This is a genomic window from Algoriphagus formosus (assembly GCF_002807035.1).
GTDB classification, from domain to species: Bacteria; Bacteroidota; Bacteroidia; order Cytophagales; family Cyclobacteriaceae; genus Algoriphagus; species Algoriphagus formosus.
In genome coordinates, this window is record NZ_NIUC01000002.1 from 808,832 (window position 1) to 897,164 (window position 88,333).

68 protein-coding genes, 1 tRNA gene and 1 pseudogene (1 of these 70 only partly in view) are annotated in these 88,333 nt (G+C 42.4%); 22 read left to right on the plus strand and 48 right to left on the minus strand.

Annotated elements, in window-relative coordinates:
• The 6 genes from CDH51_RS09685 to CDH51_RS09710 form a co-directional block, all read right to left on the minus strand.
• Window positions 1-766, minus strand: partial view of a hypothetical protein gene (locus CDH51_RS09685; protein WP_100628408.1) — the 5' portion only. The gene continues 347 nt to the left of window position 1, outside the view; 766 of the gene's 1,113 nt are visible here — the first part of the coding sequence; the start codon lies at window positions 764-766; the stop codon falls past the left edge of the window.
• Window positions 759-1,418, minus strand: coding sequence for a hypothetical protein (locus CDH51_RS09690; protein WP_100628409.1), 660 nt, complete (start codon window positions 1,416-1,418; stop codon window positions 759-761). The genes CDH51_RS09685 and CDH51_RS09690 overlap by 8 nt, the downstream gene beginning before the upstream one ends.
• The gene (locus tag CDH51_RS09695; protein WP_232724786.1) at window positions 1,408-1,947 is read right to left on the minus strand and encodes an RNA polymerase sigma factor; all 540 of its coding nucleotides are present in this window, start codon (window positions 1,945-1,947) and stop codon (window positions 1,408-1,410) included. Before CDH51_RS09695 ends, CDH51_RS09690 begins: the two co-directional genes overlap by 11 nt.
• A gap of 154 nt (window positions 1,948-2,101) precedes the next feature.
• Complete coding sequence (gene clpB, locus CDH51_RS09700; protein ID WP_100628410.1) at window positions 2,102-4,726, minus strand: ATP-dependent chaperone ClpB; 2,625 nt, start codon at window positions 4,724-4,726, stop codon at window positions 2,102-2,104.
• Window positions 4,727-4,914: 188 nt separating this feature from the next.
• Window positions 4,915-5,409 (minus strand): hypothetical protein, encoded by a 495-nt coding sequence (locus CDH51_RS09705; RefSeq protein WP_100628411.1) that lies wholly within the window; start codon window positions 5,407-5,409, stop codon window positions 4,915-4,917.
• Window positions 5,410-5,645: 236 nt separating this feature from the next.
• Entirely contained in the window at window positions 5,646-6,896 is a 1,251-nt protein-coding gene (locus CDH51_RS09710) for a dipeptidase (RefSeq protein WP_100628412.1), read from the minus strand.
• Window positions 6,897-7,066: 170 nt separating this feature from the next.
• On the opposite strand from CDH51_RS09710, the gene CDH51_RS09715 reads away from it, so the two are divergent.
• Both CDH51_RS09715 and CDH51_RS09720 read left to right on the plus strand, forming a co-directional pair.
• A complete protein-coding gene (locus CDH51_RS09715; protein ID WP_100628413.1) occupies window positions 7,067-8,797 on the plus strand; it encodes an alpha/beta hydrolase-fold protein in 1,731 nt (576 codons plus the stop codon).
• Between the two features lie 3 nt (window positions 8,798-8,800).
• Window positions 8,801-9,685, plus strand: coding sequence for an NHL repeat-containing protein (locus CDH51_RS09720; protein ID WP_100628414.1), 885 nt, complete (start codon window positions 8,801-8,803; stop codon window positions 9,683-9,685).
• A gap of 71 nt (window positions 9,686-9,756) precedes the next feature.
• Here the strand turns inward: CDH51_RS09720 and CDH51_RS09725 are convergent, their stop codons facing one another.
• Both CDH51_RS09725 and rbsK read right to left on the minus strand, forming a co-directional pair.
• Window positions 9,757-10,761 carry a multidrug DMT transporter permease gene (locus tag CDH51_RS09725; protein ID WP_100628415.1) on the minus strand — a complete coding sequence of 335 codons (1,005 nt, stop codon included), beginning with the start codon at window positions 10,759-10,761 and terminating at the stop codon, window positions 9,757-9,759.
• Window positions 10,762-10,779: 18 nt separating this feature from the next.
• The gene (gene rbsK / locus CDH51_RS09730) at window positions 10,780-11,682 is read right to left on the minus strand and encodes a ribokinase (RefSeq protein WP_100629400.1); all 903 of its coding nucleotides are present in this window, start codon (window positions 11,680-11,682) and stop codon (window positions 10,780-10,782) included.
• A 219-nt stretch (window positions 11,683-11,901) separates the two neighbouring features.
• Here rbsK and CDH51_RS09735 point away from each other — a divergent pair, with 219 nt between their 5' ends.
• The 3 genes from CDH51_RS09735 to CDH51_RS09745 all read left to right on the plus strand — a co-directional run bounded on the left by CDH51_RS09735 (window position 11,902) and on the right by CDH51_RS09745 (window position 15,215).
• Window positions 11,902-12,903 (plus strand): acyl-ACP desaturase, encoded by a 1,002-nt coding sequence (locus CDH51_RS09735; protein WP_100628416.1) that lies wholly within the window; start codon window positions 11,902-11,904, stop codon window positions 12,901-12,903.
• 84 nt (window positions 12,904-12,987) lie between these two features.
• Entirely contained in the window at window positions 12,988-14,283 is a 1,296-nt protein-coding gene (locus CDH51_RS09740) for a Zn-dependent hydrolase (RefSeq protein WP_100628417.1), read from the plus strand.
• A gap of 71 nt (window positions 14,284-14,354) precedes the next feature.
• Window positions 14,355-15,215, plus strand: a complete 861-nt coding sequence (locus tag CDH51_RS09745) for a pirin family protein (RefSeq protein WP_100628418.1) — start codon at window positions 14,355-14,357, stop codon at window positions 15,213-15,215.
• On the opposite strand, the gene CDH51_RS09750 is transcribed toward CDH51_RS09745, so the two are convergent.
• The 11 genes and pseudogenes from CDH51_RS09750 to bshC form a co-directional block, all read right to left on the minus strand.
• Window positions 15,212-15,985: a Rossmann-like and DUF2520 domain-containing protein gene (locus CDH51_RS09750; RefSeq protein ID WP_100628419.1), complete on the minus strand. Its 774-nt coding sequence runs from the start codon at window positions 15,983-15,985 to the stop codon at window positions 15,212-15,214. The two genes, CDH51_RS09745 and CDH51_RS09750, sit on opposite strands and share 4 nt — an antisense overlap.
• 78 nt (window positions 15,986-16,063) lie before the next feature.
• Window positions 16,064-17,461 carry a dihydrolipoyl dehydrogenase gene (lpdA, locus tag CDH51_RS09755; protein WP_026947888.1) on the minus strand — a complete coding sequence of 466 codons (1,398 nt, stop codon included), beginning with the start codon at window positions 17,459-17,461 and terminating at the stop codon, window positions 16,064-16,066.
• 52 nt (window positions 17,462-17,513) lie between these two features.
• A pseudogene (locus CDH51_RS09760) lies at window positions 17,514-17,843 on the minus strand (four helix bundle protein); the annotation flags it as partial.
• Window positions 17,844-18,013: 170 nt separating this feature from the next.
• On the minus strand, window positions 18,014-19,546 hold the full coding sequence (gene odhB / locus CDH51_RS09765) for a 2-oxoglutarate dehydrogenase complex dihydrolipoyllysine-residue succinyltransferase (RefSeq protein WP_100628421.1): 1,533 nt from the start codon (window positions 19,544-19,546) through the stop codon (window positions 18,014-18,016).
• A 64-nt stretch (window positions 19,547-19,610) separates the two neighbouring features.
• The gene (locus CDH51_RS09770) at window positions 19,611-22,400 is read right to left on the minus strand and encodes a 2-oxoglutarate dehydrogenase E1 component (protein ID WP_100628422.1); all 2,790 of its coding nucleotides are present in this window, start codon (window positions 22,398-22,400) and stop codon (window positions 19,611-19,613) included.
• Between the two features lie 133 nt (window positions 22,401-22,533).
• Complete coding sequence (locus CDH51_RS09775; RefSeq protein ID WP_100628423.1) at window positions 22,534-23,478, minus strand: hypothetical protein; 945 nt, start codon at window positions 23,476-23,478, stop codon at window positions 22,534-22,536.
• An 18-nt stretch (window positions 23,479-23,496) separates the two neighbouring features.
• The gene (locus CDH51_RS09780; protein ID WP_100628424.1) at window positions 23,497-25,152 is read right to left on the minus strand and encodes a SusD/RagB family nutrient-binding outer membrane lipoprotein; all 1,656 of its coding nucleotides are present in this window, start codon (window positions 25,150-25,152) and stop codon (window positions 23,497-23,499) included.
• Window positions 25,153-25,170: 18 nt separating this feature from the next.
• The gene (locus CDH51_RS09785) at window positions 25,171-28,386 is read right to left on the minus strand and encodes a SusC/RagA family TonB-linked outer membrane protein (protein WP_100628425.1); all 3,216 of its coding nucleotides are present in this window, start codon (window positions 28,384-28,386) and stop codon (window positions 25,171-25,173) included.
• A gap of 574 nt (window positions 28,387-28,960) precedes the next feature.
• The gene (locus CDH51_RS09790) at window positions 28,961-29,467 is read right to left on the minus strand and encodes a hypothetical protein (RefSeq protein WP_100628426.1); all 507 of its coding nucleotides are present in this window, start codon (window positions 29,465-29,467) and stop codon (window positions 28,961-28,963) included.
• Window positions 29,464-30,036: a 5-formyltetrahydrofolate cyclo-ligase gene (locus CDH51_RS09795; protein ID WP_100628427.1), complete on the minus strand. Its 573-nt coding sequence runs from the start codon at window positions 30,034-30,036 to the stop codon at window positions 29,464-29,466. Before CDH51_RS09795 ends, CDH51_RS09790 begins: the two co-directional genes overlap by 4 nt.
• Complete coding sequence (gene bshC / locus CDH51_RS09800) at window positions 30,033-31,637, minus strand: bacillithiol biosynthesis cysteine-adding enzyme BshC (protein ID WP_232724787.1); 1,605 nt, start codon at window positions 31,635-31,637, stop codon at window positions 30,033-30,035. The genes CDH51_RS09795 and bshC overlap by 4 nt, the downstream gene beginning before the upstream one ends.
• Window positions 31,638-31,784: 147 nt before the next feature.
• Here bshC and CDH51_RS09805 point away from each other — a divergent pair, with 147 nt between their 5' ends.
• From CDH51_RS09805 to mnmD, 3 genes are read left to right on the plus strand one after another with little or no spacing between them, the layout of a single operon-like run.
• The gene (locus CDH51_RS09805; RefSeq protein WP_100628428.1) at window positions 31,785-33,029 is read left to right on the plus strand and encodes a M16 family metallopeptidase; all 1,245 of its coding nucleotides are present in this window, start codon (window positions 31,785-31,787) and stop codon (window positions 33,027-33,029) included.
• The gene (gene ispF, locus CDH51_RS09810) at window positions 33,026-33,508 is read left to right on the plus strand and encodes a 2-C-methyl-D-erythritol 2,4-cyclodiphosphate synthase (protein WP_100628429.1); all 483 of its coding nucleotides are present in this window, start codon (window positions 33,026-33,028) and stop codon (window positions 33,506-33,508) included. The genes CDH51_RS09805 and ispF overlap by 4 nt, the downstream gene beginning before the upstream one ends.
• The gene (mnmD, locus tag CDH51_RS09815; RefSeq protein ID WP_100628430.1) at window positions 33,505-34,194 is read left to right on the plus strand and encodes a tRNA (5-methylaminomethyl-2-thiouridine)(34)-methyltransferase MnmD; all 690 of its coding nucleotides are present in this window, start codon (window positions 33,505-33,507) and stop codon (window positions 34,192-34,194) included. The genes ispF and mnmD overlap by 4 nt, the downstream gene beginning before the upstream one ends.
• Window positions 34,195-34,207: 13 nt before the next feature.
• Here the strand turns inward: mnmD and CDH51_RS09820 are convergent, their stop codons facing one another.
• Entirely contained in the window at window positions 34,208-34,906 is a 699-nt protein-coding gene (locus CDH51_RS09820; RefSeq protein WP_100628431.1) for an SDR family oxidoreductase, read from the minus strand.
• Between the two features lie 134 nt (window positions 34,907-35,040).
• On the opposite strand from CDH51_RS09820, the gene CDH51_RS09825 reads away from it, so the two are divergent.
• Window positions 35,041-36,330 carry an amidohydrolase gene (locus CDH51_RS09825; RefSeq protein WP_100629402.1) on the plus strand — a complete coding sequence of 430 codons (1,290 nt, stop codon included), beginning with the start codon at window positions 35,041-35,043 and terminating at the stop codon, window positions 36,328-36,330.
• Window positions 36,331-36,557: 227 nt separating this feature from the next.
• Here CDH51_RS09825 and CDH51_RS20190 read toward each other — a convergent pair whose 3' ends face one another.
• From CDH51_RS20190 to CDH51_RS09885, 12 genes are all read right to left on the minus strand, one after another.
• Entirely contained in the window at window positions 36,558-37,319 is a 762-nt protein-coding gene (locus CDH51_RS20190; protein WP_198514293.1) for a Spy/CpxP family protein refolding chaperone, read from the minus strand.
• An 18-nt stretch (window positions 37,320-37,337) separates the two neighbouring features.
• The gene (locus CDH51_RS09835; protein WP_100628433.1) at window positions 37,338-37,652 is read right to left on the minus strand and encodes a hypothetical protein; all 315 of its coding nucleotides are present in this window, start codon (window positions 37,650-37,652) and stop codon (window positions 37,338-37,340) included.
• Window positions 37,639-38,142 (minus strand): RNA polymerase sigma factor, encoded by a 504-nt coding sequence (locus CDH51_RS09840; protein WP_232724788.1) that lies wholly within the window; start codon window positions 38,140-38,142, stop codon window positions 37,639-37,641. The genes CDH51_RS09835 and CDH51_RS09840 overlap by 14 nt, the downstream gene beginning before the upstream one ends.
• 49 nt (window positions 38,143-38,191) lie before the next feature.
• Window positions 38,192-38,848 carry an outer membrane beta-barrel protein gene (locus CDH51_RS09845; protein ID WP_100628434.1) on the minus strand — a complete coding sequence of 219 codons (657 nt, stop codon included), beginning with the start codon at window positions 38,846-38,848 and terminating at the stop codon, window positions 38,192-38,194.
• Between the two features lie 106 nt (window positions 38,849-38,954).
• Window positions 38,955-41,720 (minus strand): carboxypeptidase-like regulatory domain-containing protein, encoded by a 2,766-nt coding sequence (locus tag CDH51_RS09850; protein WP_198514294.1) that lies wholly within the window; start codon window positions 41,718-41,720, stop codon window positions 38,955-38,957.
• Window positions 41,721-41,765: 45 nt separating this feature from the next.
• Window positions 41,766-44,375 carry a carboxypeptidase regulatory-like domain-containing protein gene (locus tag CDH51_RS09855; protein ID WP_100628435.1) on the minus strand — a complete coding sequence of 870 codons (2,610 nt, stop codon included), beginning with the start codon at window positions 44,373-44,375 and terminating at the stop codon, window positions 41,766-41,768.
• A gap of 192 nt (window positions 44,376-44,567) precedes the next feature.
• Window positions 44,568-44,780, minus strand: coding sequence for a hypothetical protein (locus CDH51_RS09860; protein ID WP_024284501.1), 213 nt, complete (start codon window positions 44,778-44,780; stop codon window positions 44,568-44,570).
• A gap of 11 nt (window positions 44,781-44,791) precedes the next feature.
• Window positions 44,792-46,330 carry a glutamate--tRNA ligase gene (gltX, locus tag CDH51_RS09865; RefSeq protein WP_100628436.1) on the minus strand — a complete coding sequence of 513 codons (1,539 nt, stop codon included), beginning with the start codon at window positions 46,328-46,330 and terminating at the stop codon, window positions 44,792-44,794.
• Between the two features lie 309 nt (window positions 46,331-46,639).
• On the minus strand, window positions 46,640-47,005 hold the full coding sequence (gene rplS / locus CDH51_RS09870; protein WP_026947868.1) for a 50S ribosomal protein L19: 366 nt from the start codon (window positions 47,003-47,005) through the stop codon (window positions 46,640-46,642).
• A 50-nt stretch (window positions 47,006-47,055) separates the two neighbouring features.
• Window positions 47,056-47,772 (minus strand): tRNA (guanosine(37)-N1)-methyltransferase TrmD, encoded by a 717-nt coding sequence (gene trmD, locus CDH51_RS09875; RefSeq protein ID WP_100628437.1) that lies wholly within the window; start codon window positions 47,770-47,772, stop codon window positions 47,056-47,058.
• A 3-nt stretch (window positions 47,773-47,775) separates the two neighbouring features.
• Complete coding sequence (rimM, locus tag CDH51_RS09880) at window positions 47,776-48,306, minus strand: ribosome maturation factor RimM (RefSeq protein WP_100628438.1); 531 nt, start codon at window positions 48,304-48,306, stop codon at window positions 47,776-47,778.
• 14 nt (window positions 48,307-48,320) lie between these two features.
• On the minus strand, window positions 48,321-48,890 hold the full coding sequence (locus CDH51_RS09885; RefSeq protein ID WP_100628439.1) for a 30S ribosomal protein S16: 570 nt from the start codon (window positions 48,888-48,890) through the stop codon (window positions 48,321-48,323).
• 299 nt (window positions 48,891-49,189) lie between these two features.
• On the opposite strand from CDH51_RS09885, the gene CDH51_RS09890 reads away from it, so the two are divergent.
• Window positions 49,190-49,261 (plus strand) — tRNA-Arg (locus tag CDH51_RS09890).
• A gap of 118 nt (window positions 49,262-49,379) precedes the next feature.
• Here the strand turns inward: CDH51_RS09890 and CDH51_RS09895 are convergent.
• The 3 genes from CDH51_RS09895 to CDH51_RS09905 are packed head-to-tail and all read right to left on the minus strand — an operon-like array spanning window position 49,380 to window position 54,601.
• The gene (locus CDH51_RS09895; RefSeq protein ID WP_100628440.1) at window positions 49,380-49,775 is read right to left on the minus strand and encodes a response regulator; all 396 of its coding nucleotides are present in this window, start codon (window positions 49,773-49,775) and stop codon (window positions 49,380-49,382) included.
• Window position 49,776: 1 nt separating this feature from the next.
• On the minus strand, window positions 49,777-50,901 hold the full coding sequence (locus CDH51_RS09900; RefSeq protein WP_198514295.1) for a response regulator: 1,125 nt from the start codon (window positions 50,899-50,901) through the stop codon (window positions 49,777-49,779).
• A 4-nt stretch (window positions 50,902-50,905) separates the two neighbouring features.
• A complete protein-coding gene (locus CDH51_RS09905) occupies window positions 50,906-54,601 on the minus strand; it encodes a PAS domain S-box protein (RefSeq protein WP_100628442.1) in 3,696 nt (1,231 codons plus the stop codon).
• A gap of 324 nt (window positions 54,602-54,925) precedes the next feature.
• Between CDH51_RS09905 and CDH51_RS09910 the strand changes: the two genes are divergently transcribed.
• Complete coding sequence (locus CDH51_RS09910) at window positions 54,926-56,593, plus strand: formate--tetrahydrofolate ligase (protein WP_100628443.1); 1,668 nt, start codon at window positions 54,926-54,928, stop codon at window positions 56,591-56,593.
• Between the two features lie 67 nt (window positions 56,594-56,660).
• Here the strand turns inward: CDH51_RS09910 and CDH51_RS09915 are convergent, their stop codons facing one another.
• The 10 genes from CDH51_RS09915 to CDH51_RS09960 all read right to left on the minus strand — a co-directional run bounded on the left by CDH51_RS09915 (window position 56,661) and on the right by CDH51_RS09960 (window position 67,720).
• Window positions 56,661-57,314, minus strand: a complete 654-nt coding sequence (locus CDH51_RS09915; RefSeq protein WP_100628444.1) for a hypothetical protein — start codon at window positions 57,312-57,314, stop codon at window positions 56,661-56,663.
• Between the two features lie 25 nt (window positions 57,315-57,339).
• Window positions 57,340-58,122, minus strand: coding sequence for an SDR family NAD(P)-dependent oxidoreductase (locus tag CDH51_RS09920; protein WP_100628445.1), 783 nt, complete (start codon window positions 58,120-58,122; stop codon window positions 57,340-57,342).
• Window positions 58,115-58,774 carry an acetoacetate decarboxylase family protein gene (locus CDH51_RS09925; protein WP_100628446.1) on the minus strand — a complete coding sequence of 220 codons (660 nt, stop codon included), beginning with the start codon at window positions 58,772-58,774 and terminating at the stop codon, window positions 58,115-58,117. Before CDH51_RS09925 ends, CDH51_RS09920 begins: the two co-directional genes overlap by 8 nt.
• Before the next feature lie 6 nt (window positions 58,775-58,780).
• The gene (locus CDH51_RS09930; RefSeq protein WP_100628447.1) at window positions 58,781-59,542 is read right to left on the minus strand and encodes an SDR family NAD(P)-dependent oxidoreductase; all 762 of its coding nucleotides are present in this window, start codon (window positions 59,540-59,542) and stop codon (window positions 58,781-58,783) included.
• A gap of 50 nt (window positions 59,543-59,592) precedes the next feature.
• The gene (locus CDH51_RS09935; RefSeq protein ID WP_026947858.1) at window positions 59,593-61,311 is read right to left on the minus strand and encodes an IlvD/Edd family dehydratase; all 1,719 of its coding nucleotides are present in this window, start codon (window positions 61,309-61,311) and stop codon (window positions 59,593-59,595) included.
• Window positions 61,312-61,389: 78 nt separating this feature from the next.
• Window positions 61,390-62,391, minus strand: a complete 1,002-nt coding sequence (locus tag CDH51_RS09940) for a glycosyltransferase family 61 protein (RefSeq protein WP_100628448.1) — start codon at window positions 62,389-62,391, stop codon at window positions 61,390-61,392.
• Window positions 62,392-62,401: 10 nt separating this feature from the next.
• Entirely contained in the window at window positions 62,402-63,706 is a 1,305-nt protein-coding gene (murA, locus tag CDH51_RS09945) for a UDP-N-acetylglucosamine 1-carboxyvinyltransferase (protein ID WP_100628449.1), read from the minus strand.
• Window positions 63,707-64,330 carry a DUF4290 domain-containing protein gene (locus CDH51_RS09950; RefSeq protein WP_232724789.1) on the minus strand — a complete coding sequence of 208 codons (624 nt, stop codon included), beginning with the start codon at window positions 64,328-64,330 and terminating at the stop codon, window positions 63,707-63,709. It abuts the gene before it with no gap.
• A 97-nt stretch (window positions 64,331-64,427) separates the two neighbouring features.
• A complete protein-coding gene (locus CDH51_RS09955) occupies window positions 64,428-66,686 on the minus strand; it encodes an ATP-dependent helicase (RefSeq protein ID WP_100628450.1) in 2,259 nt (752 codons plus the stop codon).
• 197 nt (window positions 66,687-66,883) lie between these two features.
• Complete coding sequence (locus CDH51_RS09960; protein ID WP_100628451.1) at window positions 66,884-67,720, minus strand: lysophospholipid acyltransferase family protein; 837 nt, start codon at window positions 67,718-67,720, stop codon at window positions 66,884-66,886.
• Between the two features lie 109 nt (window positions 67,721-67,829).
• Here CDH51_RS09960 and CDH51_RS09965 point away from each other — a divergent pair, with 109 nt between their 5' ends.
• The 11 genes from CDH51_RS09965 to CDH51_RS10015 all read left to right on the plus strand — a co-directional run bounded on the left by CDH51_RS09965 (window position 67,830) and on the right by CDH51_RS10015 (window position 78,724).
• Window positions 67,830-68,423: a sigma-70 family RNA polymerase sigma factor gene (locus tag CDH51_RS09965; RefSeq protein ID WP_024284484.1), complete on the plus strand. Its 594-nt coding sequence runs from the start codon at window positions 67,830-67,832 to the stop codon at window positions 68,421-68,423.
• A gap of 12 nt (window positions 68,424-68,435) precedes the next feature.
• The gene (locus CDH51_RS09970) at window positions 68,436-68,711 is read left to right on the plus strand and encodes a mycothiol system anti-sigma-R factor (RefSeq protein ID WP_024284483.1); all 276 of its coding nucleotides are present in this window, start codon (window positions 68,436-68,438) and stop codon (window positions 68,709-68,711) included.
• A gap of 1 nt (window position 68,712) precedes the next feature.
• Window positions 68,713-69,285 (plus strand): guanylate kinase, encoded by a 573-nt coding sequence (gene gmk / locus CDH51_RS09975; protein WP_100628452.1) that lies wholly within the window; start codon window positions 68,713-68,715, stop codon window positions 69,283-69,285.
• Between the two features lie 3 nt (window positions 69,286-69,288).
• Window positions 69,289-69,855 (plus strand): nicotinate (nicotinamide) nucleotide adenylyltransferase, encoded by a 567-nt coding sequence (gene nadD / locus CDH51_RS09980; protein ID WP_100628453.1) that lies wholly within the window; start codon window positions 69,289-69,291, stop codon window positions 69,853-69,855.
• A 460-nt stretch (window positions 69,856-70,315) separates the two neighbouring features.
• A complete protein-coding gene (locus CDH51_RS09985; RefSeq protein WP_100628454.1) occupies window positions 70,316-71,467 on the plus strand; it encodes a 6-bladed beta-propeller in 1,152 nt (383 codons plus the stop codon).
• Window positions 71,457-71,588 (plus strand): hypothetical protein, encoded by a 132-nt coding sequence (locus CDH51_RS09990; RefSeq protein ID WP_317045935.1) that lies wholly within the window; start codon window positions 71,457-71,459, stop codon window positions 71,586-71,588. Before CDH51_RS09985 ends, CDH51_RS09990 begins: the two co-directional genes overlap by 11 nt.
• Before the next feature lie 430 nt (window positions 71,589-72,018).
• Window positions 72,019-73,083 carry a BF3164 family lipoprotein gene (locus CDH51_RS09995; RefSeq protein WP_100628455.1) on the plus strand — a complete coding sequence of 355 codons (1,065 nt, stop codon included), beginning with the start codon at window positions 72,019-72,021 and terminating at the stop codon, window positions 73,081-73,083.
• Window positions 73,084-73,381: 298 nt separating this feature from the next.
• Window positions 73,382-74,500: a 6-bladed beta-propeller gene (locus tag CDH51_RS10000; protein WP_100628456.1), complete on the plus strand. Its 1,119-nt coding sequence runs from the start codon at window positions 73,382-73,384 to the stop codon at window positions 74,498-74,500.
• Window positions 74,493-75,017: a thioredoxin domain-containing protein gene (locus CDH51_RS10005; protein WP_100628457.1), complete on the plus strand. Its 525-nt coding sequence runs from the start codon at window positions 74,493-74,495 to the stop codon at window positions 75,015-75,017. The genes CDH51_RS10000 and CDH51_RS10005 overlap by 8 nt, the downstream gene beginning before the upstream one ends.
• Before the next feature lie 677 nt (window positions 75,018-75,694).
• A complete protein-coding gene (locus CDH51_RS10010; RefSeq protein ID WP_232724790.1) occupies window positions 75,695-76,753 on the plus strand; it encodes a 6-bladed beta-propeller in 1,059 nt (352 codons plus the stop codon).
• Window positions 76,754-76,942: 189 nt separating this feature from the next.
• Window positions 76,943-78,724 carry a glycoside hydrolase family 15 protein gene (locus CDH51_RS10015; protein ID WP_100628459.1) on the plus strand — a complete coding sequence of 594 codons (1,782 nt, stop codon included), beginning with the start codon at window positions 76,943-76,945 and terminating at the stop codon, window positions 78,722-78,724.
• A gap of 316 nt (window positions 78,725-79,040) precedes the next feature.
• On the opposite strand, the gene CDH51_RS10020 is transcribed toward CDH51_RS10015, so the two are convergent.
• The 3 genes from CDH51_RS10020 to CDH51_RS10030 all read right to left on the minus strand — a co-directional run bounded on the left by CDH51_RS10020 (window position 79,041) and on the right by CDH51_RS10030 (window position 88,303).
• Complete coding sequence (locus CDH51_RS10020) at window positions 79,041-81,443, minus strand: OmpA family protein (protein ID WP_232724791.1); 2,403 nt, start codon at window positions 81,441-81,443, stop codon at window positions 79,041-79,043.
• A gap of 2 nt (window positions 81,444-81,445) precedes the next feature.
• The gene (locus tag CDH51_RS10025; RefSeq protein ID WP_026947845.1) at window positions 81,446-82,420 is read right to left on the minus strand and encodes a PorP/SprF family type IX secretion system membrane protein; all 975 of its coding nucleotides are present in this window, start codon (window positions 82,418-82,420) and stop codon (window positions 81,446-81,448) included.
• Between the two features lie 132 nt (window positions 82,421-82,552).
• Window positions 82,553-88,303, minus strand: a complete 5,751-nt coding sequence (locus CDH51_RS10030) for a DUF7507 domain-containing protein (protein WP_449353828.1) — start codon at window positions 88,301-88,303, stop codon at window positions 82,553-82,555.
• Between the last annotated feature and the right edge of the window lie 30 nt (window positions 88,304-88,333).

Consider the following 88,333-nt stretch of genomic DNA (forward strand, 5'->3'; position numbering starts at 1 on the left):
TTTTGAACACCAAAGAAACCTCTTCTCTGAAAGGAAACTGATCCCCTAGCAAACTAGCTCCCATACTTATATCAAAGTCGATGGTAGCGCCATTTGCCTCGAAGTTACCATAAGTAACTATCCCAAGCTTCCCAGTTTCATCGATTTTTATGTCTTTATTGAATGTTCTCTTTTCATATTTTTTAAACCATTCTTTTTCGACCATTTCTTTCTTGATTACCTCTGAAAATCCAGCATCTTTCAACACCAAAAGTTCATCTATTTCTCCTACATATAAATTCACCTCTAGCATCTCTGGCTGATAAGTAAAAATAACCTCATGGCGGAAGGTTGGTAATACCTCTCCGTCAAAATTCTTGAATCGTATCTCATTCCTTTCTATGACCCGAATTTGTTTTGTTCCGGGACTAAAGCGGATTTGGTAAGAATTTTTACTAAAATCCAAATCTAGTTTAGCTATGAACTCTAGAAAAGAGTCAATGTCTTTCTCAAAACCAGCAAACTCTTCGAAAGCAGTAATGTTCAATGCTACGAAAGACAATTTTTTCTGCCCTTCCAAGTAAATCGCCAAAGAATCGTTCACCCTTCTCAGTTCAATTTCATCCTCATAGTAAGATCTTTCAGCAGATTTATAATTGATGCTTTCCTTTGGTTGAATGAGGTTGTATTCAGGATAAAGTGGCGGATTAGTCTCACCAGTCTGGGCGAATGAACGAAAAACTGTCAAAAGCAAAAAGCTGATAAAGATTAGGCTAGTTTTATTCATTTATTCTTTTGTTTAGTTGATTATAGATGGAAGTCGGATTTTGCTTTGCAGATGCTTCCATGGGGTAGCCCTGCAATTCACGCAAAAGATTAAATTTTTCTACAACCATGGTTTGATCTGGAACATTCTCCTTATCCATTTTTTGGAGATTTCTTTTCAACCGCATAGCCGCTGGACTCAATTTCTTCTCTTCATGCAAGTCACTATATAACTGCTCGTTAGAAGCGATTTCGAGCGGTTTTATAGGTTCAGCGACAATGCTTTTGAAAATCGATATTTCATCAGAAAACACTGCTTTTGTCTCTGGCTGCTTTGCTATTTCTTTTACCTCAGTTTTCTGCACAGGAATTCTTCTCTCAATCAAATCTGGAACTTGAAAGTCCAAAACTGGATTTTCAAGTTCTGGAAAATCATGAACTGAATTGCTAGCTATCAAGTCGATTTCTTGACCTGCGATTTCAACAGGTTTTGAATTTTTTAGCAAAGAGAGACCGAAACCAAGAATCACCATTGCGGCTACCATCCACGGCCAAAAAAGCCTCAATTTCGATTTTTTTCGGGTTTGAATTTTTTCCCAAATCATCTCCTTCCGAAAATCGATATCTTCGGGCAAGGCAGCTTTCTTGTCAATATTTTTTATATCAAGAGGCATAATTCAATCCTTTTTTAATGATGGTTTCTTTCAAAGCAGCTTTTGCTTTGCTCAGTTGAGACTTGGATGTACCTTCTGTGATTCCCAACTTCTCTGCGATTTCTTTGTGGGTGTATCCTTCTATTTCAAATAGATTGAATACGGTCCGATAGCCCTCGGGCAACTGGAGAATCAATCCAAACAGCGTATCCGCACTCAACATGTCAATGACATCTTCATGAGTGGATATCAGAGATTCATCCGGCTCAACCATGAGCGGGGCTTTATTCTGCTTTCGCAAAAACATCAAGCATTCGTTGATCAAAATCCGCTTGAGCCAAACTTCAAAAGAGGCCTCACTTCGGTATTCAAAACTGTCCAAATTGGCGAAGGCTTTGGTAAATCCGGTGCTCAAAAGATCCTCTGCATCTTCCTGAATCCTCACATATCGCAGGCATAGCAAAAACATCTGACGGGCATAGCTATCGAAAATAGTTCGCTGTGCTTTAGGATCTCCCCGCCTTGCTTTATTGATGATTTTTGCCTCCAAGCCAAATTAGATTTTACTTTCAATCTTAAAAATGTAATAAAGAAGGCTAAGGTTGCCTGGACACACTACTTTTTTAAAAATTATTTTAATTGGATAAAAAATAACCCCCGATCTCTTTATAAAATCGGGGGTTGAAATGAGGATTAGCTTGGATTTACTCCACCTCGACAGCAGTGTCTACATTTTTGAAGTAAACCTGCTTATCGGCGTCCAAGTCAACCAAAACAGCCGAGTCATTTTTGATGTAGCCTGCCAAAATCTGCTTGGAAAGCTCATTCAAGATCAAACGCTGCATGGTTCGCTTGAGCGGTCTTGCACCAAATTGTGGATCAAAGCCGACTTCGCCTAAGTAATCCAAAACTTCTTTCGTAGCCTCAATCTCGATATGGGACTCGGCCAGACGGTTTTGAATTTCTCTCCATTGGATATCGACAATCTTCCGGATGATCTGCTTATTCAACGGTTCAAACATAATCGTTTCATCGATTCGGTTTAGGAATTCTGGTCGTACGGACTTTTTGAGCAGGTCAAATACTTCCGATTTGGTTTTTTCCAAAACCTCTTCCTTATTCCAATCCTCCATGGATGCGAATCGCTCCTGAATAAGATGAGAACCAATATTAGTCGTCATGATAATGATCGTATTCTTGAAATTAGCGATCCGGCCTTTATTGTCCGTCAATCGCCCATCATCCAATACTTGTAGAAGAATGTTGAAGACATCCGGATGGGCCTTTTCGATCTCGTCAAGCAAGATTACTGAGTATGGCTTTCTTCTTACCGCTTCAGTCAACTGACCGCCTTCATCGTAGCCCACGTATCCCGGAGGCGCCCCTACCAATCGGCTGACGGCATGTCGCTCTTGATATTCGGACATATCGATTCTCACCATCGCGTTTTCATCATTGAAGAGATATTCGGCTAAGGCTTTCGCTAATTCAGTTTTACCTACACCGGTCGTACCCATGAAGATAAAGCTACCAATCGGACGCTTCGGGTCCTGCAAACCTGCCCGACTTCTACGTACGGCATCGGAAAGCGCTGCAATTGCTTCTTTCTGACCTGCCACTCGTCGGCCCAATTCATCCTCCAAATGCAGTAATTTCTCCCGCTCGGATTGGATCATCTTTGAAACCGGAATTCCGGTCCATTTGGAAACGACTGTGGCAATATCTTCCTGATCAACCTCCTCTTTCAAAAGAGGAGACCCTGCCTGCATTTCGGCTAATTGGGATTTGAAGGATTCTAGCTTTTTCTCAGCTTCTCCGATTTTACCGTATCGGATTTCAGCCACTTTACCAAAATCTCCAGCCCGCTCGGCTTGCTCTGCTTCCAGCTTGAACTTATCGATATTCTCTTTTTCACGCTGAATACCCATGATGACCGCTTTCTCGCTTTCCCACTTGGCCTTTACAGACTGTCGCTTTTCGGAAAGCTCAGCGATTTCTTTGCTCAAAAGAGCCTCTTTATCCTTGTTCTTTTCTCTTCGGATCGCCTCGCGCTCGATTTCCAACTGCATGATTCGACGGTTTAGCTCATCCAATTCCTGAGGCAAGGAGTCAATTTCCATTCGAAGTTTGGCGGCAGCCTCATCCATCAAATCGATAGCCTTATCAGGCAAAAATCGATCAGAAATATATCGTTGCGACAATTCCACCGCAGCAATGACAGCATCATCCTTGATCCGTACACCGTGGTGAAGCTCGTATTTGTCTTTGATTCCTCTTAGAATGGAAATCGCATCTGCTGCATCCGGCTCATCTACGATCACAGCCTGGAATCTACGCTCCAGTGCTTTGTCCTTCTCAATGTATTTTTGATACTCTTTCAAGGTAGTGGCTCCGATAGCATGGAGTTCGCCACGAGCCAAAGCTGGCTTGAGCAAGTTGGCAGCATCCATGGCTCCTTCTCCTCCACCTCCGGCTCCGATCAAGGTATGTATCTCATCGATAAAGAGAATAATCTCCCCATCAGAATCGGTCACCTCCTTGATCACTGCCTTTAGTCTTTCCTCAAATTCACCTTTGTATTTGGCACCTGCGACAAGCAAGCCCATATCCAGTGAGATCAAGGTTTTACTTTTCAAATTTTCCGGTACATCACCAGAGACGATTCGCTGCGCGAGTCCTTCGACAATAGCCGTCTTACCCACACCTGGCTCACCGAGTAGAATGGGGTTGTTTTTGGTTCGTCGCGCCAAGATCTGCAGCACCCGTCTGATTTCTTCATCACGGCCAATTACCGGGTCGATTTTACCCTTTTTGGCCAATTCGTTCAGGTTTTTGGAGTATTTCTCCAAAGCCCTGTACTTGCTTTCTGCGTTGGGATCAGTCACTTTATTTCCTTTTCTTAGTTCCTTGATAGCTTCGATCAGCGGCTTTTCAGCCATTCCCTGATCTTTCAGTAGTTGTGCGGTTGCATCGCTTCCTGCCAAAATCCCCAAGAGCAAATGCTCAATGGCGACATATTCATCTCCAAAAGTCTTCAGGTAGTCCCTTGCTTTAGTTAAAGCCTGATTGGCAGCACCGGATAAATAGGGCTGCTGATTAGCACCGCTGACTTTAGGAAGTTTGCCCAATTGCTCCTCGAGCTTTTGGGTTAGTTGTTGCTTATTGGCACCGAGTTTTTTTAAGACAAAATCGGTGACATTTTCGTCCTCAGAGAAGATTCCTTTTAGCAAGTGTGCTGGCTCAATGGTGGGCTGCCCCATGCTCATTGCCAACTCAACTGCCTTCTGAATCGCCTCCTGAGATTTAATGGTAAATTGTTTGAAATCCATGTATTGCTAGTGGTTTAGTTCCTTTATTTTTGATTACAATCATCTATCAGCAAATCCATCTCCAATTCATTTTTTCGGTCAAAATGTCTGAAAAAGAGCTTTCTTTAGATAAAAATGTGAAATTTTGGCATAAAAATACCCCCTGATCAAATGAACAGGGGGAGAAAATGATTTAAGAGAATTTCAGATCAATTATTAGACTTGAGCATTTCTTTGGCTGGCGGAGCTTTTTTATTTGCCATGGATTGGCCTGCAATCAAAGAAGGAAAAAATAAGCGAATCCAGTGCCTATCTACCGTGTAAAAAAGAGTAGACATGCCGTCTGAAACTTGTCTGATAGACGCTTCATCCCTTGCAGCCACCCATTCCGGATCCAAAGCCTTAAACATCCGGCTCATCGGCTGATAAGATCCGTCCGTTTTTTGGATATAAACAGGGTTTGACAACTGACCATTTTGGATGGTAGCTTTGCCTAAATAGCAATCACTCTGACCGTCCATAATTACCGAAATCACTACTTCATACTCCCCGTCGGTGGGTAGATCTGCACCACGATTGTAAAATTCAATGTAATAATCCGAGTAGCAGCCCTTTACGCCTTGTTTGAAAATACTGCTTTCTTCCTGAGCATGAACTGTAAAATATGTCAGGATTGTGGCTAGAATTAAAAGAGATCGTTTCATACGCTAATGATTAAAATAAAATTTTTTTTATTTTGAATTACGTAATTAAATCTGAAAAATCATTTCTGATTGAAGAAGTTTTCCAAAATCTGGGCACAAAAAAACTTCTGATCAAAATCGAACAGAAGTTTCTTGTTTAATTTTAGCTTGACCTTGACCTAAACTTATTTCTAAAATAAATTCAGCTCAGCGTAAAAACGCTTTTACTTGGTTCAGCTTCCTTTTAAAATCTTTTTCTACCCTTGGCTAGCGGCATAATCCTCTACCGCTTTCCAAACACGGAAGATATTTTTGTAGCAAATTTTCTCAATATCCTCCTTAGAATACCCTCTTTTCAAAAGCTCAGCAATCAGATTGGGGAACATGGAAACATCCTTCAGCCCAGTAGGTAAGGAGTCTCCTACCCCATCAAAATCCGACCCAAACCCTACATGATCAATCCCTACTAAATTCACCACATGATCAATATGGTCGGCTACTCGCTGAACGGTAGGAAAAGGGTTGTTTGCGGCCGAATATTCCGCCGCATAGGCTCTGAATGCCGAATCGCTGCGACTAAGACCATTGTCTACCATGTAATTCACCAAATGCTCCCGAACCTTGGACGAACCTGCGGCATAGGCAGAATCAATGAATGTTCCTCCAAAATTGATCATCATCACTCCACCATTTTCTGCCATGGCCGTGATCAATTCATCACTCATATTCCGCTCAAAACCGGGAGTGAATTTTCTAGCTGAAGAATGGGAAGCAATTACTGGCACTTTAGTAATCGCCAATGCATCCCGGAAGGTATTGTCCGACACATGGCTCAAGTCCACCATAATTCCCACACGGTTCATTTCAGCAACTACCTGCTCTCCATATTCACTCAAACCTCCATGAGTCCCGGTAGTATCATAGCTGGCATCGCCGATCAGATTATCCTTCCCATGAGTCAATGTGATGTATCGAATTCCTCTTTTGTGAAAGTATTCTACGTTGGCCAAGTCATCTTCTAGGCCGGAGCCATTTTCCATCCCCATGGGCAGGGAGATCAGTCCTTTTTCAAAATTAGCCTCAACATCAGCCGGGCTGTAGGCCATGGCAAACTTATCGGGGAAAGTATTGGCCAGTCGTTCCGTCATCAAAATCAAGGAATCCGCCAGCGCTTTGGAAGCTCCTGGAATAGCCTGATTTCCTGCCGGAATATAAATTGACATGAATGGGGCATCCAAACCGCCCTCCTTGGAGCGAGGATAGTCAAAATTTCCATCAGGAGTTCGAACAGAAACGTCCAAAATTTCTCGCTGAAGGGTAAAACCTCCTACTTTCATTCGATAAGGAAGATCCACATGTCCATCGACCATGATGGTGGATTGGGCTATCTCCTGCGCCAGTTCCAGGCGTTCAGCATCAGAAAGTTGCGTGTAGTCTATTTCGGGATTTTTCGGCTCGCAAGAGAATAGGAGTCCTGCGGCGGCAATAAGGCTTAAATATTTGTTCATAATGTGGTTTTTCTATGATGGTAAGATACTAGCTTTCTGACACAACTAGCCAAAATATCCACAAATGGTGGATTATACCGAAGAAATGTCTATTGATGGTTTAAATTTTGTCCCTTCGCCAAATAAACAATTGATTTTGTGTAAATTCCATCACATTAAATGCAGCGTCTATGAAAAATCTTCTCTTGGTGATTTTGGCCGTTTTCCTACTTGCCTCCTGCCAATCACCCAGTAATTCAAACATATCAGTCTCCATTGCCTCAGAGCTTCAGGAGGATGTCAAAGATGGGCGCCTTTTGTTGATTTTCTCCACCAATCATGAGGCCGAACCACGATTCGGTATCAGTGACAATGTAAGAACCAATCAGGTTTTTGGGATGGATTTTGAAAATTATCAGTCAGGCGAAAGTATAGATTTTGACACGGAGAGTTTTGGCTATCCAATCGAATCACTTTCGGAGATACCGGAAGGAGAGTACACTGTTCAGGCTTTTATTCAAAAGCATGAAACCTTCGTCAGATCAGACGGCCACACCGTCAAATTACCCATGGATCAGGGAGAGGGAAGACAATGGGCACGAGCCCCGAAAAATATTTATTCCACACCAAAAAAAATCAATTGGAACGGCAATTCCAGCCTCGAATTGGAGATCGATCAAATCATCCCCCCTGTCAGCGAACCAGAAGACACCGAGTACATCAAGCACATCAAAATCAAAAGCGAATTGCTCTCCGAGTTTTGGGGAAGGGATATGTATCTAGGTGCACACGTATTACTTCCGGAGGGCTTTGATGAAAACCCCAACCAATATTATCCTTTGATGGTATTTCATGGACATTTTCCTTCAGATTTTGGCGGCTTTCGCACGATTCCACCTGACCCAGAGCTGGGAGAGGATGATTACAGTGCACGATTTGGGATCTATGGATATGAAAAAATGCAGCAGCAGGAAGCTTATGATTTCTATCAGCAATGGATTTCACCGGATTTTAAGCGCTACATCGTGATTGAAATCCAACATGCTAATCCTTACTATGATGATAGCTATGCGGTAAACTCCGAAAATCTGGGTCCTTATGGTGATGCCATTACCTATGAATTAATTCCACATATCGAGGAGCAATTCAGAGGTATCGGAGAAGGTTGGGCAAGATTTCTTTATGGTGGATCTACCGGCGGATGGGAGGCACTTGCTGTTCAGGTCAAATATCCTGACGAATACAATGGCTGTTTTGCGGCTTGTCCTGATCCGATTGATTTTAGGGCCTACACTTCTGTAAATATCTATGAGGATGAAAATGCCTATTACCAAGATGGACATTTCAGAAAAACCCTTCGTCCCGGTCATCGGAACTATCTTGGCCATGTAGATGCTATGCTAATAGACATGAATCACAGGGAACTGGCCTTAGGCGGAACGAAGAGCCGTTCTGGAGATCAATTTGACATCTGGCAGGCAGTTTTTTCCCCTGTTGGAGAAGATGGGTATCCAATTCCCATTTGGGATAGATACACGGGTGAAATCGATTCGGAAGTGGCTGAATATTGGAAGGAAAATTACGATCTTCGCTATATCATGGAGCGGGAGTGGAGTACTTTAGGTCCCAAACTCGAAGGTAAGGTGCATATTTACTGCGGAGATATGGACAATTACTATTTAAACAACGCGGTGTACTTAACAGAGGATTTTCTGGAGAATACCGAAAACCCTTACTATGGAGGTGAGGTTGCTTATGGTGATCGCGCCGAGCACTGCTGGAATGGAGATCCGGATTTGCCAAACTATATCACCAGATTGCGATACAACACCATGTATTTGGACAAAATCCAAAAGCGCCTAGAAGCATCAGCACCATCAAACTTTAACTTGAATAACTGGACTTTAACTAAAAACAACTAAATCATGCGAACTTATTTAAAAACAGCGATTTATGGAATCGGAGCAACCATGCTTTTTGCTCAATGCTCCCCACAAAAAACTACTGAAACTGAAGAGCCCATGGTCGAAGAAGAGGTAAAAACACCAAGCTTAACGATGCTTTGGGAATCAGAGGCTAGCCTTGAAACTGTGGAATCTGTCCTCTATGATCCCTCCTCAGGTAAAATTTACACTTCCAATATTTTCGGACAAAACCCACAGGAAAAAGATGGAAACGGTACCATTTCAATCCTGGGCACGGATGGAAGTATTGTAGAGCAGACTTGGGTCAGCGGATTGAACGCTCCAAAAGGAATGGCCATTGCCAATGGAAATCTGTATGTAACAGATATCGATGAATTGGTAGAAATCAACTTGGAGTCAGGAGAAATTACAAACAAGTGGACCGTAGAAGGAGCTGAATTCCTCAATGATGTCGCATCGCACAATGGCGTAGTGTATTTCACTGACATGAATACCGGCAAAGTTCACAGTTATCAAGATGGAGCAATCAGCACCGTATCAGAAGGACATGATTCCATCAACGGAATCGCCGTGGGTGCAGATGGGACCATCTATGGCTTGGATGCTTCCGGTTTGAAAAAATGGAATGCCGATGGGACTACAGAAATCCTCAATTCCGCCGTCACAGGAGGAGATGGACTAGTCGTTTTAGGAGATGGAAACTTTGTGGCTTCCAGATGGCAAGGGGAAATCTGGTTTGCTTCTGCCGAGGATCAAACCAAAATGCTAGATACCAAAGCTGAAGAATCCAATACAGCTGACATTGGATACAATCCTTCCGAAATGGTGGTTTATGTTCCAACCTTCTTCAAAAATAAGGTGGTCGCGTACAAATTAGATTATTGATCAAACCAGTTTTGATCCAAATCAGATCGGATCAATTGATAGGCTCGTCTTGTCAATTGATCCGATTTTTTTTAAATCAGTCGACTGAGAATAATCAATCCCAAACCCATCAGAAAGAAGACAAACATCATAATCAATTGTGGAAAAGTCCCTTTTGGAGCATCCTTGAACTCTTTCCAAATAAAAACTCCCCAAGCGGCTGCCACCATGGTAGCGCCTTGCCCTAGTCCATAGGATATGGCAAAACCCGCTTTTTCCCCGGAAATCACATTCAATACCATCCCCAAACACCAAATGAGCCCACCAAGCCATCCAATGCTATGAAGTTTTAAATTACCAAGTCGAAAGTAATCCGAATACGTGACGGGCTGTCCTTGGATAGGTTTATACATGAAAAATGAATTCCAAAGAAAATTGGAACCCAAAACACCCAATGAAAAAATAAAGACAGCAGTATAGGGAGTCATCAAGCCTTCAGCAGGATTGCTAAAGTCGGTAGAAATCGATGCTGCTACAAAGCGATAGAAAAAGCCCATCAAAATACCGCCAGCCAAGGCCAGCAAGATACCCTTGATAGGAGGTTGATTTTGACTTGCAGTGAGATTGCGATAAGCCAGAGCATCTAGTATAATAGCGATTACAACCAAGGCCACTCCCAAAAAGAGTAACACCGGATTGCCAAGCGGGTCTGCCAGGTAATTGATCAACACTCCCAAAACCAAGGCAATTCCAATACCAACGGGAAAGGCTACAGCCATACCCGCAATATCGATAGCAGCTACGATCAGGAGATTGGCCAGATTGAAGATAATCCCGCCCAATATCGCTGAGCCTATGGAACTTGAACTCGCTTGAGATAAGTCTTCAAAAAACGGTCTTCCCTCAGAGCCCATTGATCCCATGGTAAGACCTAAAATGAGTGAGGCAAGTACAATTCCAATTGCGTAATCCCAATAAAACAAGGGAAATGACCATGATTTAGATGCAAGTTTCTGGGTGTTTGCCCAGGAACCCCAGCAAAGCATGGTGATAAAGCAAAAGAATACTGCCAGGAGATAGGATTCAGGAAAAAACATAGCTTGGGTTTTAGATTTTTAAATTAAAACTTCTTTTCGGAATGGCTGCGACACTTGCGCCCCCATCCGTGTCACTGAGATAGCTGCGGCCTGAGAGGCAAACTTAATGGCCTCATCAAAAGCTTTCCCTTCAGCCAAAGAAACCACAAATGCACCATTGAATGTGTCCCCGGCTGCCGTAGTGTCCATTGCTTTTACTTTGGGAGCGGGCGTATGAAACTCCCCTTCTTCTCCCAAATAATAAGACCCCGAGGCACCGAGCGTAATCAATATATTTTTTACTCCTTGGCCTATTAGAATTTCGGCTGCACGTTTTGCTGTGTCTATTGAATCAACTTTTTCACCCGTCAGATAACTAGCTTCATGCTCATTTGGGGTGATGAAATAGAGCTTCTGCAGGAGTTTTTGAGGTAAATCCATTACCGGTGCAGGATTGAGAATCATCTTTTTTTGATGCTTGAAAGCCAAGTCTGAAAGAGCCTCAATGGTGCTCAATGGAGTTTCCAATTGGGCTAAAATCAAGTCGGAAGACCGGATTAACTCCTCTGCTGCCAAAATATCTTCAGGTAGCAAATTCGCATTTGCACCGGAGGCAACTGAGATAGAATTTTCACCATTTTCATCCACTAGAATAAGTGCCACTCCGGTAGCAGCAGTTGAATCGATAATTACATGCTTGGTATCTAATCCGTAGGTTTGATATTCAGCCAATGCTTGCTTGCCAAAGGCATCATCACCCACTTTAGCCAAAAAGGATACCTGTCCACCAAGTTTTGCAGCGGCTACAGCCTGATTGGCTCCCTTTCCCCCTTGAAATTGAAAAAATTGTCCTCCGGTGACAGTCTCACCTGGCTTAGGAAGTTTTGAAGAGCGAAGAACCAAGTCGGTATTGCTACTACCAACAACCAAAATTTTTAACATATCGCGGTTTTTTTTCCAAAATAATGAATTGCGCAAAAAACTCCTCTCAAAAAGAGAATATGAATCGATAGACATAAAATCTGGGAAACCTTCATTTTGCTTGAATCTACCCGCAGCCATTCAGCCTGAAATTTGTCCTTTACTTCAATAAATTTAATTCCTGACAAAATTGTCCGTACCTTTATTTTTGATATAAATCAATTCAGAACCTATTAGGAAATGAAAAAATCAGAAAACATCAATTACGAGCTGGAAAAGAACATGGAGGTTATCTCCCAGTTGGATGATATCGTGGGGGACGCCGTAGACAATATCCTGGTAGATCCTGATAAGTGCTGGCAACCTTCAGATTTCCTACCCGATTTTCAAAACCCAGAAGTCTTCGAAGAGGTAAAATTGCTTCAAAAAAGAGCTGAGGGTATCCCAGATACAGTATTGACTTCTTTAGTTGGAAATATGATTACTGAGGAAGCCTTGCCTTCCTATCAGACATACTTTAATCTTTTGGAAGGCATTAATGATGAACGATCATTGCTTTCGCCATCAGGTTGGGTTCGTTGGTCCAAATCTTGGACTGCCGAAGAGAATCGTCATGGAGACTTGCTCAACAAATATCTTTACCTCACAGGACGAGTAGATATGGGCGCTGTAGAGCGAACCATTCACAGACTCTTAGCAAATGGGTTTGATCCTAAGTCTGAAGCCGATCCTTATCAGGCCATGATATATACTTCTTTTCAGGAGAGAGCTACCAAAATATCCCACGTCAATACCGGTAAATTGGCAGATAAGGCTGGAGATCATGTGCTTTCAAGAATCTGTAAAACCATCGCTGGTGATGAGGCAAGGCATGAAAAAGCTTACAAGACTTTCATGAACAAAATCTTCGAAATTGATCCAAGTGGAGCAATTGTCGCATTTGAAAAAATGATGCGAAAGCAAATCGTGATGCCTGCTGTATTGATGGGAGAAGGTGGCAGTAGACCATCATTGTACAAGGACTTCTCAGAAATCACCCAAAAAGTAGGAATCTACACAGGTTGGGACTATGCCCGAATTATTCAGCACCTGGTTGACCATTGGAAAGTGGAAGCGCTGACAGGATTAAATGATGTGGCTGCCAAAGCTCAGGATTACCTTTCAAACTTGGCCGATCGATATATGCGTCTCGCTGACCGGATGAAAGCACCAGATGAAGTTCGACTCGCTTGGCTCAAATAATTCCAGAGTCCTTCCTTTTTGGGAAGGACTTTTTTATTTTCAGAAAAATATTTCACATGACATCGACACGATTGAAATAAACTTATGAACCTTCGATTCACCACCCTTTCTTTCATTTTTACCTTAGTTTTCAATACCACCTTTGGGCAAGATATTCGAGTCAATTCAAACCGACTCGATTCTACGCTAATGCAGCTAGCTACTTTTGGCAAAAATGATTTAGGTGGGTCCGACCGGGTCGCCTATTCTGATTACGATGTAAAAGGAAGGGCTTATGTCATTGATTTGATGAAAAAGGCCGGTTTGGAGGTAAGCATTGACTTTGCAGGGAATATCATCGGAAAGAAGGCTGGAAAAAACCCCGGATTAAAACCCATTGCCTTCGGTTCTCATATCGATGAAGTCCCAAATGGTGGGGACTATGACGGGCCCCTTGGTTCACTGAGTGCCATTGAAGTCGTTCAATCTCTCACCGAAAATAAGATTGTAACAGAGCACCCGCTTGAAGTGATTATTTTCGCCAATGAAGAAGGAGGAGTTATTGGAAGTCGCGCTTTGGTTGGCAGTTTAAGTAAAGAAGCGCTTCAGGTCGTCAGTAATGCAGGGATCACTCACTACGAAGGCATCAAAAAGTTAGGAGGGAATCCAGATAGAATTCCTGAGTTAAAAAGAAAGCCTGGAGACTTAGCTGCATTTCTAGAGCTTCATATTGAGCAAGGAGCCAACCTATTCAATAAAAAAATAGATATCGGAGTGGTAGAAGGAATCGTAGCGATTCAGTGGTGGGAATTCACCTTTAAAGGATTTGCCAACCATGCAGGAACTACACCGATGGATCTTCGTCAGGACCCAATGCTCCCAGCTGCTAAGTTTATCCTTGCTGTGAATGAAACAGTTCGATCGATCCCAGGAAGACAGGTAGGTACTGTAGGAAAGATAGAGGCAAAGCCAGGTGCAGGAAATGTCATCCCGTCTGAGGTTACCTTAAATTTGGAAATTCGAGACCTCTCTTCGGAAAAAATTTGGTCCATCTATCGACAATTAGAAGAAAAAGCAAAGACCATTGCGAAGGAGTTTAATACCTCAGTTTCGATCAATCATATTGAAGTTGCCTCAGACCCGGCCCTAGCTGACCCCAAGATTCGACAAATCATTCAGGAAAAGGCTGAAATGCTCGGATTATCTACACTAAGTCTTCCTAGTGGAGCTGGACATGATGCTCAGGAAATGGCAAAAATTGCTCCTATGGGCATGATTTTTATCCCCAGCAAAGATGGCATTAGCCATTCACCTCAAGAATATTCCAGCAAAGAGGATGTCGCAAATGGAGCAAATGTTTTGCTTCATACAATTCTAGAGCTGGATAAAAAACTCCAATAAGAAGCCCAAGTTCCCTGAACCTTTTACAAGGTTTTCTAATTACATGTATATACATCAAATAAGGTTTTAAAATGGATTTACGAAAGATCAAGAAAGTTCACGGTTCTGAATATCGCCCTATTGCAGATCTGATTACCTATAGCCCCATGCCCACAAGAAGTTTGGACATGATTGATCCTTTTTTATTTCTCAACCATCACGGATTTCAAAAGTATCCTCAAAATAACCATGGCTTGCCTTTCGGTCCTCATCCTCATCGTGGAATGGAGACCGTCACTTTCATCCTAGAAGGAGATATCATGCATAAGGATTCATCAGGACATGAATCAGTCATTGAAGCAGGTGGAGTGCAATACATGACAGCAGGAAAGGGGTTGATTCACGCAGAAGTATCCAGCTCTGAGTTCAAGAAAAATGGCGGTGATTTGGAGATACTCCAACTTTGGCTGAATCTGCCCGCCAGTAAGAAAATGCTTTCACCAAAATACGTTGGGCTTCAAAAAGAAGAGATTCCGTCTTTCGATCTGAATGAAGGAAACGTAACTGTCCAACAGCTTTTTGGCGAGTGGAATGGTGTGAAGGGCGCTTTTGAGGGAAATTTTCCGATCTCAATGAGTACGATTTATTTAAAAAACGGGGGCTCTTTTGAAAAAAAAATCCCAGAGAATGAAAATATCTTTTTATACATCGTCAGAGGAAAAATCAAAGTTAATGGTGAAGAAGTCCCATTTAGACACCTAGTCGAGTTTGCTAATCAGGGAGAAGTCTTGAAGGTCGAAGCATCAGAAGATTCCGTTGTCATTTTGGGACATGCCTTGCCATTCAATGAGCCTGTGGTGGCTCAAGGACCTTTCGTGATGAATACCGAAGATGAAATCCGGGAAGCCTATCGAGACTATCAGCGAGGGTTGTTTGGTACTTGGGATGGCTAAGAATCGATAATGTCCTGAGAGATCAAACGGTAGATTTCTGCTATTTCGGGGTTATAATTTAAAAAACGGTGATGCTCCTCCAGTGTCTCATAGTCTTCCCGAATAGCAGGACCCGTTTGAGCTTTCTTGGCTCCTATTTGTAGGCTTTTTGAAATGGACTCAATAATCAGCGGCTTCATCATTTCAAAATCAAGTCCTTGTCTTCGCATGATTTCCTCGGCTATTCGGATCATGTGATTGGTAAAGTTACTGGCAAAAACAGCTGCTATATGAACCGCTTTTCGATCTTTGGAACGGACAAAAAAGATATTGTGCGAGATGGACTTTGCTACTTTTCTCAGGATTTTAACAATTTCCTGATCATCAGATTCGATCAAAATCGAAACATCCGATAAGTCCATTTTCTGACCAGCCGTGAAAGACTGCAAAGGATAGAAAATACCTGTGTAGGTAGCCGAGGAGTAGTTTAAAATATCAAGTGGCATCGTACCCGAAGTATGGACTAAGATACTTTCCTCAGGCAAAATCACCGCATCTGCCACATCAGGAATAGCATCATCTTTTACCGCCAAAATAAATAGTTGGGCTTTGCTTTCTGAAAAGTCCAAATCATCCTTAGGTATCGCAGCGTAAAGCCTTTCGGTGACCCTTTTTGCTCCTGACAAGGTTCGGGAATATACCTCGGTCACCTGATGGCCGGCATTTTCCAATGCAGGGGCCAAATGCCAAGCCATATTTCCTGCTCCTAAAAAAGCTACTTTATAAGTCATGGGTGAATAAAGCCATTTTTCCTAAAAAAAGAAAAGCCATCTCCCGCGAGGAAGATGGCTTAAGCTCATGTACATCAATCAAATGTGCAGCGCTCGATTCTCTGTCGCTGCCAAACAGGCTTCTTTGAAAGCCTCTGTATATGTAGGGTGCGCATGTGACATTCGAGCAATATCTTCCGCTGACGCACGGTATTCCATAGCTACAACCGCCTCTGCAATCATATCGGCTGTACGAGGACCAATCATATGTACCCCGAGGATCTCATCCGTTTCAGCATCTGCCAATACTTTTACAAGTCCATCAGTATCCATTGAAGCTCTTGCTCGACCTGAGGCCATAAATGGAAATTTGCCAGCTTTATATTTTTTGCCATGCTCTTTCAATTGCTCTTCCGTGTATCCCACAGAGGCAACCTCAGGCCAGGTGTAAACTACACCAGGAATCAGCAGGTAATTGATATGGGGCTTTTGCCCGGCAATGGTTTCTGCCACAAAAACACCTTCTTCTTCCGCTTTGTGTGCCAGCATAGCACCTTTGACAACATCGCCGATGGCGTAGATGTGAGACACCGAGGTCTGTAAATGATCATTTACTTCAACCTGTCCTCGCTCATTGACTTTGACACCTGCAGCTTCTGCGTTTAGGCCATCCGTGTAAGGTCTTCTACCAATGGAAACCAAAACGTAGTCCCCTTTCAACTCAACATTCTCTCCTTTGCTGTTTTCAGCAGTTACCGTAACCTCTTTACCCTTATTCTCAACGGCAGTTACTTTGTGCTTGAGATAAAAATCAAATCCAAGTTTCTTTAGTGACTTCTGAAGCTCTTTACCCATGGTTTTGTCCATCGAAGGAATCAAAGAGTCCATGTACTCGACCACAGAAACTTTAGCCCCCATTCGGCCATAAACCGACCCTAGCTCCATTCCGATCACTCCACCACCAATGATGATCAAGTGCTTTGGAATTTCTTTCATCTTCAAAGCTTCTGTAGAGGTGATCACCCTTTCCTTGTCGATCTTGATAAACGGCAAAGAAGCAGGCTTAGAACCAGTGGCTATGATGATATTTTTACCTTCAATTTTTTCTTCAGAACCGTCATCTTTTGTCACTTTGATGGTATTGGCATCTACAAATGATCCGACTCCCTGAAGCACATCTATCTTGTTCTTCTTCATGAGGTACTGAATCCCATCCACATTCTGCTTGACCACATCCTCTTTGCGGGCAATCATTTGCTTCAGGTCAACCTTCAGGTTACTTAGGTTGATTCCATGAGTCTTAAAAGTGTGCTTTGCATTATGAAAATGCTCAGAAGAGTCCAATAAAGCCTTGGACGGAATACAGCCTACATTGAGGCAAGTTCCTCCCAAAGTTGGATATTTTTCGATAATGGCGGTTTTCATTCCCAATTGAGCACCCCGGATAGCGGCGACGTAGCCTCCAGGTCCTGAACCGATTACTATTAAGTCGTACATTATTTTTGACTTTGTACAATGTACTTAGTACCAAGTACCAAGCCCATTGAGGTTATACATTCAAGTTTTGCTTAAGTTTTACAATCATATTTTGTATATACTCAAGCTCTTTTTCGATTTCTTCGAAATCAGCATTATTTACATAGCCCAACCTATTAGAAATGATCATTTGGGTATCCAATTCAAAAGATGAGCCAAGAGAAATTCCTAAGAAATGATTAAAATCCTTATTGGTATTTCTTCCTGCTCCTTCAGCTATGTTTGAAGGAATGGAAATCGCGCACCTATTGATTTGAGATATCAACCCAAACCTTTCCTCAGCGGGCAATTTTTCAGTGATTCGATATACTTCTACAGCTAGATCTATGGCCTTCTGCCATACTTTTAATTCTTTGTAACGACATAATTAAGAGAATTTAGTTTGATGAATAATTTACATTTTTTCTAAATATCTCCTTCTCTTCTTTCTGCTATGCACAACTCTACAAGAAAATTATGCATCGCATTAGAATTATGCTACCTAGTACATTGTACTTCGTACTTCGTACTACATTAAACTCCAAAAAGCAATCGCTCTGGCTCTTCGAGAAGCTGCTTGACACGTACCAAGAAGCTCACCGATTCTCTACCATCAATAATTCGGTGATCGTAAGAAAGGGCTACATACATCATAGGCAAAATTTTCACTTCACCATTCACAGCCATTGGCCGCTGAACGATATTATGCATGCCTAGAATCGCTGATTGTGGTGCATTGATAATCGGCGTGGACATCATAGAGCCAAAAACACCACCATTGGTAATGGTAAAGGTACCACCTGTCATTTCCTCGATGGAAAGCTTATTGTCTCTAGCCTTGGTAGCAAGACGAACCACTTCTTTTTCAATCTGATCGAAGCTCATTCCCTCAGCATTTCGAATCACTGGAACGACCAATCCTTTTGGTGCAGAAACCGCGATTGAGATATCACAGAAATCATGGTATACGATTTCATTTCCATCAATTTTGGCATTGACTGCAGGCCATTCTTGAAGTGCCACGCATACTGCCTTGGTGAAGAAGGACATAAACCCTAGCCCTACTCCATGCTTCTCTTTGAAAAGCTCTTTGTACTTGGAGCGTAGGTCCATGATTGGCTGCATATTGACCTCATTGAATGTAGTCAACATCGCAGTTTCATTTTTCACTGATACCAGTCTCCTTGAAACTGTTCGACGAAGAGAGGACATTTTTTCGCGCTTCTCTTCTCTTGATCCTGGAACTCTCACTGCTTCTTGAGCTGGAGCTGACTCTTTCTTCTCCTCCTTCGCTGGAGCAGCTGCTTTCTTTTGAGCATTTTCAGCATCCTCCTTAGTGATTCGACCATCTTTGCCTGATCCTTTTACTTCTTCAGGTTTGATGCCTTTTTCTGCAAGAATTTTAGACGCAGCAGGAGATGCATGTCCGGTTGCGTAGGACTCTTTGGATGGGGAAGCTGAAGTTGAGGCTGGTGATTCAGTTTTTGACTCGGCATAAGTCTCAGCTGGCTTACCTTCCATGATCTCGATTTTGCAAATCAATCCTCCAATTTCTAACGTATCGCCTTCCTGAGCCACATGTCTCAAAATACCTGAACCTTCAGCGGGTAGTTCGAATGTAGCCTTATCAGAGTCTACTTCTGCGATGATTTCATCCAATTCCACATAATCTCCATCCGCTTTAATCCAATTGGCCAAAGTCACCTCTGTGATTGATTCTCCAACGGTAGGGACTACCATCTCTTTTACTTCTCCTGTGCTTTTTGCGGAATTGTTCTCTTTTTTTCCTTCTGACTCAGAAGGTTTATTTGTGTCTGTCACTACAGAATTGGTGGATTCATCAATTACACAGATGACCGCCCCAATCTCTAGGGTATCGCCTTCTTCTGCCTTAATTCGAAGTGTACCTGCTGCTTCAGCGGGAAGTTCAAAAGTAGCTTTATCTGATTCGAGTTCGCAGAGTACCTCATCCATTTCGACTTGGTCTCCATCCTTCTTGAACCACTGTCCCACGGTCACTTCCGTGATAGACTCTCCCACTGCGGGAACTTTGATTTCTTTGCTCATGAGATTGTTGTTTTAGCTTCTCCCGTACAGGTCAAAGCATCAAAAGATTATTTCGGATTGGGTATTAAAGTTTTAAGGCTTTGTTGATGATAGACTTCTGCTCCTCTACGTGTACCTTATTATATCCTGTGGCAGGAGATGCAGATACCTTTCTGGCTATGACATCCATTGGAAGTTCTTTGTGAAGCAGTCTTAAGATATAGGTCCAATAACCCATGTTTTCCGGCTCTTCTTGAACCCAAACGACCTCAGCACCTTTGTAAGGCTTTAAGGCCTCTAAGATTTGCTTTTTAGGAAGTGGATGCAATTGCTCGACTCGGATTATTGCTACTTGATCAATTTTTTCCTTTTCTCTTACCTCCTCTAGGTCGTAATAAACTTTGCCTGAGCAAAGAATAACACGCTTCACTTTTTTTGGATCAGCATTGGAATCTGTGATGATTTCTTTGAATGAACCACTAGTGAACTCATCAAGCGGAGACATCACTTTAGGATGACGCAGGAGGGATTTCGGAGACATAACCACGCAAGGTTTTCTGAATTCCCATGCCAATTGCCTTCTCAAAAGGTGGAAGAAATTAGAAGGTTCGGTAATATTTGCTACCACCATGTTGTATTCAGCAGAAAGCTGCAAGAAGCGCTCTGGCCGAGCATTGGAGTGCTCTGGACCTTGCCCTTCATAGCCATGCGGTAATAACATCACGAGACCATTTTGCTTTTGCCATTTTGATTCTCCAGAAGAAATAAACTGGTCGATCATAGTTTGGGCACCATTGGCGAAATCTCCGAACTGTGCTTCCCAAATGGTCAACGAATTTGGATTTGCCATTCCGTAACCATACTCAAAGCCCAAAACGGCATACTCAGAAAGCAAGGAGTTGTAAATGGAGAATTTTCCTTTGCGCTCAGGCATTTCATGAAGTGAGTTGAAAGGCTGATTGGAATTCGCATCATGGATGACCGCATGACGGTGTGAGAATGTTCCTCGCTGTACATCTTGACCTGTCAGTCGGACTGTCTTTCCTTCCAAAAGAAGGGAGCCATAAGCCAAAAGCTCCGCCGCAGCCCAGTTCAAGGACTTACTATCGAAAAACATATCCTTTCTTTGCTTCATCTGAACTTCAATCTGCTTGATAGCCTTGAAGCCTTTTGGAATGAAAGTAAGTGCTTTTGCTACTGTCTCTATAGCTTCCGAGCTAACACCGGTTTCTGGAGATTTGTCAAAATCCTCTGGCTTAGATCTTCTTAATGTACCCCACTCTCTCTCAAACTTGGTGGCTTGGTAAGGCAAAGGTTTTTCCTTGACCATATTCAATCGATCCTGAAGCAATTGTCGGAATTCTTTATCCATTTGCTTCGCGATTTTAGCATCAATATCACCTCGCTCGGTAAGCTTTTTGATATAAACCTCACGTGGATTCGGGTGCTTGGAAATTATATTGTAGAGCTCCGGTTGAGTAAATTTCGGCTCATCAGATTCATTGTGACCATGACGACGATAGCATACCATATCCACAAAAATATCCTTGCCGAATTTTTGCCTGAATTCAGCTGCTAGCTTCGCTGCAAAAACCACTGCTTCTGCATCATCTCCATTCACGTGAATCACCGGTGCATCGATAATCTTTGCTACATCGGTACAATAAATCGAGGATCTGGCGTCATCAAAATCTGTAGTGAAACCAACCTGATTATTGATTACAAAGTGAATAGTACCTCCTGTATGGTAACCTTTCAGCCCCGCCATTTGGGTAACTTCATAGACAATCCCTTGTCCGGCCACAGCAGCATCTCCATGGATCAAAATCGGTAATGCCTTGGTTGCATCACCTTTGTGCTCCGAATCAATTTTTGCTCGGATAAAACCTTCTACCACTGGATTTACAGCTTCCAAGTGCGAAGGATTTGGTGCTAATTTTAGGTGTATTTTTTTGTCCTGTGGAGTGACGATATCAGAGGAGTAGCCCATGTGATATTTCACATCTCCATCACCCATAGTCAGATCAGGCTTTGCTGTTCCTTCAAATTCGGAGAAAATTTGTTCGTAGGTTTTACCCATGATATTGGCAAGCACATTCAATCTACCTCTGTGCGCCATTCCTATCATCACCTCTTCAGCACCTAAATTGGCAGCACCATTGATAACTGCATCCAAAAATGGAATTGTACTTTCACCACCTTCTAGTGAAAAACGCTTTTGACCAAGATATTTGGTATGGAGAAAGTTTTCAAAGACAACAGCCTGATTAAGCTTGAAAAGAATACGTTTCTTTTCTTCAGTAGCTGGATTAAAAGCTAAAGCCTCCTTCTCAACTTTGGTCTTAAACCAGTCTAATATTTCAGGATCCCGAATGTATAGGTACTCGAAACCCATCGACCCTTCATAGATCTTCTTTAATGCACTGATGATATCAGACAACTTGGCTTTACCTATTCCTATTTCATTCCCAGCTTGGAACTCTGTATTCATGTCTGCATCCCCAAGACCAAAATCCTGTGGATCGATCAGCGCCTTTCTATCTCTTCTTTCACGAACTGGATTTGTTTTAGAACGCAAATGAGCTCTGGACCGATGAGCATGAATCAAAGCCCGGACTTTAATCTCCTTAGGCAATTGCTCCATATCCATGATGGTACCGGGAGTTGCTAAAGAGCCATTTTTTGCTGTGCTAGGCGATGAAGCGGCTGCAGCAGATCCGTTCTCCTCTTCCCCGTAATTGGTCAAGGCGAAATCGAATCCGTCAAAAAATTCTTTCCAACTTGGATCTATGGATTCAGGGTCGGATTTATAAGATGCATAAAGCTCATCGATGTAAGAAACGTGTGCGTTTGCGATATACGAAAATTTGTCCATGGTTATTTTGAATAGGCTCAACAAAACTAGCCTTTATAAACGATATTAAAAAACCGTATATTCGTTTATTCAAATATACATAGAGAAAAAAATAGCGGTATTTTCATACCGCTATTTTTCAATTATTTAGAACTTATCTCAACTGAGGCCAAGGTTTGCCATCATTTGATTTAACTGTTACCAAACCTGTTTCTCCATCGGAATTTAACCATTGGAAAACAAGGTTGTCAGCATCAGCACTTACCACAGTCATACTGTATGAAGCACCATATTTATCAGCTCCTGACATAGAAAGCGTACCGCAAGCATCACTGATTCTTACATTACCACTTCCCCATGAATCACCGTAGCAATCCCAGAATCCGAAAGTACCGTCTGTAACAGTATATGCACCTGGAGTAGATGATACCGGAGTCCAAGTAGTTGTACCGGTAATAGTACCAGCGCAAGAACCATAAATAGATTCCATGTTAGACTGCTCAAACTCATAAGTACCGCCCAAATCAGATGGACAGATTACGCTTACGTTGTACTGGAATGGAGATGCATAGAAAGGAGCACCTGCTACGTTGGTGGTTACGTTATCAGTAGAGAAACTTCTACCAAAACGATCATTCAATACCAAACGGAACTCAAATACATCTGCTCCTTCAATATCAGCAGGAGTCAATCCTACTGCCTGAATAGCATCCAATGCAGGAATCTCGAAAGTAACTCTCAAGAAACGAGATTCAGAGTTTGGCTGAAACTCACTCTTATCCAATGTTCTTACCAAAACATCTTCAGCAGGAGTATACTCCAAACCTACACCTGGGATCAATCTTCTGTGTCTAACGCGGATTTCCACGTTTTCTACCGTACCTCCATCCTCGATGTCTACAGCCTCCAGAGTCAAAGCGAAACTGGAATTTTGTAGATCAAAGAAGTTAAAGGTTGTGCTGGTTCTTGCAATTGTACGCAAGTAAGCACCCGTATCGAACTCTGAATAAGGCACATTAGGCTCCACAAAGTCTCTACAAGAGCTAAAGAAGACCAGTGCACTTAAGAAAAGGCCGAAACTATATTTTAACATTTTCATATTTTTCAAATTTTTCGGTTAATAAACCCAAGCGTTACCAGCAGGATTAGTATCCCAGAACACCTGTACAGACTGATCTGCCTTCTGAACTGCACTGGTATTGGTTACCATGTAGTTGTTAGGATAGAAGAAAGATCTTGGGAATACACCTGGATTTGCTTCCAGACCTGGTTGCATATTATCAGGCTTTCCTGTTCTTCTGTAAAGATTGTATGACTCGATACCGTTTCCGAATAGAGACAACCAATACTCACGTCCAATTACATCCATACGATCATCACCAGAAGACAAACCATCGTATTCATTCGATACATAAGAAAGATAATTCGTGATATTTTGATCAATATCGATTCCTTCCTCATCGAAGAATGAATTAATTGCTCCTGCTTGGGCTGTACCAAGACTCCAGTTAACCACATAGTTCATGTGCTTTTCGATACCTGATAGCAAGTAATCCTTAGCATTTCCTGTAGTTCCTAGCGTCAAAGCAGCTTCTGCCAACATAAAGTCAACATATGCAGCTAACATGATTGGCTGAATACCAGCACCCTGAGCTCCCAAAGAAGGATCGTTTACTGGAGTAGCTGAATTATCGTCAAATCGACCACCTGCTGGATATACTCCCCATGCAGTACGCTTCAAACCATCTGGTGGAATACCATCAGGATCCAAGTGGTCACGTCCCCAATATCCACGCTCACCAGGAAGACAGTAGATAAATCCACCGACTAGGTAGTGTGCTGGAGGAAGCTGAGTAATACACTCAATTTCGTCTGGATTAGTAGAGTTAGCCAAAACTTGGCGATAGAAATAAAATCTAGCACGAGGATCATCGAATCCTTTTTGCTCAGTCAAGTGCCACATATAGTAGGTAGACTGATAGTCACCACCACCTGAGGTATACTGACCAGCAAATCTTGGATGACGAGAATCCGGATCCGCTTGAGTAGTTCCAAACTGGAATACGAAATCATCTCCTGCTTTCAAGAAATTATCTGCTGCGATCAAAGCATTAATACCAGCAGTAGCACCAGAAGGATCAACCAATTTTCTGTTTAAGAAATATCGCAACTTTAGAGTGTTGACAAGTCTTACCCATTTGGTATAGTTTCTTCCATAGAAGTAGTCATTTGGAGCACCAGCACTTCCCTGAGCAGTAAAATGAGCTTCTGCTTCGTTCAAAGCTGCAAAAGCAGCGTCATAAACAGACTCTCCTGAATCTACTGCAGGATTAAATTCGTTAGGATCCAATGCTTGAGAGAAAGGCACATCGCCATAAGAGTCTACCAAGTGGAAGAGAACCATTGCTTTGATAGTCTTGGAAATACCAAGATGTCTCTCAAATTCAGCTTCTACAGCTAGAGGCTCTAGAAATGCAATATCCTGAAGGATATTGGCATAAGCATTACTCCAATAACCATTAGTAGTCACAGGGGTATATGCACCTTCATACTGCGCGGAACCCTGATTGATAATTCGGGTAAGACGCATTCCATCATCTCCAATCGTGTTGAAGAGGTTTTCATAATCAAGTTGGATTCTGTTCAGAATGAAGTTAGGATCCGCAGTAGAAGCGGTAACTGCATTCGGGTCATCCAACAAATCTAAATCACATGATGAGGTTGCAACTAGCATACTTGCTCCCAACATCACTGTATATAATATTCTTTTCATAATTCTTCAGTTTTGGGATTAGAATGTAAGCGTTACAGTTCCACCAAATCTTCTGGAGCTAGGACCTGTTACAAAGTCAAAGCCCAAACCATTACCTACACCAGTTCCCAACACGTCTACATCGTAGTTCATGTTTGGTGGGAAGTTAAGCGCAAGGAACCAAAGGTTGGTACCGCTCAATGCGATAGATGCTCTCTTGAAAGGAGTCTTAGCCATCAAATTCATAGGAATTTCATAACCCAAGGAAACTTCTCTCAATCGAATCATAGATCCATCGAATACGTTTGGCTCATCAGTAGCACCTTGATATCCTGCAAAGAAGTAGTCAGATGCAGTAATCTGGATATCGTTAGGAGTACCATCCTCTTTCACACCTGGCATGATGAAAGTCAACTCTCTATCAGCTACTGGATCCTTCGTCACACCTCGAGCTAAAGTAGCTGTTACAGTGTTGGAGAACACAGCACCTTTGTGACGGTATTCCATCATGGCGCTTAAAGTAAATCCTTTAAAGGAGAATGAGTTAATCCAAGATCCAGTCCAAGCTGGGTTTGGATCACCCAATACTTGCAGATCAGCTGCTGGCTTGTGCAATCCATTTGAAAGAATGATTGGCTCTCCAGTCTGCTCATCACGATCAAATCCTAGACCTTTTATAATGTTGAAAGGCTCTCCTGGAATCGCAAAGTTACCAAGTGTGGTAAATCCAGCTACAAGTACTTCTTCTAGACCTCCGCCCAATTCAACTGTTACAGATCTGTAAAGACCCCAGTTGATAGTAGAGTTCCAGTTGAATCCTGAAGCAGTAGATACAGGATTCACAGTAGCTTGGAATTCAATACCTCGAGTACGAATCTTACCAATGTTAATTGCAGTGGAAGTAAATCCAGTTGCAGGGTCAATTGGAGATTGAGTAATCAAATCTCTTGTATTCTTCTGATAAAGGGAAAGATCGAATGTCAATTTGTTGTTGAACATGACACCTTCCACACCAAATTCTACTTCCTCATGAAGCTCAGGCTTCAAGTTAGGATTACCCAATGTATTGGCTACTGAGTGAGTTTGAGTAACTGAACCGTCTCTATCAAATGCACGTGCACTTTGCACCAATACATTTCGAGTTCTGTATGGACGAGGGAAACCGGCAGAAGTACCATATCCCAAACGCAATTTCAAATCATTCACTGTGCTGCTATTCCAGTTGAATGCAGTTCCAGGAAGGAAAGATACTGACGCTCCAGGATAAAGAATTCTACGATTTTCTGGCTCTACAGTAGAGGTCCAGTCATTACGAGCAGAAAGGTTTACGAATAGGTAGCTGTCATAATCCAAAGTTACGTTGGCATAAACCCCCATTCTACGCTCTTCCTCTGTGAAGTTCAAATTAGCTCCACTGTATGCATCGTTAGAAGACGACTGCGTAAAGTTTGAGTGTCTGAACAATCCAAAAGCCAATTGACCTTGAGAAGCTACTCCATTCTGAGAATAAGAGTCATATCGGGAGTTACCACCGATCAAAGCACTCATTCCGAATTTATCAGAGAATTGCTTTTTCCAGTTGATGATCAAATCCTGGTTCCAGATAGTATTCTGAATGTTAGAAGATCTGTAGTAGCCAGAAGTTGTCGCCAAAGATGCAGATGGTCCTCCTCTGTTATACTTAAGCTCTTGCAATTCAGTATAGGTATCCAAACCAATTCGGTAAGTAATCGAGAAATCATCGTTGATATCATAGATTACGGAAGTAGAGTTGAAGAATCTGTTTACATCAGAAGTATTCTGATAGTATCTAACCAACCACAAAGGATTGACGATATCATTACCACCACGATAGTATACAGAACTACGATCGATTGGATTTTCGAAAGGAAGACCTCCCAAATCAACTGAACGTGGCGTATACAATACGTGCGCAAATGCAGAAGGAATACCGCCAGAAGGTCCAGAACCAAATGCTGCGTTTACTGGAGGTGACTCCAAGTCTGTAATAGCAAATGTAAAGGATGACTTAACAGTCAATTTATCGTTCACAGCTGAATTGATACCCAATCCAAAGTTGTACTTCTTCAAGTTGTTTCCAGGAGTAAACCCTTCCTCATCAGTATAGCCAAAGCTAGCATTGAAGCTTGTACGATCTGATCCACCAGCTACCTGCACAGAGGTATTAGAAATCAAACCAGTGCGGAAGAAAACTTCAGAAGGATCAGCATATGCCTTGTACTCATACTGTACAGGAGTTCCACCTACAATACCACCTTCCCAAAACTCAGGGAATGCTTCTCGAACTGCCTGAACAGATGAAGTAGCATATGGGTGATTTACAGTTCTTCCCTCATCCATTCTTGGTCCAAAGTTGGAGAAGAAGAATCCCGGAGCTTGCTGGAATCCATTACCGTAGATCGTTCCATAAGTAGGTAATGAAGCTGCCTCATTGGTAAATACAGATTGATTGATAGTCACTTCAGCAGCTCTTCTTTTAGAAGCACCTGACTTGGTAGTGATCAAGATTACACCATTTCGACCTTGGTCACCGTAAAGTACGGTAGCAGAAAGACCTTTCAACACGGAGATGTTCTCAATGTTGTTAGGGTCAATATCCAAGAATCGAGATGAAGTAGTTGCACCACCTGTTGTAAACCCGTTTTGGGCGTTGGTGCTGGTGTTGAAAGGAACACCATCTACTACGAACAAAGGCTGGTTAGAACCAGTCGCAGACGAATAACCTCGGATTACCATGTTAGTACCCGAACCAGACATACCGTTAGTAGAAGTGATATTCACTCCCGGTACTTTTCCTTGCAATACACGTGCTACGTCTTGCTCAGGTCTGTTTTCGAGTTGCTCATTACCTACAGAGGTAACCGCATAACCCAAGGCCTTTTTCTCACGCTCGATACCAATCGCCGTTACTACCACTTCGGATAGTTGTTCGGCATCAGTAGTGAGCGTCACATTAATTACGGATCGGTTGCCAATGACCTCTTCCTTCGTTTCTAGACCTACGAAGGAGAAAATCAGAACCGTACCTCCATCTGGGACACTAATGGAATAATTACCATCCAAATCGGTGGTAGTACCCACTGTTGTACCCTTCACGAGAACGGTTGCACCTGGCAAGCCAAGTCCATCTTCGTCGGAAATTACCTGTCCGGTAATTACCCGCTGCTGCGCCGACACCTCATAGCTGAGGGTCATGGTGAAAAGCGCAACAACAAAGAGTAAAGCTTTTCTCATAAGGTGTTTAGTTTAGTTGATGTGTAAAGAAAATTCCTTTCTGTGGAATTTCAAAATTTCGAAATTTTGAAAAATATATTAAAAAGACATATTTATTTATTAGAATATTTATATTTATAATTTAATCAATTGAAATATCTAATCATTTATTAGATTTTTATAATTATTGAGAAAAAAAGCAGAATGAACGGTAAAAATTTGGTTTGCACGGCTTAAAAAGATGATTATTTGGATCAAAGCCCAGTATTAAGAAATTTTAACTGTTTCACTCAAATTATTTAACATTCGCAAAACAATATTTGGCCAAAGCAATTTTTTCGAATAATTAAATAAAAATTTACTGCTGAAAATCAGGGAAAAAATTTCATTGATTTTTGTCAATCTGAATTTTTAAGAACTTTTACACCCCAATTCTCTAAGAATTAAAATAAAATTCTGATCGCTATATTTGAAACAAAAAAAAGATTCAAAAATTTAAAAAAAATCAAATTCTGGGTCTAATTCTTTTGAGAAACATTAGATTTTTTGCTGAATCCACAAAAGTCAGTTTATTTTTTTATCAAAAATCGAAATTTTAAAGAGAATATCTCAGAGTCAAGGCTGCTTCATCTTCCCATAACTTTGTAAAGTCTGTAAAATTATAAGCAGGCTTCCAATATAAGCCTACATAGAAGTTACTTCGGTTAATATTATACTCTAAACCCACTATCGCATCTACCCCAAAGACATTGTAATCTCGATCAATTTTATAAACCCAGGGTGGTTCTCCTTTGCCATCTTTCCAAATCCCATAATGCGCGCCCGCTCCTACATACCACTCTAAACCCTCAAACTCTCGAATATCCCAGTGATGCTCGTAAAGTACGGCTGCCACCCAGCCTTTCCATCGATTATAAACCAATAGGTCAACTGCCCCAGTTTCTGAAATAAACTGCTTCACTGTACCTCCGACATTAGTGCCTCCGGTAACCCCCACCATAGTATTATAGCTGCCAACTTGCGAAAATGCAGGGCAAATCAATACGAAGCTGAAACCAAAAATCAAAAGTGCTTTTTTCATCTCCTCTTTTATAATGATCAAAATGTAAAGATTTTTTCAGGAGTTATGCAAAAATCCAAAGGAATATCATGACTCTCATAAGGCAATGACTGCTCTGGGGTAAAGTAGCTTAAGCCTACTTTTACCGGATCGAAGTCAATGTCTGCCAGAAATTTATCATAATACCCTTTCCCAAAACCAATTCGATAGCCTGACCTATCATAAGCCAAGAGTGGAAGAAATATCAAAGAGAATTCCTGAACCTCCACCTCCTGGTAATCATTTGGAAAGGGGATTCCCCAAGTTGATGTTGTAAAAGAAGTATTAGGCTCTAAAAAAATAGTCTCCATATCGAGACTTTCAGAACTGATTTTTGATGAATAAACATCCCATCCATTCTCCCAAAACCATTCAAGCAAAGGAAAGGTATCCACTTCCTTCTGTTTTTCGATTGGTAGAAAAAGATGAACCTTTTTCGGAAAATCCCTGGTCTTCAACCAGTCAATCGTTCGTTCTGTAATTTTCTGATCAAGATCCATTTTATCCTGATCGCTCAGTACAGCTCGCTTCTTTTTATATTTTTCCCTGATATACTCCTTGGCAGGAATCATAATTCAATCACAATCATGGAATAGTCGAGCGGATCAAAGGCTTTGTAAAGCTTCTCCAAAAACTCATCATCAGCTAAGTAAAACTGCATCATATTCACCACTCGCTCTTGCGGGGTACCGCCTGGGGCGGCATAATCCAAAATTGCCCTCGCCCGCTCAAGAGAAATATGCTGTCTTCTCTCTTCTGCTTTTCGAAGTTTACGGCTCATTTGATCGAGAATTTTCAGAGAGCGCACTTTTGCCGCTTCAAATGACTGCTCCAAGCTCTTCTCAAGACTTTTAGCTTCCTTTCCCTTCTCTTCATAAAGCGATGCAAGGGTAGTTCGCTCATTTTCCAAACTCACATCAATCGATGCGTGCTTGGCCACAAATGATTTCTTCCACCCATCAAAGTCCTGGAATAGATCCTCCACTTCCCATTCCAATTGTTTCAGTTTTTTCTCAAAAAGTGGCTCTAGCACAAGTGCAAAATTTCGAGGTAAAAGAACTGGAACCGGAACTTTGAAATGATCAAACACTCCCTTCAATTGCAGCCAATAGACTGTCTCGGAAGGCCCACCCAAGTAGGCAAGGTTTGGTAAAATGGTCTCCTGATACAATGGGCGCAGGACTACATTGGGACTAAAACGCTCCGGATGCTCCTCGATGAGTCGCTCGATCTCAGATCTGGAAAATCTCAATTCGGTATTCAGCACCACATATTCATCCCCTTGCTGCTCAATTCGCTCCCGGACTCCTTCATCCAAGTAAAAGAAGTTGATCTCTCGAGGAAAAATCTGTCCGCCATAACCCAAAGATTCCAACGACTCGGTTTTCAAAACAGCTTCCTTATGGGGCGTGTGAGAAAATAAATCTTCCCGTATTACCTCCTTGAAAAGCGACTTGAAACTTGCCTCTTGGGCATCCACAATTAATAAGCCCTTTCTCCCAAAAAGCTCATGTACATACTTGCGGACGGCTTCCTTCAGGGTCTTGGAAGAACCATAGGCATCCTTGAACACATCCGCTGCAAATGGAACAGTCTTAGCAAATTCCTTGAAACTCGCATCTAGCTCAAAATTTCCAACGGCACCGCTTTGGTTGGTATTCCATTGATATTTTTTCCCATCCAGCTTGAAATAGTTGATTTCATCAAAATCATGATCTTCTGTCGCCATCCAGTAAATCGGCACAAAATGGTAATCAGGATATGCTTCCCGGAGTTTTTCGGCCAAGCGAATGGTACTGACGATTTTGTAAATAAAGTATAGCGGCCCTGTGTAGAGATTCATCTGATGACCTGTGGTCACCGTGAAGGTTTTGGAATCAGCCATTTTCTGAAGCTGTAATTTTTCCTCTTCAAAAAGTTCGATTTCGGAATACTGTGCAGTCAAAGTATCGCATAAAACTTGACGATGTGTATCAGAGAAATGCTTTTGTTCGATTGCTTTTTGGAAGCTCTCGATTTTTGGTAAATGATTGTAAAAAGGTCTTAGCTCCGCTTTTCCTTCAATGTAGTCAAGAAAAAAATCAGAAAATTGATTCGTCTTTCGCAGGTCAATACAGTGATACTCCATGGATGATGAATGGTGGATTTTCGATAGCAAACTACTGATATTCATTCAAAGTTCGGCTTTTTTATGAAAATCCATGGAGACTTACATAAGCGGAAATCTTTTGGCGATAAATAAATATTCCAAATCAAATCCCCTTTTTGACTGTTGTAATTTGAAACCAAAAAAATTCAAAAAAGCGTAGCTTTGCTTTCCATGAGATTTCGATACGAAAGACATTTTCTCGACAACGGACTGGAAGTAATTATTCATCCGGACCCAAATTCCAAAATAGCTGTTTTTAATCTCCTGTATAAGGTAGGTTCAAAAGATGAAATACCCGGAAAAACCGGTCTGGCGCACTTTTTTGAGCATTTGATGTTTGGTAGCTCGAAAAATGTACCGGTTTTTGACCGGGCACTCGAGCGGGTAGGCGGTAATTGCAATGCTTTTACCAGCCCTGACATCACCAATTACTACATGACACTGCCATCCAGCAATTTGGAAACAGCTTTTTGGCTAGAGTCTGATCGCATGTTGCAGCTCACGTTGGTGGAAAAAACCATCGAAACGCAGCGGAAGGTAGTCTTGGAGGAATTCAAGCAGCGCTATCTCAATCAGCCCTACGGAAATACCTGGCATCTACTCCGTCCTTTGGCCTTCCATTCTCATCCTTACCGTTGGCCAACTATCGGAGAAACCACCGAAGATATCGTCAACTACACCGAGGAGGATGTTTGGGATTTTTACAAAACACACTACGCTCCTAATCGAGCCATCTTAGCTGTCGGGGGAGGTGTGGATTCTAAAGAAGTGCTGAAGTTGGCAGAAAAATGGTTTGGATCCATACCGGCCTCGGCTCAAGCTCGCTTAGAATCCACGAAAGAAAAAGAGCAAAAAGAGCGCCGGACACTAACTTTCCAAGCAAATGTGCCTACCGATGTGCTCTACAAAACCTATAAAATGCCAGGCAAAGGAGAAGATGGCTACTTAGAAGCAGATCTGATCACCGACTATCTGGGATTTGGAAAGTCATCCCCCATGGAGCAAAAGCTGGTAAAAGGCCGAAAAGAAATTGCCTCCGCCGGAGCTTATATTTTGGGAAGTCAAGATCCCGGCTTATTGGTATTTAGTACTCGGATGGATCCAAGTTCCAGCAGCGAAGAGGGAGAGGCTATATTGGATGAATTTTTAGCTGATTTTCTCAAACAAGGAATAGACGATCATAGTCTTCAAAAGATAAAGAATCAAGGAGAGGCCATGAAAACCTACGAGTCTATTCAGCTGATCAATCGAATGATGAATCTTGCCATGTATGCAAATATGGGCCATCCCGATCTTTATTGGGATGAGTTTGATCGCAAATCATCCATCGGAACAGATCAGGTGATGGATTGGGCAAATCGACTACTCCGACCTGAAAAATCTAGTGTTTTACATTATCAAAAAGAAATATCATGACTCCCTTTCGAATAGGATTTGGATACGATGTACATCAGCTCAAGGCTGATCAGGACTTTTGGTTAGGAGGGATCAAAGTTCCCCATACCAAAGGCGCAGTGGGACATTCTGATGCAGATGTACTTATTCATGTGATCTGTGATGCCCTGCTAGGTGCAGCCAACATGCGGGACATCGGCTATCACTTTTCGGACAAAGACCCAAAATTCAAAGGAATCGACAGTAAAATCCTCCTGAAGGAAGTGATGGAACTGATCCGAAAGGAAGGTTTTGAAATTGGGAATCTGGACACAACCATCTGCCTTCAAAACCCTAAAATCAATCCACATATCCCTGCAATGAAAACTTGCTTGGCAGAAGTCATGGCTTTGGAAGAATCAGCTATTTCCATCAAAGCCACTACGACCGAATGGTTGGGTTTTGTAGGAAGAGAAGAAGGTGTGTCAGCCTATTGTGCAGCTTTGATTTATAAAGTATGAGCGACAAAGTAAAAATCATAACTACCGAAGATGGCTCTCACTCCCTATATCATGAGGGTTTGAAAGAGACCTATCACAGTTTTCATGGGGCCTATCGTGAATCACTCCATGTTTTTTTACTCTACGGCTTGGACTCTTGGCTCGCCATTAATCCTAACCGATATCCACTTCGAGTATTTGAAGTGGGTTTTGGTACGGGCTTGAATGCCTGGCTGACGCTCGTGTGGGCAGAACAGTATCAAATACCTGTCCTTTACCATACGATTGAGCCTTTTCCTCTTTCGGAAGAAGTGTATTCCCAATTGAATTTCATTCATCAGAATGATGCCATCTGGCATTACCATAAATACTTTGAGGCTCTGCACAAGGCAGCTTGGAATGAAGGTGGGCCTCTTTCTGAATACTTCAATTTCAAGAAAGATCAAGTATCCTTGGAAGAGGCACAACTCTATCCTTCGGATGTCGTATTTTTTGATGCTTTTGCGCCAAGCAAGCAACCGGAGCTTTGGGAAAAAGACATGCTGGAAAAAGTGACCAACAGCATGCGTCCCGGCGGACTTTTCACCACCTACAGTGCAAAAGGTCAACTCAAACGAGATCTTCGTGATCTAGGGTTAGAAGTAGAATCTCCTCCAGGACCTCCGGGTAAAAAAGAAATGACCCGAGCTTGGAAGCCGGGTCAATAAAAATTTTGATCGCTTATTTCTTTCCTTTGGGCCGAAGGGGTCTGCATTCCACATCTGCCACAAAGTAATTGGGATGTGTTTCTAGCGTCTGTACGATGGTCGTGGCTACATCCACCGGCCGCATCATATTTTCATGCGCATTCATCCCGGGTATTTCATCAAAGAAATTGGTCTGCACTGATCCCGGATAGATGGTAGACACCTTGATACCAAAGTCCCGCAACTCCATATACAAGGAATGGGAAATCCCTCGCACCGCGTGCTTGGTACCCACGTATCCGGCAAACTGATTGACTCCGTTTAATCCGGCAATGGAAGCCACATTGATAATATGGCCTTCATCGGCTTGTTTCATTGCGGGAATCAAGCGTTTGGTTGTGTAAAATATCCCATGCACATTGGTATCAAACATGGCCCGCCAGTCCTCAGAAGAAAAAGTCTCGGTAGGTCCTGCTATTCCAAAACCGGCATTATTGATCAATATTCGAATATCTTTTCCCAACTTCTCAGTAGTCTTTCTGAAGGCAGCATCTACTGAGGCCTCTTGGGCTACATCACACTTGAAAAAGTGAAAATTCTCATGATCCAAATCCGGCTCATTTCTTCCCCATCCTGCGACGATGCTTCCTTTTTCCAGTAAGATCTTAACGACTTCCAGCCCTATTCCTTTGCTGACGCCTGTTACTACGGCAACTTTATTTTTAATATCCATGATTCAATTTGTTTAGATAAGAGTAAAACAGATTTTGGACTTTTGGTTCGATGAAAAGGTATTTTTTCAAAGCCCTGAAACATTATTGCCTTGAAATAAATAACTTGCTTCGAAACCATCAACCAAATTTTATAATGAATAAATTAACCATTGCCCTGTTTTTGATTAGCGGAGTGGCATTTTCCCAGTCTAAACTCAGATCTGACATTGATCAAAGAGCGGCTGAAATCGAAGATAAGGTCATCGAATGGAGACGGGATATTCACCAAAATCCAGAATTAGGGAACCAGGAATTTAGAACTGCTAAGAAAGTTGCAGATCACCTCCGTAGTCTGGGTATCGAGGTCACAGAAGAGGTAGCAGTGACCGGAGTAGTCGGAGTCCTTCGAGGAGGAAAACCAGGCCCAACGGTAGCGCTTCGGGCGGACATGGATGCACTACCTGTGACTGAGCGGGTAGACTTACCTTTCAAATCCACCGTGACCACTACTTACAATGGTCAGGAAACTGGCGTCATGCATGCCTGTGGCCATGACACCCACGTGGCTATCCTGATGGGCGTAGCAGAAATTCTCGCTGGAATGAAAGAAGACCTTGCAGGAAATGTCAAATTCCTATTCCAACCCGCTGAGGAAGGAATCAACGAACCGGGAGTGGACTCCTGGGGAGCCAAGCAAATGGTCGAAGAAGGAGTCATGGAGGACGTGGATGCCGTATTTGGCTTGCACATCGGATCACAAATGGAAGTGGGAAAAATCGGCTATCGATCCGGTCCAGCTCTAGCTGGTGTGGATGAGCTAGAAATCACTGTGCACGGCACCCAAGCTCATGGAGCTTCTCCCTGGTCAGGCGTAGACCCCATCGTCACCTCTGCCCAAATCATCAATGGATTCCAGACCATTATCGCGCGGAATGTGAATATCACCGAGGCTCCGGCTATCGTGACAGTAGGCGCAATCCACGGGGGCATCAGACATAATATCATCCCCGAAAAAGTAGATATGATCGGAACTATCCGGACTTTTGGAGATGACCAGCAAGCACTAGTTCACAAACGAATCACCGAAATAGCCACTCATATCGCTGAAAGTGCTGGCGCAAAAGCAGATGTCAAAATCCGAAAAATGTACCCCTCCACCATCAATGATCCAGCGCTAACTGAAATGATGGGTCCTACTATTTTGGCAGCCGCAGGTGATGGCAACGTACTAACCAATCCGCTAATTACCGGGGCTGAGGATTTCAGCTTTTATCAGCGAGAGAAACCTGGTCTATTTATCTCTTTGGGAGGTATGAAAAAAGGGGGAGACCCAACCAAAACGCCGTCGCATCATACTCCCGATTTCTACATTGACGAAAGCGGATTCATTCTTGGCTTACGGGTCATGAGCTACTTTGTAGTAGATTATATGGGAATGAACTAAACCCGAAATATGCATTAGACTTCTTATTACGAGTCCAAACCGCTTCAAAATCAATCGCTTTGCTGCATTTAGCTCAATCACCGTAGCGGTGCTATGCTTTATTCGCTAAATGCTTGATTTTATTGCGGTTTGATCTCTCACTACAGATTCTAATGCATAATCCGGGTTAAACGAAAAAAAGGAGACTCCAAAGGGGTCTCCTCTTATCTATCTCAGACCATAATCAATTACTTTATTTTTGCTTTCGCGCCTTTCTTCAAGGTGATGATGATTACGCCATTTTTTCCTTTCTCACCATACAAGGAGGTAGCGCCTTTATCTTTCAGCACATTGATACTTTCAATGTCTTTTGGGTTGATATCCAACTGCTCCATGGATGATTTCTCTATAGTTCCATCATCAGATTTGATGACGAATAGCGGCTGATTCCCATCCTCGCTTCCCGCTACCACTATATCTACTTTAGAGGATGGGTTAGTAGTAGAAAAAGTTGAAGAAGAAGAAGGATAACCAATCACTACCTTTTGACCGGAGCGAAGGCTTGAGACACCTAGCGTACTTGAAGCACCTCCTGAGCCAGAACTCCTGAATCCATAGAGTCTCGTGGATTCACCCAATTTTTCTATTTGCTCTTCAGTCAATTCATTTTTGATGGCAACCAAGGTGCTAAGTTGCTTTCTCTTCAATTGCGCCTCATACTTTAGAATCATATCCAAGACTGTTAGGACCTTTGTTTGATCTATTGGCCTTTGCTCAAGGAGCTTTTCAAGCTCAGTATTGGTTGCATCCAAGTCCCATTTGAGCGTGGAGAATTCCCCGGCGTTCTCTGCATGGATTTTTTTGATTTTTGTGGCTTGGGCATCTGTCAGGTTGATCTTTTCTCTTGCTTCCATGATTTGGTCAGCAGAGTATAAGTTCTTTTTGAAAATGTCCTGAGCCATCGTCAGGGACGAAAGCAGGAAAAGGGCGGTAATTAATAGCGATTTCATAACATTAGTTGGTTTAGCTTAGAATTCTGTGAGTAAGGAGGATGTACTGGATTCCCAGACGTCGATGTAAGCTTTTTCCTCGATGGTAAATTCCTGCTCGTTATTTTCATTTTCTTGAAGGGAAATGATAATCACCTCAGAAGGTGCTTCTGCGACCGGCTCCTGTTGGGTCAATAGAAAACCGCCCAAGAGCAAAGTGGCCGCAATTCCACTAGGAATCCACCAATTGAAGCTTCGTACCTTCGTCTCTGGAAATTCGGGAATTCGGATATTTTGATCCTGCTTTTTCATGTCTGAGAAAAAGTTTTCAATCAGTTGATCATTTTCCATCATATTCCAAGTTTTGAGATTTTACGATTAATTCTTTCAGTCTCTTTTTTCCGCGATCGTAGTGTGTGCGTGCGGAGCCTAGGCTTACTTGAAGGACTTCGGCGCTTTCGGCGATTGTCAATTGGTGGTAAAAGACCATCAACATGACTTCCCGCTGCATGGGTGAAAGCTGCATAAGTAGTTTCTGGTAATCCAGCTCCTCTTCATTTTCAGTCGGCTCATCCTCCAAATCATAATTTTCTTGTAATGCCACCCAATTTCCTTTCTTTCGGAGTTCGTCGATAGCGGTAAAGCGAATCACCGAAAATAACCAGGGTTTTACTTTTTCAACCTGTTGGAGGCGTGCCTTACCCTCCAAAATCTTCAAATAACAAATCTGCAAGACGTCCTTAGCTAGCTCATCCTCAAAGCCACAGCATTGACGGGCCCAGAGATAGGCTTCCCGATGATGGTTTTTGAGTATGTTTTCTAGCTCGCTGTGGTTCATCTTCATCTTGTAATCGTAGACTTTACGAAAAATATGACAGCGGGCGACTGATTTCTTAAGGATTTTCTCTGACTCGGAAGAGATATGCCAAGGAAAGCTCCAAATTGGTGGAATTCATATCAAAAATTCGATCCTGCCCCTCCGGATTAGTGAAGTCATAGGCAAATCGGAATTCCACCGCGAGGGTGCTTTTCCCAAAAAGCTTAGAAATTCCAACGCCTGCATTTAAGCCGTACATAAAACGATTGGGTCGATCTTCCGGCCCGCCATAGGTGGGGATCTCAGGAGTCGCAGCACTGGTGAATTCCCGCTGCACATCTCTTGCATTAACTAGAAAACCCAAGTGAGGCCCGATTTTTATTTGAAACCTACCTGATCTACCCGCATAAAATGAGGCAAAAAAGGGCACTTTCAGGTAGTCAAACTCTGTCCGATTTTCGGGAAGGGTCACGGCATTTTCATTGATCTGTCGAAAGCCCAAAGTGATCCATTGCAGGTTCATTTCTATCCCGGCATTTTTGGAGGTGAAATGCTCCACAACAAGCGCAAAAGTAGGTCTGACAACACTCTCTGTGCTTTGTGATCGAAAATTGGCTGCCGGCTGATAAGAGTATGACGAAGAGGTGTATCCAGCCCGAAAACCCACACTAGTCTGAGGGAAGGCTTCGAAAGCCAAGGAAAACATCAAAAAAGCCAGGAGTATTTTTTTCATGTGATTTGATTCGTTTTTCAAATGCCACATGGAATCTCGCAGATTTTACGATAATTCCAGTGTGTAACGGCTAATTTATGCCTATCTGCTTCATGGATGCTCGATTTCATTTCTGAGATGAATTGATCGTAAAGGTGCCGGAAATCGGCTTTCCGTCCAAGCTTAGTCCTCGGATTTCGACAGTCATCGGCCCACCCGAATCATTAGTAAAAAAGCTTAGCACCGCTTCACCGGACTCATCTGTCACCAAGTTCCCATTCCAATAGAGTGTTTTTCTCAGGTCCTGCTCTACCTCTTCACTTCCGTCGTATGCGATTTGGTAAAAGCTTCTTGGAGGCTCAAAACCCTGAATAACAAAATTCGAAACGGATGAGGTGAGGGTGGGTACCGATTGAGTATTTACACCTTCCTTAAGATAGACAGCTATCACCCCATTTCTACCTTGGTCTCCCAGCATGGAAACTGTCCTAGAAACGATTTCAACCCGATCGATATCATTAGGATTGATATTTCGAAGATTATCAGCGGCAGTCGCACCCGGCGCGGTCACCAAAATAGCCCCATCTACCATGACTAGTGGCTCCATAGAACCGGAAACCGAGGTAGCACCTCCTCGAAGTCGGATTTGCTGCTGACCTGAAGCACCTGCCACTGTGACCCGCATTCCTGGGACATTTCCTGCAAGGCTATTCACTAGGTCTACCGAGCTTCCAGTTGCCATCAATTTGTCGGAAGTCACCACAAAGTCGGCTCTTCCATAGATTGCCTTGGGGGATTCCAATGATTTGTCTTCTACCTCAACCAACTCAAGGTCTTCCGTCTTCAATTCTTCCTGAGAAATGGGCTGATACGAAGGATCTATCTTGAATTTTGGCCAATCCACTGTAGGAAAAGCAGCTAAAGGTGCAGCCAGATCTTCCTCCAATTTGACCTCAGAAACTGTTCTACCCTTAGAATCTGTCGCCTGAATAGCCAGTCTCAAAGGGCCATAAAACTCCATCCCCTCCAATTTGAATTGACCACTTCTATCAGCTTCCAACTCGACGATTCCCTCAAAATTATTCACAAATACAGTGACAGCTCCTGAAGTTCCTTTACCTTTTTGATCCAGAATCAATCCAGCCTGCTCCAAATTAGTCTCTACCGGGTAAGAGAAACGGTCCAATCCAATATTGTCAGGTATTTTCTCCAAAGCCAAAGCTTCAGAAGCGGCCTTAGCCTCCCGAAATCTTCCAACTTGACTTTGATCTAGGACGGATACGGATACCCTTGCAGAGAGAGCCCTGCCTGTATCATCCAGCGTTTTTATTTTGAGCTGAACCTTTTCCCTTGGCCCTGCTTTTCCCGGACTCACTTCCAAGGTGACATTTTCAGATTTCTCCACAGGAGCAATTCGCGCTTCAAGGGCTTGATCTTGATTCAAGATTGGGAGCGGCTTTAAGAAAAGGTGGTCTGGACCATAGTTTCGGTTCCAGTTGGTGTATGCTCTTAGAAAATATTGATTTCCGTCTAGACTATCTGGGATGAAAAAGCTCCCACCGGCTGAACCATCGAAGATTTTATACTTCTTTCTGAATACAAAATCTCGATCAGCAGAGACTAGTTCTATGTGTAAAACCTGACTCAATTCCTTTTTGAGATACGGGTTTCCATAATTGATGAAAGCTTGAAAAAATGCCTCTTCACCAGCTTGGTAATAGGGACGATCTGTGTGTAAATAAACGCGTTCCTGATAGTTGGCAGCGGTCTCATCAAGATTTAGCAACTGAATGGCTCGCTCGGCATCGTAGTCCAAAGGAAGCATGGAAGCCACTCTCCTTCGGTCCATATCGCCAGAAAAGACCACATCCTGGGAATTGAGAATCATACCATTTTCCCGAACTCTTACCCGATCACCCTTTACTTCTATCCATGAAATGGGATAAGGCGCGTCTTTGTAAGTATTGACAGTTGTGTAGCCTTTTTCGTAGTGAATTTCTATTCTTCCTTTGAGATGAATCCAGTATTCACCGGGACGGTCAGCCGCTGTCACTAGTTGATCGGGCTTGTAAGGAATGACTGATTTCCCCAATTCATCAGCAAAAATATCCGAACGCATATTTCGGGAATCTGCCGCACTCGGCCGCTCTCCATACAGGTAAAAACCCTCCTTTCCATGCGTGCCGGAGATCATGGCCCGAAACATATTCTGCGGAGATTTGGAATACACGTCCATACGATTCCGATCCCATTCCTCCTCCTGTTGATCAGTTTCTGCTTCCAATTCTTCAAACCTTGCCGCTCCAACAATTCGGTAGTTGGAAGGATTGTCAAAAAACTCCTTCATATCGAAGGTAATTTTATAACCCAGATATTGGTTAAAGATCTCAATTGGAAGTTGGGAGCTTGCTAAAAAGGTGTTTCGCTCTTCTGATTCAGGAAAGTCCACTACCCAGGGGTTGGATATTTCGGTTTTAGCCGCAATGGCATCATTCCCGAGAAATAGGTTTTCAAATTTCCGGAGATCCCGCTCCCAGGCCTTATCCCGTTTGGCCTTGATTTCCACATCCGAAAGCTCTGTCTCCAAAGGCTCCAAAGAAACATTCAAGGTAAGGGTACCGCCAGGGTTAAGCGTGACCTGTTTCGTAGTGGCTACATAGCCCAAAAATGAAAAACCCACTTCCAATGGACCTGGAGCGAGGTCTGACAAGGTGAATACCCCATCCAAATCCGAGGTCGTTGAAATGGTGGTATTATTGACAAAAACATTGCAAAAGGGAAGCGTCTCGCCCGTGTCAGCGTCTTTGACTGTTCCAGTCACCTTGGCTGTTTGAGAATATACTAGAAATACCTGAGTAGTCAGAAGTGCTACTAGAAGAATAAGTTTCTTCAAAGGAATGAAATTTACTGAGGCCCCAAATTAGAAAATGTCAGCTTATTAATTGTCATTTAAAACGAAGGTCCCATAAATGGGTTCCCCAAGATCGGTAAGCCCTCTAATTTCAACCAAAATGGGTCCAGCAAGCTCATTTAATTGAAATTCTACAGGAATCGATAGGGTGTTTTTGGTAGATATCAAAGATGGGCTCCAAAATAAGGTGGGTTTAAAAATTTCTAAAAAAGGAAATTTCTCTCTTGTTTCTTGGGCTTTGCTAAAATTCATATACCGTTGAAATCCTTCTAATTTGAAAAGATTGAAGTTGTTTTGAGTGGCTGCAAGTTCAGCTCCTGTTTTAAGAAAAATAGAGATCAAGCCATTTCTTCCCTGATCACCATACTGAGGCACCAACCTTCGAATTACCTCCACACGATCAATGGCAAAGACATTAATCCCCTCCAATATATTATAAAAGGATCTACTCGCTCCACCAGAGATTGTACCTCCTGAAAGGCCGTTTGCTGGAGTTCCATTTATCAAAATCAAAGGTTCTCCTCCTCTGAATCTTACCGACATATTTGGTGGAGAACCCATGACGGTCATTCCAGGCACCTTTGCCATCAAGGCATAAATAAACTGAACCGTTGAGCCTACTAAATTCAATTCTTCACTTTCTACCACATTGTCTGGAATTCCATAGATCATGGTACCAAAAGGCTTGTCTTTTTTGCCTTTAACTTCTGCAGTTTCGAGAAGAATTTCACCCGCTTCGATAGGCTTTACAGGTTGAATATTTTTATCAGACAACTTGCCTCTTTCTACTTTTTTTGGGAAAACCATCTCTAAATCAAGGCCCTCACTTGGATAGGATTTGAGGTCAAGCTTAATGGTCCGAATTGGCTGATTCTTTACACTTGTTGCTTTGAGATTAATCTCAAAGTCCTCCTCGAAATCCAGTGAAGAAAAAGCAAAGGAGCCGTCCTTTTCAGATTTAATCTTTCGCTCATCCTCATACCCGTTTACAAAAGCTTGAATGGATCCCTGAATAGGATTACCTTCATTATCTTGGAGCAAACCCTCAAGCTCAAATCCTTTCTTCTCGAGCGGATACTTGAAATCCTCCATCTCGCCTCTTGAAGATTTTTCACTTAGCTGTTCAGCAATTTCGCCTCTCTCAGGGACATATACTGCCTGCTTTAAATCCAATACAGTAATTGAAAAATTCGAGTTTATAGGCACTCCATCATCTGAGGTAATCATCACATTTAAGGTGACTTTCTCCTGTCCTTCGTATTTTTGTTTGTCTGTGAAAACCCTGACATTTTTCACTTTAAATTCATCCGAAGATGCTTCAGGCTTACTAAAATGATCAAGAATTTGAATCGGTAAAATATGCTCAGCTTGCTCGTAATTCAAACTCCAGGTTGTGTAAGCTCTTAGAAAAAAATTACCAGTTTCTGAGAGATCAGGAATGGCAAGCTGCCCCGCACTAATGCCATCTGTGATCCTAAATACCTGATGAGACCACACAAAACCGACCGTATCAATCAGCTCAATATGCAAAACCTTACTTAAATCTTGAGCTAAGACAGGATTGGTATAGCTGAGGTATGCTTTGAATAAGATTTGCTCCCCTGGCCAATAATGCCTTCGATCGGTATGAAGGTATATTCGCTCTTGCATGGTCTGAGCATTCTTCTCCAGATTAGCCAAAGCAAAAACTCTGTCTGCATTGAAGTTTTGTGGTACGGCATAGATCGGATTATCTTCAAAAAGCTCTCCTCTCCACTGCAACTTTGACCAATCAGTTGGAGCTCCATTCAATTTGACTTGAAGCTTTTCTCCTTCATAATACATTCTGCCTCTCCTGCCATCCGCTGTCTCAATTTCCAATGGAGTATCAAACTTTAAAAAGTACTCTCCCTCTTGATCTGAAAATGAAACTTCTGGATTGGGACTAGAACGAAAATCCCCTATTTCCCCAATCATCAATTGTGACAAAAAATAAGTTGGGCTTTTTTGATGGACCCTAAGCCGATTGCTTCGCCTTTCTTCGATGCCTTCACCTTCCGGTAATTCAAAGTAGGAATAGGCTTGCAATTGAGGCTGTTCATCTTCTAAAAGAAAAGGACTGAAATATATGGTGACCAAATAGCCAGTTTCTCGATTAGAAAAATAAAGAGGCCCTTGAGAGGAAACCTGTATTTTCCTATCAGCTCGTTTCTCAAAAATCAGTTGATCAGAATTTAATAGCTCCACTTGCCATGAACTTGGATGATCAGCAAGGAATTTCTTCTCAACGGCTCTTTTATACTTTTTCACCTTGCCTTTAGAAAAATCAGAGAACAAAGGGTTCGATTGAGGGTCCGGTTCCAAGGAGAAAACCACCTCTAAAGTCTTTCCGGACAAAGCCGATATAGTCTGGGATTGGGAAGTATATCCATTTCCTCTTACCTGAATTTCCCATTGACCGTCCTGAATATTATTCAGTAGAAACTTTCCAGTAGAATCAGAGAAAGTCTGGTAGGTCGTATTGTGTATAAAAACGTGGACGTCCTGTACAGGCAAGCCTGTAAAATCATCCACAATTTTGCCTTCGATTTGGCCTGATTGAGCGAAAACAAAAGAAAGCGGAAAGAAAACAATCAAAAAGAAGATAAAAATCCTCATGGCTCCTTCTTAAAAATTAATGGATGAATTAAACTACATCTCTAATAAATAAAAAATCATATTTAATTCCGAAATAATTAATAGAAAAAATTCATGAGACTTTCATGATTTAGATCCGCTGCAGCGGAGAGGCCCGCCTCCCGACTTTGATGGAATCGCGATGACGGTACATCCAAATCTGAGACAGCCTCTTTATTCTTCTTCGTCAGACCCACGCTTGATATCATCCAAGTCTTCCCGGTCTTTCAATTTTTTATCTTCGACATTTTTATTCAAAAACTCATTGATTTTATCGATCGGAAAAGAGGAAGATATCTCTCCAAAAGGATCTATTTCCATTTTGAAACCCTTCAAGTCCGAATGAACTTTTGGGTCTTCGGGTTTTTTCTTTTTTCGCTTGCTCATAGCTCTAATACTTATTCTGGACGAGGTAGGTTTTCAATTGCAAACTGAATGCGGTTTGCTACTTCACCTGCACCTAAGATAGCAAATATCTCCATCAAATCCGGGCCGGCCCCGACACCTGTCACCGCCAATCGGACGGCTTGCATGATCTTACCTAGTTTGATTTCCTGTTCATCTGCAGTCTCTCCGAGTAGGGTTTTAGCGACTTCGCTATCATAAGTTCCCTCAAATTTCGAAAGCTTCTCAGCGTAAGCCGAAAGTACAGCTACCGCATCTGAATTCCACTTTTTGGAGGCTACCTGCTCGTCAAATTCTTTGGGAGCATTTACCAAAAAACGGCATTGAGTCCACATTTCCCCTGGGAAGGTCACGCGCTCCTTGGTCAATGAGACTATTGCCTCTGCCTTTTTTGAGTTTAGCTCTACCCCATCTTTTTTGGCTGCTTCAATGACAAAATCAGCCAAATCAGCATTTGAACGAGCCCGGAGGTATTGTTCATTATACCATTTAGCCTTGGCTATGTCGAATTTGGCACCGGCTTTCCCAATCCGCTCAATACTGAAAGCCTCTACCAATTCCTCCTTGGAAAAAAGCTCTCGCTCATCGCCCGGGTTCCAGCCCAAGAAGGCCAAGAAATTCAATAAAGCTTCCGGTAGGTATTCTTGCTCACGGAATCCCATGGCCGAGTCTCCGGTCTCCTCGTTTTTCCAATCAAGTGGAAAAACAGGAAATCCCATTCGGTCACCGTCTCGCTTGGATAATTTTCCATTTCCATCAGGCTTCAGCAAAAGCGGCAGATGGGCAAATTCGGGCATGGTATCTTCCCATCCAAAATACTTGTAAAGCAATACGTGTAAGGGTGCTGAAGGTAGCCATTCCTCTCCACGAATCACATGCGTAATTCCCATACGATGATCATCTACGATATTAGCCAAGTGGTAAGTTGGCATTCCATCTGACTTCATCAACACCTTATCATCCAAAGTGGAGGTATGAACCATTACCCAACCACGGATTTGGTCATGAAAGCGTACTTCTTCTTTGCGGGGGATTTTCACTCGAATCACATAAGGCTCCCCAGACGCCAATCTTGCCTTCACCTCATCCTCCGGCAATGTCAGGGAGTTTTTCATCTGCGTACGGGTGATACTGTTGTATTGAGGCTGTACGACTCGAGCTGCAGTCAGTCGCTCGCGCATAGCTTCGAGTTCTTCCGAAGTGTCAAAAGCATAGTAAGCATGGCCTTTTTCAACCAAATCAAGCGCATATTGCATGTAATCAGCCTTCCGCTCAGATTGCCGATAAGGACCTACATTTCCTGGGTTCCAGGGACTTTCGTCAGGTGTAATACCGAGCCATTCGAGGGATTCCCGAATATATTCCTCAGCACCTGCCACGTAGCGAGCCTGATCGGTATCTTCGATTCGAAGCAGGAATTTACCCTGATTCTTTTTTGCAAAAAGGTAATTATAAAGGGCAGTACGTACCCCTCCGATATGTAAAGGCCCTGTAGGTGACGGGGCAAATCTTACGCGAATTTCTCTACTCATGAGTGATTGATTGTCTTAAAAAAAACAGGCAATAATGGAGATTGTTCCCCATTCAGGCTGCAAAGGTAGGGAAAAATGATGGCTTCTGTAGGGAAAAAGGGGATTTGAAAAGGCAGGAATCTTAAGATTCATCCGTCGCTTTTTATTCATCATTTACTCAGCTTTGAGCCAAAAAAAACCATACCATTTACTATTCACTCTTTACTTCCCTAGATGGACTCAATGTACTCAATAATCACATCCACCTTATGAGTCCAAAACAAAAAAAGGAACCCATTTCTGAGTTCCTCTTTATGATTTTTGGGAAGATTAGTGCTTCACCTGAATCTTTTCCTTGATACGAGCAGCTTTACCCTGACGTCCTCTCAAGTAGAACAATCGGGCTCTTCTTACTCTACCTTGTCTCAATAGATCGATTTGCTCGATAGATGGAGAAAGGATAGGGAAGATACGCTCTACACCGATACCGTTGGATACTTTTCTTACTGTGAAAGTCTCTCCATTGGAATTCGGGTTTTTACGCTGGATGACAGTTCCTTGGAACTGCTGGACTCTCTCCTTATTACCTTCCTTGATTCGTACGTGTACGTTGATGGTATCACCAGCTTTGAAAGAAGGGAATTTGGCTCTCGCCTCGCTGTATTCCGCTTCTACGATTTTCATTAGTTCGCTCATAGCTTCTATATTTTATGCTTTCGCTGTTTGGCCAACACGTGGCTTGTTATTTACTTTTTCCGTTTACTTGTTTCGCTATCCCCCAAACCTGACTTAGCCCATAGATCGGGTCTTCGTTCACGGGTTCGGCGAACCGATGCTTCAAATCTCCATTCATTGATCTTTGCTTCATGACCTGAGAGCAATACTTCTGGAACTTCCATCCCATCCCAGTCAGCGGGACGAGTATAGACCGGCGGTGCGAGCAGGTCATCCTGAAAAGAGTCGGTCAATGCCGACGTCTCATCATTTAAGACTCCTGGTACCAGACGAATAATAGCGTCAGCCACTACAGCTGCTGCTAATTCTCCACCCGACAGCACAAAATCACCAATACTGATTTCTTTGGTAATGAATCGGTCTCTCACACGCTGATCTACTCCTTTATAATGACCACATAAGATCATCAGGTTTTTCTTCAGCGATAGAGAATTTGCCATAGGCTGATCGAATGTCTCCCCATCAGGCGTCATATAAATAATTTCATCATATGTTCGCTGACTTTGGAGATGTTCGATGCACCGGGCAATTGGTTCGACCATCATGACCATTCCTGCACCTCCACCAAAAGCATAATCGTCTACCTGCTTCTGTTTGCCAGTAGCAAAGTCCCGCAGGTTATGTACCCTGACAACTGCCAGGCCTTTTTCTTCTGCTCTTTTCAGAATAGAATGTGAAAAGGGACCTTCTAGCAATCCCGGTACCACGCTGATGATGTCGATATGCATATCTCAGTCTTCCAGATAAATGTCAAGCAATCCTTCGGGCAATCGACAGAAAACTTTTTTTGCTGCCTTGTCCACCTTGATGATGATTCCATCCTGTATCGGAATGAGAACCTCTTTTTCTTGATGGATGACCCCGATAAGGTCTTGGGCGTCCAAGTCGTAGATGGTTTGCACTTGCCCTAAGGAGCCATGCACTTCATCTTCTACTTCAAACCCGATCAATTCGTGAAAATAGTATTGGTCTTCATCAAGTTCGGGTAGTTCAGATAGTGGAAGATATACTTCCGATCCTACCAATTCCTCCACCTGCTCAATACGATCTAGTTCCTCAATTTTTGCCAGCGCCTTATTGCCTGCTTGAAGCACGAAATGCTCCAAGAAATAAGGGACTAAGCGGCCATTGCGTTCTAGAAAGATGTGCTCCAGATCTTCATAATCTTCAGGAAAATCCACATCGAGCACGACCACTATTTCACCACGGAGTCCATGAACTTTCGAAACATAGCCTAATTGGAAGCATTGTTCCTTGTTCATGAATCAATATACTATTAAGCTTGTGGAGCTTCGTCGCCTTCTGCGGAAGCTTCAGGAGCTGATTCTTCTGCGGACTCTTCAGCAGGAGCTTCTGCAGCGGCAGCAGCTTCAGCAGCAGCTTTTGCTTCTTCTTCTCTTGCCTTGATAGCGTCCAAACGAGCCTGATTCTTAGCAGCTTCAGCTTCAAGAGCCTTCTGACGGGCTTCGTCTTTAGCCTTACCGATAGAATCGACTTTGCTTTGGATTTTAGTTTCTTTTTCTTTCAACCAAGCTTCGAATTTGGCATCAGCCTGTTCTTGCGTGATTGCACCTTTAACTACTCCGATTTGGAGGTGTTTTTTCAGCATGACTCCTCTGTAGGACAGCATAGCCTTCACCGTATCGGTAGGCTGGGCTCCGTTCAACAACCACTGTAGAGCGCGCTCATTGTTGATGTTGATCGATGCAGGGTCAGTGTTCGGATTGTAAGTTCCGATCTTCTCGATGAAGCGTCCATCACGTGGAGCTCTTGCATCAGCGACAACCACGTCATACATCGCCATTTTTCTTCGGCCTCGACGTGCTAATCTGATTTTTACTGGCATAATTTATATTTGTTTGTTTAGTGGATGGAACCCGTCCATCCTAAATTTGGAGTGCAAAGATAGGGTAAATCTCTGAATCCCCATAAGTTGGGCTGATTATATTTATTGGTTTTTTGGCATTTCTCGTATCTTGCAACTCCCTTTGGCCTCGTACCTGCCTGCCGGCTGTCAGGGTTCAATGGATACCAAAACAGTATCGGATAGGAATTAGAAAAACTCTAAATACTAAGTCGCTACTCTTCTATTTGAAAAGATACTTGTTGAAGCATAAAAAAAGCCCAAATAATAGTTGAAATAATGGCCCCGTAGTTCAATGGATAGAATAGAAGTTTCCTAAACTTTAGATACAGGTTCGATTCCTGTCGGGGCTACTACCTTCCATAATATTATACCCCAAAGGCAGTTTGGATTTTTTTTGATGCTAAGCTAGGATTGAAAAAAAGCATTCGCTTTAAGTGATCAGAGGTTGTCATATTTAGCCACAGCCGTTCAGCTAAAAATAGTCTTATCCTTCAATCCCATCAGATAATCAATAGCTAGCGGTTTTTCCAAAAAATCAATGATGGAAGTATAGTTCTCAGCTTTGATCTTGTCGCCTTTATCTACCGATGAAGTTACCAAAATTACTTTTATGGTATCAAATGACCCTTTTGATTCCAAAAACTCCAAAACTTCCCACCCATCCATTATAGGCATATAGATATCAAGTAAAATCAAAAATTTTGCTTGGGAATCTTCTTTTTGCTTAAAAAACTCCACAAGCTTTTCACCGTTTTGAAAATGCTCGGGATGCACATTAAACCCTAATTTTTTGAGTGACCAATTATGAAGAAAGATAAATTGAGGATCATCATCGACCACTATTATTTGAAAGTCACTTTTCATTCTATCCTAGGGTTACATTAGTTTTTGACTGGGCCACATTGGACTTTTCAGATATCTTCCTGATTATTTGATCTAATTCATGCGAAGAATCCTTGATGATTTTTATAAAACTTGCAGTCTCTTCATCCAATTCCGAACTCAGTTCATCATCAACTAAATCAATTACACCCATCATTCTTGAAAGGGGAGCCCTCACCTCATGTGATTGGGACCAGGCAATCTCCTTGAAAATTTTGTTTTGATTTAAGATTGTTTCAATCTGCTCTACTTTTTCGGTTACATCCCTCAAGAAAACAACTGTCTGAATTTTATTTAACACCTCCATACTCACAAAGGAAGTTTCCATTATTCTACATTCTCCAGAATTGATTTTAATCTTTCGCTCTAGAAAAAGAGTCTCACTTTTCGAGCTCAGCTGCTCTTTGATTTTAAAGTAATAATCATCAGAATAATCACAATCCAAATCCTTTATACTTAATCCTGCAAGCTCCTCCTTGGTATATCCTAGAATTGCTTCTGCTGCTGGATTGCACTCAAAGAAGTTGGAAGGCTCTTCTTCCTGAAGATTAAAATAGAGAATCGCATCGAAGCTTGAATTGAACAATACCCGGAAATATCTTTCTCTCTTTTCGGTAAGATCCAAAGCAGCCTTTAGATAGGCTGTCTTTTCTTCTACCATTTCCTCTAAAATGATATTTTGATTTTGTAGTTGATCCAATACGACTGATGCCGTGATAAGATTTTGAACCCTAGATATCACTTCCCTGATATCAAAGGGCTTTGTCAAGAAGTCATTAGCTCCCAGATCAAACGCCTGATGTTTACTTTCAGATGAAATATCAGCTGTCAATACCAAGATGGGCAAAGTGTCCTTTTCGGAATCTTTCCGAATGGATTTAATCAACTCATACCCACTTATATGAGGCATCATCAAATCAATAAGAAGGATGGCCGGCTTTTCAGTTTTAAGTTTCGGGAGGAGTTCTCGCTCATCTGTGGTGGACCAAATGTTTCCAAATCCAGCAGATTCCAGTACATTTTCTAAGAGAATCAAGTTCTTGATCTGATCGTCTACAATAAATATCCTAGACTCAAGAATGGACTCTTTTAAGGGTTTTTTAATCATTTCACTACAAATATTCATCAACAATCTTACTAAGCAAGTCCATCCTCATTGGCTTGGTAATGTAACCCTCTGCTCCAAGCTTTTCCATTCTTTCCATGGAATGATTGGTCGCATCCGCACTCACAATGATTACAGGAATGTCTTTAAGTGTTGAATTTTTCTTTAATTCTTCTAAAATTTCAGAACCATGGACCTCTGGTAGATTGAGATCAAGAAGGATGATTTTTGGGTGATATTCAGTTGCCAACTGAATGGTTCCTTCCATAGTCATGGTCCAAATTAGTTGGATTTCGGGGTCAATCAGTTTAATGAACTCTTGAACCAGCTCAATGTTTGTGGGATTATCTTCCACCAATAGAATAGTAGATTTTGAGGGTTTCTTATTGGGTTTTCCCTTTTGCGAGAAATCTTCCTTCAAAAGATCCCTGTAGGAGGACTTTTGAAGTGGTATTTCTATCCAAAAATCACTTCCTTCTCCGAGATTACTAGATACACCAACAGACCCTCCCATAAGCTGCACCAATTTATCCACCACCGAGAGTCCCAAACCAGTTCCTTCGATTGAAGAAGTCGAGTTTCTTCCTCTTTCGAAAGGAGTAAATAATTTAGGAATGTCTTCTTCAGAAATTCCTACCCCAGTATCCTTGAAATGAATTTGAATAAACTCTTGATCCTCTTCTCTATTCGAAAGTTGATATTCTATACTGATACTACCATTAGGCTTGTTATATTTTATAGCGTTGTTGATTAGATTGATTATGACCTGCTTAAGTCTTTGCAAATCAGCAATGACAAATAGTTTTTCAATACTCAACGAGGGAGTGCTTATGGATATGGAATTCCGAAAGGCTGCAGTTCGGACAGAATCCACCACCTCACTCATCAAGCTTTGGAGCTCGACGGGCTCAAGAGAAACTTCGATATGCCCAGCCTCTATCCTCGATATCTCCAATACTTCATTGATCAGATTCAATAGATGGTTTCCGCTTTCCAGAATAAAATTCAGGTTTCTTTTTTGACTATCTGATAAATTGGACAATTGGAGGATTTGTGCAAATCCAAGTATGGAATTCAAAGGAGTCCGTAATTCATGACTCATCCTGGATAAAAATTGGCGCTGGGCCTCATTTGCTCTTTTTGCATCTAAAATAGCCCCTTCTAGTACTTCGTTGGTTATGGAAAGCTCTTGGGTTCTTGCAGCAATTTTTTCTTCCAGACTTGAATTGAGATTTAGGATCTCTTCCTGATACTTCTTGCTATCTGAGATATCCTCATAGAACAATAGTAGTTTGTGAAATTCGCCAGATAAATTGGAGATAGGAGAAACTGTTAGCTTAAACCATACTTCCTTTGAGGAAACTTTACTGACAAGTTTAATTTCCTGGCGGTAGGGAGGAATCCTTTTCCCTGAACTCTTATTCTCTACTAGATTACTTGCATATTCACTTAGCTCATCAAGTGGGTAATCAAAATAATCCCGAATATTTCCAATAGCTACTCCATTTGGGAGATCGACTTCCAGAATATTTACAAGAAGCTCTTTGTATGCTGCATTATAATATTCAATAACTCCATCAAATGAAACAATCTTGGTGGGAGTATTGCTCTGCTCGATAGCCTCGGATAATTTCTTGATCTCTAATTCCGCGGTTTTACTTTCTGTGATTTCAATATCTGAGCCCTGATAATTTAGGATCTCTCCCTTCTCATTCAAAACGGGCTTTACCGTGCGGTTAATCCAAATAATCTCTCCGTCTTTGTGTTTACCCTGAAGATCAAAGGTTACAGGTTTACCTGTATTGACTTTATCTTTAAAGCCATGAAGACATTCTCCTATATCTGAAGTACCACAAAATACATTAAGTGATTTTTTGGCAATCAACTCGTCTTTTTGATAGCCATAGACAGTTTTAGAGGCCTCACTGACATATAGCAACTTCCCCTCCAGATCGATTTCCCAAATGACAGATCCACTAAGCGAAGTGATTTCCTGAAATCGTTTTTCGCTCTCAATCAACTGATCACTTGCTTCCTTTTGAGCCGTATAGTCAATTCCTATACATTGGACTTCTGAAGGGTTACCAGCTTGATCTGTTACACAAGTAATTTCCCAAAAAGTATTACAAATTTTATTATCTACGGTATATTTATCTAGCTCGACTTTAAAAACCAGACCCGGATTTTTTATACATTTCTCTACTACCTCTCTGATTCTTCCCCAATGGTATTCACAGATTGATTTGAGTATAGTTCCCTCTTCATCTTCTGCATCAAATAAAATTTCTCCGAATCTCTGTTCATAAACAGGGTTATAATAGGTAGGCCGCCCTTCGAGATCTGTCCAGACAATATAAGTTGATTGAGACTCAAGTAAGAGTTTAAGCTGGGACTCACTTTGTTTAATCTCAGTAAGCTTTTCAGACGCATCTATAAATTGAAAAATAATAGTGCTGATAGCTTTGAGTAGAGGGTATTCTTCCGGAATAAAACAAACCGATTCAGTGATATAGACCACTACCTCGCCACGGATCTTCCCATTGACGACTATATCCTCTTGAATCTTCTTGGATGTCTCCTTAAAATTGGCACTTTCAAACCTTTCCGAATCAAAGTTGATGACGGCAAAGGTCTCATCCGGTTCAAAAAAGCCTGGTGGGATGATGTCCACAGCTTTAGAGAGAAACTCCTTTACCGAACCATTGTAAAATTCATGAGACAGAGCAGATATTCCATAAATTGACTTGAGCTCTTTAAGGCGTTCAAAAATATCTCGCTCCCTAAGAAATCTTTCCTTTACTCTGCCATAAATCCCGACGAATATATCTAAAATCCTGAACTCCCTTTGGCTGTATGTGTGCTTACTCTTTACCCAATCTATTCCCACAAAACTTACACATTCATTTCCCACCATTACAGGTATGGCTAATATGCTTTGTATTCTCTGAGGCTCTAAAGCTTGTCTCAAAACGTCGTCTTCATTCAGCGAAGACACATCAGACACAGACATTATCTTTCCCTGCCGATGAGCATTTGTCCAACTTTCCATGCCTTCTAAAGGTACATTTTGCAAAGCATCTATATATGGCTCAATCTCATCCGCACACCATTCAAATGTGTTGGAGGTTTGATCATTTTCCCAATCATAATCAAAAATATACATCCGATCCGCATCCAAGAACTTCCCGAGCTTTTCCAGGCTTCTTTGAATAAATTCACCAACCTGATCCTCAGAAAGATGTATAAATGAAGAGGAAACCGAAACTAGTGTTTCGTGAAGGACAATTTCTTCCCTCAAATTTCTTTCTGCTAGGATTTGATCGGAGATATCGACAAAAGTGGTAAAGACTTGAGAAGGTTCTTGCTCATCCTTCAAAAAAATTGGATAGGAATTAACTAAAATCCAAGTATAATCATTCTCCTTAGGATTGAAAATCCCCATTTGAACCTTGTGAACAGGCTTCCCAGTTTTCAGGGATATCATGGCGGGATGCGTTTCCCCAGGAAAATCTAAACCATCAGGATGAATAGTATGCCACCTTGGATCGACTGACTCCCTCCCTATCATTTGGTCCAGGCTTAACCCTAAGAGTTCTTCTGCTGCAGCGTTGGCATCGAATATTAAGCCATTTTTATCTTGGAAAACTACACCTTCGGCTAAATGGTGATACCAATTTTTATATTCAAAATTATCTACAGTCATTGATCTTTAGAATTACTTTTTTGATGTCAGAAACACCCCTGTCAATATAAAGGCCTTTATTGAACAAAACGCACATTTGTATGAAATAATAAAGATTAAATATCCTCTTTATCCATTTAGAGATAACTATCCCAATACCTCGCTGGTCTCCGTGAATTAATCGAAATATTTCCAGATTGTTTTAACTTACTATTTAATATAAAACATCATCTGTAAAAATCTAATGATCCCGATCCTCTTCTTTACTGATTTATCTCATGTTTTTAAGCTTGTATTATCAGGGAATTCCCAAGGATTTTCTTCTTGTTTTGATAAAAAAAACCAATGAACGATCTAGACATAGCCAAATCAGTTCCTCCTCATCCAATCCGACTTATCACCCAAAAACTTGGTCTACCAGAGGAAAAAATTGAGCCATACGGTAAGTTCAAGGCAAAGCTGGACTTGGATTTGATTCAGGAAGAAAAAGTTCAACAGTCAAAGTTGATTTTGGTCACTGCCATCACCCCAACTCCGGCAGGTGAAGGTAAAACTACCGTGACAATAGGGCTTAGCGACGCACTTAATGATCTCGGGAAGAATTCGATTGCGGTCATTCGAGAACCGAGCCTAGGCCCAGTATTTGGTCTGAAAGGAGGAGCTGCCGGAGGCGGGTGGTCACAGGTGATACCTATGGAGGACATCAACCTCCACTTCACTGGAGACTTCCATGCCATCGAAAAGTCCAATAATCTCCTGGCAGCACTTTTGGACAATGCCATTCAAAGCAAAGTCAAAAACCTACAAATAGATGCTCGATCCATCCTCTGGAAGCGTGCCATGGATATGAATGACCGCTCCCTTAGAAATATTGTCTGTGGACTAGGCGGTAAAAGCGGTGGTGTTCCCAGAGAAACAGGTTTTCAGATCACGGCAGCAAGTGAAGTAATGGCTATCCTATGCATGAGCAAAGACCTCGAGGATCTAAAAAACCGATTTGCTAAAATCTATCTGGGGGATCGATTAGACGGTAGTCCTGTATTTGCCTCTGATCTCAATGCGCAAGGTGCAATGGCCACCCTCATGAAAGAGGCTATCAAACCCAATATCGTACAGACCTTAGGACATCATCCCGCCTTGATTCATGGAGGGCCATTTGCCAATATTGCCCAAGGCACCAATAGCATCCTAGCCACCAAAATGGGTATGAGCTTAGGAGAATATGCTGTGACGGAAGCTGGCTTTGGCTCGGATCTAGGTGCAGAAAAGTTTTTTAACATCAAATGCCGGGAAGCTGGCATTTCTCCTAAGGCGACCGTCTTGGTAGCTACCATTCGCGCCTTGAAATATCATGGAAGTAAGCCTCTCACTGATTTGGAAACAGAGGATTTGGAAGCTTTAGAAAAGGGCTTACCCAACCTCGAACATCATTTGGAAAGTCTCAAAAAATTTGAAATTCCCGTGGTGGTGGCTATCAATGTTTTCAAAAGCGACACGGAAGCTGAAAAGAAATTATTAATAGACTTTTGCAAAAAATTGAATGTACCTGTAGCTCTCAGCGAAGGCTGGGAGAAAGGGGGTAGTGGCTGTTTGGATCTAGCCAAACTAGTCATCCAAGAAGCTGAAAATTGCAATCGCTCCTTCAAACCTACCTACGAGCTGGAAGACTCTGTGGTCGATAAGATCAAAAAAGTAAGCCAGAAAGTGTATGGTGCATCTGAAATCATCCTTAGTCCCAAAGCACAAAACCAACTCAAGAAAATAGAAAGGCTAGGATATCAAAAGCTCCCCATTTGTATCGCAAAGACTCAAAAAAGTATCAGTGATCAGGAAAAACTGATCGGGAGACCACAAGGCTTTCAGATTACGATTAGAGAATTCGAATTTGCGGCAGGAGCAGGCTTCTTAATCCCAATGGCAGGAGAAATTCTCCGAATGCCCGGGCTCCCTGCAAAGCCAGCTGCTGAGTCAATGGATATTTCTGGCTCAGGTGAGATTAGCGGGCTTTTTTGAGTTCTGATTTACTCTACAATTTTACCAAAGAAAAATCCCACTTGGCAGAGTGGGATTTTCTTTCAAATTACTCTACGGTCACATCCGAAAACCAAATGAATCGGTTTCCCTCACCATCTCTATGCATCGTCGCTAGCTGTATGGGTCCAAAGTCCTGTACATCTTCCCAAGTCCAAGTTCTGCCTTCTGCGCCATTCTGCCTTCTAAATGTCCACTCTAGGATTCGATGATTCTCATCCAGATACAAATCATAGGCATCTCCCGGTGTATACCCATCTGCAGAATTGTACACGACTGTCAATTTGGTGGAGTTGGTTTGATGAAGTGGTGAAGGCACGTTCTCAGCGACTTCGTATTCATACCCAGTATCCCAGGCCAATTGGAAAGGCATCATGAGCCAATATTTATCATTGATAAAGCCTTTATCCGCGTCAGGCAAAGAATCTGAAGGCATCTCCAAGCTGTAGGTGTAAGTGGTATCCGGACCCGAATAACCCACTTCATTATTTTGGATATCCCATGACCAATTTCTTGAAAAGACATTGACCGAATCACGCTGTACATTCCAGGTGTAGGAGATTTTTTTCACCTGATCAAAGTTTTCAATACCGTAGGCTTTGGCCACTTGAAAAGGAAGCGTATCTGGCATGGACTGCTTCTGATCAGTGGAGCAGCCAAATGCTAAAAAGCTGGCAAGGATAAGTAAATATGCGTTTTTCATCTTTAGGTGGTTTTAGAAGGCTAACTTACTCAGAATTAGCTTTGTTTTTTACCCATCTTCTAAGTTTTTCCAATTCCATCCAATGATAGATGGGCAGTATAATGGGAATAACCCTACTCATCAATCGCATCATAAAAAACAAACGAGAGGGAAAAATCCTTTTCTTTCCTTTTTCCAAACCTCTGAGAATTCTTCTTGCGACGGTCGTAGGATCCTGAACAGGGAAAGCCTTGGGAATATTTTTACCGGCATGATCAAAAAAAGCTGTCGCTGTAGCGATAGGAAATACAAGCGTCAATTGTTGTCCGCCTTCACTCCATACTGTTCTCGCCCACTGTAGCAAGGCCGATTTGGTAGCTGCATACAAGCTGTATCCGGGGACTGCCCAATAGGACATCGCTGAAGCAATGATGACATGATGACAAGAAGCCTGTCTTTCTTGTAGCTTCATTCCCAGTTCAATCGGACTAAAGGTATTCAACTGGAAGAGTGCATCCATTTCCTTCCAATTTTGTGTTTTGGCTGGACCATATTCCGCTTTACCCGCATTGGCTATGACTAGATCGATTTGAAAGTTATTTTGATCCAGCCATTCTATAATCAGATCATTTGCTCCTTTGACGGCCAAATCCACTTGTTTGGCTTTAATTTCAGAAAACTCCTGCCTCAACTTCTCTAGCCCTAAATCCGAAATATCTACTGCATATACTTCTGCTCCTTTTTCCAAAAGCTGAATCAATAGCGCTTTCCCAATCCCCGAAGCAGCACCTGTGATAAGTACTTTTTTATTTTTGAAAAAATCACTCACGAAAACTCGGCTTTGGAAAATGAATCTGAAAGGGGCGGATATGTACAGCCAATAAAGGCTTTACCTGATTGACAGAAGGAAAGAATTCTGCTTTGATGAAATTAAAATTGACTTTCGCCAACTTCCCCCTTCCTTTTCCGGATGGTTTGGTGAAAAAATCTTTTCCCTCCCACTGCTGATACAAATCGATAGGAAGCAAAGCTGTACTTGCCGGAAAAGAGAATCCAAATGGACGAATCGAACAATCAAAAAACACCTGATTTTTAGATTTTACACGCACTTGAATTTCTCCATGATTTTCCTCCCAGTCAAAGTCCATGGTCTCCTTCGGAATTCCCCAATTGGCTTGGCCATTCATCGTGCTGAGATCGGAGTCTACAAAAATCTTGGTAATGGATTGCTTTCTATGACTTCCGAATTTTCCAGGAATCAGGAGCAATTCCCGATAAGGTCCCACGGGACTTTCGGTATAATTCACCAGCATCAAATATCCCAATCCTCCTTTAAATTGACCTTTAAGGTATTCTGGCATTTGCCCTTGGTCTTCAACCCACTTTTTCGGAAACTTAAAAACCAAAATAATCCCCTCCCCTTTGAGATCCCACGGTGGTGGAAACTTCTGAAAATCTTCATTTTTCGGGGAGGCTATCATGGGCTATCAGGAGTAGGGAGAGGGACTCACGGCTGTCCAGCCTCCGTCAATAATCAAAGTCTGTCCTGTAATGTGGCGAGCAGTATCCGAGAGCAAAAAAGCGGCGGCCTCCGCGATATCCACCGTGGAAGCAGGTCTGCCTGTTGGAGTCAACTTGGACCAAGTGGCGGCATACTCAGGGTCAGAAGTAGTGCGCTCAGTGAGAGTTGCTCCCGGAGCGATGGTATTAACCCGGATTCCTAAAGGAGCCAATTCCAGGACTAGATTTTTGGCAAGCATCTCAGAAGCAGCTTTGCTCATGGCATAAGCAGCTAAATTTTCATGGCTTTGATGACCTGTAACTGAGGAAGTGAGCAGAATGGAACCTCCTTCTTCTTGCTCTTTCATAACTCTGGCAGCAGCTTGAACCAGAAAAAAGGTTCCCTCCTGATTAACCCGCATTACTTCTCGAAAATCCTCCCTACTATAATCCAAAAAGCTTCCAAAGAGTGTGATTCCGGCATTTGCGACAACTTGATCTATTCTCCCAAATGTTGAAAGAGCCAATTGGACCATCTCTTCGACCGTCTCATGACTTGCAGCATCTCCTGAGCAACCAATAATACTTCCGCTATTCATTCGGGAAAGCGTAGCGACCGATTCCTCAACCAAACCTTTTTCTACATCATTTAAAACAACCTTCCCTCCTTGTTCCAGAAGCTTCCTAGCTATTTCCAGACCAATTCCCTGTCCTGCCCCTGTGATGATGGCTACCTTTGATTTTCCCATTGGAAATAAATTTTTCTAAATGTCAAAAATCCAATTTATTCAAGTCACGCTTAATGCGAATCACGCTTAACCTCCGAACCTGAGCTTCCTTGTAAGAAATCAAAGTCTACCCCGTCATGAGCCTGATTGACTTGATGAAGAAACAAGTTGACATAGCCCCGTTCATAGGGTAATTGAGTAGGTTGAAAGGCGTTTTTGCGCTTTTCCATTTCCTCATCGGAAATCAGCAAATTCAAACTTCGATTTGGCACATCGAGCTGAATCATATCTCCATTTTGCACCAAAGCTAATGGCCCGCCAATGGCAGACTCCGGGGACACGTGCAAGACAACTGTACCGTATCCTGTCCCACTCATTCGTCCATCGGAAATTCGTACCATGTCTTTGATTCCCTTTTGGAGGAGTTTGGCAGGAAGTCCCATATTTCCAACCTCAGGCATTCCTGGATAACCTTTAGGCCCCACATTTTTCATCACTAAAACAGAGTTTTCATCCACCTCTAAGTCTGGATCATCAATCTTAGCCTTATAATCGTCTATGTCTTCAAAGACCACAGCTTTACCCGTATGAGTCAGGAGATGGGGACTAGCAGCCGAGGGCTTGATAACAGCTCCATTTGGACAGAGATTTCCCTTCAGAACCGCTATTCCTGAGTCCGGCTTGATGGGTTTTTCTAAAGTTCCGATTAGCTCTCGATCATAGCACTCAGCCTTTTCGATATTCTCACCTAGCGTCTTTCCATTGACTGTGATGCAATCTGTATGAAGTTTGGATTGGATTTCCCGCATGACAGCAGGAAGGCCTCCAGCATAAAATAAGTCTTCTACCCAATGCTCTCCCGAGGGCTGCACATTAGCAATCAAAGGCACTTTGGAAGAAAAATGATCAAAATCAGTCAGATCTAAATCTACCCCGATTCGACGGGCTATGGCTGTTAGGTGAAGGATAAAATTGGTTGATCCTCCCAGTGCTGCATTGACCATGATGGAGTTTTCAAAGGCCTTACGTGTCAAAATCTGACTCATTTTGAGGTCTTCCTTGACCATCTCAACAATCCGCATTCCTGCCATATGCGCCAAAACTTTTCTTCGAGAATCAGCCGCTGGAATAGTAGCGTTATCTGGCATTGCCAAGCCCAAAGCTTCCACCATAGCAGCCATCGTAGAAGCTGTACCCATCGGAGCGCAATGCCCTCTTGAACGGGACATCGCAGCCTCGGCTTCTATAAACTCTTCCTGAGAAAGCTTCCCTAATTTATATTCTTCGGCAAACCTCCAAACATCAGAAGTGCCAATTTTTTTTCCCTTAAATCTACCTACCAGCATGGGACCTCCCGATACAACCAAGGTCGGCAAGTCTACCGAGGCCGCTCCCATGACCAAGGAAGGAGTGGTTTTGTCACAACCACACATCAGAATCACACCATCCATGGGGTTGGCACGGATACTTTCCTCCACATCCATCGAAGCTAGATTTCGGAATAGCATTGCCGTGGGCTTAATTGAGCATTCTCCAAGAGACATCACTGGAAATTCAAGAGGAAAACCTCCGGCTTCCCAGATTCCTTGCTTGATTGACTCTGCTAACTCTCGAAAATGTGCATTGCAGGGAGTGAATTCAGACCAGGTATTACAGATTCCGATTACGGGTTTTTCACCTTCAAAAAGATGATGCGGTAATCCTTGGTTTTTCATCCAAGAGCGATAGATAAATCCGTCTTTTCCGGTTCGACCGTACCACTCCTGACTCCGGAGTTTTTTCTTTGCCATAGGTTTTTGGGTTTGAGTAAAATCTGGCAGAAGATAGGAAAAAATGAAGATTTCTGCGAACCTTAGATGGATATCGGTTTATTCTTGAACCAATTGGTTGACTAATTTCTCTAGAGCCTCAATATCAACTTTGAAATTAGCTAGGATGGTATCTTTTTCAGTCCCCTCATTCAAAGTATAGTAGTACTCATGCCCTAGCACATTGGCAAGATTAAAATAACACTGATTTTGGTCATCCTCGTGATTTCTTAATTCAACCACTTTACATCCCATCGGTAAAAAAAGCATATTGGTAAGCGCTGCCCCATGCAAAGAGATAAAAATAGCTGTCTCACCCATCAATTCGATTTGCTTCTTCACCGAAAGCTTTTCGGAATGATAGATCTCAAACCCCTTTTTATTTAGGCACAGCTCCACTTCCTTTTCATTTAAAACCCTACGTTTGGGGGCTAAACTTCTACTAATGTAGATTTTGCGGTAAGGGGCTTTCGAGATTTTGGAAAGTCTGTTTCTAGTTTCCAGCGTGTATTCCGGGTGAAAGTGTGGAAAAACAGCTGTGCGGGATGTCAAAACCAATTTTTTGACTTTAAGATTTTCAAATGAAGAATAAAAGATGGCTTTGATTCCTAATAACTTGAGACTTTGACTGACAAATGGAAGCTTTTGATATGCTTCATGTAAGATGACTTGATCGGTCACCCCTTTTTCTAACCCTTGCCAAATTCTCGGTAAACAATCCGTCATCCAATGAAAGTAATTGGCACTCCATTCATCCTTGATCCAAATGCCACTTTCTATCGTGCGCCATTTTCTAAAAGCACAATTCAACACTCTTTTTCCCAAGGGAAGTACACCCAATCCATTAACATGGGTATGGGAAGCAAAGAATTTCAGCTCTTTCCAAGAAAAAACGGTATCCTGCAAAATCAGAGCATCATTCAAAACCCAGCAGGGCTGTATAATAAAAGATGATTGGAGCCACTCGTTAAATAAGGGCTTATCTTCCTTCCTAACATTGGAAGGGAGTCCTCTCTGTACTCTTATTTCTTCCTCAAGGCCCTCTTCTGGATTTAGCTCCATTGAAAAATTGTTACAATCGCTCTATATCTGCTCCTAGTGCGTTTAATCGCTCATCAATATACTGATATCCTCTATCAATTTGTTCAATATTATCAATAATTGAGGTGCCATTTGCCGACATTGCGGCGATTAACAAAGCAACACCTGCACGAATATCAGGTGAGGTCATACGTATACCTCTCAAAGGGTACTTCCTGTCCAATCCTATGACCGTGGCACGATGTGGATCGCAAAGAATAATCTGAGCTCCCATATCGATCAATTTATCCACGAAAAATAAGCGAGATTCAAACATTTTCTGATGCACCAGTACCGTACCCTTTGCCTGAGTAGCAGTCACAAGTACGATGGAAAGCAGGTCAGGAGTAAAACCCGGCCAAATCTGGTCAGCAACGGTCAAGATAGATCCATCAATGAAAGTCTCTATTTCATAATGATCTTGAGCTGGGATAAAAATATCATCACCTCTGAATTCCATTTTGATACCCATCCGCCGGAAAGTATCGGGAATGATTCCGAGCTTGGGAATTTGACAGTTTTTGATGGTGATCTCAGATTGAGTCATTGCTGCCATTCCAATAAAAGAGCCGATCTCAATCATGTCCGGAAGCATGGTATGAGTGGTACCACCCAGCTTATCCACTCCTTCGATATGAAGGAGATTGGACCCTACGCCTGTTATTTTTGCACCCATGCGATTCAGCATATCGCAAAGCTGCTGCAGATAAGGTTCGCATGCAGCATTATAGATAGTCGTTTTTCCTTCGGCCATCACCGCTGCCATCACGATATTTGCTGTACCAGTTACGGAGGCCTCATCCAACAGCATGTAAGTGCCTTTTAGTTTTTTTCCATCGATATGGAAAATTTCTTTCTCAGCATCATACCTGAATTCAGCTCCTAGCTTTTGAAAGCCGGTGAAGTGAGTATCCATTCGTCGACGTCCGATTTTATCTCCTCCTGGCTTAGAAAGCTTTCCTGTACCAAAACGGGTCAATAGCGGACCTAAAATCATCACTGAGCCTCGAAGTGCAGAGGCTTTTTTCAAAAAATCTTCTGTTTCTAGGTACTCGAGGTTGACCTCATCTGCCTGAAAAGAGTAGGATTCGGGACCGAGTTTGGTGACTTTCACCCCCATATCGTTCAAAAGCTCAATGAGTTTATTTACGTCACGGATATTGGGGATTTTGTGAATGGTGACTTTTTCTCCTGTCAAAAGTACTGCGCAAAGAATTTGAAGCGCTTCATTTTTTGCTCCTTGTGGAATGATTTCGCCCTTAAGCTGATTTCCACCCCTTACCCGAAAAGATGCCATTTAATTTCGACGTTTTTTGTTATGTCCTCCGTTTCGACGGCGATTATTGCCGCGCTTGTTTGATTTTCCACCTCGCTCCTCATGGGTAGGCACTTTGAAATCACGTCGCGTATTGGATTCGAAAAGCGCATTTTCTTTCACCTTTTCCAAGTCGATGTGGAGCTTTCCCCGAGAGAGCGTTTTGATATCATCAATGATGATGCCATCGTCGAAATTATCTCTGTTCCAAGTGGAGTGAAAACTTCGCATCAGCTGGCCGATGTAAATAATCGCAGCTTCCTGCTCCTCATCATCTTCGATTTCAATCGCTTTTTCGATCAGCTTTTCGATATTTCTGCCATAATGCTTAAATCGTACTTCCCCTCTAGGATAGCCTATTGGAAGGGGTTTTTTGCCGAGTAATTCTTTTTCCGGCATGGGGAAAGGCCCATCCACATCCAACTTGAAGTCAGACATAATATAAATGTCATCCCAAAGCTTTTGATCATTTTCTTGCTTGAGGGTTGGATTCAGCTGCTTGATAATATCTATGATGGTATAGGCACTTGCAGTACGCTTTTCCCGGTCTTCAATCCCGCAGACATAGTCTACTAGGCCTTGAATGTTTTTTCCGTATTCTTTCAAAATGAGATTGTGTTTAGTCTTTTCTTCTATTCAAACATCCCTTCTAAAGCCTAAATTAAGGTAACAAAAAATCACCAAATGGCCGGAAGTTTGACAATTAGTCTATAATTCGAAGCTTGGCAAAGCTAAGTAATAATGTCTTCTCCCCAAAATGCTCAAACTGAATGGTTGCCTTACGGTTGAGCCCGTCCACTTCAATCTTCAAAACCTTCCCAAAACCGAACTTGGGATGCTCTACTAGCTGACTCTCCTGAAGGTTGTTTGTATTGCTCGGCTTGAAATCTGGACTGGGGGTATGAACCTTCATATTGGAAGGCATCCGAGTCTCAGGTTTCTTCTTTATTCCTATGAATCCAGAACTTCCTGGCAAACCTTCCCGACGAAATGCACCCGGCATCTCACGAGTAGCCTGTCGCTTATTGACCTTGATGCAGTCAGGATCTATCTCCTCCAAAAAACGACTCGGCTCGCAATTCAACAGTCGACCAAATCGATATCGGGAAAGTGCATACGTGAGATACAACTTTTGCATGGCCCGAGTGGTGGCCACATAAAACAGTCGTCGCTCCTCCTCCAGATCTTCCCGACTTTGCATCATCATCTGGGAAGGAAACAAATCCTCCTCCATCCCGACTACAAATACCTGCTTGAACTCCAGCCCCTTGGCAGAGTGAATGGTCATCAGCGTAATCGCGTCAGTGGTGTCTTTATCCCGATCATTATCGGTAAGCAAGGCAATCTCCTGAAGGAATGCTCCCAAGCTTTTGTCTTCATTTTCTTCATTGTCGACGTACTCCTTGATTGCATTGAGCAATTCCTGTACGTTTTCATAGCGGTTGAGCCCCTCGATGGTTTTATCCTCATATAGCTCCCGAAGCAAGCCGCTCTGTTTGGCAATGGTATTGGCGGCTTCGAAAGCATCCTTTCGCTGTACTTCTATCTGAAAGGCTTTGATCATGGTGGCAAAATCATCCACTGAAGCTCCTGCACGACCTCCTAAGAAACTATGAGCATTTTGTACCACCTCCCAAAGAGGCACATCATGATCGTAGGCCGATACTAGGATTTTTTCCAAAGAGGTATTGCCAATCCCTCGCTTAGGATAATTGATAATCCGTTTGAAAGCCTCCTCATCAACGGGGTTCACCGTGAAGCGCATGTAAGCCATCAAGTCCTTGATTTCCTTTCGCTGATAGAAAGACAGCCCACCTACGATTTTATAGGTAAGGTTCATTTTGCGAAGCGCCTCTTCTATTGCCCGGGATTGGGAGTTAGTCCGGTAGAGAATCGCAAAATCACTGTTGTCCAGCTTTTTGTTATTCTTTTCTTCAAAAATGGTCGTTGCCACTACCCTCCCTTCCTCGTTGTCAGAGGCGGCCTTGATGAGTTCGATCAGATCCCCATCCGGATTGGAAGTCCAAACGGTCTTTTTGAGCTGGGCCTTATTTTTATCGATAATGGAATTGGCCGCTTCTACGATGGTCTTGGTGGATCGGTAGTTTTGCTCCAGCTTGACTACGAAGAGATCCGGATAGTCCTTTTCGAAGTTGAGAATGTTCTGAATATCCGCCCCACGGAAGGCATAGATACTTTGAGCGTCATCCCCTACCACACAGATATTTTGGTGAACAGCCGCTAACTTTTTGGTGATGAGGTATTGGGAGAGGTTGGTATCCTGAAACTCATCCACCATCACATATTTGAACCGCTGTTGATATTTATTCAGTACATCGATGTGATCTCGGAAAAGCACATTGGTATTGAAAAGCAAATCGTCAAAATCCATAGCCCCAGCCTTAAAAAGCCGGTCTTGGTAGCGCTGATAGATATCGCCCATTTTGGGTTTCATCGCAGCCTCGTCATCTGCTTTGACAAAAGGGTCAGCTTGATAGGCTTGCCAGGAAATCAATCGGTTTTTGGCACCGGAAATTCGGGAAAGGACCACGCTAGGTTTGTAAACCTTATCGTCCAATCGCATTTCCTTGACGATGGTACGTATCAAAGATTTGGAATCGTCTGTATCGTAAATGGTAAAGTTGGAGGGATAGCCGATTTTTTCGGACTCTACCCGAAGGATTTTTGCAAAAACCGAATGAAAAGTACCCATCCAGGTATTTCTGGCCTCCAGTCCGACTAGCTTCTCGATTCGATGCTTCATCTCACTCGCCGCTTTATTGGTAAAGGTGAGTGACAAAATCTGAAATGGATCTATTCCTTTGGCATAAATCAGATGTGCAATCCGGTATGTCAGCACGCGGGTCTTTCCCGAACCTGCACCAGCAATGATCATCACCGGGCCGTCCGTATGTTCTACCGCTTCGCGCTGAGGGGGATTGAGTTCTTCTAGGTAATCCATTATTTAAAGTAGCTAGTAGCTAGATTATAGTAGTAAATAGTAAATAGGCATCTAGTGTAAAGTACAATGTACCAAGAATCAAGTACGAAGTACCAAGTAGCCAAGAACAAGAAATCAGAACCAAGAAACAGGAGTTGAAGACTAGAATCGGATGAAATTTACAAACTTTCCAACCTTAACACTTTCCAACTTTTAACTCATATCTTCCATCGCTTATGACTCCAAAGGTACATATCCGGCTGTTCTCGAATATTTTCTTCCAGCATCTCGCAGAATCGATCCGTGATCGAATGGGGCTGTTCTCCATCATAAGGCGGACTAGCCATAGGAACATATTCGTAGCGATAATGCCCACGTTTGACCTTAGTCATCTTCCCATAATGGACGTGCAAGTTCATCTTTTTCGATAGGAATTCAGCCCCTTCGAAAAAGACTGCCGGTCGATTTAGAAACTCACGCTGGTACCGATTTTCGGAAGATGGTGGACGTTGATCAGATCCCAAAAGCACGATCCGAGGATCTCTGCCCAAGGTAAGCATACCACGTCGAAACTCCTTTTTCTCTGTCACAAATCCGCCAAATCGTGTCCTGATTTTTTTCATCAGTTCGTTGAAGAAGGGATTATTCACTTTGAGGTAAACAGTCTCCACGGGCACCTCGGTGTAGAGATTGGTACCCACCACTCCCCACTCCCAATTGAAGATATGCCCGGCCATCATCAGGGAGCTGACTCCGTTTTTGACTGGCTGATCAAGATCCGGCTGATTGACAATGACAAATCTGCGGCGGAATTCTACTTCCGAAATTGTCAGTAATTTGATCGTTTCGGCAAATGTGTCAGTAAAATTCCTGTAAAAACGATTTCGGATCTTTTTTCGCTCTGTATCAGAAAGCTCAGGAAAAGCATGAAAGAGATTTTCATCAATGACCTTTTTCCGATATCGAATCACAAAGCGGGCAATCAGGTATAGAAAGTCCGTGAGTAGGTATAAGATAGAAAGCGGAAGTCGGGAGAGAAGACGAAAGAAAAACATGCTTGGAATCGTCGAACAGGATCGAACTGAGGATACAAAATAAAGGAAAAGCGGGGAAAAGTTCCCGAATCCTAGTTATAATTTCACCCAATGATTACTTTTGAAACATATGTCGGATAGTCAGCGCAGAAAATATACGCAGGAAGAGAAAAACAGCATCTTTGACGGGGAGTTTATGCCACACATCGACTCCATGTACAATTTTGCCTTCCGACTCACCTTTGATGAGGACGATGCCAAAGATTTGGTGCAGGATACTTATCTGAAAGCGTATCGCTTCATCAATTCCTTCGAACAGGGAACCAACGCCAAAGCATGGCTGTTTCGCATCCTGAAAAACAGTTTCATCAACGAATACCGTAAGAAGTCCAAGCAACCAGCAAAGGTAGATTATCAGGAAGTTGAAACTTATTATAACTCAGATGATGTTGACTTTCAGGGAACCACTGATTTGCGGGCTGATTCGGTCAAGGATATGCTCGGAGATGAGATTTCTAATGCGCTCAATGCCTTGGCGGTAGACTTCCGTACGGTGATCATTTTAGCGGATCTGGAAGGCTTTACTTACGAGGAAATGGCCAAGATCCTGGATATTCCGATCGGAACTGTACGGTCTAGGCTTCATCGGGCCAGAAATCTATTGAAGGACAAGCTTCGGGGCTATGCACAGTCCATGGGCTACAAGACAGACGAGGAGGATTAAAACGAATACCAAATGGAAAATAACGGAAAAGAAACTTCCGAGGAGCGGAAAGTGAGCTGTGGTGATGTGAGCAAATGCTTTCAGCTGCTGGAAAGTATCCTTGACGGAGAAATGGGTGAAGAGGGTAAAGAAGTCCTCAAAGAAAAACTAGACAAGTGTCAGCCTTGCTTTGAGCATTTTCACTTGGAGCAGGCCATTCGGGAAGTGCTCAAAACTAAATGCACCAAACAGCCGGTGCCTACCCAACTCGCTGACTCCATCCGTCAGATGATCCACGAAAGCAAATAAAATGACTGCAGGAAAAGCTATCATTTTTTCAGCACCCTCAGGATCGGGGAAGACTTCCCTAGTTAAACACCTGATTCAGCATGTGCCCAACTTGGGCTTTTCTATTTCCGCCTGCACCCGAGACCGTCGAGGCAGGCATGAGGTACATGGCAAGGATTATTATTTTTTGTCCCAGGAAGAATTCAAGCAAAAAATTGACGAAGACGCCTTCATCGAATGGGAGGAAGTCTATGCCGGCAACTTCTACGGCACACTCAAAGAAGAAATTCAACGCATTTGGGATTCGGGAAAAGCCGCCATTTTCGATGTAGATGTCAAAGGCGGACTGGCTCTCAAAAAATATTTTGGAGATCAGGCTTTGGCTATCTTTGTCAAAGTGCCTTCGCTGGATGTACTCAAAGCCCGACTCAACGATCGGGGTACCGAATCCGAAGAATCACTTTCAAGACGACTTTTTAAGGCAGAGTTTGAGATGAAATTCGAGCCACAGTTTGATGTGACGATAGTCAATGATGACTTTGCCAAGTCCTCCGCGGAGGCAGAGCATCTAGTTCGGGAATTTCTAGCCTCCTAAGCTTTGAAAATCGGGCTTTTTTTCGGCAGTTTTAATCCTATTCACCTGGGTCATCTGATCATCGCAGAGACGATTTATGATCGGACAGATTTGGATGAGGTCTGGTTTGTGGTCAGTCCTCAGAATCCCCTGAAGAAGAGAAAATCCCTGATCCATGAATTCGACCGGCTCAGAATGGTGGAGTTGGCGATTGAGGACAACTTCCATTTTCGGGCCAGCGATGTGGAGTTTCACATGCCCCGCCCCAGCTATACCATTGATACCTTGACCTATCTCAGCGATCAGTATCCACAGCATGAGTTCAGCATTTTTTTGGGTTCAGACAATTTGAAGCAATTCAAGAAGTGGAAAAACTACGAGCAGATTCTCGAGCACTATCAGGTCTATGTCTATCCTCGCCCGGGAGAAAAAGTGGATTTTTCCCACTCCTCGGTAAGGGAAGTAGATGCCCCGCTATTGGATATCTCGGCTACCTTTATCCGGGAGGCGATTCAGCAGGAGCGATCGGTGCGCTATCTCTTGCCTGATGCAGTGGTGGACTATATCCGAGACAAAAAACTCTACTTCTAGCTGATTATTAACCGTCTGCAAAAAAAACGCCGCTGATGGGAAAAATGAATGTTTTCTGAAGTTTAAGTTTGCAATTGAAAACTAAACTCAATATGTTAGTTTCAGCTTCGATAATCGAAGCCACTTTTGGCCAAAGGTTTTTAAACTAACAAAACCAATGAAAATATGAAAAAGGTATTGTTTGGAATAGCCTTTATTGGAGCTATGGCGTTTTCGGGTTCTATTCTCTTCGCACAAGGAATGGAAGAACCTGGAGGAAGTGACTACAAATGAAAACAAAGGGTATGTCCATCGACTCAAGAGACCTATGAAGTTTGCTGGATTAGCGGAGATGGAAATGCTTGTGATGAATGGGGACAAATGACAAGGGATTGTCAATTTTAAGAAAATTTGAATAATTTATGCTAGCCCTTTTGGGCTAGCTTTATTTAATTAAAAATATTTGTTTTTATCAATTGGCATGTATAAAGTAAATTTAAGTCTTATTGTATTTTATTTTTTGATAAGCTCATGTCAGGTAAGTGAAAATACATCAAAGCCTAGTTCACTAATAATTGATCTCTCATTAGAGAAAAAGGGTCTGAAACTTTCTGATTTAGTCAGTTCGGAGATTGAAGTAATTCCTCTGCCAAACCAAGAGGAATCTGGAGAGGTTTTTTACATTAATTCTATAGATAAACTTGCTTTTACTGACAATTACATATTTGTATTAGACTATATTTTTGCGGGTAAGCTTTTTCAATTCACTCGAGATGGTGAGTATGTGGGTTCTATTGGCAGCCGGGGAGAAGCTCCTGGTCAATACCTACAAATCATGGATTTTGAAATTAAAAATGATACAATTACTGTACTTGATTTTCGTAAATTACTATCTTACAATATTTCAGGCGAGTATATCGGGACAAGTCGTTTGGAAGATTTGGCTCCCTCAGGCTTTTCATCTTTCGAAAAGGGATTCGCTTTATTGGGTTCGGAATTTGGAGTAGATCATCTAAATTTAGCAAGTAAAGATCTTAATGTTAAGAAGACGTTTTTTCCTTATGGGACTCGAGTAATGAATCCATTGATTATTAATCCATTGTTTAAAAATAGGAGTGGAGATCTAATTTTTCGTAGGCATCTAAATGACACCTTATTTGAGATCAAAGGTATTGAAAAGCCTGAACCTTATTTGATCATTGATTACGGGGGGCTGAAACTGGATCCAAAAATAATTTTGGAGAACGAAAATTCAGAAAGATATTACACCGAGGTTAGGACTAACTACGCCATAACTCATTATTATTATGAATCAGACAACTACCAATATCTTGCTTTTTTTTATGATAATGAAAAATGGATTTATATCTATTCAAACCTTACTGGAAAGTCCATTTTATTTAAAAATTCCGAATTATTAAATGATATAACTCAAGATCCGAATAGTTACTTGGTTGGAGTGTATGAAAATAGATTTGTATTTGGAGCAAAACCCGATCGAGTCTTAGCTTCTCTTAAAAGTCAAGAAGACCTGATCAATAATGATGCGTATTTGACAAGTCTTCAACAAATTGTGGAACCTTTGGATAAAGAGGGGAATCCTATCTTATTTTCTGTAGAATTTGAGTTTTGATGCGGTTCCATATATCTCAGCGACCTTTATCCGGGAGGCGATTCAGCAGGAGCGATCGGTGCGCTATCTCTTGCCTGATGCAGTGGTGGACTATATCCGAGACAAAAAGCTCTACTTCTAGCTGATTATTAACCGTCTGCAAAAAAAACGCCACTGATGGAATAAAACTTACTTTTTAACTTGGCTGTTTTACATTTAAATTTTATCTCAATATATTAGTTTAAGCTTTGATAATCGAAGCCACTTTTGGCCAAAAGTTTTTAAACTAACAAAACCAATAAAAACATGAAAAAGGTATAGTTTGGATTAGCCTTTTTGGGGGCTATGGCGTTTTCGGGTTCTTTCCTGTTCGCTCAAACAATGGCAGGTCCTGGAGACGGAGGAGGTAGTCTTGGTGAAAAATTGGTCTGTTGTAAGGAGACCGATGTATTCTGTACAGATATTCATGGCAACGCTCGTGCGGATTCCATTAAAAAATCTGGAAGATTTTGTCCCTAACCTAAATATAACTGCTGCCTGCTAAATCAGTTAGCAGTTACATTTTCTAAACTATGAAGAGACTAAATTATTTACTTTATTTCGCAATCTTTTATATCATATTTGGTTGTACTGAAACCACTCGGGAAGGGTTGCAACGAATTGAATTCAGCCTTGATGATTTTGAGGTTAAAAAACAATTAACCGGTGAAAAATTTGTATATGATTCAATTCTTAATCCTAGAAGGATTTTATTAAAAAGGACAAATTTGATCGTATCCAATTCTGGAAGTAGATTTCTCCTACATGTAATCGATCCAAGCTCAATGAAGTATCAAACTGGAAAAGGATTGATAGGAAATGGTCCCGGAGAAATCACTGTGGGAATATGGGAGCTTGATGGTGGTCTGGACGATGATTCATTTTGGGCTTATGACCTATCAGGCAAAAGATTTTATGAGTTTAATCTTCTATCAGATTCCAAATTAGCCAGTAGGACAATCAAACAAAATGAAGCTTGGTTTTTTGGTCATTCTATGCACTGGAAATCAAGAAATGAGATAATTTCATATTTGATCCGAAGTTCTGATGAATTTGGTGTATTTGACACACTTGGAAATAGAACAGAGTTGATCCGCCCTTGGTCATTCGAGGAGGAAGTGGATGAGCAAATGGGATATGTATTAGCGGGATTATATCAAGGGCCCATAGATTACCATTCCAAATCAAAGATCCTTGGCCATGCTGCTATCAAATTTGAGTATTTCGAATTGATCAATTTGGAGGATAAAAATATTCTAGAGTTTTACGGTCCAAACAAAAGTCAGTTAAATTATGAGCTTGAGACGCAGGATGGAGAGGTTAATGCCTTTATTACAGAAGAAACAATTAAAGGGTATTCGGATATTTTTATAGGAGAGGAATCTGTTTTTTTAGCCTATATCGGAAAAACAAATCATGAAGAGCGTGAATTGGGAGAGACAACCAATATGATTTTTGAATTTGATTTGAATGGAAACCCAAAATCCCTTTTCGAAACGGACATTGCTGTCCGCTATTTGACAGTATCCGAAACAGATAGAATTATTTATGGCATTTCTAATGATGAAAATCCCGGAATTGTAATATTTGAATATTAAACCCGAATTCCATGAAATTGGAAAGAAAGGTGAAGTTGCTTTTGATACTAGGATATATTGAAGATTCCCAGACCTAGTTTTGCTAAATATTAACCGAATATTTAAAAAAAGACCTTTCCTGTAAAAACCCAATCTGTTTAAAGGCTTAGGTTTGATTTAAAACCCTAGACCATTAGATTATTTTCAGCTTCGAAGTCGGAGCCGTTTTTGATCAAGAATTTTTTAGCAAACATTAGTTCATTAATATGATATCTGTTTCCGATAAATTTAAACATCAACCTATGATTTTGACTAGGCTATGAAAATCAAAAGCATCTGCATTTTTTTATTATCGGCATTTTGTCTCTCATGCAATTATTCGACACAGGCTGATCTTCCTATTTTCGAATTGGAGGAGCTCGAATCTATTGGCAAAGAAAAATTAGAGATAGGAAAAATCATTCCGCTAGAAACTACCTCCGAAAACCTGATGGGTACAGATATCCGGGTTCGATTTGATGCTTCGTCTTTTTATTTAATGGATGAAAACTCCAAAAATGTGATCCACCATTTTGATCGAAAAGGAGCTTATTTAGGTTCGGTAGCCCAGGTGGGAGATGGTCCAAATTATTTAAGTGATTTAGATGATTTTTTAATCAATTCAGAAGGGAAAATTGAGGTGTTATCAGCCATAGGCGATCAAGCAAGAGTCTACGAAGTTTCAGCTTCAGGAGAAATCATCCCAGTATTTAAAACTGATTATTTAGCAAGTTCTTTTACCAAGTTGCCATCCGGTGAATATCTGCTCTATGGGAGTTATAATCTACCTTTCACCCAGTTTCGCTTGGTAAAAGCTAATTCAGAGGGAAAAGTGATCTCCTCTTTTTTGGACAACACTTACAAAAACAAACTTTTGCCAATGACAGAGCGCAATTTCTTCAAAAACGGAAATGACCTTCATATCATTGAGTCTTTTCAACCCTATGTTTACAACTTTCACAATGACACCTTAGAAAGGGTGATTCAAATGGATTTCGGCACTTATTCGATTCCCGATTATTTCTGGCAAGAGGACATTATGGAGAGCTTCGGAAAGATGAGCGAAACTGGATTTGCCAATTTACACGGGGTATTTGAGGATGCGGAATTGATGCTGATTAGCATTCATCTCCAGAAGCCTGAAGGCGTATTCAAAGAATTGGTTTTCATCGATAAATCCAGCGATCAAGTACGTAAATTATCCACCAGCCTGAATGATGATATACTATACCATTATCCTATTGGAATTGAGAATGGGGAAGTGATGTTTTTGACCTATAGATCAGTGATACTAACTGGCCTTCCTAAGGATCAGTTGGACTCAATCCAATCTGAAATTCCTGAGAAAGACTTTGATTATCCGGTTATCCTAAAGACAAAAATTCAATTTGATGAATAAGTTATTTGCCTACTTTTTTTTAATCTGTTTAGTCTTTGCTTGTCATAACAAGCCGGAGCAAATGATTTTTCCTGAAAATCTGGAAATCATCCATCAGGGTAATCCACCTTGTCCAGACTGCAATGAGAAAGCTGTTTTTTATGTAAATATGGCTAAGGGTTCCACCTATTTATTTACTGATAATATTGTGAACTGGAAGGACTTTGCATCATCCTATCCAGATCTTTCCGTAAGTGTTTATTTGGGAGGAGAAGGGAAAGATGGGAAAAACAGTCCTCAGCAGCTACGCTCTTTTTTCGAAAGGCAGGATTTTCCCTATCCAGTGTATTTAGATCCCGAAGATGAATTTTTTGAAACCAATCAGCTAGACAAAATCGATGTGACATATAAAACTGTACTCCATTTTTTGATTGAGGGTAATCGCATAGTGGATCTTTACAATTTTGGCATGCCCAATGATCGAGTTGGTCAATTGGAAGAGCATTTTGGAATGAAGCCTGAAGGAAGCGAGGAGTAGATATTTTTTTGCCGACCTTCTCTATTCAGGTTCCTTGGCTACCTTTATATGGGAGGCGATTCTGCAGGAGCGATCGGTGCGCTATATCTTGCCTGATGCAGTGGTGGACTATATCCGAGACAAAAAACTCTACTTCTAGCAGATTATTTACCGTCTGCAAAAAAAAACGCCACTGATGGAAAAATTGGTCATTTTTCCGTTCTCAGATTTGCGATTAGAAACTGAACTCAATAAGTTAGTTTCAGCTTCGATAATCGAAGCGCCTTTTGGCACAAAGTTTTGCCAAAAGGCCGCCGTTCGTGTCTCACGAACGGCACCAAGAATACGAAAAAGGTATTGTTTGGATTAGGCTTTTTAGGGGCTATGGCGTTTTCGGGTTCTATTCTCTTTGCACAAGGAATGGAAGATCCTGGACAGGGAGGTGGCTTTGAATGTAAAATTGAACTTCTGAAATGTAATTGGTACAGTTCTGAAACTAGACAAATTTGTCACCAAAATGGAGATGGTTTAAGCTGTATTTGTGGTCAATCGACAAATTGTCCCTAATCCCTCCCCGTTGGTTTCTTACTAGCGGGGTCTTTACCCTTAAATAGAACTTAATGTCGAAAAAATTACTTTTTCTTTATTTAATTCTTTTCATCTCTTTTTGTTCGTGCGATAACCCCGAAAAAGGTGAAATGGATATAATTATTCCCCCTGAGAGCCTAGGAAAAACTGGCTTAAGTTCACTTGTGGATAATATTCAAATATCGCCATTAAGAGGGGATCCAAATTTGCTCCCGCTTGAAGCAGATAGAGTAGATTTTTCAAAACAATTAATGGTTATAGGCGACTTTACATTTTCTCAAAATGTATACGCTTTTGAAAACACATCAGGGAAGGCAATAAATATACCCCTAAAGAAAGGTGATGGTCCAAATGAAATTCATGCAATCAATGACTTTTGGTTGGATTCAACTATTTTATATGTGCTTGATGGAGTTAAAAGAAATATTGTGCCTTTTGATTATTCCGCAGGAAGTTTTAAACAACTCGAAAAAATCAAATTAGAACTCCCGTTGAGAAGGTTTGCCAAAACAAAATCTGGATTCGTAGGACTTACCGGTGGAGGGCAGGATAGCGCCTTAGTATTTCTGGACCAATTTGGAAATCTAATCTCCTCACATCTACCAAATTCAATCGAATTCTTACTAGTTCCAACAAATCCCTTTCATAAAATGATGAAAGGAAATGAAACACTTGTATTATTTCATTCATCGTTTAACCCAGAGATAATTAGAGTTGACAATGGAAAACCAGAATTATATTCTACTATTAGTTATGAAGGTAAAAAAGTCAAAAAACCTCAAAACATCAATTTTAAAAAGAACCAGGAGGGTTTTAATCAATTTCGAGAAACTTTAATAAATCAACCCTCACTTTTCAACTTAATGGGATTCGCACCCGAGCAGTTTATTCTTTTATTTTTTATTCAAGATTCAGCCAGGCTTGTATTATCTAATTCAGTAAAAGGAAACACATTCCGAATAGAAAATATGATAAACGACCTCAGCTTTGATCAACAACCTTTTCCAAAAATAATAGGAACAAATGGGCCAAGATTCCTAGCATTAATTGCATCAGATCAAATAAACAAGGAAGACTTAAATTTTCCAGGGTCAGAACTAGAGAAAGCTCTTAAAGCGTACCCCGATACTCCAGTATTCTTACTTGAATTTGAATTAAAAACATTCTAGAGATACAAAGATACTTTTTGTCTTATCGTCAGGTCTTTTTTAGACAGTATCTTGAAACTAAAAAAGTTTAAAAATTATCGCTAGAAAATTTAGATTAGGAAGAGGAATTTTGCTTCCTTTCCCCTTTTTTGCTTATTTGCCTTTGACCCAATAGCCACACTTTTTTCTCAAACCAAAGTAAAAATCCCAATGGACAAACACCTCTACGAATCCGGCTTGATCGGCAACTGTGCCTATATCGCCCATATCGAAAAGGACACCAATATCTCCTGGCTTTGCATGCCGCGTTTTGACTCAGATTTTATTTTCGGAGGAATGCTCGACCGGGAAAAAGGCGGGAAATTCACCATCCTTCCAGCCTCAGGAGAATACAGCTCCGCGCAGATTTATGTAGAAAATACCAACGTACTGGAGACCATCATCCGAAATGGAGACGAGTCTTATAAAGTCACTGATTTTGCTCCGCGCTTCAAAAACTACGATCGCTACTACAAGCCCTTGATGCTGATTCGAAAGATCGAACCGATTGCTGGTTCGCCGAAGATTCAGATTTGCTGTCAGCCTGTCACAGATCAGGGTCGGGTACAGCTCACTCCCAGTCAGGGAAGCAATCATATCCGCTACATGGGAATCGATCAGGAGTTACGGCTCACCACCAATGCCCCACTGACTTATATCTGTGAAAGCAAACCTTTTGTACTTCAGCGTCCTGTCTACTTGGTTCTTACCTACGGTAGGCCGCTGGAAGCTCCCATTGAGACTACTTCAGAGCGATTTCTTCAGTCGACGACCGACTACTGGAGATCCTGGGTGAAGTCCACCAGTATCCCTAATTTCTCTCAGCGATTGGTCTTGCGATCTGCTTTGATTCTGAAAATCCACCAGTTTGAAGATACCGGTGCTATCATCGCAGCCTCGACTACTTCCCTGCCGGAGTCTCCGGGTAGCACCCGAAACTGGGATTACCGCTACTGCTGGATTCGTGATACCTACTATACCCTCACCTGCTTCAATAGCTTGGGGCACTTCGAGGAGCTAGAAAAATATTTTGACTTTATCTTCAATCTACCAACCGGACCCGACGGGCGCCATCAGCCTCTCTATTCGATCACAGGAGATTGGCTCCTGACGGAGGAAATTTCCGAACTGGATGGGTACTTGGGGAATAAACCAGTTCGATTTGGCAATCAGGCCTACACCCACATCCAAAATGACTTGTATGGTCAGGTATTGGTGTCGCTCTTGCCCCTTTACTCCGATCAGCGATTTACGGAGTCTGAGCGAATCCATTCAGAGCCATTGATCATGAACCTGCTGGATAAAATCGAAGCGACCATGCATGAAAAAGACGCGGGATTGTGGGAGTTTCGAAATCTGGCGCAGGAGCATTGCTACACCTTCCTCTTTCACTGGGCTGGCGCCAATGCTGCGGCTAAAATCGGCATTCGCTTGAAAAATGAGACCATGTATCAAAAGGCTATCTACCTGCGTGATGAAGCCATCAAAAAAATAGAAGCCTGCTACCTCCCCGAGCGCAAAGCTTATGCACAGGCCATTGGCTCTAAGCATATGGATGCATCTACCCTTCAATTGATCACCATGGGCTATTTTGGGGATGATATCGAGCGGGCAAATGAACATCTGAAAGCGCTTGAAGAAGACTTATTGGCTAAAGACTTCCTATTTTATCGCTACAAGCACATGGACGATTTTGGGGTGCCGGAGACGACATTTTTGATTTGCGCTTTTTGGTATATCGAAGCTTTGGCCTGTGTCAATAGATTGGACGAGGCCATCGAGGGCTTTGAGACCCTCGTGAAATATTGTAATCACTTGAGTCTATTCTCTGAGGATGTAGATCAAGCTACAGGCAGCCAATGGGGCAATTTCCCACAGGCTTATTCTCACGTGGGATTGATGAATGCAGCTTTTCGAATCGGCAAGAAATTAGATAGACCGAATTTTCTTTAACCCGGATTATGCATTAGAATCTGTAGTAGCCTGTCCCGTCCCGATTGATCGGGATACGGGAAGAGCTCAAACCGCAATAAAATCAAGCATTTAGCGAATGAGGCATAGCACCGCTACGGTGATTGAGCTAAATGCAGCAAAGCGATTGATTTTGAAGCGGTTTGAGCTCGTAATAAGAAATCTAATGCATATTTCGGGTTAACCCTTATCGAGGAAAGATCCATCGAGTAAGCTCCTATCTAAATTCTAAGATCGCTGAAGGCATAAAAAAAGGCGAGTCTCAAAAAGACTCGCCCTTATTCACATCAATCTAAAATTACATGGTATCTACTTTCTTTCTTCTTCCTGTGTAGGAGAATCCGGATTTTCCTACCCGAAGTTCTGTACGTCTGTTGAGCTGATGCATAGCAGGAGTACAAGTCACTTCGTTACAGTTGTGGATCGGCTGGGTTTCACCATACCACTGATGCTCCATACGATTCTCTTCAATGCCTCGCTTCATCAGATAGTCCATCACTACTTTGGCGCGACGCTCTGACAATCCCACATTGTAATCATCAGAACCTCTCTGGTCAGTATGTCCTTCGATGTAAAGCATCAAGTTTGGCATCCGCTGTAGCATGATGGCTGTTCGCTCGAGCTCCTTCTTGTGTACCGAACGAAGCATGGACTTATCAAAGTCAAAGTAGATAGTCGGGATCTCATTGATCTCGTCCTGAAGCATGGTGAAGATGTCCTCTGGATTACAGAAGTCCAATCCGGTAAGCTCTGTAGGCACATCATATTGCTTGGTAGCATCCGGGAAGGCTTCCAATACCAACTCGGAACGTCTATTCAACTGATGATCTGCTTCAGAACACGGAACTCCATTGCCACAGTCATTGACAAGGTTTTGCTCACCAAACCACTCCAATCGAATCCGATCAGGAGAGATGTTGTATTGAGCCATATATTCTGTCACCGCTTTCGCACGATTGTTGGAAAGCGTGATATTGTACTCATCTGATGCTCTAGAGTCTGTGTGAGAAGCCACCAATAGATCTAGGAAGCTATATTTTTTCATGATCTCCGCAATCTTATCCAAGGCAGGCTTGGCATCCTCGCGGATCGCATACTTATCCAAATCATAATAAACGATGTCCACAAATACCGGCAACTGATATGGGATCGGAGACAACTTGTACTCTCGCTTCACAGTATCACCTTCAAATCCCTTGGTGGAAATGGTATTATCCGTAACCGAGAAATATCCCGGCTTACTGATCGTCAATGAGAAGTCGCTTTCCGGCTCAAGTTCTGCAGTCAAAGCTCCTTGATTCATTTGGGTAATGACATTTCCATTCTGTGTGTTATCACGCATGGTAGCCATATAGCTATCCGTTACCACTAAGCCATCACAGTCGATTACTCTAGCCAGGAATTGCTTGAAAGCATCCTCCATTACATATAGATCATCAAGCCCTTCCCCTCCTTTACGGTTGGAAGAAAGGTAGATTTCACCATTTTCAAGTTCTCGGTAGCCAAAATCATCTGCGACAGAATTAATTGGCATGCCCATATTTTTCACATTAGAGGCAGTTCCATTGCTGAAATCAGCCACATAGACATCCATCCCCCCTACTCGTGGATGACCTGTCGATGAGAAATAAAACTTATCGTCTTTTCTAAAAGGGTGAGTTTCGTTTCCTTTAGTATTGAGTGGTGCTCCAAGATTTACTGGTGCAGTAAAATTCATTTCTGCATCGTATTCAGAATAGTAAATATCATAACCACCTATTCCATCCGGCATATCAGAAGCGAAATAGAGTCTTTTTGCCTGCTCATCTACAAATGGATGCATGACAGAATAATTCAGAGAATCATTGAATGGAAAGGCCATGAATCCTTCCAATTGACCGTCCTCATTTACCTTGCTGTAATAAATCTCTGATTGTACGGCGATTTGTCTGTCACCTTTTGCCTTCTTTATATCCCGAGTCACGGAATAAAACAGCACCCCGGCCTCTTTTGCATAAGATGGATCTGCAAAGTTCTTCGTACCGGGCACATTGGAAACTATTTTAGACACATTCCCTTCTGTGTCTTGCTTGTAAAGTGAGAAATATTGACGCCCCGTGTAATCACTTTTTTCTTCACTGAAAAACTCATTCTTGTAGTCAATTCTGATACCGGGCATTTTCTTAGTAGGCATTTCTCCGCCCCGGTCAGAGACAAAATACTTATTCCCTGCAGCATCCTGAGCAACAACAAAATCAGAACCTTCAGAATTTAGACCTTCTGCCGGCTGGATATTTACCTTTCTCTGGGTCTCTGGAGAAATGAATGTCTCTAAATAACTCATCAAAGAATCAGGAGAAACATTTCTTCCTCTCAAATCGCTCTTTCCTGCTTCTAGTTTTCCTGCCTTTTGTGCTGCTGACAACAAGCTTATAAAATCCTCCCGAGTGGCCTCATCCTCGTATGAGATGGTGTTTTTCCACCATTCCAAGGATTTGTCATAGTTTCTTACAACATCATAGGCCCTAGCGGTACTTTTGGCTGTCTCATAGTTTGGCTTCTTCGCGTAAGCCTGCTCATAAATATCGATCGCGCGCTGGTAGTTCATCAGCTCCATCTGTGCATCAGCGAATCTCACCTTGCTCTTTTGAGCTGTAACAGATTGACTGAGTCCTAAAAATAAACTAGCTGAGATACTTAATATGGTCAATGTCTTTTTCATAATCAGAACCATCTTTGATTTTTCATTACTGCTCTTCTTGGAATCATGTAGAATCCTACAGAAAGTTCATGAGAATTACTTCTGAAATCCTGCAGTACGTTGAGGTTATGATCATAAGCATAACCGAGTCTTATTCTATCTGTAGCGAAAATTTCCACAATCGCTGCAAAGGCATTTCTATTGGAAAGATTTTCTGGAAGGTTGTCATTCCAAATCTTCATATTGGATCTATAAGAACCTCCTAGCCAAATTCGCTCTCCAAACAAGAACATCGCATTGATGTCATAATTGGTTGGAGCTCCTTTCACCTCCTTGATTAAGAAACTTGGCTTGAACTTCACCGTGCTTCCTAAGTCAAACAGGGCACCTGCTGTCAAATAATAGTGAAAGTCATGGTAGGCAAGAGCTACATCCTCTCTTTCAAGGGCTCTTTTACCAATCATATTGTATACACTGAAACCAGCATAGAATTTTGAGGTGTGGAAGAATAGTCCAGAATTCAAGTTGGGAGTGAATAGATTAATTCTCCCATCAGGAATTTCTGAATCAGGAAAATCATTAGGATCCAGCATACTACCATCAATAGCGTATTCAGTCACCCCGGCACTTACTCCCAGCCCTAGGTAGCTATCCCGTCCCGTTTGGATACGATAAGCGTAGGTCAGCAAACCTCCGTTGGTCCGCGCTGGCCCAATGTTATCTGACAAAATGGAGAAACCAAACCCCATGGTGCCTTCATTGGCGCTTAGGTCAGCGGTGACCGTAAAGGTTTCAGGTGATCCAGGGAAGCGGATCCACTGCGACCTAAAGGTGGATTGAATGTAGGGCTCTCCCTTGTAGCCAGCATATCCCGGATTGACATGCAATCCATTGAAAATGTACTGACTAAATTGGGGAAGCTGCTGCCCAAAAGTCCCCCCCGTAGCCATTAAGGCCAGTAGGAAGGTTATACCGATGATTTTAAAAGTAGTTTTCATCTGATTGTTATTTGAATTTTGGAGGTCAGACCTGCCTTCCGAAGACAGGGATAATCTCGCATGGCTGCCTCGAATAACTCGAGGAATTCTAAGAATATTTTCAGCCATGCTCGATTTCATAACGCTTCTTGATTAATCTTCTTTAATTACTTGGATCCAGCCTGTAAACTCATGCTCTCTTCCAGATCGGTCTACCGTTCTCAAGACGAAGAAGTATGTTCCTGAAACTTGTCCTGGTGCATTCCAGTCGTTTCTGTAATTCTCCTGCTCAAGGACATGGTCCCCGTATCTGTTAAAGATAGTAATCTCATTGCTTACAAACTTACCTAGTCCCTTGATCTCGAAAGAATCATTGTCTCCGTCGTTGTTCGGCGTAATAACATTCGGTATTCTGAATGGTAATACTTGATTCACATCGTCGTCTTGGTTGTTGGTAGTATCGACATCTTCTTCTTCAGCTCCCACTGTTGCGATGTTTGTGATCGTTCCGGCATCACCTGCCTGTACCCTCACTCTGAAGACAATTACTCCGTCTGCTGGTAAGAATGGCACATTCCAAGTAATTCTACTTCCCGTCACCGCTGGCGTACCTACCTGAATCTGCTCGTCATTGGTAAATACTACGCTCGAGCTTAGGTAAGTGACACTTGCTGGTAGCTCATCCACGATTTCAACATTGGTGGCTGGAGTGCCTCCGATATTTCTCACCGTGATCTCGTACTCAAACTCATCGCCTTCGTAGATTTCTACTTCGAAGCTGGTCTTCTCTACTGAGAGATCAACCTGATCGTTCAGTAATCTGAAGAATACCAAGGCATCGTCATTGTTATCAGGGAAGGCTGTCTCTCTGAGTACATATCTCAGTGTATAAGCTCTTGCCTCATTTACATTCGGTATCAAGCTCAATTCACCGTTATCGTCGATCAATAGACCTATAACGCCATCCAATTCAGTGAATTCGAAGTCCACATCAGCTGGGTCTGGACGCTCGCCTTCTAGGAGGTCATTGTCAAGGATATTTCCAAGTAGACCGCCATAGCTGACGAAGTAGTCTCCGAAGTCATCATCATTAGCGATGATCTCAACCTCAGCCTGCACACATACCCAACCAAAGTCCATATCTAGATGTACTCGAGAATCGGAGGAGACTGTTCTAGAGACCGTATCATCAGTGGTCAATCCACATCGTTCTTCGAAGCGAATTGAATTGATATCTGTCATTCTTCCTCCTTCGTTTGGAAGATTCTTGACTAGTCCTGTTGCAGCCATTGCAGATGCACTAGCTAAGAGAACCGGATCAGCAGTAATTACAGCAGTATATTCACCATAAATCGCTCCTCCTTGATCATCAAACATATCATCTGCTGTAGCACCTGGTCTTTCTCTCCAGTATCCCAGAACACCCACAACTACATTTGCATCGTATCCGTTTGGCCCTGTGACGCGGATATTACCGCCATCTGTAGTACCTGCTAGACCAGCTTTGTTCAATTCGCCCTCATTCTCAGGTCCGTCGTATCGACCATCACCGTTCAAGTCAAACCACTCCCATTCTCGAATGGAGATAGCACCTGCAGCAGGATCGTTTAAGGTTACCTGACCATCATTATTGGCATCGAACCACTCGTTCTGGATACCATCCTGATTCAGATCATACCATACGAAGTCTCCTAGCACGACACCATCAAACGGTGCATAAGGGAAGTCTTCGACTACTGGTACACAGACCTCTACCTCTCTGAAGGCTAGCGAGCTCTTCTGGAAGTTGAATAGACCCTGTGCATTCAAGTTGGCATCCTGAACTTGTATCAAATAGTTACCAGTTGGAACATCTTTGAAGACGTAACGTCCCTCTGCATCCGTGATGACAATCAATGTCTCACCAGGAGTGTCACCTTGTGGAATCAAGGTAATCGGAACATTTGGTAATGGCTGATCTGTCAAGGCATTGTAAACAATACCAGTGACAAGTGTCCAGTCAATGCATCCTATATCTACCGTTTCTTCGGCTTCTTCAGTCACCTCATCCTCAGTCACAGGATCAGTGAAGGTCGCAGTAGCCACATTCAGGATTGACCCTTTATTTGCGAGATCAGCAATAGTCACTGTATAGCTCGTTTCGAAGCTAGTAGACTCACCAGGAAGAAGTACATCAATTACTTCATCTAGTCCAGTCAGTGGATCTGCCACCGCTATGTCGGTGAGAGTAGTATTTCCTGTATTGGTCACTACAATTGTGTAGTTAATTATCTCACCTTCATCCTGTACAGCTTCTACATCTGCCTCCTTGGTGATGGTGATTGAAGAGCTTCGATCGATTGGTGTTTCAATCTCAGTTTCATCTTCAGGATCATCTTCACCCTCAGGGCTATCTCCTGTAGTCAAGGCAGTATTCAGTACAAATCCTGCATCCACATCCGCCTGAGTCACCACATAATCAGTGTCAACAGACGTCGAAGCTCCTGGTGCCAGAGTTCCAACATTGACATCCAAGGCTGTTAATGGATCTTCTACCGTAACGTTGGTCAAGGTCACATTACCTGTGTTGGTCACTGTCAAAGTGTATGTGATAACATCTCCAGCTTCGCTCACTTGAGCTCCATTATCAGATTTAATCACCTGAATAGATGGATTGCGCTCTACAGGAGTTTCAATCTCCGTATCATCCTCAGGGTCTTCTCCATCAGGGCTCTCTCCTTCTGTCAAGGCTGTGTTCAGTACAAAACCTGCATCCACATCCGCCTGAGTCACCACGTAGTCAGTATCTACTGAAGTGGATGCTCCAGGAGCCAGAGTTCCTACATTGACATCTAAACCAGTCAATGGATCATCAACAGTTACATTGGTCAAGGTCACATTACCTGTGTTGGTTACTGTCAAGGTATATGTGATAACATCACCAGCTTCGCTCACTTGAGCTCCATTATCAGATTTAATCACCTGAATAGATGGGTTTCGAATAGCTTCAACAATTGCATCATCCTCATCGGATACCGGAGTCTGTCCGGAGAATGCAAACACGTTGGCTACGTTCACAATTGAACCGTTATCGATATCTGCCTGAGTTACCACATAGGTGGTTTCTCTTACAACTACCTGACCCGGTACCATCGATCCGACATTCTCGCTAAAGCCTGTCAACGGATCACTGATTGTCACACCTGCAAGAGTTGTGTTACCGGTGTTAGTCACAGTCAAGGTGTAAGTCACTTCCTGTCCTGCTGCGTCTACCGAGGTAGGATCAGCTGTCTTATCCATATTGATACTTGGTAGTTGAATCGCTTCAACCACTGCATCATCCTCATCGGATACCGGAGTCTGTCCGGAGAATGCAAACACNGTCAAGGTGTAAGTCACTTCCTGTCCTGCTGCGTCTACCGAGGTAGGATCAGCTGTCTTATCCATATTGATACTTGGTAGTTGAATCGCTTCAACCACTGCATCATCCTCATCGGATACCGGAGTCTGTCCGGAGAATGCAAACACATCAGCCACATTCACTATGGAACCGTTATCGATGTCTGCCTGAGTTACCACATAGGTGGTTTCTCTTACGACTACCTGACCCGGTACCATCGATCCGACATTCTCGCTAAAGCCTGTCAACGGATCACTGATTGTCACACCCGCAAGGGTAGTGTTACCAGTGTTGGTAACTGTCAAGGTGTAAGTCACTTCCTGTCCTGCTGCGTCTACCGAAGTAGGATCAGCTGTCTTATCCATGTTGATACTTGGTAGTTGAATCGCTTCAACCACTGCATCATCCTCATCAGATACCTGAGTTTGTCCGGAGAATGCAAACACGTTGGCTACGTTCACAATTGAACCGTTATCGATATCTGCCTGAGTTACCACATAGGTGGTTTCTCTTACAACTACCTGACCTGGTACCATCGATCCGACATTCTCGCTAAAGCCTGTCAACGGATCACTGATTGTCACACCTGCAAGAGTTATGTTACCAGTGTTGGTAACTGTCAAGGTGTAAGTCACTTCCTGTCCTGCTGCGTCTACCGAGGTAGGATCAGCTGTCTTATCCATATTGATACTTGGTAGTTGAATCGCTTCAACNCCCGGTACCATCGATCCGACATTCTCGCTAAAGCCTGTCAACGGATCACTGATTGTCACACCCGCAAGGGTAGTGTTACCAGTGTTGGTAACTGTCAAGGTGTAAGTCACTTCCTGACCTGCTGCGTCTACCGAAGTAGGATCAGCTGTTTTAATAATTGAAATATCAGGATTTTGACACAATTCTATAATTAGTCTGTCCTCATCAGACACCGTCTCATCGTCAGTGGTTACTTCTGCAGTGTTCTCGATAGATCCCGCATCCACATCATCCTGAGTTACCGTGTAAGTCGCCTCGTATGTCCAAGTCTCCTCAACATCCAACTCACCGTCTTGGTCAGTGTCTCCACCTACGAAGCTAATCGCTGAAAGTCCTTCCAACTCGTCATTCACTGCAACGCCACTCAAGGATACGTTTCCTGTGTTGGTCACCGTGAAGGTGTAAGTAATCACCGTCTCACCGGCAATCACCTCGAAGCAGTCCTGCTCTCCGGAAGTCTCCAGATCACTCGTCTTCTCGATGTTGATACCAGATTCCTGACACAATTCTATAATCAGTCTGTCCTCGTCAGACACCGTCTCATCGTCTGTGGTTACTTCTGCAGTGTTCTCGATAGATCCTGCGTCCACATCATCCTGAGTTACCGTGTAAGTCGCCTCGTATGTCCAAGTCTCCTCAACATCCAACTCACCGTCTTGGTCAGTGTCTCCACCTACGAAGCTGATCGCTGAAAGTCCTTCCAACTCGTCATTCACTGCAATGCCACTCAAGGATACATTTCCTGTGTTGGTCACCGTGAAGGTGTAAGTAATCACCGTCTCACCGGCAATCACCTCGAAGCAGTCCTGCTCTCCGGAAGTCTCCAGATCACTCGTCTTCTCGATGTTGATTGATTTGTCCTGAGTAAAGCAAGCCTCAGCCTGGTCTCTTACTACAAGAAGGACTTCATAATCTATTTGATCAATAATACCAGGGATTTCCTGTCCTTGGTCAGGTATTTCTTGTCCAAAGTACTCTCGCAACTCAGCAGAAGCTGTATTGATAAAGCAAACCCCATCAATCAATTCTTGCGTGATAGTCACAGCTACTGGGAATATTTCAGACTCACCCGGTGCCAATTCCGCAATCACTTCCATCAATCCAACTTGCATGTCTTCTACATAGACATCAAACAAAGTCACATTACCTGTATTGGTCACGGTGATATTATATGTCACCTGACCATTCAATACATCATCGTTTCCAGTGACTTCTTTAGTGATGGCGAGGTTAGGCCGCTTGCTAGTAACCGGAATCGTATTGGTGTCGGTCTCAGGACCTGTCTGATCAGAGTCAGCAGTCGCGATGTTCACGATGCTTGTGCCCAGATCGCTTTCCTGAACCGTGTAATCCAACGTTCCTGTNTCGCCAACAGACACATCGCCAGAAGCATCATTGTCTGCATAGTCGTTGCTCTTCGCAACCGTCAGAGCAGGCGACGCTACCGGAATCGTATTGGTGTCGGTCTCAGGACCTGTCTGATCAGAGTCAGCAGTCGCGATGTTCACGATGCTTGTGCCCAGATCGCTTTCCTGAACCGTGTAATCCAACGTTCCTGTCGCGGTCTCACCTGGAGCCAATGTCGTCGCAGACAAGGTCACTGCTCCTAATTTATCATCCACTACCGTCACGTTAGTCAAGATCGCTGATCCCGTGTTCTCTACCGTAAACGTGTAAGTAATCACGTCGCCAACAGACACATCGCCAGAAGCATCATTGTCTGCATAGTCGTTGCTCTTCGCAACCGTCAGAGCAGGCGACGCTACCGGAATCGTATTGGTGTCGGTCTCAGGACCTGTCTG

Bases quoted from the DNA above. Each gene is read 5' to 3' on its own strand.
- CDH51_RS09690 (WP_100628409.1), bottom strand. From the start codon at position 1,418: ATGCCTCTTGATATAAAAAATATTGACAAGAAAGCTGCCTTGCCCGAA.
- clpB (WP_100628410.1), bottom strand. From the start codon at position 4,726: ATGGATTTCAAACAATTTACCATTAAATCTCAGGAGGCGATTCAGAAG.
- CDH51_RS09705 (WP_100628411.1), bottom strand. From the start codon at position 5,409: ATGAAACGATCTCTTTTAATTCTAGCCACAATCCTGACATATTTTACA.
- CDH51_RS09710 (WP_100628412.1), bottom strand. From the start codon at position 6,896: ATGAACAAATATTTAAGCCTTATTGCCGCCGCAGGACTCCTATTCTCT.
- CDH51_RS09715 (WP_100628413.1), top strand. From the start codon at position 7,067: ATGAAAAATCTTCTCTTGGTGATTTTGGCCGTTTTCCTACTTGCCTCC.
- CDH51_RS09720 (WP_100628414.1), top strand. From the start codon at position 8,801: ATGCGAACTTATTTAAAAACAGCGATTTATGGAATCGGAGCAACCATG.
- CDH51_RS09725 (WP_100628415.1), bottom strand. From the start codon at position 10,761: ATGTTTTTTCCTGAATCCTATCTCCTGGCAGTATTCTTTTGCTTTATC.
- rbsK (WP_100629400.1), bottom strand. From the start codon at position 11,682: ATGTTAAAAATTTTGGTTGTTGGTAGTAGCAATACCGACTTGGTTCTT.
- CDH51_RS09735 (WP_100628416.1), top strand. From the start codon at position 11,902: ATGAAAAAATCAGAAAACATCAATTACGAGCTGGAAAAGAACATGGAG.
- CDH51_RS09740 (WP_100628417.1), top strand. From the start codon at position 12,988: ATGAACCTTCGATTCACCACCCTTTCTTTCATTTTTACCTTAGTTTTC.
- CDH51_RS09745 (WP_100628418.1), top strand. From the start codon at position 14,355: ATGGATTTACGAAAGATCAAGAAAGTTCACGGTTCTGAATATCGCCCT.
- CDH51_RS09750 (WP_100628419.1), bottom strand. From the start codon at position 15,985: ATGACTTATAAAGTAGCTTTTTTAGGAGCAGGAAATATGGCTTGGCAT.
- lpdA (WP_026947888.1), bottom strand. From the start codon at position 17,461: ATGTACGACTTAATAGTAATCGGTTCAGGACCTGGAGGCTACGTCGCC.
- odhB (WP_100628421.1), bottom strand. From the start codon at position 19,546: ATGAGCAAAGAAATCAAAGTTCCCGCAGTGGGAGAGTCTATCACGGAA.
- CDH51_RS09770 (WP_100628422.1), bottom strand. From the start codon at position 22,400: ATGGACAAATTTTCGTATATCGCAAACGCACACGTTTCTTACATCGAT.
- CDH51_RS09775 (WP_100628423.1), bottom strand. From the start codon at position 23,478: ATGAAAATGTTAAAATATAGTTTCGGCCTTTTCTTAAGTGCACTGGTC.
- CDH51_RS09780 (WP_100628424.1), bottom strand. From the start codon at position 25,152: ATGAAAAGAATATTATATACAGTGATGTTGGGAGCAAGTATGCTAGTT.
- CDH51_RS09785 (WP_100628425.1), bottom strand. From the start codon at position 28,386: ATGAGAAAAGCTTTACTCTTTGTTGTTGCGCTTTTCACCATGACCCTC.
- CDH51_RS09795 (WP_100628427.1), bottom strand. From the start codon at position 30,036: ATGATTCCTGCCAAGGAGTATATCAGGGAAAAATATAAAAAGAAGCGA.
- bshC (WP_232724787.1), bottom strand. From the start codon at position 31,637: ATGAATATCAGTAGTTTGCTATCGAAAATCCACCATTCATCATCCATG.
- CDH51_RS09805 (WP_100628428.1), top strand. From the start codon at position 31,785: ATGAGATTTCGATACGAAAGACATTTTCTCGACAACGGACTGGAAGTA.
- ispF (WP_100628429.1), top strand. From the start codon at position 33,026: ATGACTCCCTTTCGAATAGGATTTGGATACGATGTACATCAGCTCAAG.
- mnmD (WP_100628430.1), top strand. From the start codon at position 33,505: ATGAGCGACAAAGTAAAAATCATAACTACCGAAGATGGCTCTCACTCC.
- CDH51_RS09820 (WP_100628431.1), bottom strand. From the start codon at position 34,906: ATGGATATTAAAAATAAAGTTGCCGTAGTAACAGGCGTCAGCAAAGGA.
- CDH51_RS09825 (WP_100629402.1), top strand. From the start codon at position 35,041: ATGAATAAATTAACCATTGCCCTGTTTTTGATTAGCGGAGTGGCATTT.
- CDH51_RS20190 (WP_198514293.1), bottom strand. From the start codon at position 37,319: ATGAAATCGCTATTAATTACCGCCCTTTTCCTGCTTTCGTCCCTGACG.
- CDH51_RS09835 (WP_100628433.1), bottom strand. From the start codon at position 37,652: ATGATGGAAAATGATCAACTGATTGAAAACTTTTTCTCAGACATGAAA.
- CDH51_RS09840 (WP_232724788.1), bottom strand. From the start codon at position 38,142: ATGAAGATGAACCACAGCGAGCTAGAAAACATACTCAAAAACCATCAT.
- CDH51_RS09845 (WP_100628434.1), bottom strand. From the start codon at position 38,848: ATGAAAAAAATACTCCTGGCTTTTTTGATGTTTTCCTTGGCTTTCGAA.
- CDH51_RS09855 (WP_100628435.1), bottom strand. From the start codon at position 44,375: ATGAGGATTTTTATCTTCTTTTTGATTGTTTTCTTTCCGCTTTCTTTT.
- CDH51_RS09860 (WP_024284501.1), bottom strand. From the start codon at position 44,780: ATGAGCAAGCGAAAAAAGAAAAAACCCGAAGACCCAAAAGTTCATTCG.
- gltX (WP_100628436.1), bottom strand. From the start codon at position 46,330: ATGAGTAGAGAAATTCGCGTAAGATTTGCCCCGTCACCTACAGGGCCT.
- rplS (WP_026947868.1), bottom strand. From the start codon at position 47,005: ATGAGCGAACTAATGAAAATCGTAGAAGCGGAATACAGCGAGGCGAGA.
- trmD (WP_100628437.1), bottom strand. From the start codon at position 47,772: ATGCATATCGACATCATCAGCGTGGTACCGGGATTGCTAGAAGGTCCC.
- rimM (WP_100628438.1), bottom strand. From the start codon at position 48,306: ATGAACAAGGAACAATGCTTCCAATTAGGCTATGTTTCGAAAGTTCAT.
- CDH51_RS09885 (WP_100628439.1), bottom strand. From the start codon at position 48,890: ATGCCAGTAAAAATCAGATTAGCACGTCGAGGCCGAAGAAAAATGGCG.
- CDH51_RS09895 (WP_100628440.1), bottom strand. From the start codon at position 49,775: ATGAAAAGTGACTTTCAAATAATAGTGGTCGATGATGATCCTCAATTT.
- CDH51_RS09900 (WP_198514295.1), bottom strand. From the start codon at position 50,901: ATGATTAAAAAACCCTTAAAAGAGTCCATTCTTGAGTCTAGGATATTT.
- CDH51_RS09905 (WP_100628442.1), bottom strand. From the start codon at position 54,601: ATGACTGTAGATAATTTTGAATATAAAAATTGGTATCACCATTTAGCC.
- CDH51_RS09910 (WP_100628443.1), top strand. From the start codon at position 54,926: ATGAACGATCTAGACATAGCCAAATCAGTTCCTCCTCATCCAATCCGA.
- CDH51_RS09915 (WP_100628444.1), bottom strand. From the start codon at position 57,314: ATGAAAAACGCATATTTACTTATCCTTGCCAGCTTTTTAGCATTTGGC.
- CDH51_RS09925 (WP_100628446.1), bottom strand. From the start codon at position 58,774: ATGATAGCCTCCCCGAAAAATGAAGATTTTCAGAAGTTTCCACCACCG.
- CDH51_RS09930 (WP_100628447.1), bottom strand. From the start codon at position 59,542: ATGGGAAAATCAAAGGTAGCCATCATCACAGGGGCAGGACAGGGAATT.
- CDH51_RS09935 (WP_026947858.1), bottom strand. From the start codon at position 61,311: ATGGCAAAGAAAAAACTCCGGAGTCAGGAGTGGTACGGTCGAACCGGA.
- CDH51_RS09940 (WP_100628448.1), bottom strand. From the start codon at position 62,391: ATGGAGCTAAATCCAGAAGAGGGCCTTGAGGAAGAAATAAGAGTACAG.
- murA (WP_100628449.1), bottom strand. From the start codon at position 63,706: ATGGCATCTTTTCGGGTAAGGGGTGGAAATCAGCTTAAGGGCGAAATC.
- CDH51_RS09955 (WP_100628450.1), bottom strand. From the start codon at position 66,686: ATGGATTACCTAGAAGAACTCAATCCCCCTCAGCGCGAAGCGGTAGAA.
- CDH51_RS09960 (WP_100628451.1), bottom strand. From the start codon at position 67,720: ATGTTTTTCTTTCGTCTTCTCTCCCGACTTCCGCTTTCTATCTTATAC.
- CDH51_RS09965 (WP_024284484.1), top strand. From the start codon at position 67,830: ATGTCGGATAGTCAGCGCAGAAAATATACGCAGGAAGAGAAAAACAGC.
- CDH51_RS09970 (WP_024284483.1), top strand. From the start codon at position 68,436: ATGGAAAATAACGGAAAAGAAACTTCCGAGGAGCGGAAAGTGAGCTGT.
- gmk (WP_100628452.1), top strand. From the start codon at position 68,713: ATGACTGCAGGAAAAGCTATCATTTTTTCAGCACCCTCAGGATCGGGG.
- CDH51_RS09985 (WP_100628454.1), top strand. From the start codon at position 70,316: ATGTATAAAGTAAATTTAAGTCTTATTGTATTTTATTTTTTGATAAGC.
- CDH51_RS09995 (WP_100628455.1), top strand. From the start codon at position 72,019: ATGAAGAGACTAAATTATTTACTTTATTTCGCAATCTTTTATATCATA.
- CDH51_RS10000 (WP_100628456.1), top strand. From the start codon at position 73,382: ATGAAAATCAAAAGCATCTGCATTTTTTTATTATCGGCATTTTGTCTC.
- CDH51_RS10005 (WP_100628457.1), top strand. From the start codon at position 74,493: ATGAATAAGTTATTTGCCTACTTTTTTTTAATCTGTTTAGTCTTTGCT.
- CDH51_RS10010 (WP_232724790.1), top strand. From the start codon at position 75,695: ATGGATATAATTATTCCCCCTGAGAGCCTAGGAAAAACTGGCTTAAGT.
- CDH51_RS10015 (WP_100628459.1), top strand. From the start codon at position 76,943: ATGGACAAACACCTCTACGAATCCGGCTTGATCGGCAACTGTGCCTAT.
- CDH51_RS10020 (WP_232724791.1), bottom strand. From the start codon at position 81,443: ATGAAAAAGACATTGACCATATTAAGTATCTCAGCTAGTTTATTTTTA.
- CDH51_RS10025 (WP_026947845.1), bottom strand. From the start codon at position 82,420: ATGAAAACTACTTTTAAAATCATCGGTATAACCTTCCTACTGGCCTTA.